At 43.6% G+C, this 115,343-nt stretch carries 85 protein-coding genes, 2 tRNA genes and 3 CRISPR repeat arrays (2 of these 90 running past the window's edge); of the genes, 45 read left to right on the top strand and 42 right to left on the bottom strand.

Features of this window, described 5'->3' with window-relative positions; translation table 11 throughout:
* From CC97_RS14585 to CC97_RS14630, 10 genes are all read left to right on the top strand, one after another.
* Positions 1–296: the final stretch of a glycosyltransferase gene (locus CC97_RS14585; RefSeq protein ID WP_044975763.1), read on the top strand. Its footprint begins 820 nt before the window's first position; 296 of the gene's 1,116 nt are visible here — the last part of the coding sequence; the start codon falls outside the window, past its left edge; its stop codon occupies positions 294–296.
* A 25-nt stretch (positions 297–321) separates the two neighbouring features.
* Positions 322–1,263 (top strand): GDP-mannose 4,6-dehydratase, encoded by a 942-nt coding sequence (locus tag CC97_RS14590; RefSeq protein ID WP_044975765.1) that lies wholly within the window; start codon positions 322–324, stop codon positions 1,261–1,263.
* A gap of 261 nt (positions 1,264–1,524) precedes the next feature.
* The gene (locus tag CC97_RS19060) at positions 1,525–5,907 is read left to right on the top strand and encodes a M14 family zinc carboxypeptidase (protein WP_049962937.1); all 4,383 of its coding nucleotides are present in this window, start codon (positions 1,525–1,527) and stop codon (positions 5,905–5,907) included.
* 144 nt (positions 5,908–6,051) lie between these two features.
* A complete protein-coding gene (locus CC97_RS14600) occupies positions 6,052–6,567 on the top strand; it encodes a hypothetical protein (RefSeq protein ID WP_044975767.1) in 516 nt (171 codons plus the stop codon).
* A complete protein-coding gene (locus CC97_RS14605) occupies positions 6,564–7,679 on the top strand; it encodes a glycosyltransferase family 4 protein (RefSeq protein ID WP_044975769.1) in 1,116 nt (371 codons plus the stop codon). The genes CC97_RS14600 and CC97_RS14605 overlap by 4 nt, the downstream gene beginning before the upstream one ends.
* Positions 7,657–8,010 (top strand): hypothetical protein, encoded by a 354-nt coding sequence (locus tag CC97_RS14610; RefSeq protein WP_044975771.1) that lies wholly within the window; start codon positions 7,657–7,659, stop codon positions 8,008–8,010. The genes CC97_RS14605 and CC97_RS14610 overlap by 23 nt, the downstream gene beginning before the upstream one ends.
* A gap of 21 nt (positions 8,011–8,031) precedes the next feature.
* On the top strand, positions 8,032–10,461 hold the full coding sequence (locus CC97_RS14615; protein WP_044975773.1) for a glycosyltransferase family 1 protein: 2,430 nt from the start codon (positions 8,032–8,034) through the stop codon (positions 10,459–10,461).
* A gap of 111 nt (positions 10,462–10,572) precedes the next feature.
* Positions 10,573–11,361, top strand: coding sequence for an ABC transporter permease (locus tag CC97_RS14620; RefSeq protein ID WP_044975775.1), 789 nt, complete (start codon positions 10,573–10,575; stop codon positions 11,359–11,361).
* Between the two features lie 13 nt (positions 11,362–11,374).
* Positions 11,375–12,112 carry an ABC transporter ATP-binding protein gene (locus CC97_RS14625; RefSeq protein ID WP_044975777.1) on the top strand — a complete coding sequence of 246 codons (738 nt, stop codon included), beginning with the start codon at positions 11,375–11,377 and terminating at the stop codon, positions 12,110–12,112.
* Between the two features lie 164 nt (positions 12,113–12,276).
* Positions 12,277–13,971, top strand: coding sequence for an AAA family ATPase (locus CC97_RS14630; protein ID WP_044975779.1), 1,695 nt, complete (start codon positions 12,277–12,279; stop codon positions 13,969–13,971).
* A gap of 164 nt (positions 13,972–14,135) precedes the next feature.
* On the opposite strand, the gene CC97_RS14635 is transcribed toward CC97_RS14630, so the two are convergent.
* Positions 14,136–14,627, bottom strand: coding sequence for a hypothetical protein (locus tag CC97_RS14635; RefSeq protein WP_156036929.1), 492 nt, complete (start codon positions 14,625–14,627; stop codon positions 14,136–14,138).
* A gap of 249 nt (positions 14,628–14,876) precedes the next feature.
* Between CC97_RS14635 and pfkB the strand changes: the two genes are divergently transcribed.
* The 4 genes from pfkB to CC97_RS20310 all read left to right on the top strand — a co-directional run bounded on the left by pfkB (position 14,877) and on the right by CC97_RS20310 (position 24,030).
* Positions 14,877–15,779: a 1-phosphofructokinase gene (gene pfkB / locus CC97_RS14640; protein ID WP_044975783.1), complete on the top strand. Its 903-nt coding sequence runs from the start codon at positions 14,877–14,879 to the stop codon at positions 15,777–15,779.
* A 187-nt stretch (positions 15,780–15,966) separates the two neighbouring features.
* Positions 15,967–17,571 (top strand): family 16 glycosylhydrolase, encoded by a 1,605-nt coding sequence (locus tag CC97_RS14645; RefSeq protein WP_081850139.1) that lies wholly within the window; start codon positions 15,967–15,969, stop codon positions 17,569–17,571.
* A 371-nt stretch (positions 17,572–17,942) separates the two neighbouring features.
* Positions 17,943–20,873, top strand: coding sequence for a dockerin type I repeat-containing protein (locus CC97_RS14650; protein ID WP_044975785.1), 2,931 nt, complete (start codon positions 17,943–17,945; stop codon positions 20,871–20,873).
* 13 nt (positions 20,874–20,886) lie between these two features.
* The gene (locus CC97_RS20310) at positions 20,887–24,030 is read left to right on the top strand and encodes a dockerin type I domain-containing protein (RefSeq protein ID WP_049962938.1); all 3,144 of its coding nucleotides are present in this window, start codon (positions 20,887–20,889) and stop codon (positions 24,028–24,030) included.
* Positions 24,031–24,193: 163 nt separating this feature from the next.
* Here CC97_RS20310 and CC97_RS14660 read toward each other — a convergent pair whose 3' ends face one another.
* Together CC97_RS14660 and CC97_RS14665 are read right to left on the bottom strand one after the other, a co-directional pair.
* Positions 24,194–25,591, bottom strand: coding sequence for an ATP-binding protein (locus CC97_RS14660; RefSeq protein ID WP_044975786.1), 1,398 nt, complete (start codon positions 25,589–25,591; stop codon positions 24,194–24,196).
* A gap of 149 nt (positions 25,592–25,740) precedes the next feature.
* Positions 25,741–28,962, bottom strand: coding sequence for an endo-1,4-beta-xylanase (locus tag CC97_RS14665; RefSeq protein ID WP_049962939.1), 3,222 nt, complete (start codon positions 28,960–28,962; stop codon positions 25,741–25,743).
* Between the two features lie 525 nt (positions 28,963–29,487).
* Here CC97_RS14665 and CC97_RS14670 point away from each other — a divergent pair.
* Positions 29,488–30,840, top strand: a complete 1,353-nt coding sequence (locus tag CC97_RS14670) for a citrate synthase (protein WP_044975788.1) — start codon at positions 29,488–29,490, stop codon at positions 30,838–30,840.
* Positions 30,841–30,900: 60 nt separating this feature from the next.
* Here CC97_RS14670 and CC97_RS21100 read toward each other — a convergent pair whose 3' ends face one another.
* The gene (locus CC97_RS21100) at positions 30,901–32,031 is read right to left on the bottom strand and encodes an SEC-C metal-binding domain-containing protein (RefSeq protein ID WP_049962940.1); all 1,131 of its coding nucleotides are present in this window, start codon (positions 32,029–32,031) and stop codon (positions 30,901–30,903) included.
* Between the two features lie 146 nt (positions 32,032–32,177).
* Here CC97_RS21100 and CC97_RS14680 point away from each other — a divergent pair, with 146 nt between their 5' ends.
* Positions 32,178–33,014, top strand: coding sequence for an HAD-IIB family hydrolase (locus tag CC97_RS14680; RefSeq protein ID WP_049962941.1), 837 nt, complete (start codon positions 32,178–32,180; stop codon positions 33,012–33,014).
* Positions 33,015–33,031: 17 nt separating this feature from the next.
* Here CC97_RS14680 and CC97_RS14685 read toward each other — a convergent pair.
* A tRNA-Arg gene (locus CC97_RS14685) sits at positions 33,032–33,105 on the bottom strand.
* Positions 33,106–33,338: 233 nt separating this feature from the next.
* Between CC97_RS14685 and CC97_RS14690 the strand changes: the two genes are divergently transcribed.
* Together CC97_RS14690 and rsmI are read left to right on the top strand one after the other, a co-directional pair.
* Complete coding sequence (locus CC97_RS14690; RefSeq protein ID WP_044975793.1) at positions 33,339–34,067, top strand: methyltransferase; 729 nt, start codon at positions 33,339–33,341, stop codon at positions 34,065–34,067.
* Positions 34,068–34,069: 2 nt separating this feature from the next.
* Entirely contained in the window at positions 34,070–34,903 is an 834-nt protein-coding gene (gene rsmI / locus CC97_RS14695) for a 16S rRNA (cytidine(1402)-2'-O)-methyltransferase (RefSeq protein WP_044975795.1), read from the top strand.
* A gap of 58 nt (positions 34,904–34,961) precedes the next feature.
* On the opposite strand, the gene CC97_RS14700 is transcribed toward rsmI, so the two are convergent.
* Together CC97_RS14700 and CC97_RS14705 are read right to left on the bottom strand one after the other, a co-directional pair.
* On the bottom strand, positions 34,962–36,269 hold the full coding sequence (locus CC97_RS14700) for a trypsin-like peptidase domain-containing protein (RefSeq protein ID WP_049962942.1): 1,308 nt from the start codon (positions 36,267–36,269) through the stop codon (positions 34,962–34,964).
* A 31-nt stretch (positions 36,270–36,300) separates the two neighbouring features.
* Positions 36,301–37,002 (bottom strand): response regulator transcription factor, encoded by a 702-nt coding sequence (locus tag CC97_RS14705; protein ID WP_044975797.1) that lies wholly within the window; start codon positions 37,000–37,002, stop codon positions 36,301–36,303.
* Between the two features lie 379 nt (positions 37,003–37,381).
* On the opposite strand from CC97_RS14705, the gene CC97_RS14710 reads away from it, so the two are divergent.
* Together CC97_RS14710 and groL are read left to right on the top strand one after the other, a co-directional pair.
* The gene (locus CC97_RS14710) at positions 37,382–37,666 is read left to right on the top strand and encodes a co-chaperone GroES (RefSeq protein WP_044975799.1); all 285 of its coding nucleotides are present in this window, start codon (positions 37,382–37,384) and stop codon (positions 37,664–37,666) included.
* A gap of 144 nt (positions 37,667–37,810) precedes the next feature.
* Positions 37,811–39,439: a chaperonin GroEL gene (gene groL / locus CC97_RS14715; RefSeq protein WP_044975801.1), complete on the top strand. Its 1,629-nt coding sequence runs from the start codon at positions 37,811–37,813 to the stop codon at positions 39,437–39,439.
* A 126-nt stretch (positions 39,440–39,565) separates the two neighbouring features.
* Here the strand turns inward: groL and CC97_RS14720 are convergent, their stop codons facing one another.
* The 4 genes from CC97_RS14720 to CC97_RS14735 form a co-directional block, all read right to left on the bottom strand.
* Entirely contained in the window at positions 39,566–41,230 is a 1,665-nt protein-coding gene (locus CC97_RS14720) for a carbohydrate binding domain-containing protein (RefSeq protein ID WP_044975804.1), read from the bottom strand.
* A 170-nt stretch (positions 41,231–41,400) separates the two neighbouring features.
* Positions 41,401–43,068 carry a carbohydrate binding domain-containing protein gene (locus CC97_RS14725; protein ID WP_044975806.1) on the bottom strand — a complete coding sequence of 556 codons (1,668 nt, stop codon included), beginning with the start codon at positions 43,066–43,068 and terminating at the stop codon, positions 41,401–41,403.
* A 310-nt stretch (positions 43,069–43,378) separates the two neighbouring features.
* Positions 43,379–45,136, bottom strand: coding sequence for a carbohydrate binding domain-containing protein (locus tag CC97_RS14730; protein WP_044975808.1), 1,758 nt, complete (start codon positions 45,134–45,136; stop codon positions 43,379–43,381).
* A 165-nt stretch (positions 45,137–45,301) separates the two neighbouring features.
* Positions 45,302–47,002, bottom strand: coding sequence for a carbohydrate binding domain-containing protein (locus tag CC97_RS14735; RefSeq protein ID WP_197021871.1), 1,701 nt, complete (start codon positions 47,000–47,002; stop codon positions 45,302–45,304).
* A gap of 269 nt (positions 47,003–47,271) precedes the next feature.
* On the opposite strand from CC97_RS14735, the gene CC97_RS14740 reads away from it, so the two are divergent.
* The gene (locus CC97_RS14740) at positions 47,272–48,267 is read left to right on the top strand and encodes a LacI family DNA-binding transcriptional regulator (RefSeq protein WP_044975812.1); all 996 of its coding nucleotides are present in this window, start codon (positions 47,272–47,274) and stop codon (positions 48,265–48,267) included.
* Positions 48,268–48,408: 141 nt separating this feature from the next.
* Here the strand turns inward: CC97_RS14740 and CC97_RS14745 are convergent, their stop codons facing one another.
* The 3 genes from CC97_RS14745 to CC97_RS14755 all read right to left on the bottom strand — a co-directional run bounded on the left by CC97_RS14745 (position 48,409) and on the right by CC97_RS14755 (position 52,594).
* Entirely contained in the window at positions 48,409–49,740 is a 1,332-nt protein-coding gene (locus CC97_RS14745) for an HD domain-containing protein (protein ID WP_044975813.1), read from the bottom strand.
* 139 nt (positions 49,741–49,879) lie between these two features.
* Positions 49,880–50,857, bottom strand: a complete 978-nt coding sequence (locus CC97_RS14750; protein WP_044975815.1) for a hypothetical protein — start codon at positions 50,855–50,857, stop codon at positions 49,880–49,882.
* 186 nt (positions 50,858–51,043) lie between these two features.
* Positions 51,044–52,594 (bottom strand): dockerin type I repeat-containing protein, encoded by a 1,551-nt coding sequence (locus tag CC97_RS14755; protein ID WP_044975817.1) that lies wholly within the window; start codon positions 52,592–52,594, stop codon positions 51,044–51,046.
* Between the two features lie 364 nt (positions 52,595–52,958).
* Between CC97_RS14755 and CC97_RS14760 the strand changes: the two genes are divergently transcribed.
* Positions 52,959–54,365, top strand: coding sequence for a trypsin-like peptidase domain-containing protein (locus CC97_RS14760; protein WP_044975819.1), 1,407 nt, complete (start codon positions 52,959–52,961; stop codon positions 54,363–54,365).
* Positions 54,366–54,543: 178 nt separating this feature from the next.
* Here the strand turns inward: CC97_RS14760 and CC97_RS14765 are convergent, their stop codons facing one another.
* The 4 genes from CC97_RS14765 to CC97_RS14780 form a co-directional block, all read right to left on the bottom strand.
* A complete protein-coding gene (locus CC97_RS14765) occupies positions 54,544–55,449 on the bottom strand; it encodes a hypothetical protein (protein WP_044975821.1) in 906 nt (301 codons plus the stop codon).
* Positions 55,446–55,814, bottom strand: a complete 369-nt coding sequence (locus CC97_RS14770; protein WP_044975824.1) for a hypothetical protein — start codon at positions 55,812–55,814, stop codon at positions 55,446–55,448. The genes CC97_RS14765 and CC97_RS14770 overlap by 4 nt, the downstream gene beginning before the upstream one ends.
* A 122-nt stretch (positions 55,815–55,936) precedes the next feature.
* Positions 55,937–56,410 carry a small multi-drug export protein gene (locus CC97_RS14775; RefSeq protein ID WP_044975826.1) on the bottom strand — a complete coding sequence of 158 codons (474 nt, stop codon included), beginning with the start codon at positions 56,408–56,410 and terminating at the stop codon, positions 55,937–55,939.
* 582 nt (positions 56,411–56,992) lie between these two features.
* Positions 56,993–57,064 (bottom strand) — tRNA-Gln (locus tag CC97_RS14780).
* A gap of 328 nt (positions 57,065–57,392) precedes the next feature.
* Here CC97_RS14780 and ispD point away from each other — a divergent pair.
* The 3 genes from ispD to pckA all read left to right on the top strand — a co-directional run bounded on the left by ispD (position 57,393) and on the right by pckA (position 60,400).
* Entirely contained in the window at positions 57,393–58,079 is a 687-nt protein-coding gene (gene ispD, locus CC97_RS14785; protein WP_049962943.1) for a 2-C-methyl-D-erythritol 4-phosphate cytidylyltransferase, read from the top strand.
* Positions 58,080–58,556, top strand: coding sequence for a 2-C-methyl-D-erythritol 2,4-cyclodiphosphate synthase (gene ispF / locus CC97_RS14790; RefSeq protein ID WP_044975828.1), 477 nt, complete (start codon positions 58,080–58,082; stop codon positions 58,554–58,556).
* A gap of 239 nt (positions 58,557–58,795) precedes the next feature.
* Positions 58,796–60,400: a phosphoenolpyruvate carboxykinase (ATP) gene (gene pckA, locus CC97_RS14795; protein WP_044975830.1), complete on the top strand. Its 1,605-nt coding sequence runs from the start codon at positions 58,796–58,798 to the stop codon at positions 60,398–60,400.
* Positions 60,401–60,532: 132 nt separating this feature from the next.
* Here pckA and CC97_RS14800 read toward each other — a convergent pair whose 3' ends face one another.
* A complete protein-coding gene (locus CC97_RS14800) occupies positions 60,533–62,203 on the bottom strand; it encodes a bifunctional diguanylate cyclase/phosphodiesterase (RefSeq protein WP_044975832.1) in 1,671 nt (556 codons plus the stop codon).
* A 536-nt stretch (positions 62,204–62,739) separates the two neighbouring features.
* Here CC97_RS14800 and CC97_RS14805 point away from each other — a divergent pair.
* Both CC97_RS14805 and CC97_RS14810 read left to right on the top strand, forming a co-directional pair.
* Positions 62,740–64,395, top strand: coding sequence for a SulP family inorganic anion transporter (locus tag CC97_RS14805; protein ID WP_044975834.1), 1,656 nt, complete (start codon positions 62,740–62,742; stop codon positions 64,393–64,395).
* Between the two features lie 152 nt (positions 64,396–64,547).
* Complete coding sequence (locus CC97_RS14810) at positions 64,548–65,258, top strand: YgjP-like metallopeptidase domain-containing protein (RefSeq protein ID WP_044975836.1); 711 nt, start codon at positions 64,548–64,550, stop codon at positions 65,256–65,258.
* A gap of 167 nt (positions 65,259–65,425) precedes the next feature.
* Here CC97_RS14810 and CC97_RS14815 read toward each other — a convergent pair whose 3' ends face one another.
* The 11 genes from CC97_RS14815 to CC97_RS14865 form a co-directional block, all read right to left on the bottom strand.
* Positions 65,426–66,634: a cation:proton antiporter gene (locus CC97_RS14815; RefSeq protein ID WP_044975838.1), complete on the bottom strand. Its 1,209-nt coding sequence runs from the start codon at positions 66,632–66,634 to the stop codon at positions 65,426–65,428.
* Positions 66,635–66,950: 316 nt separating this feature from the next.
* Positions 66,951–67,205, bottom strand: a complete 255-nt coding sequence (gene rpsT, locus CC97_RS14820; RefSeq protein ID WP_044975839.1) for a 30S ribosomal protein S20 — start codon at positions 67,203–67,205, stop codon at positions 66,951–66,953.
* Positions 67,206–67,466: 261 nt separating this feature from the next.
* Entirely contained in the window at positions 67,467–68,876 is a 1,410-nt protein-coding gene (locus CC97_RS14825; protein WP_044975841.1) for a glycine--tRNA ligase, read from the bottom strand.
* A 134-nt stretch (positions 68,877–69,010) separates the two neighbouring features.
* A complete protein-coding gene (locus CC97_RS14830; protein WP_044975843.1) occupies positions 69,011–70,186 on the bottom strand; it encodes a VWA domain-containing protein in 1,176 nt (391 codons plus the stop codon).
* 1 nt (position 70,187) lies between these two features.
* Complete coding sequence (locus CC97_RS14835) at positions 70,188–72,425, bottom strand: DUF5682 family protein (protein ID WP_044975846.1); 2,238 nt, start codon at positions 72,423–72,425, stop codon at positions 70,188–70,190.
* Entirely contained in the window at positions 72,425–73,510 is a 1,086-nt protein-coding gene (locus tag CC97_RS14840) for an AAA family ATPase (protein ID WP_044975848.1), read from the bottom strand. The genes CC97_RS14835 and CC97_RS14840 overlap by 1 nt, the downstream gene beginning before the upstream one ends.
* Before the next feature lie 197 nt (positions 73,511–73,707).
* Positions 73,708–74,079, bottom strand: coding sequence for a hypothetical protein (locus tag CC97_RS20610; protein ID WP_197021872.1), 372 nt, complete (start codon positions 74,077–74,079; stop codon positions 73,708–73,710).
* Between the two features lie 16 nt (positions 74,080–74,095).
* A complete protein-coding gene (locus CC97_RS14850) occupies positions 74,096–75,562 on the bottom strand; it encodes a hypothetical protein (RefSeq protein ID WP_044975852.1) in 1,467 nt (488 codons plus the stop codon).
* A 10-nt stretch (positions 75,563–75,572) separates the two neighbouring features.
* Positions 75,573–77,000, bottom strand: coding sequence for a hypothetical protein (locus tag CC97_RS14855; RefSeq protein WP_044975854.1), 1,428 nt, complete (start codon positions 76,998–77,000; stop codon positions 75,573–75,575).
* Positions 77,001–77,350: 350 nt separating this feature from the next.
* Complete coding sequence (locus CC97_RS19075; RefSeq protein ID WP_049962944.1) at positions 77,351–78,184, bottom strand: DUF4230 domain-containing protein; 834 nt, start codon at positions 78,182–78,184, stop codon at positions 77,351–77,353.
* 273 nt (positions 78,185–78,457) lie between these two features.
* Positions 78,458–80,680, bottom strand: coding sequence for a substrate-binding domain-containing protein (locus tag CC97_RS14865; RefSeq protein ID WP_044975856.1), 2,223 nt, complete (start codon positions 80,678–80,680; stop codon positions 78,458–78,460).
* A gap of 488 nt (positions 80,681–81,168) precedes the next feature.
* Between CC97_RS14865 and CC97_RS19080 the strand changes: the two genes are divergently transcribed.
* From CC97_RS19080 to CC97_RS21105, 3 genes are all read left to right on the top strand, one after another.
* Complete coding sequence (locus CC97_RS19080) at positions 81,169–83,361, top strand: carbohydrate binding domain-containing protein (RefSeq protein ID WP_049962945.1); 2,193 nt, start codon at positions 81,169–81,171, stop codon at positions 83,359–83,361.
* A gap of 841 nt (positions 83,362–84,202) precedes the next feature.
* Positions 84,203–85,978 carry a carbohydrate binding domain-containing protein gene (locus CC97_RS14880; RefSeq protein WP_049962946.1) on the top strand — a complete coding sequence of 592 codons (1,776 nt, stop codon included), beginning with the start codon at positions 84,203–84,205 and terminating at the stop codon, positions 85,976–85,978.
* Between the two features lie 345 nt (positions 85,979–86,323).
* Positions 86,324–89,614, top strand: a complete 3,291-nt coding sequence (locus CC97_RS21105) for a family 43 glycosylhydrolase (RefSeq protein WP_049962947.1) — start codon at positions 86,324–86,326, stop codon at positions 89,612–89,614.
* A 136-nt stretch (positions 89,615–89,750) separates the two neighbouring features.
* Here CC97_RS21105 and CC97_RS14890 read toward each other — a convergent pair whose 3' ends face one another.
* From CC97_RS14890 to CC97_RS14905, 4 genes are all read right to left on the bottom strand, one after another.
* Positions 89,751–90,626, bottom strand: a complete 876-nt coding sequence (locus CC97_RS14890; RefSeq protein ID WP_044975861.1) for an ABC transporter ATP-binding protein — start codon at positions 90,624–90,626, stop codon at positions 89,751–89,753.
* A gap of 96 nt (positions 90,627–90,722) precedes the next feature.
* Positions 90,723–91,073 (bottom strand): GntR family transcriptional regulator, encoded by a 351-nt coding sequence (locus CC97_RS14895; protein ID WP_044975863.1) that lies wholly within the window; start codon positions 91,071–91,073, stop codon positions 90,723–90,725.
* 42 nt (positions 91,074–91,115) lie between these two features.
* The gene (locus CC97_RS14900) at positions 91,116–93,242 is read right to left on the bottom strand and encodes an ABC transporter permease (protein ID WP_044975865.1); all 2,127 of its coding nucleotides are present in this window, start codon (positions 93,240–93,242) and stop codon (positions 91,116–91,118) included.
* Positions 93,243–93,303: 61 nt separating this feature from the next.
* Positions 93,304–95,313, bottom strand: coding sequence for an ABC transporter permease (locus tag CC97_RS14905; protein WP_044975867.1), 2,010 nt, complete (start codon positions 95,311–95,313; stop codon positions 93,304–93,306).
* 324 nt (positions 95,314–95,637) lie between these two features.
* Here CC97_RS14905 and CC97_RS14910 point away from each other — a divergent pair, with 324 nt between their 5' ends.
* The 6 genes from CC97_RS14910 to CC97_RS19090 all read left to right on the top strand — a co-directional run bounded on the left by CC97_RS14910 (position 95,638) and on the right by CC97_RS19090 (position 100,741).
* Positions 95,638–96,489 carry an Rpn family recombination-promoting nuclease/putative transposase gene (locus tag CC97_RS14910; protein ID WP_044975869.1) on the top strand — a complete coding sequence of 284 codons (852 nt, stop codon included), beginning with the start codon at positions 95,638–95,640 and terminating at the stop codon, positions 96,487–96,489.
* Positions 96,490–96,651: 162 nt separating this feature from the next.
* A CRISPR array of direct repeats spans positions 96,652–96,981; the repeat unit is 37 nt; unit sequence GTTTCAAACACCCAATGGTGAAAGGGGTATATCAACC.
* Positions 96,982–97,480: 499 nt separating this feature from the next.
* On the top strand, positions 97,481–97,741 hold the full coding sequence (locus CC97_RS14915; protein WP_049962948.1) for a hypothetical protein: 261 nt from the start codon (positions 97,481–97,483) through the stop codon (positions 97,739–97,741).
* A gap of 585 nt (positions 97,742–98,326) precedes the next feature.
* A complete protein-coding gene (locus CC97_RS14920; protein WP_044975870.1) occupies positions 98,327–98,707 on the top strand; it encodes a hypothetical protein in 381 nt (126 codons plus the stop codon).
* Positions 98,694–99,026 (top strand): IS66 family insertion sequence element accessory protein TnpB, encoded by a 333-nt coding sequence (gene tnpB / locus CC97_RS14925; RefSeq protein WP_044975872.1) that lies wholly within the window; start codon positions 98,694–98,696, stop codon positions 99,024–99,026. The genes CC97_RS14920 and tnpB overlap by 14 nt, the downstream gene beginning before the upstream one ends.
* Before the next feature lie 141 nt (positions 99,027–99,167).
* A complete protein-coding gene (locus CC97_RS14930) occupies positions 99,168–99,521 on the top strand; it encodes a hypothetical protein (protein WP_044975874.1) in 354 nt (117 codons plus the stop codon).
* Between the two features lie 20 nt (positions 99,522–99,541).
* Positions 99,542–100,741: a transposase gene (locus CC97_RS19090; RefSeq protein WP_049962949.1), complete on the top strand. Its 1,200-nt coding sequence runs from the start codon at positions 99,542–99,544 to the stop codon at positions 100,739–100,741.
* A gap of 40 nt (positions 100,742–100,781) precedes the next feature.
* On the opposite strand, the gene CC97_RS21400 is transcribed toward CC97_RS19090, so the two are convergent.
* The 4 genes from CC97_RS21400 to CC97_RS19095 are packed head-to-tail and all read right to left on the bottom strand — an operon-like array spanning position 100,782 to position 104,000.
* On the bottom strand, positions 100,782–101,249 hold the full coding sequence (locus CC97_RS21400) for a tyrosine-type recombinase/integrase (protein ID WP_347493874.1): 468 nt from the start codon (positions 101,247–101,249) through the stop codon (positions 100,782–100,784).
* Between the two features lie 13 nt (positions 101,250–101,262).
* On the bottom strand, positions 101,263–101,811 hold the full coding sequence (locus tag CC97_RS21405; protein WP_278245342.1) for a phage integrase SAM-like domain-containing protein: 549 nt from the start codon (positions 101,809–101,811) through the stop codon (positions 101,263–101,265).
* The gene (locus tag CC97_RS14945; protein WP_044975876.1) at positions 101,801–102,781 is read right to left on the bottom strand and encodes a tyrosine-type recombinase/integrase; all 981 of its coding nucleotides are present in this window, start codon (positions 102,779–102,781) and stop codon (positions 101,801–101,803) included. The genes CC97_RS21405 and CC97_RS14945 overlap by 11 nt, the downstream gene beginning before the upstream one ends.
* Position 102,782: 1 nt before the next feature.
* Positions 102,783–104,000, bottom strand: coding sequence for a tyrosine-type recombinase/integrase (locus CC97_RS19095; RefSeq protein WP_049962950.1), 1,218 nt, complete (start codon positions 103,998–104,000; stop codon positions 102,783–102,785).
* A 162-nt stretch (positions 104,001–104,162) separates the two neighbouring features.
* On the opposite strand from CC97_RS19095, the gene CC97_RS14955 reads away from it, so the two are divergent.
* From CC97_RS14955 to CC97_RS14985, 9 genes are all read left to right on the top strand, one after another.
* Positions 104,163–104,864, top strand: coding sequence for a transposase (locus tag CC97_RS14955; RefSeq protein ID WP_278245360.1), 702 nt, complete (start codon positions 104,163–104,165; stop codon positions 104,862–104,864).
* A 226-nt stretch (positions 104,865–105,090) separates the two neighbouring features.
* The gene (locus CC97_RS20320; RefSeq protein ID WP_156036930.1) at positions 105,091–105,231 is read left to right on the top strand and encodes a hypothetical protein; all 141 of its coding nucleotides are present in this window, start codon (positions 105,091–105,093) and stop codon (positions 105,229–105,231) included.
* Between the two features lie 135 nt (positions 105,232–105,366).
* Positions 105,367–105,775: a CRISPR direct-repeat array (repeat unit 37 nt; unit sequence GTTTCAAACACCCAATGGTGAAGGGGGTATACCAAAC).
* A 498-nt stretch (positions 105,776–106,273) separates the two neighbouring features.
* The gene (locus tag CC97_RS14960; RefSeq protein WP_049962951.1) at positions 106,274–106,534 is read left to right on the top strand and encodes a hypothetical protein; all 261 of its coding nucleotides are present in this window, start codon (positions 106,274–106,276) and stop codon (positions 106,532–106,534) included.
* A gap of 433 nt (positions 106,535–106,967) precedes the next feature.
* Positions 106,968–107,243 (top strand): hypothetical protein, encoded by a 276-nt coding sequence (locus CC97_RS14965; RefSeq protein WP_044975880.1) that lies wholly within the window; start codon positions 106,968–106,970, stop codon positions 107,241–107,243.
* Between the two features lie 17 nt (positions 107,244–107,260).
* Positions 107,261–107,470: a hypothetical protein gene (locus CC97_RS14970; RefSeq protein ID WP_044975882.1), complete on the top strand. Its 210-nt coding sequence runs from the start codon at positions 107,261–107,263 to the stop codon at positions 107,468–107,470.
* Positions 107,471–107,774: 304 nt separating this feature from the next.
* Entirely contained in the window at positions 107,775–108,035 is a 261-nt protein-coding gene (locus tag CC97_RS14975; RefSeq protein WP_049962952.1) for a hypothetical protein, read from the top strand.
* A gap of 423 nt (positions 108,036–108,458) precedes the next feature.
* On the top strand, positions 108,459–108,599 hold the full coding sequence (locus tag CC97_RS20325) for a hypothetical protein (RefSeq protein WP_156036930.1): 141 nt from the start codon (positions 108,459–108,461) through the stop codon (positions 108,597–108,599).
* A 133-nt stretch (positions 108,600–108,732) separates the two neighbouring features.
* Positions 108,733–108,915: direct repeats of the CRISPR family, unit length 35 nt; unit sequence TTCAAACACCCAATGGTGAAGGGGGTATACCAAAC.
* Positions 108,916–109,187: 272 nt separating this feature from the next.
* Complete coding sequence (locus tag CC97_RS14980) at positions 109,188–109,466, top strand: hypothetical protein (protein ID WP_049962953.1); 279 nt, start codon at positions 109,188–109,190, stop codon at positions 109,464–109,466.
* A 19-nt stretch (positions 109,467–109,485) separates the two neighbouring features.
* Positions 109,486–109,722 carry a hypothetical protein gene (locus tag CC97_RS14985; protein ID WP_044975884.1) on the top strand — a complete coding sequence of 79 codons (237 nt, stop codon included), beginning with the start codon at positions 109,486–109,488 and terminating at the stop codon, positions 109,720–109,722.
* Positions 109,723–110,023: 301 nt separating this feature from the next.
* Here CC97_RS14985 and CC97_RS14995 read toward each other — a convergent pair whose 3' ends face one another.
* The 4 genes from CC97_RS14995 to CC97_RS15010 form a co-directional block, all read right to left on the bottom strand.
* Positions 110,024–110,593 (bottom strand): hypothetical protein, encoded by a 570-nt coding sequence (locus CC97_RS14995; protein ID WP_044975887.1) that lies wholly within the window; start codon positions 110,591–110,593, stop codon positions 110,024–110,026.
* A gap of 57 nt (positions 110,594–110,650) precedes the next feature.
* Complete coding sequence (locus CC97_RS15000; RefSeq protein ID WP_044975889.1) at positions 110,651–111,721, bottom strand: hypothetical protein; 1,071 nt, start codon at positions 111,719–111,721, stop codon at positions 110,651–110,653.
* 4 nt (positions 111,722–111,725) lie between these two features.
* A complete protein-coding gene (locus CC97_RS15005; RefSeq protein ID WP_044975891.1) occupies positions 111,726–114,260 on the bottom strand; it encodes a DUF4795 domain-containing protein in 2,535 nt (844 codons plus the stop codon).
* A gap of 301 nt (positions 114,261–114,561) precedes the next feature.
* Positions 114,562–115,343 carry the 3' portion of a hypothetical protein gene (locus CC97_RS15010; protein WP_044975893.1) on the bottom strand. Its footprint extends 352 nt past the window's final position, so only the last 782 of its 1,134 coding nucleotides appear in the window; the start codon falls outside the window, past its right edge; the stop codon is at positions 114,562–114,564.

Consider the following 115,343-nt stretch of genomic DNA (forward strand, 5'->3'; position numbering starts at 1 on the left):
AAAACAGCGAAGCCTTCGGCATCGTCCAGATGGAAGCCATGGTTTACGGACATCCGGTCATCAACACTTCACTTCCGACCGGCGTTCCGTACGTAAGTCCCGACGGAGTAAGCGGTATCACCGTACCGCCGCGTGACGAAAAAGCACTGGCAGATGCCATAAACAAACTTGTACACGACGACGCTCTCCGCGAGGAATACGGCAGGAACGCATACCGTATAGTCCGCGAGCGCTACGCATCGGAAAAGGTACTTGAAAAAATAAGCGGGATCTATGAGGATCTTTTAAGGAAATAAAGAAAAACAGAAAGGCGGAAAACACATGAAGGCACTTATAATCGGCGCTGCAGGATTTGTCGGCGGACATCTTATACGCCATCTTGCATGCGAATGCGGTGCGGAAGTCACAGCTACAAAGCTTCCTTGCGAAAAGCTTGAAACTGAAAATGCAGATGTATATGACCTTGACATACTCGATATTGATTCTGTTTCCGCACTTGTAAAGGAAATAAAACCGGATCAGATATATCATCTGGCGGCACAGAGTTCGGTGAAGGTATCCTGGGAGAAACCTCAGCTTACAGCCGATATAAACGTAAAGGGCACCATAAACGTCCTTGAAGCTGTTCGTGCTTCCGGATGCACTCCGCGTATCCTTCTTGTGGGATCGGGTGAGGAATACGGTTATCTGAAGCCGGATGAGATACCTGTGCGTGAGGACACGCTTCTCCGTGCAGGCAACATATATGCCGCAACAAAGGCATGTCAGGGTATGCTCGGCGAGATCTACGCCAGAGCTTACGGTATGGATATCGTGATGGTCAGGGCTTTCAATCATATCGGCCCGGGTCAGAGCGAGATATTTGTAGTATCTGATTTCTGCCGTCAGGCAGTCATGATAGAAAAAGGTCTCAGGGAACCGGTGATAAGCGTTGGCAATCTTGCTGCGGAGCGCGATTTCACTGATGTCCGCGACATAGTAAGAGCCTACTCGTCACTTATGAAGTCCGGCAGGAAAGGCGGGACCTACAATGTCGGAAGCGGCAGAGCAAGGAGTATTCAGAGCATTCTTGAAATGATACTTTCGAAAACTTCCGTACACATCGAGGTTAAACAGGACAGAGCAAGGATGCGGCCGAGTGATGTGCCGGTCATTGCGGCCGACACGTCAAAGATAAAGCAGGATACCGGCTGGGAACCTGTGATCCCTGTTGAAAATACGATAGACGATATTCTGGAGTACTGGAGACAGTACGTGAACTGACAGCAGGCAGCAGATCTGCGGCGGAAAACGCTGAAATGCCGTGATTCCGCGCAGTCAGGACCTGCAGTTTTCAATAATATTGCCTTGCATGGTACTTTTATGGTATAATAAAAGCTGATGCTGAAAACAGGTACGGTAAAAGGCCGTATCTGCGGCAATATGGAGAAACACTGATATAAGACATGAAGACGAAGCCGGAATCCCGGCCGGATCAGTGTTTCCTTAAAGATGATATAAAGAATTACCGGAGGAAAAAATATTATGAGGAAAACATCAGCTTTTCTGGCAGCTTTTCTGTTTACTGCTTCATTTACGGGCAGTGTGTGGAGCGTATCGGCAGAAGAAACTGCAGCTGAAACGGAAAAACCTGTGGCTGCGCAGACACAGAACAGTGAAAGCAAACCGGAGGAGACTTCTGCAGCAGAAAACACGCCGGAAAAAACTGAGCCGGAATCAACAGATTCCGGGGAAAACAATCAGAGTGAAACTTCCGCAGCGGAAACAAAGCCAGAGGAAAACAGCCAGCCGGAGACTTCAGAAAGTACTCCTGGAACTGAACAGAATACCGGAGAACCTGTGAAAGAGGAACCGAAGGAAGAACATGCGGCTCTTAAGACATTCGTAAAGGGTGTTACCGAAAACGACGAACAGGCAAATGAACTTATGAACAGGCTCCTTGCCCGTGAAGTGACTGCTGCTGATGTGGTAAGGGACTTCTTTTCAAAGAGGAACTATGACGACAGCGAGGAAGGCAGAAAGCAGTTCATTGCCGACCTGTGCAAATATGTCTACATGAATGAGAACGAGTTCGAAAGGGAATATCCGGCCAAGACGGCATTCTTTGATTTCGGAATGAGCAGGGATTACTTCCTTATGCGATTTGTTCTTTCAGATATTTTCAATAATTTCTGTAACGACGAGGGCATCAGCCGCGGTAATATACCGATAAATGAAAACAGGGATAAGAACCCTCAGGTCACAGGCTATGTCCAGAAGATATATAACAAAGTACTCGGAAGAAGAGCTGATACAGACGGACTCAACACCTGGACAGGCGAGATAAATTCCGGAAACAAAACTGCAGCCGATGTGCTTGCCGGCATACTGAGCAGCGACGAGTTCAGAAAAAAGAACACTTCGAACGAAGACTATGCAGCCATCCTTTTCCGCATGTGCCGTGACAGAGAGGCTGATGCGGAGGAGCTTAAGACCTTTGTGGAAAGTACTCTTGCCAAGGGACACACAAGAGAGGCTGTTTTAAGAAAGTTTGTCCGTTCCGATGAATTCACAAAGTACTGTGAAGACCGCAAAATAAACCGCGGTGACATAAACGTAGGCGGATGGTCCACAAACTACGACGGATTCAAGATATACGTAAATCCGGATACCGGACTTATGGAACGCGGATACACCACAGTAAACGGCATTCCGTGCTACTTCGATTATGACGGTACTCTCCGTACTGACTGGAGCGATCTCGCTGATGTTATTCCTGCAAGTGCTCAGATCTATTCATACTCCGCAATGGAAAAGGATATCACAAAGCTTGCACAGCAGTATCCTTCACTGGTTCACATCAGATCAATAGGCCGCACCTTCGACGGCAGACAGATCTATGATTTTATCATCGGCGAAGAGAATGCTGAAAATCAGCTTGTTCTTGCGACAGGAATGGATGCGGGCGAAGCCGAAACAACAAGAGCCGTTCTTGCCGGCGCTGAAAAATTCCTTAAGAATTACCGCACAGGAAAATCAGAAGACAAGTCATATGAAGAGCTTCTTGACGGTGCCTGTGTTCACATTATACCGATGCGCAATCCTGACGGCATTTCCATTGCCCAGTTCGGACTTGACGGAATCAGAAGTTCATCACAGAAGCACCGTATAAGGACGATGAGTCTTCTGGACATCAAAAACAGCGGTTTGAATACTTCACTTGGTGACTACCTGAAAAACTGGAAGGCGAACGGCCGCGGTGTTGATCTTATACTCAATGCCGGAGCCGGTACTGCATCAAAAAAATCACCGTGTGCATCAGGATATCCGGGAGAAGGAAAGAATACTGAGACCGAACTGAAAGCTTACGATGAATTTATAAAGTTGCTGAAACAGGAGAGCGCCGTTTTCTGTGATTTCAGCGGAAATCTGAAAAAAGGCGCAGAAGAGCTTCCGGTCTACCTTAGTGTTTTAAAGTACGGCAGTGCAACGGCAGAAACCGCGAAAGCAAATCCTTCTGAGACAGAAAAGGCTGTCGAAGGATCATCTGCTCAGACAGGAACGGAAAAGTCAGCAGAACAGACTTCAGCAGAACAGACTGCTCCCGAAAAAACTCCGGAAAGATCAGCTTTTGCCGAACATCTCTATAAAACTGTCCTCGGCAGAGATCCTGACGAAGACGGATGGAAATACTGGACTGAAAGCCTTGATTCCGGTGTTGTGACTCCTTTTCAGACCGCGAACATTTTCCTTGAAAGCCGTGAACTTCAGAAACGCGGCCTGTCAGATGAAGACTATATAAAGGTTCTTTTCCGCGTATTTTGTGACAGGGAACCGTCCGGTGACGAAATGAACCATTACAGGGATCTTCTGAGCGGCGGCTATTCAAGAAGCTACGCTGCAGCACGTGTTACTGAGCTCGGCGAATACTACAAGGCTTTTGCCAAATACGGAGTTACGGAGACCGAATCCGGAAAAGAAGGCTGGAACGACAGCGACAAGGGCAGATATTACGTTCAGAACGGCGTAAGGATCAGAAATGATCTGCGCAACCTTGACGGATTCACATTCGTTTTTGATAAAAACGGCTATCTTACAGAGGGTAATTTCCCGATAGGCCAGACTACTTACTTTGTCAAGGACGGCTACATCATGCCGCGCAACGGTATCAACTGGAGAAAGGAAGTGCTGGCCGGAAACCTGAGAAGCTATTCGGGAAGAGCACAGAAGATGGATATTCCTGTTGATTATCAGTTCCTTTACAACAGAACTATCTGCACATTCGGCGGCGTTGACAAACACGTAAGGGAGTCAGGCTGCGGTGCGACAAGTGCGTCAATGGTAATGAGATATCTTACTGGAAAAGATGACGAGAAGTCTGATCCTGAATATCTCTTCGAATGGGCGTACAAAAACGGCGAATACTTCGGATACGGACTTGCTGAAAGCACACTTTCAAAGTTTCTCGAATCCGCAGGAATAAAGAGCTACTGGATCGATCCCGATGCAGGCAAGGTAACAAGGGCGCTCAGAGCAGGTCATCCGGTGATCTCACTTGTACGTGAGGGTTATTTCACATCCAGCGGCCACTACATTGTTCTTACCGGTATCACACGTGACGGCTATGTAACTGTAAACGATCCGAACAATTCATCAATGGGAAGAATGGAATACAGACTCGACACCGTTTTAAAGCAGGCAAAGGATTTCATGATCTGCGGCGTGAGTGAGGAAGAGGACAAACAGCCTGAAGACCAGCCTAAGCAGGAGGAACCAAAGCAGGAGGAACCAAAGCAGGAAGAACCAAAGCAGGAAGAACCGAAGCAGGAAGATCCGCCGAAACAGACCGGCTGGTCAAAGGACCAGGACGGAAACAAGATCTATCTTGACAATGACGGCAAGCCTGTTACCGGCTATACAGTGATAAACAACATTAACTGCTACTTCGATGAAAAGGGCGTGCTCCGCACAGACTGGAGCGATCTCGGCAGCTTTGTTGACACCTCATCTGCAATGTACACCTATGAAGACATGGTGTCCGATATAAACAGCCTCAAATCGCAGTACCCGTCACTTGCAGATACGAAAAGCCTCGGCACCACAGCCGACGGCAGAGACATCATGGAGCTTGTCATAGGCAAAGGCAGCAAACAGATCATCGTTCACGGCGGATGCCATGCAAGAGAATATATGGGCAGCATGCTCGTTATGAACCAGGCAGAAAACTTCCTCAGGCATTACTGGGACGGAAGCTACTCCGGACGTTCATATAAGGATCTTCTTAACGATTATCAGATACACATCATACCTATGCTCAATCCTGACGGTATCACCATAAGCCAGAAGGGGCTTGACGGCATCCGTTCAGCTGAACTGAGAGCAGGTATTCAGGAAATATACAGGAAAGACCTTTCTGCAGGCATAACAGGACAGAGCCTTGAATCCTATCTCCGCTCATGGAAGGCAAACGCAAAGGGCGTCGATATAAACCGTAACTTCCCTGTGCCTGAGTGGGCAGACCAGGGCGAGATTCAGAGACCAAGTTCAGCCAAGTATGCCGGTCCGTCAGCAGGATCGGAAACGGAAACACGTGTTGTTACCGATCTTGTAAATTCACTCCCGGGATGCAGGGCTGTTATAAGCTATCATTCGTCCGGCTCAATGATCTACTGGCAGTATCATCAGTCAGGAGACTTCCTTGACAGATGCCGTTCAACAGCCGGTGTGCTTCATAACCTGACAGGCTACACTCTGCTTTACGGCCAGAACAGCGGCGGCGGATGCAGCAACTGGGTGGCTGACGTAAAACACATATTTGCCTGCACGATTGAAATAGGAACCGGGGATTCACCTCTTAATATCGGACAGTATCCGGGTATATGGAACTCAAACAAGGATGTAATACCATACATTCTTTCAGCATATTAAGAAAACACTGATTTATTAACCGGCGTGAAACTGCGGGGCTTAGCCCCGCAGTTTCCCTGCCCGTAAATACGGCGGAGCCGTATTTGCATTTTGATCAGTGTTACCTGAAATTACAGTAAATTTTAAACGGAAGGATCATGATCTATGATAAAAAACAACGCCGGCATACAGCAGTTTCTCAATGCGGCACATGAAGAGACAGACAAGTCGGGAAAAAAGTGCGACCTGCTTACATTCAATAATTTCTGGGATGAAAAGTACGGTGCGTCAGAAATGAATTTTGACCACAGGGCTTTTCTAAACGATGCGGGCTCGATACAGTCTTTTAACCAGATTTCCTATTATCAGGAGCTTACGTCCTACAAAAAAGGTGCGGCTCCGGTAGTCTTTTTCTTCAAGAAGATCATAAGAAAGCTCAATGCTTTTCTGTTCCTTCCGCTGGTTGCTGCCCAGAATACGATAAACCTTTCATTTGCAAGATTTTCAGGACATGTGCGTAACTACATCAACCGTGAGGAAAACACCAAAAGCGTTTTACTCAAAAGAGAAAAGGATATGGAAGAAAGACTTTACGCACAGGAACTTAAGATAAGAGAACTCAGCCGTACGGTTGAGGAACTGCGTGAAACAGTAGAAAAACTCTCAGGAGGCAGCAGATGAAGATTTACCAGTTAGTAGCATCACTTAATTTCGGCGATGCAATAGGAAATGACGTTATAGCAAAGAAGCATGTCATTGAGGACATGGGAATAGAAACTGAGATCTATGCCGCTCACGTAGCTCCTAAGATAACTGAGCCGGGCGCGTATGTCATCGACAAAATGCCGAAGGTGAACGAGGACGATATCGTGATCTATCACATGGGCAACGGTTCACCGATGAATCATATGGTAACGGAGCTCAACTGCCGCCGTATCATGTTCTACCACAACATAACTCCTTACGAGTTTTTTGGTATCGACAACGTAAACTCAGTTGAAAACTGCCGCAGAGGCATTGAGGATATGCACACTCACATGAAGGGAAAGTTCGATGCATATATCTGTGCTTCGCAGTTCAGCAAGGATGACATGGTGAAAATGGGCTATAAGGAAGATCTTATCGATGTTATTCCGATAATCGTTCCGTTTGAGGACTACAGCCAGACACCGGACGAGGCAATGATGAGAAAGCTTTCTGACGGGGTGACAAACATCCTTTTCGTGGGAAGAATAGCTCCGAACAAGAAGCATGAAGATATCATCCGTGCATTTGCTTACTACAAGAAGAACGTAAATGAGAATTCGAGACTCATTCTTGTCGGCAGCCACGATCCGAACGGCATGTACTACAATGACATCGTTTCATACGTGGAAAAGCTGGGCGTTGAGGATGTTGTTTTTCCGGGCCACATCAGCTTTGCCGAGATACTTGCCATCTACAGCAAGGCCGATGTATTTCTCTGCATGAGCGAACACGAGGGATTCTGTGTTCCGCTTGTCGAAGCCATGACATTCGGCGTGCCGGTCATCGCATACGATGCGTGTGCCGTTCCTGAAACACTTGGCGGATCGGGTGTTGTCGTTGACGACAAGGATCCGGTATTCCTTTCAAAGGTCATTAACGAAGTTGTTAATAATCAGGAAATGAGAAAGACGATCATCGAAGCGCAGAAAAAGCGTCTTGAAGATTTCCGGTACGATAAACTGAAGGATGAATTCCAGAGATTCTTAAAGGATTTTATGGCGAAATATCCTCCGCTCAATAACGATGACAGTAAAAAAAAACTATGAAAAGCTCTACGATCTTACCGAAAAGAATTTAAACGATGCAGGAAAGAAAATGGAGTTTTCAAAGTTTGCTCTCCGTACTCTTGCATCAAGAGATGCCGAAAGCATCGATATAACTGCACTCATCAATTCCGGATGTACAATACACGAATTTATTGAGGCAGTGTTTCTTACATTTTTTGGTACAATGCCGTCCGCAAGTGATTTCGAGTACTGGGAGAATGACGGAAAAACAAGAGGCCGTGAGGCTCTGATCCATACACTTATCGAATACGGCCGTACCGCACAGCCGAGGATCGACAGCGGTGTCCGTATGACCTATTCACCATACTGATCATTCGGGGACGGAAGTTAAATGAAAAAAATCTACATCGATGTTACCAATATACCTGAACTCGAACACTACACAGGAATTTCAAGAGTCCTCAGCGAGATCATCCTGAGACTTGTAAAGGATAATGCCGGTATTGTGACTCTTTCCTATTCTCCTGTCCGGCATGCCTATACCGTGCTTGATACAGGTGTTCTTGCAGGCAGGATGAACGGAACTGATCCGGAAGGCGACTGCTATACTGACAGGCTCCTCACACCTGATGAATTCGAGCAGGATTCAGTATTCCTCGAGATAAACAGCAGCTGGCACACTCTTCCCAACAGGAGCTTTCTGCTTCCGAAACTAAAGAACAGGGGAATAAGGATAATCACATTTATCTACGATATCATTCCTGTAAGAAGTCCGCAGTACATGGCTCAGCATACGCTTATGAAATTCATGGAGTATCTTACCGCTCATATGACCTATGCTGACGATATAGTCGTGAATACTGAAGCTGTGCGCTCCGACCTTCTTTCCCTTTTCGACGAGCTCGGAATGAAAAGAAAGCCGGTACACGTAATAGGACTTGGTGCCGACTTCACTTCCGGCGCGAAGGACAGCCACGGTGAGCAGGCTGACGAGGATATACTCCGAAAGCTTGAGGGCCGCAGGTTCCTGCTTACGGTGAGTACGATCGAACCGCGCAAGAATCATAAAGTGATCGTGGAAGCGTACGAAAAGAAAATCGCATCGCTTGATACCGACATCGTGTTCGTGGGACGTATCGGCTGGGAAATGGAGGATCTTCTTGAAAGAATGAAGAGTAATCCGAATTTTGACAGGGGTATCTACGTCTTTTCCGGTATAAACGATGCGACACTTTCAAGGCTTTACAGCATGGCATACATGGTGATCTTCCCGTCCTATGCTGAAGGATACGGCCTTTCGACAATTGAATCGATGATAAACGGTGTTCCGGCCGTCTGTTCCGACCTGCCCGTAATGCGTGAGGTCGGCGGCAGATTCTGCGATTATTTCCCGGCCGATGACGCTGACAGACTCGCAGAAATAGTGGAAAGCTACGTAAGTTCGGATGAAAAGTACGCTCAGAAAAAGAATATGCTGGTCACGGAATACGTTCCGCCGTGCTGGGACAAGACCGTTGAGGATCTTAAATCACTCATTGAAACCGAAAAGGTGAGTGAAAGTGAGTTCGTACACCGTAATATCAGACAGATCGTTTTCCTTTCGGCGCGTCCGGCTCCTATTCTCGCCACGCTTCCGTACATTGAGGAATTTATGCCGTTTCTGACCGAGCTTGTGGTATTCTGCCCGGATAAAATGGCTTTGTATATGAAGAAAAACTATAAGGGCAGGCTTAATCTTACGCTCGTTACTGATGATGAGCTGCTTGCCGGAGCGGCGCTGCCGGCCGATCATGCTACCCGCAATTTCTTTCTCCGCTGTCTGGCCATGCGCCTCGATATACTTGATGATGAGTTCATCATGTCGGACGATGACTACCGTCCTCTCGGACCGGTGGATGAAACATGCTTTTTCAGTGAAGGGAAGTACAACGGGTATTATTTCTCCGACCTGAGTACATGGCGTTACCGCCTTGCAATGCTCTTTTCTTTCGACTATGCAATGTTCAGAACTCTGGAGTTTCTTAAGAGCAACGGTTTTCCGACACTTCAGTATTCATCGCATCAGCCTCAGGTCATAAACAGAAGATGGTATCTTGAAATGCTTGACGAATTTCCTGATATCAAAACACTTGGCTATGATGAATGGAGCACGTACTTCAACTACTGCGCAGTGAGACATTCTGATCACTATCGTCCGAAGCCGTATATCACACTTTCATGGCCGAATATAGGCGGCGAGAATCACGGCGTTCGTCAGTCGGGTTATGTTTTCGAGAATTTCTATAAGGAAAACTACTATAAAAACGGACTTTTCCGAAAGTACGCCGACCGTTTCACATGCCGTGAGTACGTTATAGCTGAAAACAACGAAAAGAAGGAACTGGCCGCTTCGCTTCTGGAGAAATTTGAAGGTGCCGCAAAGCTGCGTGCACAGTTTGCAGTCGATTACGAGGAAGAAGAACATATGCTGCCGTATTTTGCACTGTATCTTCACGGCGACCGCAATACTCCGCCGGTGCTCGGCTGTCCGGAACGCTACCGCATTGCCGCCGGCAGACTTACAAAGCTTGAAATAGGCATTTCACGTGACCTCTGCTGTGCCGCAAACATCATGCAGTACGAATTCAGAACAGAACTTCTGAATGAAGACGACGAAGTGATCCTGTCAGCATCAAGAACAATAATGCCGCGCATGGAATACAGCTACCTGAGCTTCGTTCTCGGCAGCAAAAAAGACGGCTCCTTAAGAATGAAAATAACCGCCCGCAACACCCTGAGCGGAGTTTCAACAACCAAAACCATTCCTGTTGAAATCATATAACTTAGCCAATTGAACGCATAGCCCCGCGAAGGGGATTGGGGGCGACCGCAAAGCCCCCAAATCAAGAAAATGAGACCGTTAAATTAAGAAAGGAAAGATAAAAAATTAAAAATGATTAAAACAATAAAAGAACAGTTTCTGAAAATAAAAAAACATCAGTTCCTGTTCGAGGAACTCGTCAAACGTGATTTCAAGAAAAAATACAAAAGGACCGCCCTCGGAATGCTCTGGAGCCTCGTCTCCCCGCTCATGCAGCTCCTTGTCATGAGCGTAGTGTTCACCCATTTCTTCGGCCAGAACAAACCTCACTACATGATCTACCTCTTCGCCGGAAACCTCACATTCTCCTTCTTCAAGGACTCCACCAACGGCGGAATGAACTCTCTTATGCAGAATTCAAATATAATCACCAAGATAAATCTTCCGAAATACATGTTTCTTCTTTCCAAAAACGTCGCATCACTCATCAATTTCGGACTTACACTAATCATCTTCTTCCTTTTCGTGGCATTTGACGGCATACCTTTTTCTTTCCGGTTTTTCGCACTCATCTATCCGATAATCTGTCTCATCATCTTCAACATCGGCGTCGGACTCATCCTTTCAGCACTGTTCGTACTTTTCAAGGACATCCAGTATCTCTACGACATCTTCACCATGATGTTAAGCTACATGTCCGCTATCTTCTACTATACAGATACATACTCACCGCGTACACAGGTGCTTTTCCACGCAAATCCGATCTACGTGTACATAACCTACTTCCGTGATGTTGTCATCTACGGATACATCCCGGGATGGAAGACACATCTTCTCTGCTTCGGATATGCATGCATCGCACTTCTCGCAGGTGCACTCATCTACAAGAAGTACAACTACAAGTTCATGTACTACATGTAAGGAGGAACTGAAAATGACCAAAATAGAACTCAATGATATTTCAGTTTCATACATAACAGGTGACTTCTCAACCATCGGCCTTAAGGATGTTGTTATCCAGAAAATCAAAGGCCAGTATAAGCCGAAGGAATTCGTTGCCGTAAAACATGTTTCATTCAAACTTGAAGAAGGCGAGCTCCTCGGAATCGTCGGTTCAAACGGCGCCGGAAAATCCACCCTGTGCAAAGTTATTTCAGGTATCATGCGCCCGACTACCGGCACAATGGCAGTCCGCGGTAACATAGCCTCACTTCTCGAACTCGGTACCGGATTCGACGGCGACCTTACCGTTAAGGAAAACACCTTCCTCCGCGGCGCCATGCTCGGCTACACCCGCGAATTCATGAACAATACCTACAAGGCCATAATCGAATTCGCTGAACTTGAAGAATTCGAGGACAGACTGTTTTCACACCTTTCATCCGGTATGAAATCAAGACTCGCATTTTCCATCGCCTGCCTCGTAAATCCGGAAATACTCATCCTCGATGAGGTCCTTTCCGTCGGCGACGGTGCGTTCCGCAAAAAGAGTGAAGCCAAAATGCTCGAAATAATCAAAGGCGGCGCAACTACCTTGCTCGTTTCCCATTCCCTCGAACAGATCCGCCGAATGGCGACCAAAGTCCTCTGGCTCGACAAGGGAAACCAGATCGCCTTCGGCGAAACCAAAGAGATCTGCGACCGCTACGCGGAATTCTTAAACGGAAAATAAAACACGCCGGCATCGTCCTGTTAAACGGAATGATGCCGGCGTTTATTTTTTGAAAAAGTGAAGCTGACACGAACATGGTGATTATATTTCATTGAATAATTAAGTTTCATATGGTATAATCATAGAGAAAGAAAAAACTTACATTCAGAAAGGAGATTAGCTTCGTGAAAAAGCAGGTATCAGTCGGAAGTGAATTTTTTGATGATCTGAGACATAACAATAGTTACTATGTTGACAAGACAGAACTTATTTATGATCTGGTCGAGAAAACAGACAATAAAGTTACATTATTCACCAGACCGAGAAGATTCGGAAAAACACTGACTATGACTATGTTTGACAGTTTCTTTGATATGCGCCGGGACAGTCATGATGTCTTTGAAAATCTGAATATTACAAATAATCATCCGGAATTCTGTGCGGAATGGATGAACCAGTATCCTACGCTGTTCCTTTCACTGAAGGATGTTGAAGGACTAAATTTTGAGTCGGCTTTCGGAATGCTGATCGGCCTGATTTCAGAACTTTGTGTCAAATACGGGGCTATTGAAAATAATAAAGTTGACTCTGATGATATTGAGATTTTTAGAAGGCTCAAATCCAAAAAGTGGAATGGCGATAAGGATGCAAGATATTCGGAAATAAAAGGCTCACTGAAAACAATCATGCGTATGATGCATGCTGTATATGGGAAGCCGGTCATTCTTATCATAGACGAATACGATGTACCGCTTGCCAAGGCATATCAGAGCAAAGACATGGAGTTCTACCGTCAGATGCTGGACGTTATCCGCGGACTTCTGAGTACTGCACTTAAAACCAATGAATATCTGAAATTTGCCGTACTGACCGGATGTCTCCGTGTTTCGAAGGAGAGCATTTTTACCGGAGTCAATAACTTTGCATGTTATTCTGTGAATTCAGTTCAGTTCAGTAATTATTTCGGCTTTGATCAGAATGAAGTTAAGAAAATGCTTGATTATTACGACCTTTCTGACAGATACGAACTGATGAAATCATGGTATGACGGATATATATTCGGTAATAATGAAGTTTTCTGTCCGTGGGATGTTGCAAGATTTACAGCCAAACTGATCGCTGATAAAAACGCTGAACCGGAGAATTTCTGGGCGAATACAAGCTCCAATTCGATCCTTGATGATTTTGTAAGTCGCGAAGAGTTTGAAGTTGCAGATAAATTTGAGACACTTTTAAACGGAGATACGATAACGCAGGATATCTGTGAAGAGCTGACATATGACCAGATGGCGGCGTCGGAAAAGAACTTCTGGAGTGTGCTTCTGATGACCGGATATGTTTCAAAGGCAGATAAAACCGATGGCACCAAAGGAGTTAAACTGCGTATCCCGAATGCTGAGATCACTGATCTTTTCAGGGAAACGGTCGTTGCGAAATTTGAACGAACGCTGGACAGATCTGCAGCTGAGAACTTTATCTCTGCTATGTGGAATCAGGATATGAAAACTGCGGAAGAAATACTTACTGATATCCTCTGGGATTCAATAAGCTATTTTGACTATGGGGAGGAATACTATCATGGTATGCTCAACGGAATTTTCACAGGCCGCGGATACGCTGTTGAATCCAATGCGGAATCCGGACTCGGACGACTTGATCTCCGTGTAAAGGACCGTAAGAACCGCAGGATGATTCTGATGGAATTCAAAAGATCGACAAAGGAAGAACATCTTGAAAGGGACTGCGAAGATGCACTTGAACAGATAAAAAATAACGGCTATGCAAGAAAAATGCCAATGGGGTACCGTAAACAGATTGTCTGCGGCATAGCATTCTTCGGCAAAGTCGCAAAGATCAGACTGATGGAAGAAACCGTTTAACAGTGAAATACAGATCCGGAGGAACTGCAATGTGCAGTCTCTCCGGATTTATTGGTTTATTACCATTAGTTCCAGTGTGAGACGGATTTGGTTCAGTTTTATTCAAATTGATTTGAATAAAACTGAACCAAATTTATCAGATAGACCGGAGTAAAAGCTTAGTATTACGAAAAATAAAACTCCAGCTCGCTGCCTTCTACAGGCTCATCATTATATGTGAATGCTCTATTGATTTTCTGTATTCCGTCATCTCCGGAGAAGCTGTAACCGCGGGCAGTTACTTCCTTCGAAACAGTGTCTATATGAACAGTTATTTTAGCCCGCTGAACATTCCAGCACATATGCTGGGAAAACTTTAGTCTGATCGGCTGGTTGAGCGGTGTATTGCTGATCTTTACAGTATAAGATTCCTTGCTGTTTGCATGGAATCTTATTTTTGCTTTATGAGCACTGTTTACATTCACTTTACCGGATCCTTTTAATTCAAAGCTTGCATTTTCAAGATGATAAATGCTGTCATTGCATTCAACGATTATTTCCGCCTTTACTCTGTCACCCGGATAAAGACGAAGTGATATCTCACCAATCGTTTTGTATGAGAACAAACCGATGATGACCGTAATTACGATAATGTTAGCACATATTAATTTTTTCATAGTAACCTCTCCTTTAAATATGCTGTGGTCGTTACTGATTTTTCCTTTGATCATATAATACCGCGTTGATGTATCTCTTGTGTCTCCTTTTATTTACAAAGGATTTATTGCTTTCTGCACCCTTGACAAAACAATATGTCGAGTCTATAATTAACTTTAAAGTTAATTACTTCAGAGTTAATTATTTGTGGCAATTAATTCTATTGTAACTTTCAGAAATGAAAATTGATGATTTTCGGAGGCAGGAAAATGATATACACAGTAACATTCAACCCGGCGATCGATTACGTCGTTAAGACGGATAAGATGAAGTCCGGTGAAGTGAACAGAGCGAATGAGGAAAAAATGTATTTCGGGGGCAAGGGGATAAATGTTTCGCTTGTTCTCCGTGAGCTGGGGATAAAGTCGAGGGCGTTCGGTTTTATCGCCGGATTTACCGGAGAGGCAATCGAAAACGGACTTGCATCACAGGGAATCGAGACTGGTTTCGTTCGTCTGAAAAACGGTTTTTCACGTATCAACGTCAAAATAAAGTCGGACGAGGAAACTGAACTCAACGGCCGCGGACCGGATATTCCGGATGACGCGGTGAAGGAGCTTTTTGAGAAACTTGAAATGATAAAGGACGGCGACACACTCGTGCTTGCAGGCAGCATCCCGCCGTCAATCCCTTCTGATATCTACGAAAAGATCCTTGCACATCTTGAAGGCAGAAAAATAAGAACCGTGGTCGATGCCACAAAGGATCTGCTTCTGAACGTCTTAAAATACCGTCCGTTCCTTGTAAAACCAAATAATCACGAACTCGGTGAGATGTTCGGAGTAAAGCTTGAAACCGTTGAACAGATAGCGGAATATGCAGAAAAACTCCGTGATATGGGAGCCCGTAACGTCCTTGTTTCCATGGCAGGCGACGGAGCTATTCTCCTTGATGAAAACGGAAAGATCCACACCTGCGGAGTATGTAAGGGAACAGTTAAAAACTCAGTCGGAGCTGGTGACTCAATGGTAGCCGGATTTATCGCCGGAGCGGAAAAAGGTGATTATGAGTATGCGCTGAAACTCGGTACAGCCTGCGGAGGAGCAACAGCATTTTCAGACGGCCTTGCGAAGAAAGAAGATATCTTCAGACTGCTTGAAGAACTTAAGTAACTGCGCTTATCAGCGTTTTTCTATAAAATTATGCTACTAACATGATTATTTTGATATAAATCCGCAGGCAAGCGGGTTATAATAGAATTAACGATAACGACAGAGTATTCATAAACCGTTTAAGTTTCCTGATGAACATCCCCCAGCGGTCCGGGATAACGGCGGTTTAATTACGGGAGGAATACAAATGAAAAGAAACAGAATACTTGCTTTTGCACTGTGCAGCGCACTTATGACCGGTCTTGTTTCAGGATGCGGCAGCACAGGTGAGGTAAAAGACCAGCAGGGTTCGGAAAGTAACGGAACTTCACAGAACAGCACTGCTGAAAGTACGGAAATACCTGAAATCGAAGGATATTCACTTCTCTGGAACGATGAATTCAACGGTGACAAGCTTGATACGACATGCTGGCAGTACGATCCGCATGAACCGGGCTGGACTAATTCAGAGCTTCAGGAGTATACAACATCTGAAGAAAACGTATTTACAAAAGACGGTCTTCTTCATCTTAAGGCAATAAAGACAAAGGATGAGAAGGGAAAAGACTACTATACATCCGGTAAGATCAAGGGCCAGAACCTTAAGGATTTCATGTACGGCAAGGTAGTAGTAAGAGCTAAAGTACCGGAAGGACAGGGCTTATGGCCTGCTATCTGGATGATGCCGACAGACGAGGAACACTACGGCCAGTGGCCTAAGTGCGGCGAGATCGACATTATGGAAACTCTCGGACATGAACCTGAAAAGGCTTACGGCACACTTCATTACGGTGAACCGCACGGTGAACAGCAGGGAACATACGTACTCGAAAACGGAGAGACATTTGCATCTGACTTCCACGAGTTCTCGGTTGAATGGGAACCGGGCGAATTCCGCTGGTATATTGACGGCAATCTCTATCACACTGTAAACGACTGGTTCACGGCTGTTGACGGTGAAGATGACAAGCCGTATCCGGCACCGTTCGACCAGACATTCTTCGTACAGCTCAATCTTGCTGTAGGCGGTACATGGCCGGGCAACCCTGATGCAACAACAAACTTTGACAATGCTGAATTCCTGGTTGATTACGTTCGTGTATATCAGAAACCTGAATACGATACAAACGTTACAAAGCCTCTTCCTGAATACAGAATGCCTCTTGAAGACGGCAACTATATCTACAACGGTGATTTCTCCGAGGAAGAATCACTTGATGACGAAGAAAACTGGAGATTCCTCCTTTTCAACGACGGCGTTGGTACAGCTGAAATAAAAGACGGCGAGCTCCGCGTATATCCTGAAAAGAAGGGCACTGAAGAATATTCAGTACAGATCGTTCAGGCCGGACTTCCGATGTACAAGGGTTCAAAGTACAAGCTTACCTTTGAAGCACGTTCAGATGAAAAACGTGTTATGAAGGTTTGTATCTCAGCACCGACAAGCGGCTGGGTACGTTATCTGGATGATACTCCTGTACATACAACAGATGAATGGCAGACTTTCGAGTTTGACATAGAAATGCTGAGAAAGACCGATCCTAACGGTCGTCTCGAATTCAACATGGGCAGATTCAGTCCTGTAAAGAACGTTCAGATAAGAAACGTTCGCCTTGAAATGACAGAAGCATCTGACGAAGCCAAGGAGATCATGGCAAAAATGAAAGGCGAGGACACAGCCTCAGACGAAGCTGCAGTAACTGAGACAGCTGAAGCAGAAGTTACAGAAGCACAGGCTGAAGACGCTGCAGATACAACAGAAGCTCAGACTGAAGAAGTTACAGAAGCTGCCGAAACAGAAGCAGCAGAATAAATACCGCTTCATAATCAATTTGATTTTACCCAATAATCATACAATTCACTAATCACAAAGCAGACGGGAGTACCTGAATAAGGACTCCCGTTTGCTTTATTATGCATAAAAATGTGATTGCCGCCCACAGGGCGGCAATAATCATATATCCGCTGCATCGCAGCGGATACCTTATGTACATCGAGTTTGTTTATGTAGTGCGGTACACCTGACAAATCAAGAGCTTTGCAGAAAAATCAGATCCGAAAAAAGATTGACTCACATTAAATATTGTGCTATAATTTGTTTAAATCAGTCTTTGTGATTAAATTTGTACAATTTCGCACAAAATTACAAAACTGATTAAAATTATAATCAAAGGGGAAAGAAAAATGAATCTCAGAGGAAAAACTTTTTCACGTGTGATCGCATGCACACTTGTTGCCGGACTGGCAGCTCCGTATGTACTTCCTGCAGATGCTCAGGCAGATAACGCTAAGGTATATGCAGAAGACGCGGTTGTAGGAACTATACTTTCGGCAGCTGATACATTTTTGGGCAAACCGGAAGACATGAAGTACTGCACTGTTTACAATGACGGCAGCAAGTCTTTTAATATGAACGGAAGAACATTTAAACAGGGTGTTGTACTTAATGAGGGATCATACAGCGCAAACACCGCAATTGTATATGATGTAAAAGATGTAAAGAAATTAACAATGACATTCGGACATGTTGATAGCTCCGGAGATGCTTCCACTGAGATATCGATTTTCGTTGACGATGAGCTTACTGACAAGTTCACTCTTACCCAGAATGCACCGCTCAAGGACGTTGAGATCGATACATCAGCAGGATCAAAGCTCAGGATCGAAAGAACAGGAGCATCTTCCAAGTATGCATTTGCTGATGTAACTGTTGACGGCGTAAAGTCTCAGCAGCCGGTATCTGTTCCGAAGTACACTTCAGCTGCTACATTTATGGCATCGGCTTATGATAATACAAGATCAACTGTTTATGACGGCACAAATACAGAAAAGTATTTTAATCTTAACGGCAGACAGTATTATCAGGGCGTTATTATCGGAAATAATTCCTATTCCGAAGGCTCAGGAATCTCATTCAATGTTGAAAATGTAAACACTCTCAGTTTCTCACTTTGTCATCTTGACAATACCACTCAGGAGGACGATGAAATACAGGTGTTCTTCGATGATGAACTTCAGGAAAGATACCCTGTAAAGTGCGGAGAACTTATTCAGAACATCAATCTTGACGTCAAAGATGTAAAAACTGTTCGTTTCTACAAGAAAAGTTCAGTGACTAAATATGCTGTTGCAAATCTGACAATAGACGGTCTTGCTCCGGAAAAGAATTATTCCGTTCCTGCATATAAAAATACTGCAACATTCCTAAGTACAGTTTTCGACAGCTACAGATCATCTGTATATGACGGTTCAAGTGCAGCAAAATCCTTTAATCTGAACGGCAGATCATACTGCCAGGGTATTATTCTTGGTGACGGCAGTTACGCAGAAGGATCATCTGTTTCGCTGAATGTTGAAAATCTTAAGTCAATCGAATTCACAGTAGGTCATCTTGATAACAGTGTATACAACGACGGTGAAATACAGGTGTTCATCGATAATGAACTTGTTGAAAAAATAGTTCAGCCTTTCAACGCACCGCTTTCCGAATATAAATTCGATGTGTCAAAGGCATCTGTTCTCAGAATTTACAAGCCGGAAGAACAGACACGTTATGCGATAGCCAACATTAAGGCGGATGAACTGACAACAAAGAATACCCTTACCATTCCTGAATATAAAAATTCAGCAGCTCTTATGACAAGTTCATATGATGCATACAGAACAACAGCATATGACGGACTCAGTGCTGCAACAACTTTCAGCATGTCCGGACGCAAATACCGTCAGGGATTTGTTTTAGGCGACGGTTCTTATGCTGAAGGCTCAGCGTTCTCACTCAACGTTGAAAATCTTAAGACACTTACTTTTGATCTCGGACACGTTGATAATTCTGAAACAGGCAATTCAACTCTCGAAATCAAACTTGACAATGAAACAGTTGATAAGATCGCAATGGCTTATGATATGCCGATCAAAAGCTATACGCTCGATGTTTCAAAAGCAAAGAATGTAAGATTCGTCAAGAGCGGTTCACAGTCAAAATATGCTATGGGTGATCTCGTTGCAGATGCTCTTACGCCTAAGAATGCAAAGATCATTCCGCAGTACGGCAAGGCTGAAAAGTTTATCGATTCAGATTTTGACAGCTACAGGATCGAAAAATACCTTGGTGATAACAAGTTCAATTATTTCACTATGGGTGGTGCAAACTTCGGACAGGGAATAACTATGGGCGATAATTCCTACGCTGAAGGCGCCAGAGCTGTTTACAACGTTGAAAATGTAAATTCAGTTTCGTTCACTGTAGGTTCGCTGAACAAGAATAACAAGGAAGCCGCACTGGAAGTTTATATTGACAACGTCAAGGCAGGCACAGTTCTCCTTAACAGCACAATGGAAAATACTGAATGCACTTATGATGTTAGCGGTGCTTCAAGATTTATGGTGGTTAAAACCGGTTCGCAGAGCATATACGGCCTCGCAGATTTTAAGATAGCTGAAGGATCAGCAGTACTGCCAACGACAGCTCCAACATCGGTAATTCCTGTACCTACTGTAAATCCGTCGATTGATCCTGTTCCGACAACAGCACCGACATCGACAGCAAAGCCGACAGCAGCACCAACAGCAACGGCAGCACCGACATCGACAGCAAAGCCAACAGCAGCACCAACAGCAACGTCAGCGCCGACATCGACAGCAAAGCCGACAGCAGCACCGACAGCGCCGACAGCGAAGCCGACAGCAGCACCAACAGCAACGGCAGTGCCGACATCGACAGCAAAGCCAACAGCAGCACCGACAGCGACAGCGAAGCCGACAACAGCGCCAACAGCTACTGCCACAGCTATAGCGCCGACATCGACAGCAAAGCCAACGGCAGCACCAACATCGACAGCAAAGCCGACAACAGCACCAACAACAGCACCGACAGTAATACCAACAGTCGGACCAGGCCCAACAACTGCACCTATGCCGCTTCCGGATCTTTCAGGGGACGGAAAGGCATCAACTTCTGATGTCAGAGTTATGATGAAGGCGATCGTAGGAAAAATCCAGTTATCAAATGAACAGAAGAAGAATGCAGATCTTGACGGTGACGGAAAGTTAAGCAGTGTGGATGCAGTGCTTTATCTTAAGAAAGTTGTTGCTGAAACAGCAGCTTCGGAATAATGAAGGGGAACAAATGAAAAACAAATCAAAGCGAATAGTTTCAGCCGTTACGGCATTAAGTCTTGCCGGTGGCATTATAAATACAGGTATTGTCTTTCCGGTAAACAAAGGCGGAGTTGTCTTCGCTGAACCGGACGGCAGTTCCGGTAAAGATATATCGAAGGCCGGAAGAGTGACCAGACATGTCATCAGTACGACGGAACCGGTTTCTCTGACAAACGGTGTGGTAACACTCTTTTATGAATCGGATAAACTGAACGTAAAGAACGTTGAGGTTTGTTCACAGATGAAAGACATGCTGACCAATATCAACACTGATACTCCCGGCAGGATCGTGTTCGGATTTGCGTCTTCTAAACCGTTGGAAATATCCGGAGATATGTTCTATGCAGATTTTGAACACGATGCCGCTCTTAAAGAGATACCTCAGTTTGGTTTCAGGGTCAATGAACTTGAAACGGAAGATGCAGCAGGCAATACGGTTGAAGCCGACAAGGGATCATTGACTGCAAACGGAGTAAGATCTTATTTGTTTTTATCGACGTCATCGAGAACGAGTACAGAAGACTGCTTCAGGGAAACTTCCGACGGTGAGTATATCAGCTTTGCACTGCAGCTTGGTTATGAACCTTTATCAGCTGTAACAAACGGAGAATGCGTAGTAAAGTATGATCCGGAAGTAATGCAGTTTGTATCGCTCAGAGAGAAGGAAGGAATTATTGCCGAAGCTAATGAAACAGAGCCGGGAACAGTCAGACTCACCTTTGCGTCTGATAAGGCTTTAAGTGACGGTGTTCTGACAGATCTTAATTTCAAACCGCTTAAAAATACGGTCTCAGATATTTATCTTATCACGAATGAGCTTACTGCTGTATTATCGGAAAACTACATTCTTGATTCCGCGCCTTATTACAATGACAGATTCCGTTTCGGAATAGACATTCCGGAACTTTCAGACAGACTTAAGAATAACAGAAAATGTACATTCCGTTTATATACTGACAAGAAGATCACAGCGACAAACGGCCTGATAACAGTAAAATATAATACTGATGATCTTGAATGCAGAGATGTCAGACTGGGTAAATCGCTTATGAACACGGTTACCAGTATCAACACCAATGTTCCGGGAAAAATCGTTATAGGATTTGCAGCAAGTGAACCTGTAGATATCGGTGATGTTATTGCAGACATTGATTTTGCTTTTCCGTCCGGACTTTCTGACGGTATGTTAAGTTTTGTCAGCTGTGAAGTAAATGAACTGGAAACTGAGACCCCTGATGGTAAAACAGTCAGTGTCGATCCGAACTCTGTAAAGTCAGAAGTATGCCGTCCTTTTTATGATATGTCTCTTATGCAGGCCGACGCTTCTGAAGATGTTACGGCTGCTATAAAGCTTGATAAGAACTTCGGCGTGACGGATGGCAGCTTTACGATCAGTTTTGATCCGGAAGCAGTTAAGTTTGAAGGAGTATCTCCTGCAGAAGGGCAGAACGGTATCCTTGCTGACGCCAATGAAACAGAACCGGGAAAAGTAAAGTGTGTATTTATATCAGATAAGTCTGTTACATCTGACGGCGGAATTCTGAATTTAAAATTCAAACCGCTGAGATCCGGCTTTACCAGATTTGTATTTGATCCGCTTGAACTGACAAATACGGTTTCTGAAAAAGATATATATGAATATCCGTTAAGAGGCGGCAGGATAGATGAAATATTTAATGTACAGGCAGACGGATCTGCGGCAGTAACAGAACCGGCTGTCACAACAGCCGAAAAACCGGTAACAAGCGCAGCACCGGCAGTGACAACAGTAAATCCTGTAACAACAGCGACGGTGAACCCTGTGACAAGTGCAGCACCAGTAACAAGCGCAGTGCCGGCAGTGACAACAGTAAATCCTGTAACAACAGCGACGGTGAACCCTGTGACAAGTGCAGCACCAGTAACAAGCGCGGTACCGGCAGTGACAACAGTAAATCCTGTAACAACAGCGACGGTGAACCCTGTGACAAGTGCAGCCCCTGTAACAAGTGCGGTACCGACAGTGACAACAGTAAACCCTGTAACAACAGCTGCAGTGAACCCTGTAACGAGTGCAGCACCGGTAACAAGTGCAGCAGCGGCAGTGACAACAGTAAATCCTGTAACAACAGCGACGGTGAACCCTGTAACGAGTGCGGCGCCTGTAACAAGTGCGGTACCGGCAGTGACAACAGTAAACCCTGTAACAACAGCGACGGTGAACCCTGTGACGAGTGCGGCGCCTGTAACAAGTGCGATACCGACAGTGACAACAGTAAATCCTGTAACAAGCGCAGTGCCGGCAGTAACAACGGTGAAACCTGTAACAACAGCAACTGTAAATCCTGTAACAAGTGCAGCGCCGGCAAACACGACAGTGAATCCGGTGACAAGTGCAGTACCGGCAGACACGACAGTAAAACCGGTGACAACAGCAGCAGTGAACTCGGTAACCAGTGTAGCTCCTGCAACAAGTGCGGTACCGGCAGTGACAACGGTAAACCCTGTAACGAGTGCGGCGCCGGCAATAACAGCAGTAACAGTAAATCCAGTAACAGCGCCTGTAACCACTGCTGTTACGACACCTGCACCGTCTGCAAACAGGACTTCCGGAAGTGTACGTATCGGATCTGATGACAAGATTTCAGTAACAAAAGGAAAGATCGAGCTTACATATGATCCTGATAAAATGACCTTTGAAGGCATTGAACTCAGTGACGAGGTGCGCAGCAGGATAAGTGAACTCAGTACTTCTGAACCTGGTAAGATCGTAATAGGCTTTGATTCAAAGGAACCATTCGCTCTTGATAAGATCGCGGATATTAATTTCAGATACGCTGACGGTATCGAAGATCCGGCTTCAGTATGCAAAGTCGAAGTACAGAAACTTGAAACTGCGGATGAAACAGGTGCAGTGAAATCTGTAGATCCTGCATCGATCCATGTTTCGCAGATTTCTCAGAATACACGCGGCGATATTAACGGTGATGATTCAGTTACAGTGGCCGATTTTGTGACTCTTGCTAAAATGATAATCGGCACAGAAAAACCGAATGCAGCATCAGATATGAACGGTGACGGAAAGACCGATTCTGCGGACATTCTGTTGCTGAAAAAGATACTTATGAAGTAAACAAAACAGAACACTTATACATAAACAAAAAGAGTCTCTTTCTGGCAATTTGTACCAGAAAGAGACTTTTCCCATTGAATTTTAGGGAACTTTTTTGAGATTTCAAGCTCAAAAAGTTCCCTATTTTTTAATTGCAGTCATTCGAATCTTTTTTCTTTGCAGTTCAGCTGTACATTTCTTCAGCCGTAATGAGCCTTACACCTTTCTCTGCGGCGGTTTTTATGAGTTCGTCGGTGAATCCGCTGAGCGAATAGATGAAATAGTGATATTTCTTACCTTTGCCGAAAACAGATGCGTACTTTTCCATCAGTTCAAGTTCATCTGTACCAATCTTCATGTTGCGGAATTTACAGGAACCGATTATGTATTCTCCGGGAGCTGTTCCCTGTACCGGTACGCCGACTATATCTATCTGAACCTCTTTTTTTTCTGTTTTGTCGGTGCCCCACCACTGTCCGGCATCGGCAATCTCAAACGGCAGATCTTCTGCGTATCTCATGAGATGGTCACGGCACATTTTTTCAAATACCAGCCCCATATAATCATGGAGTTTTTCTTTGACCGTACGCTCATAACTGTTCGTTATCTTTCCTGAAACTATAGCCGGTATATTCTGCGGGACAAAACGGTACCAGAAACGGAACAGATTATCGCTTATTGAGTATATGGTCTTTTTGCTGTTTTTTTCACCGACCGGGGTTTCTTTCTGAATGATCCCGAGTTCGGTCAGTGTGGTGATGTACTTGGTGCACGGACCGCTGCCAAGACCGGCTTTTGTGGATATTTCATTGAGTTTACTGTGCCCTTCAGCTATCGCATGTATGATGGAATTGTAGACTGCCGGTTCACGAAGTTCCTGCTTAAGCAGGTTTTCCGGTTCCTCGTACAGATATGCTGACCTGTCAAAGAAATTTTCGAGAAGAGCGGCATCAATGCTGTCGTGTACGTCCAGTTTGTTTATGTAATGCGGAACGCCGCCTGTTATTCCGTAAAGAAGAGCTTTGTCTTCAGCCGAAAGATCCGGCCTGAATACGGCGGTTTCCCTGTAATTGAGCGGTTCGATCATAAACTGGGCGGTTCGTCTGCCGTAAAGAGGACTTTCGTATCCGAGTACCTGATTCTGCATGAAACTCATTGATGATCCGCAGAGTATCAGAAAAATGCTGCTTTCCTGCCATTTGTGATCAATTATATGCTGAAGCCGCGATGATATCGACGGACAGGATTTTGCGAGATATGGATATTCATCAATAACAAACACAATATGCTCGCGGCGGCTTATGTCTTCGATGGCGGAAAATGCATCGTCAAACGTTCTGTAGACAGGGGCGTGATCAATTCCGTTATGATTTCCTATAGCAGCCGACAGTGCTTCAAGATTTTCTTCAGCTGTGGCATTTAATGCGGAAAAATATATTGTCGGTTTATCTTTGCAGAATTCATTTATAAGTGCAGTTTTACCTACGCGTCTTCTGCCGTAGATTACTACGCACTCCCAGTGTCCGGAATCGTAGCGTCTGTTAAGTCCGGAAAGTTCATTTTCCCTGCAGTAGAATTTCATTGCGGTCCCTCCTGTAAACATAATCGTAATCTAGTATATCATAATCTAGTATATCACGATCTGCTTTGTTTTGCAAGCCCAAACAGAAGAACATCCCCCGGCGGTAGTCGTTTACCGCCGGGGGATGTCATGGTTTATATGAATTATATTTATGCCTTGAATACTGCTCTTACGAAGTTGTAGATGTGAGCGTGGATACTGTTGTCGCCGTGGTAGCCGCCGTTTACGTAGTGCCAGATGTGCGGAACACCGTTCTTTTCGAAGTTGTTGTGGTAGTTCTTCGGGTTGTCGTAAACAACTGTATCGTTGCTGCCTGCTGTGATGAATACGAGTGACGGAGCTTCTTCTTCACTTGCCCACTTGAATGAACCTGAAACGCCAGGAGCAGGGCAGATAGCGCCGACATAACCGAAGAGGTCAGCACGCTGCATGCCGATGAGGAGAGATTCACGTCCGCCCATTGAGAAGCCTGTGATGGCTGTGTTCTCACGGCCTGTCTTTACGCTGTAAGTCTTTTCGATGTGCGGCATGAGATCCTTGATAAGGTCGTTGATGAAGTTGTCGTATGCCTTGTTGTTTGCATCATCCATTGCTGTACAGTCTTTCTGTGTAGCACTTGAATAGATGTAAGGGAATACAACGATCATGTCCTCAGCTTCACCTGATGCGATAGCGTTGCCGATGATCTGACGCGTGTACATTGTGCCGTTGCCTTTGATGATCATTCTGTCCTGATTCTCCCAGTAACCGTGCATTACATAGAGCACCGGATACTTCTTGTCAGCTGAGTAGCCTGCAGGGAGGAGAATGTTGTAAGGCTTGTCACGGTTACATGTAGTTGAATGGTATGTGCCGCTCTTTACTGTACCGTACTGAACACCTGATTTTTCCTTCTTGGAATCATCCGGTTCCTTTTCAGTGACCTTTATTGTTTTTGTGTATTCGGAAATTGTACGCATTTCAGCCTTCGGAGGTTCCGGAGGAGTGTTGTCCGGGAACGCGGTTATTGTTCCGAGGAGATATTTCTGAAGATTAAGTGCGTCTTCAGCGTTTGTCTCGCTGCTGTTGTCAACGTCGCCGTTTGACTGTGCGTTCTTGTTTGTGAATCCTCCGAGGATACCACCCTTGAGAGCGACAAGGTCAGCAACGGAGATTCTGCCGTCAAAGTCAACGTCGCCCTTCATCTTTGTAGGTGTCTTTACTGTTGACTTTGGTCCGTCTATCTTTGTTCCCTTAGGAGCAGCGATGATCTCGTCAACGAAGAAGTCGCATGTTTCTTCTGTTGTTTCAACGATGAGTGTGAGACCTGAAGCCCCTGCAGGTATCTTGTAGTTCGGGTTATAGAGCTGAACGTATTCGCCCTTGTTTGCGGATGTCTGAGCGATTTTGTCGTACTGTGTCTCGCCGCCTGCATCGTACTGAAGAGTGAGCTTGAACTCTACTGCGTCAGCACCTGTGGTGTTTGTGAAGCATGCGCTGAATGCGTATTCCTCACCGGCCTTGAATATTCTTGAATCAAGGGACTTCTGGCCGCCGTTCCATGCGTCGCTTCGTCCGGATACTGAAAGTGAATTTGAGCCTGCATATTTTGAAGCTGAGCTCTTTTCAACTTTTGCACCGCCTCGTTCTGACCAGCCGTCTGTTCCGCTTTCGAATGTGTCGTGGAACCAGTATCCGTTTGCGTCAAGTTCCGGAGGAGCCGGAGGTGTGTAATCACCACCTGCGTATTCCTGCCAGTCAGATTCCGGTACCAGTTTCATAAGTGCCTCGTATGCCGGCTTCGGTTTGTTCTGTCCGTCGAAAAGGAGCGCGTTCGAACCTGACTTCAGCCATGAGTTCGAATCGTTCGGTCCCCAGATGCAGACCGCCGTTACCTTGCCCTTGTACTGTCCGCTTGTATTGCAGTCAATCGCTGCCTTGAAGACATCGCAGTACTTGTCAGCCTGCTGCTGGTATGAATACTTTCCGTTTTCAACGCTTATATCAAGTTCTGTAACCTGTACGTCGCAGCCGATGGAAAGGAATTTCTTCATTGCAGTTACGTATGCAGATGTGCCTGAGAATCCGTTTCTGTCAGCGTTTATATGGCTCTGCATTCCCACACCGTCAAGAACGCCCTTGTCGTAGAGGCTCTTGCATGTGCTGTAGATGCAGTCGCGCTTGTGATCCCAGTATTCATTATAGTCGTTGTAGTAGAGCTTGCATGATTTCGGTGCATACTGTCTTGCGTATGTGAATGCCTTTTCAATGAAGGCGTTGCTTCCGTAAACCTGTACCCAAGGTGAGTTACCGTTATTGTAGCCCGGTGTTCTTGCACCGCCGTTGTTCTTTGTACGGTTTGAATCATCAGAGATACATTCGTTGCATACGTCGTATGCGTACAGATCAAGGGTCGGATACTGCGTCTGGATAGCGTTGAACATGTTCTTTATGTAGCTTTCCATACGCTTGTCCATGGTGGATGAGTTTACCCATGCACCGTTGTTGTTAAATCCTTCCTTGAAGAACCACTGTGGTGTCTGGCTGTGCCATACAAGAGTATGACCTCTTACGCCGATACCGTTCTTTGCACAGAAGTCGAAAATACTTGCACAGCTGTTGAGTGAGACCTTGATGTTGGTGTCAGTGCTTCCGTTCTGTACAAGAGTTGCGTCAGGTTTTGTCTCGTTTTCGCATTCGATACTGTTGTAGTTGGTGAGGGCGAGTCCCTGAAGAGCGTTGTTTCTGACGTTCATTCCGTTGAAGATGTTACCGACGCGGAAATATTTTCCGAAGGCGAGTTTGAGACCTGCGTCGGCAGCGGAAACGGTGCCGTCAGTGTAACGGTTCCCTCTGACGGTAAAGTCATCAAAACTGAAATCGCATGTGCTGTCGGTCGTGATCTTGACAATAAATTCGCTGGCACCTTCAGGAGTCCTGAAGCTTCCGCCTATTTCTGTCCATTCACCGGATGAAACGGCATGTTCGTCGAGAACTGCTGTTTCCCAGGTGGTTTCATCTGCAAGAAGATAGTCGAGTGTGATCTTAAAGTTTTCGGTATTTCCGCTTTCGTGCCTTACAAAAACTTTATAGTCGTACTTCTGTCCGCCCCAGAGGTAGAGGCCTTTGGCAGAGCTTACACCGTCTTCCGGCGAGAGACGGTTTGAAACGAGCATGCTGCGTGATCCGCCGTGCGGGTTCTGTTCATCGGGTGTGAGTTCGGTCATGTCACTCATGTTGCACCAGCCTTCGTAGCTGATGTCAAAGTCGTTCGAAACAATGACTGCATCAGCAGAGATCTGCTGAACGTCCGAAGACGGGAAAGCGGCGAGCGTACTTCCCGTCAGTGCCACAGCAGCGAGCGTGGCACAGGTTTTTCTGAATGTCTGCATAACAATCCTCCCGTGTTAAAAACAGTTACTGGAAAGCGCCTGTCGGTGGTTCGGTCGGTCATCGGAAAAGGGGCGCATCCCCTTTCCGGAAGTGACAGGTTTTTTCCGGGCATAAAATATAATTTTTAATGAAAATGAATATTTATATATTTCTCTCTGCTTATGTGTGTATTTGCGTTATCTGTATTTCTGCGATTGTAATTATACCACAGAACTATTGTGCAAATCAACTCATTTTTCGAGAAAAAAGTGGAGAAAATGAATCGGAAGTTTACAAAATTGTGCTTATACACAAACGAACATGTCAATTATTGCGGTAATGACCAAAATGAGCGAAATCTGCTTTGACAACCGCGAAATACCGTCAGTCTCAGTGACTCCTTAAAATGAATGATCGATTTGCACAATAAAGTACTGTGCAGAACTGAAATAATATATTCATCCGAAACATAAATAAGATTGACATTTAAGCTTCGGATAGTGTACAATTATATATAGTTATATTCCGCAGAGAGGATGTTTTGAATGGATAAAAAGAAATTCGGTTCCACGCAGAATTTATGCAATAAACTGAAAGACTATTCTGCTGTTGATCCGTCTCTTTATGAAAAATTTAACGTGATGAGAGGCTTAAGAAAGCCTGACGGTTCAGGCGTTACTGCCGGCATCACCAAAATATGCAACGTTCACGGCTACGTAATGAACGAAGGCGAACGTGAACCTACAAAGGGAGAACTGATCTACAGAGGATACGATATCAACGATCTCGTTACCAATGTTGAAAAGGAAGACCGCTACGGATATGAAGAGGTAGCTTACCTTCTTCTTTTCGGCTCACTTCCTACAAAGGAGGAACTTGCCCAGTTCAACGATTATCTTGGCCATACCCGTGAACTTCCGGATAATTTTGCTGAAGACATGATCCTCAAAGCTCCTTCCAGAAACATTATGAATAAAATGTCACGTTCAGTTCTTGCCCTCTATTCCTATGACAGCAACGGTGAGGACATGAGCCTTGAAGGTGAGATGCAGAAGGCTGTAAACCTCATAGCAAAGCTTCCGGTTATCATGAGTTTTGCATACCAGGTGCAGCAGAGACACTACTACAACAAGAGTATGATAATCCATCCGTGCCGTCCTGAAGAAGGAATAGCACAGACAATTCTTTCTCTTTTAAGACGTGACAGGGAATACACACCTGAGGAAGCACATCTTCTTGACGTTGCTCTCATGCTCCACGCAGAACACGGCGGCGGAAACAACTCCACATTTACATGCCGCGTGCTCACTTCATCAGGTACTGACGCATATTCAGCATACGCTGCAGCCATTGGTTCACTAAAGGGACCAAAGCACGGCGGTGCAAACATAAAGGTTGCCCAGATGATGAACGACTTCAAGGCAAACATCACAAACTGGGGAGACGACGCTGAAGTAGCAAGCTACATCAGAAAGACTATAAACAAGGAAACAAACGACGGAAGCGGACTTGTTTACGGTATGGGACACGCAGTCTACACACTTTCCGATCCGCGTGCGGTCATTCTCAAGAGAAAGGCTTTCGAACTTGCTGAAGGTACTGAAGCAGAGAAGGAATTCATGCTTATTGACGCCATCGAACGTCTTACACCGGAAGTATTCCGTGAAGTCAAGGGAAGTGAAAAGCCGATCTGTGCAAACGTTGACCTTTACTCAGGATTTGTATACAACATGCTCGGCATCCCGCAGGATCTCTTCACTCCGCTGTTTGCGGTCGCAAGAATGGCCGGATGGGCAGCACACCGCATGGAGGAACAGCTCACAGGCGGACGAATCATCAGACCGGCGTACAAGGCGGTTGCCAAAAGACGCGAGTATACAAACATAAGCGAAAGATAAGAAATAAAAAAACACTTGTTCGCGTAAAAACGAACAAGTGTTATATTTTTATTATTATGATCACTTAAGACCGCAGCATTTCTTGTATTTCTTTCCGCTTCCGCACGGACACGGAGCATTCGGGGAGATCTTTGAAGAAACGGCCTGATTTTTATTTGTGTTCTTTCTTCCTGCTGTTACGCCGGCAGCAGAAGCAGGCGTATTCAGAAAGCTGTTAAGAGCTGCAAAACCGTCAGGTGAAAGATTGCTCTTTAATATGGCTGTAAGTTCCGGTGAAGCATTCCTCAGGTCGGAATAGATCTCACTGCGGGTGAACTGCTTTAAGTCTCTGGAAATAAGAGCGCCGTTTACGAAGCCTGATATAAGTGACCAGAGATAAGGAAATGACGATGCGAAACGTGAAGTATCAGGAGTTTTGGTCCTGATATTATCGACAACGGTCATCTTTGCATCGAACACCAGATAACGGAGCATGCTGATGTTATCATGCTTCGGATCTGCAAATTTCAGCTTTGCGGTTCTCATGCCGAGCAGTGTGAGAGGATCGACCATGTTTGCATAAAGAATGAGCGAGATCTCAAATTCGGCTGCTGCTTTCTGGAATTCCGTGTCTGAAACAACGGAAGGAACAGCGTCCGCCATTATTTTTATAAGTCTGTCGGTTACAGGAGTTATTGAAATATCGTTCGGCGTTCCGGAAAGATATCTGATTATCGAAGAGAAAAATGCTTTTCCGGCAGCCTTCGGATTGTTTCCGAGATATTCTTTAAGAAAATCCGGTGTGATGTCAGTTTCGATTTTATTGAGTTTACAGTCGCCCAGCATAGAGTAGAGCATGGCGATGCACATTGCAGAATTATCGCCTGCGGGATCGAGTCTGCCAAGCAGGTCCAGAAGAGTGTTTTTAAGTTCTTCGTGTTCACCTGAGTCGAGCATGAATTCTGAGTAGTCCTGTATCAGGGAAGAAGATATCCTGTCAGATGCCAGGCATTTTCTGTACTGTGCTATGGCTTTTTTGCTCCATTTCCTGTCTGCATAGGCAACAGCGAGCATATGCTGTATCTCATCGTCGTTCTCGGAGACCGAAGTATTTTCAAGCAGCTTTATTGCTTTTCCGGGGTTATCATTTTCAAGATATTCCGCAGCAAGCTTCAGGATTTCACTTTTTGATCCCGGTGAGTCTATAGCCATGAGGTGTTTTCCTTTCTAAAATAAAAACAGATCTATAGTAAACGGAAAAACTGTTTTCCGTTTACGGTCAGCCTGTATGCAGATCCGGAAACGGAGTCCGGAGATCTGCAAAGGCGTCATAAAACTTTAAACAAAGGAGTATTATCATGTCAGAAATATTGTATATATCCGACCTTGACGGAACTCTGCTCGATACAAATGCAGAGGTGATGCCGGAAACAGTCCGGCTTATAAATGAAGCCGCTGCAGGCGGTGCAAAGTTCAGCTTTGCCACAGCCCGTACAGCTGTAACCGCAGTGCCGATAACCTCCGGGCTGAATATCAGTGTGCCGGTGGTCCTTATGAACGGGGTCTGCGTTTATGATATACGTAAGAAAGAATACGTTAAAATTGAAAGCATACCGGATGAAGCATTTGCCGAAATGACCGGTGTACTCAGAAACTTTCACCTTTCCGGATTCCTTTTTTCCATTACGGACGGTGAACTGGAGACCTGTTACGAAAACACTGATTCGGAAAACGCACGCAGGTTTTATCAGGAAAGAACTGAAAGGTACGGTAAGCTTTTTATAAAGATCAATGATTTTTCGGAACGTGCCGGTAAAAACAACGTTTATTTTTCAGTTACGGACACCAGAGAAAAACTGGAGCCGGTTTATGAACTGTTAAAGAAAATAAACGGTCTTCATATCAATTTCTACTGTGACGTTTACAATAAGAAATTCTGGTATATGGAAGTCAGTTCCGCAAAAGCTTCGAAGTACAATGCGGTAATGTTCCTGCGCCGGAAATACGGGTTTGACAAAGTTGTAGGGTTCGGCGATAATCTTAACGATCTGCCTTTGTTCCGTGCCTGCGACGAAACCTATGCTGTGGAAAATGCACGCGATGAGGTAAAGTCAGCTGCTACGGGTATCATTCCTTCAAACACCGAAAACGGCGTTGCATTAAAAATCATAGATTTAGTAAAAAGGCCGCATTGAAATAATCGCGGCCGTAACGTTCCCGAGGTGATTCGAACACCCGACCTACCGCTTAGGAGGCGGTCGCTCTATCCTGCTGAGCTACGGAAACACATTTATTTTTTTGACTTATATTTTTAATTATATCATAAGCGCGTCTTAATTACAATAGTTATTTTAAAAATTTTAATGTACAAATAACGTGAAGTATGTTATAATTAAGCCTGTACGAAACCAGAGGAAACGCTGATTTATTCGCTGGTAACCGGAGAGTGTGACGGGTTTCTGCCGATCCGCTTCCGGGGATCCGGATCAGCGTTTCACTAACGGAAAGGATATTCTGAATTGAACGACAACTATTCATTTGAAAAATTATCTGATACTGTATGGGTCTGTGCAAGTGAAGATCACCGTTTCGGTACAGATGCATTTCTTCTTACGGACTTTACTGCCTACAAGCGTAATGATCTCGTCTGTGAGCTTGGTACGGGCTGTGGCATAATCTCACTTATCATGTCGCGCGAAAACGCTCCGTCAAAGATCTATGCAGTTGATATACAGGAAAACGCCATCGAACAGCTGAAACTCGGGATCGAGAAAAGCGGACTTACCAACATTGAACCTGTCTGCGCAGACCTTAAGGTCCTCTGGGATGATGCTCCGCTCGGCAGATGCTCGCTCGTTGTATGCAATCCGCCGTACAAGGCAGCCAACGCCGGAATAGAAAGTGCGCTTACATCGCAGAGAATCGCAAGACACGAGATCCTGTGCAATATTTATGATGTCTGTAAAGCCGCATCAAAGCTTCTGAAATTCGGCGGCAGACTGTGCATGTGCAACCGCCCTGAAAGACTCGGAGACGTTATATCAGCCATGAAGGAAGCAGATATTGAGCCTAAGCTCCTGCGCTTCGTCAGCAATACGCCTGAACAGGCACCGTGGCTTTTCCTTATCGAGGGAAAGAAAGGCGGAAAGCCGTACATGAAGGTAGCTCCGCAGCTGTATATGCAGGGTGAGGACGGCTATTCAGACGAAGTTAAGAAAATATACAGACTGACAGGTGAGGAGAGATAACGATGCCGGGAACACTTTACGTACTTGGAACACCGATAGGAAATATTTCAGACATAACGCTGCGCGCTCTTGATATTCTGGGTGAGGTGGATTTTATTGCAGCTGAGGATACGAGAGTCACCCTGAAACTTCTTAACAGATATGATATTAAAAAGCCTCTTGTGAGCTATCATGATCACAGTTCGAGATCATGTGCTGAGACTATAATAAACAGACTTGCCGGAGGAGAAACGGCAGCGGTCGTTACCGATGCCGGCATGCCGTGTATTTCTGATCCGGGTGAAGACCTCGTGAAACTCTGCTACGAAAACGATATACCGGTAAGGGTGATACCGGGGCCAAGCGCAGTTGTTTCAGCCCTTGCTGTTTCCGGACTTTCCACATCACGGTTTTCATTTGAGGGTTTCCTTTCAGTTACACGAAAGCAGCGCATCGAGCATCTGGAAGAAGTGAAGGATAACAAAAACACCATGATATTCTACGAAGCTCCGCACAAGCTTGTGTCAACGCTTGAGGATATGCATGAATATTTCGGCGACAGGCGCATTTCGCTGTGCAGAGAACTTACCAAAGTCTACGAAGAGGTCATCAGGACAACGCTTTCAGGCGCACTGGAATACTATTCGGAAAAATCACCGAAGGGAGAATACGTTCTTGTGATAGAAGGGAAACCGGAATCTGATGAGCCTGAGTGTACAATAGAACTTGCGCTCGAAATGGTGCGCAGACTGGTGGATGAGGGTGAGAAGACCATCAGCGCCTGCAAGAAAGTCGCAAAGGAAACAGGATATAAGAAAAGCGAGCTTTACCAGATGATAAATTCGGAAAAAGAATAAAAAAAACGATCCGCCCCGGTGCTGCCGGGGCGGATCTTCATATTTGATCAGTGTTTCCTTAATAATTTCCGGATGTATCTTCAACCAGAGTGAATTCAAAATCTATTGTTTCACGTTTTGAGGTGTCTTTTTCGTCAACGCGCACAGCCTTTGCACGTACTTTGTCGCCGGCTTTTTTGCCGCGCCTGTTTATGGCATCCATGAAGGAGTCGTAGTCATTGACTCTGATATTTTCGATTTCCACGATTATATCCTTTGCTTTGAGTCCTGACTTTGAAATGTCGCAGTTTTCGTCCATGGATTCTATCAGAAGGCCTTCCGGCAGACCGGAAGCTGCTGACTGGGCGGCTGTGATCTCGTAGAAGGTTATTCCGACTTTGAATCGTCCGCTTATAAATCCGTTGGCGACAAGTTCTTCTATAACGGGCTTGGCATCATTGATCGCAATCGCAAAACCGAGACCTTCATAGCCGTAGCTCGAGCTTACATATTTTGATGAGGTTATTCCTATTACCTGGCCGAACATGTTTACAAGAGCGCCTCCGGAGTTGCCGGGGCTTATTGCGGCGTCAGTCTGGATGCAGTTCATTTCGCGTCCGGTCTGGTCACCTCGTATCATTCGGTTTATACCGGAAACGTAACCTCCGGATATGCTTCCGTGAAGACCGCCCGGGTTTCCGATGGCCATTACCTGTTCACCCTGTATTACATCATCTGAATTGCCGAATTCGGCAGGCTTCAGCTTTTTGTCTCCCGGGGCTATTTTCACCACGCCGATATCGGTTTTTGCGTCATAGCCGACGACTTCGGCGGTGAAGACTGATTTGTCCGAAAGAACTGCTTTTACGGTTTTGCCGTTCTGTATTACGTGAGCATTTGTTGCGATATATCCGTCAGCAGAAAGTATAATGCCTGATCCGCTGCCTGAAGGTGTGTCGGTTTTGCCGTCTTCGTATATGATTATTTCCACTACTGAAGGTCCGACTGCCTGGCAGATGCCGGATGAGGTGTAGCGTCCGGTGCTGTCTTTCAGATCCTCATCCTTGTCAGGACGGCTGTTGAGACCAAGTACAACAGTTGTTCTGGTTCCGGGAGAGTAAAAGCTGTCTTTCAGCCTGAAGGACCGGACGACAATGCAGTATACAGCAAAAGCAAGTATAAGAAGCACTGCGCATATTGAAAGAAAAACAGCCGGCTTTGGTGTGCGTTCTTCACGTTCCTGCAGTCTGTTTCTGTAGTCAGTGTCACAAAGGAATTTTTCTGCGTCGTATATCAGGAGTTCCTTGTCAAAAACATTTTCCGGAAGTACTGCCTTTTCTTCGTTTCCGCCGGAAGGTTCTGTGGTGTTGTTTTCAAATTGTTCCATTTGTGTCCTTTCGTTGTTCTGTTGTTTGCCTTTATGCAGGCTCCTCGATCTCTGTTTCGAATTTGTATCCTACGCCCCAGACGGTCTTAAGGGACCATTTGTCCGAAGTGCCTTCGAGTTTTTCGCGGAGTCTTTTAATGTGTACGTCTACAGTTCTTGAATCGCCGTAGTATTCAAATCCCCATACTTCGTCGAGAAGCTGGTCGCGTGTGTAGACCCTGTTCGGGTTGGAGGCAAGAAAGTAAAGAAGTTCAAGTTCCTTCGGAGGAGCTTCCTTTACTATGCCGTTTACCTTGAGCTCGTACTGTGAAAGATTCACCGTAAGTCTGTCGTGTGAGACTTCCTTGTTGTCGCTGTGTCCGGAGAAGCTTGTTCTGCGGTGCACCGCCTTTATACGTGCCATTACTTCCTTTATTTCAAAAGGCTTTGTAATATAGTCATCAGCTCCGAGTTCCAGTCCCAGAACCTTGTCGAATGTGTCATTCCGTGATGTTATTATTATAAGAGGTACGGACGATTTTTTTCTTATTTCCTTGCAGAGCTGCCAGCCGTCTGAACCGGGAACAGCAACGTCAAGAAGTATGAAATCAGTCTTTACAGCTCTGAACGTGATCATGGCGTTTTCTCCGTCATGAGCGAAAATAACTGTGTTTCCGTCTTTTTCGAGAGCAGATTTAAGAACACTGCATGTGTTTTTGTCATCGTCGATTATAAGGACTTTGCCCAGTGACATTCTGCATCATCTCCTTTGCCAGAAAAATAAGGGGCTATTATTATTGACCGGTTGCATTGAAAGTCAGATTTATCTTTGACGTTCACTATAATTATACAATAATAAACTGATGTGTACAAGCAGAATTGTGAACAAATTATTACGTGGAAATTAATAAGAATTTAACATACTTTCAGATGTTAAAATCGCTTATGCTAGTTGCACAAATATTCATGCATGACGTGGAATACTAAAAACAATTCCACAAAGTTTCGGGAAAATTGCTTAAACCCCTTGATTGTTTTATTATAAGTTGGTAAAATATAATTAGCACTCAAAGATAAAGAGTGCTAATAAATATAATCAGTTATCCTGAAAAGTTTTAAGGAGGAAATATATTATGACAATCAAACCACTTGCAGACAGAGTAGTTGTTAAACTTACTGAAGCAGAGGAAACAACAAAGAGCGGAATCATTCTTACCGGTTCAGCAAAGGAAAAGCCACAGGTATCAGAAGTAGTAGCTGTTGGTCCCGGCGGAATGGTTGACGGAAACAAGGTTGAAATGTACGTTAAGCCTGGCGACAAGGTTCTTACGGGCAAGTACTCAGGAACAGAAGTCAAGGTTGACGGCGTTGAATACACTATCCTCAGACAGGAAGACATTCTCGCTATCGTTGAATAATTAATGAAACGCTGATCTATTCATAAATCAGCGTGGGGTACGGGGCGAAGCCTGCAATCTCCCCGCTTCAGCAATCCGGCAAAGCCGGATTGCTGACTTGAGCTAAGAAAGAAAATATAAATCAGATATAAAGGAGTAATAGTTATGGCAAAGAATATTATTTACGGCGAAGAAGCCAGAAAAGCACTTCAGGCTGGTATCAACAAGCTTGCAGATACAGTAAAGATCACACTCGGACCTAAGGGCAGAAACGTAGTTCTCGACAAGAAATTCGGTGCTCCGCTCATCACAAATGACGGTGTTACAATTGCCAAGGAGATCGAGCTCGAAGATGCATTCGAAAACATGGGTGCTCAGCTCGTTAAGGAAGTTGCTACAAAGACAAATGACGCTGCCGGTGACGGTACAACAACAGCTACACTCCTTGCACAGGCTCTCATCCGTGAAGGTATGAAGAACGTTGCTGCAGGTGCTAACCCGATGATCGTAAGAAAGGGTATCTCAAAGGCTGTTGACGCTGCAGTAAAGTCTATCGTTGACAATTCAAAGAAAATTGAAGGTTCAGCTGATATCGCAAGAGTTGCTACTATCTCATCAGCTGACGAAAACGTTGGTAAGCTCATCGCTGAAGCAATGGAAAAGGTAACATCGGACGGTGTTATCACTATCGAAGAAAGCAAGACTGCAGAAACATACAGCGAAGTTGTTGAAGGTATGCAGTTTGACCGCGGATACATCTCACCTTACATGGTTACAGATACAGACAAGATGAAGGCTGTTATCGATGATGCTCTCATCCTCATCACAGACAAGAAGATCTCAAGCATCCAGGACATCCTTCCGCTTCTCGAACAGATCGTTCAGGCAGGCAAGAAGCTCGTTATCATTGCTGAGGACATCGAAGGCGAAGCTCTTACAACTCTCGTTCTCAACAAGCTCAGAGGAACATTCGTATGCGTAGGTGTCAAGGCTCCTGGCTTCGGCGACAGACGTAAGGAAATGCTCAAGGATATCGCTATCCTCACAGGCGGTGAAGTTATCACAGAAGAACTCGGCCTCGAACTCAAGGATACAACAATGGATCAGCTCGGCCGCGCTAAGCAGGTCGTTATCGGCAAGGAAAACACAATTATCGTTGACGGTGCAGGTTCAGGCGAAGCAGTTAAGGAAAGACTCGCTCAGATCAAGGCTCAGATCGAAACAACAACATCTGACTTCGACAAGGAAAAGCTTCAGGAAAGAGTTGCAAAGCTTTCAGGCGGCGTAGCTGTTATCAAGGTAGGTGCTGCTACTGAGATCGAAATGAAGGAAAAGAAGCTCAGAATCGAAGATGCTCTTGCAGCTACAAAGGCAGCTGTTGAAGAAGGTATCGTAGCAGGCGGCGGTACAGCTCTTATCAATGCTATGCCAGCAGTTGAAAAGCTCATCCCTGAACTCGAAGGCGACGAAAGAACAGGCGCCAAGATCGTTCTCAAGGCTCTTGAAGAACCGGTTCGTCAGATCGCTCTCAATGCAGGTCTTGAAGGATCAGTTATCATCGACAAGATCAGAAACTCAGGCAAGGTTGGCTACGGCTTCGATGCTTACAATGAAAACTATGTTGACATGATTCCTTCAGGTATCGTTGATCCTACTAAGGTAACACGTTCAGCACTCCAGAATGCAGCTTCTGTTGCTTCTATGGTACTCACAACAGAAAGCCTCGTTGCAGATATCAAGGAAGAAACACCTGCAGCTCCTATGATGCCGCAGGGCGGCGGAATGGGATTCTGATAAACGAATAATTCCGTAACAGATATACATAAAAAAGGTTATCCGTATCCTGAAAGGGATGCGGATAACCTTTTTTTATGGAACACTGATAAAACCGGAAATCCGGAACGCGGGAATTCCGCGGCGTTACATCATTCCGGACATTTCCTTCTTGATCCTGCTCTTGTCTTTGTACATTTCCTTGTCGCTTCGTTCAATTATGGCCTTGATATTAGGTTCAGGACCGTCTTCGTCAGGATGGTAGCAGGAGGCTCCGACAGCTGCCGAGAACGGATAGCCCTTGTAGTTCTGAGCCTCAAGCGCGATCGCTTCTTTCAGTTTTTCTGTGACGTCTGAGTTTGTCATGCAGACAAACTCGTCACCGCCGGTCCTGTAAACTCTGCCTTTTCGTCCGATGGCAGCGATTATGACATCAGCACATCTTATGATGGCATCGTCTCCTTTTCTGTGACCGTAATTGTCGTTTATAAGTTTCAGAAAGTTTACGTCACACACTGTGATCCATAGTTTTTTGCAGTCGTTTGGAACATTTTCAAGGTGTGCGATCTGCATTTCATAGCTGTTTCGGTTCAGTGCGCGCGTCATTGAGTCGGTGACGGCATCGGCGAGCAGGTCGTTTGAAGCATTTATTTTCTTCAGCATTAAAAGAAACATGACCGCAACCAATAATGCAATGCCTATAATAATAAGAATCCTTAATGCAATGGCACTTGTTTCATGCTGATTCTTAAGTGTACTGTCCATTATATTAACGTCGTCTATGTAGTAGGCTACGTAACCGTCAGATTCCTCAGATTCCCCGGAGGTTATGAGGAGGTTTACCGCTGACGCATCATCCGGAAGTATAAATTCACCGGTCAGTTTTGACCAGTTGCTTTTCTGAAGCGTTTTTGCGTCAAGAACTTTCTCTTGCTTTGTGTCTCCTGTCATATAGCTTATTATGAGCCTGAATTCGTGTTCATTATTGTATGAACGCCCGTTGTACATGACAAATGCGGAATATTCGTAGCTTATTCCGTGGGTTACAAGTGAAGAAATATTGATTGCAGGTACGCTCAGCGGTGATGTTCGTTCCGAGGTGTACAGTGAATATCTTCCTGTGTGGCTGAAGTTCGATGAACGTTCAATATGTGCGTCTGTATACGCGTGCCAGTTATCTGTTCCTTCTTCAAAACCATAGGAAATTTCCTGATATTCCTTGGCTTCAGTTGTGACAGATGAAGCTTCATTTGTTGATATGAGTACTGTATCTATAGCGAAAGAAACAGATTTGTCAGAGTGTTCGAAATAAATGATGTAATCCGAAGCATCGTCAGGTACTGTATAGTAACCTGAGATTCTGCCCCAGCCTTCAGCTTTCAGTTCTGTTGATGCTATCTGATCGTAGGTAGGGTCGCTTGCACCTTCGATCATATATTTGATTATCAGCGACACAGTGTTTTTTTCGGTACTGTCCTGACGTACGAATGCGTCGAAACGGTATTTCTTTCCTGCATACAGCATATCTGAAACATCCAGGCTTGGACCGGCCCAGGTGTCCGGACGGTTTGAGACCAGGAATGAGTATGAACCGCTTTTGCTGTAGCGTGAATCCAGCTTTATATCGGCCTGTCCGCCTAAAGGCGACCAGCCGCCGAAACCTTCATCAAAGTTTTCACTGTATACTTCGACCCATCCCGGATCGAGCGCATGGTAAACTGTCGCAGCAAAGGCAGTCAGGGAAGGGGATGAAGTCAGAAAAACAATAAGAACTGACAGAAATGCAATAGCTCTGAACAGTTTTGCCTTCATGTATTCCCCTCCAATCTTTCCTTGAAAAAATAAATCTTTTTGCTACTATAATTATATCATTATTGCATTATTGGCGTCAATATATACGATCAATAAAAAATTCCCCCATGACGATGAGTACAAGGGGGAATTTATCAGATGCAGTTTTAAAAGCTGTTGAAGATCGCAGGTTACTTTCTTGAATACTCGGTATTCTTCGCCTTGATCTCCTGCTTGTTTTCATACATTTCCTTGTCGGAACGTTCTGTTATAGAACTGATATCAGGCGATTCGCCGTCTGTTTCCGGATCGTATGCTGCAAATCCTGATGCAACTGCGAAAGGATAACCCTTGTCTTCTTCAGATTCTTTTGCAAGAGCTTCTCGTATCTGTTCCTGCATGGATTTCCTGGTAATGCAGACAAACTCGTCACCGCCGGTTCTGTAAACCTCACCGTCATCACCTACGACATCCATAAGAAGTCTGCCGCATCTTGTGATAGCTTCGTCGCCTTTTTCGTGACCAAGGTTGTCGTTTATGTACTTAAGGAAATTTACATCGCACAGTGCGAACCAGAGGTCTTTACATTTTTCAGGTTCCTTTGTAAGTTCGTCGATGCGCTTTTCATATGCGTTTCTGTTGTAGCACTGTGTCATTGCATCCTTGGCGATTGATTTCAGGACTTCCTTCTTCTTCCTCATTCGCTTTGCTATAAGCAGGAACAGCGCTCTGATCAGAAGGGCAGCAGCTGCTGCGGCACACAGTATGATAAGAGCCTTTACTGCTGTTTCCCTGTGTATTACCGATGTTTCCGAAATGATAACGCTGTCAGTATAGAATGACATGAGATCGCTTTCGGTTATTTTTTCGGGTTCGTCAACGTTGCTGGTCTGTAAGTAGAATGCAACGTCGGCTGCATCTTCAGGAAGAATATATGTTCCTGTTATTCTTGTCCATTTATCTTTCGGAATATCCTTGGCTGTGATCAGCTGATATTTGGTTTCACCGTTCTGACTGTACTGGAGTTCCATTCTGAAACCGTGAACATCTTCGTACTCGTCGCCGGTGTACATGATGTATGCCGAGTAGAAATAGGATACGCCGCGCTTTACGTCGTTGACGTTAACCGTAGGACCGCTCCATGTTTTGTTTCTGTTTGTAACGTAAATGGAATGTGTTCCGGTATGGCTGTATTCGTCAGTGCGTATAAGTCTGTTGTCGCCGCGCGGTGCCCAGAGTTCATTTCCGTTTTCAAAATCGAATGAGTAAAGGTAACCTTTTTTGTTTGTACCCTGTTCCTCACGGTCGTTTCTGTCGCCGATAATAACTGCGTCATCGATGTTGAAGTCAGTTGATGCGTTTGCACATTCAAAATAGGTAAGATAGTTTGCCGAGTCTTCCGGAATTGTGACAGTACCTGTTATTTCCGTCCAGACTTTCTGAGGTATTTCGCCGCCGGCCAGCTGCATGTACTGTGATGTTCCGAGAGAATCAACATATTTGAGAGTCCATGAAAAAGTCTTTACCGAGTCACTTTTATGGTAGATCCATGCACTTACAGTGTACGTTTTATTCGGTGCAAACAGTGCGTCGCCGGAAAATGAAGGCCCGTGGTAAGACTGGGTACGTTCCGTTACTGCCAGACTGTTGTCGCCGGAGTGGCTGACCGTTGTATCCAGCGTGAGCTTTCCGCCTCCGCCGAACGGTGTCCACGCGTTCAGCGCGCCGTCTTCAAAATCGCTTGTAAACAGCACGTCTCCGCCCTCTGCATAACAAACTGATTCTGCAGGAACGTTCGGCGCAATGAGCACAGCCAGCATCATGAATATGATGCTGAAAGATATGATCTGTTTTTTCATAATAATCCCCGCTTTCTTTCATAATAAACTTTCAGAAAAAATCTTCTAACCCCATGATTTTCTCTAAACCGTTAGTATCTTGATTAATATTATAGCACATTCTGTGCATATTGTCCATACATGAATCGGAAAATATTCAGGACTCTGTATGTACAAATTCACTAATCAGACGCTTATTTATCGCATTTGCGACTAATTCAGCTGACAGTCAGAATCAGTCAGTGCGCCGCAGTAAAAAAACTGCACAAAGTTTTTCACTTTGTGCAGTATCCGAAAATATATTTACTCTGGTTACGTAATAATTGCTTTATCAGAAGCCGTCGAACGGGCTGTCGTTCTGTGAAGATCCGTCGTCTGAAGCAGTTGCTGCATCAGGATCATCGTAGGAGAATGTTTCGATACCGAAAACTTCCTTTTCACGGGATTCTTCCTTGCTGTTCTTTTTCTTGTTATGCTTCTTTTTGCCGTTATTATTGTTATTGCTGTTATTATTGCTGTTATTTGAAGAAGGCTTCTTTTCTGTTACATCACTGTTTTCAGAAGGTTTGCTTTCCGGCTTGCTCTCTTCTTCGGCTTCCTTTGTTTCAGGCTCTTCCTTCTTTTCAGGAGCCTTTTCATCAGCAGAAGATTTTTCTTCTTTCTTTTCTTCTATTTTCTCTGGCTTTTCAGCAGGCTTCTTTTCTTCAGAAATTTCTTTCTTTTCCTTAGGAGCGTTCTTGCCGGAGTTTTCAGATTCAAGTGATGTCATTACATCGTTGATTCCTTCGCTCTTGTCACTTGCAGTTGATTCTTCAGCGTCTGTGTCTGAACCGGCGAAGATCACTCTGATTATAACAACGAGAAGGATGATAAGACCGATCACGCCGGCAATGATAAGAAGCAGTGTGGTTGAATCCATGGTCTTGATCGTATTGATTATTTCCGGAGTGTTGGCAATGTCTGCACGAACAGCTCTGACGTCATCAACGTAGAATGAAACGAGGTCTGTAAGAGATTCTGAACCAGCCGGTGCATCTTCCGGAAGATTTGCTGTCTGAACATAAAGTGTAACGTTCTTTGCACCTTCAGGAACTGTGAACGAACCAGCTATTTTTGTCCATTCGCCCTTCTTTACTTCCGCATCGGAAATGCGTGAGTAGTTTTCGGTGCCGTTATATGTGTACTGGCATTCGAGAAGGAATGTATGGGAATCGTCTGCTTTTTTATCTGTGTAAAGTACGTATGCTTCGTAATTGTATTCCACATCACGTGCAATACCGTCGATGGAAACTGAAGGACCGTTCCAGCATTTTGTACGGTTAGTGGAGAGCATTGAGTAGTTACCGTTATTCTGATGTTCGTCAGTTCTGATAAGACGTGTGTCGCCTCGGCTTACCCATTCTTCGAATCCGCTTTCAAAGTCAAATTCATATTTCTCAATGCCGGCCTTCTTTGAGCTGTCAGCTTCTTTGTCAGGTGCAGCTTCAGGTGCTTTGCCGTAGACCTTTATGTCATCTATACTGAATTCCAGGTTAGGATCCTGCTGGCATTCAAAGTAAAGAAGCGTGGATGAAAGATCTTCAGGAGTTTCTACTGTTCCGTCAAAGTATGTCCATTCACCTGGCTTTGCAACTATGTTTGAGACACCAACATATGAATCTACGTTTACTGAGTCGCTGAAACGCAGAGTACAGTTGATAACCATATCTTCTGTGGCTTTCGGATCAACTTTTACCCATCCTGTAAGACGGTATGCTTCTTCGTTTTCGAAATAGTCGTCAAGGTTTACTGAAGGACCATGCCATGAGACTTCTCTTCCGGTTATCTTAAGGCTCTGGCTGCTTTCGTGTCCGTCAGAAGTGTCGAGATTAAGCGCAGCGACACCGCCGAGTGAACTCCAGCCGTTGATCACGTCGCTTTCAAAATCGTCGCTGTAGATCGGCTCACCGCTGATATCAACTACAGGAGCAGCAGCACCTGCGTCTTCTTCTCCTTCTCCTTCAGCATATACAACTGAAGAAAAGCCTGCTGTACTTAAAGCAATTGATGATGCGATCCCCAGAAGTAATGATAATTTTTTTCGTTTCATATAAATTTTCCACCTTATTAAAAATCGAAATATATTAACCAGATTTTTATTTTTAATAATCCTATTTTTATAGTATAGCATTTTTTAAAGATTATGTCTATATACATATTAAAAGAAAACGCCGCTTAAATTAACTTTTTTTTTTGCAGTTTTTTGCGGATTGGTTTAATATTGTATTTTTTTGTTCTGCTTCCGCTTTTTATCGATATACATCTCTTTGTCACAGCGGGAGATTATTTCCTTTACATCAGGTTTTTCACCGTCTTCGTACGGAGAGTATGAGGCAGTTCCCACGGCAACTGCAAACGGATAATCCTTGAAAGAGTTTTCTTCGTTTTCAAGAGTCTGCTTCAGGTCTGCCTTGAAATCCTGAGACGCTGTGCAGACGAATTCATCGCCGCCTGTACGGTAGACTTTTCCGCTGTGCCTGTTCATTACATCGAGCAGCAGGTGCACACATTTTATTATGCACTGGTCTCCGGTCTGGTGACCGTAATTGTCGTTCAGATACTTCAGACCGTTAACGTCGCACACTGCGAAGAAAAGTTTACGGCATTTTTCAGGTTTCAGAACAAGCTGATTTATGAGCTGTTCATACGCGTTTCTGTTGTATGCACCGGTCATTGAATCCTTTGCAGCTTCGTTGAGCCTGCGGCGCATACGTTTTCTGCTGATCAGCAAGATGATAGCTGATGCGGTGAATAAAACTGCCAGAATTACAGCACCGATGATCATTTTCGTGCGTTTCCGTAACATTATTCTGTCGGCGTAAGTTTCAAGACTGTCGGTTATAACGAAGTCATCAATGAAGAAATCAACGTGTTTGTATTTCAGTTCATCTTTCGGTTTTACTGATGTTATGTAAAGTACAGGATCGACGGCACCTTCAGGTACAGTAAAAATGCCTCCTAATGAAGACCAGCTGCCTGAGCTTGTCTCATGGGACGGGATCACAGCTATATCAGTGTAGGATGTTTCACTTGTATGATACTGCAGATAAATTGAAAAGTATTCTTTACTGATATGTGACGCTGCAAACAGTATCTGCGTGCTGCACCGGTACGGAACATTTTTTTTCAGAGCAGAAATATCGAGGGCAACACCGTCGCGACTGTCCTTTCTGCAGCAGACGCTGAGAGAATGTTCGCCTTTGAAGGAAGCGGTGCCTGAACGTATAATGCTTGCATCGCGAACAGCTTTGAATCCGGGATCAACTCCGTTTTCGAAATCGTACAGTGTGGTGCCTTCCGGTTTGAGCTGCGGCGCTGAAATAATATCTCCGGAGTTTTTTTCCGTTATGATGATATCATCCAGCCAGATCGTCGATTCACGGTTTCCGGATTCGAAGTAAATATCCAGTTTTTCCACGTTTTCCGAAAGAAGCAGATCAGCTTCTCCGCTTACCCATTCATTCTTTTTGATGTCTCTGATCCAATGAACATTTTCGTAGCGCTCACCTGAGTCTGAAAATGTTTTTCTGACAGACATACGTATATAGTCATCTTCTTTGCCGTCATACATGCATTTAAAAGAAATGTGGTATTCCGTTCCCAGTCGGATACAGTCGGTTATGTCAGCGGCAGGACCGTCAAAACATGTTTCTCTGTCATCGACCTTAAGAGCTCCGCTGCCGGAGTACGTTTTTTCATGGTCTATCTGCATTCGTATACGTCCGACAATAGGAAACCATTCGTCAAGTGCGTTTTCATTTTCAAAATCATAGGCCGCTACGACTGAAGATTCATCTTCTGAAGGTTCTGCTGAAACAGCAGTGCATAATGAGCCGGCAAACATGAAAAAGAACGTTAAAGCAATCAGAAAAGCTGTTGCCGGAAAGTTTTTCTTTTTTATGTTTTCGTGTTTCATATATTTTACCTTTAAAAAATCAGGAAAACATTCTGATTTTACTGATTCATCAGTGTTTTCATGATGCGTGTAAAGTGTTTTATGATAAATCATTATAACACATGTGAGGGATTTTGTCTATGCTTTCTAATGCGTAGTTGCAATTTTCTGTCGAATCTGTTATAATAGTAATGGATTGATGTAAACGTTTTATTTATAGGAATAATTACGGTTTGTGTGCGCTTGCGGCCGCATTAAGTATACAGATATACAAGAATGGAGAGAGAAATTTGGAAGCTACGATAAAAGATGTTGCGAAATATGCCGGAGTATCTGTTGCAACGATTTCAAGAGTACTCAACAACAGTTCCGTTGTGGCACCCGAAACAGCTGAAAAAGTAAACAAGGCGATAAAGGAACTTAACTACAAGCCGAATTTTCTCGGACGAAACCTGAGAAAACGCGAGACAAATGTCATACTTGCACTGGTTCCTTCCACCGAGCAGACATACTACAGCGAGATCCTGCACGGAATGCAGATCGAGGCGCTGAATCACGGCTACGATGTTTTCATGAGTATGACCAACAGTTACGGACCTCATGAAGAAAGACTTCTCGGAATGCTGAGAAACAGAACAGTCGATGCTGCGGTTCTCATGGGTACTGTTCTCGACGACAAAACTCTTAACGAGCTGGCTGACCAGTACTGCATAGCGCTCTGCTGTGAGCCGCGTCAGGGGTCTGACATCCTTACTGTAATGATCGACAATGAAAAGGCAGCCTACGATGCCGTAAAATATCTTGCATCCATCGGACATAAAAAGATAGGAATGGTTTCGACTGAAGTCCGTTCACCGTCATCAGTGGAACGTGAAGAAGGCTATATGCATGCTCTTAAGGACTGCGGCCTTGAATTTGATGAAAGATACCTGTTCAGAGATACTTATGACTATACAAGCGGAATGAAGGCTGCTGAATACTTCAGCAGAATGGAAAACCGTCCGACAGCTGCGTTTGCCGTTTCGGATCTTCTTGCGGCAGGATTCATAAAAAAAGCAACTGAGCTTGGTATCAGAATAGGACGTGAATTTTCAGTTATCGGATTTGACAATATAAGCATGGCTGAAATGTATACACCTTCTATTTCAACGGTTGAACAGCCTTGCTTCGAAATAGGAAAAATGGTAGCGAAGCTCGTTATCGAGAACATTTCAGGCAAAAATAACAGCGGCAGGATATTCCTTGATCACAGACTTATCTTCCGCCAGTCTACTGAAAGAAAATAAAAACTATGCTGCCTGCAGATGCGCAGACTATGGTCGTTTATGTAACGGCCGGCAGTAAATAAAAAAGGGTGCACGCCTCATGTCGGGGCGTGCACCCTTTGTCTTACAGTAAACGTAAAAATCTGTTTGCGTTTACTGTAATTATTCTCCGTTCCGGCTGCTGTTTTTAGCGTATTCCAGAAGCTTTTCGTATTTGTTTTCAAGTTTGTCATCAAGCACGGCGTTCAGCATACTGTTCAGAGCTTTTCCTATCTGAGTGCCGGTGAAGCCTTCACTCATGAGCTGGTTTCCGTTTATGTCGAGTTCCTTTACTGTAAGGCATTCCTTTCTGGCGAGTATGTCATCTGCCGTTTCGCGAAGCCAGTCAAGATCATTTAAGCTGCTTGCACATACACCGTCCTTTGAAACGCCGTCGGCACGCTGAACTTCAAGGAGTTTATAGAAAAGCTCAGGGCCAATCTCAGAAAGTACGTGCTTTACATCCTGACGTGATCTGAATTCAAAGTCGTGGTACTTTATAAGAGTTGTGACATTTTTTATTGTTTTATTGTCGTACTTAAGACGCTTCAGGATGGCTTCGGCCTTGACTGCACCTTTTTCCGGATGCTTTTTGAAGTGGCCTCTTCCGTCCGGTGTAAGAAGGAAACAGTCCGGTTTTGCAATGTCGTGAAGCAGCATTGTGATCCTGTATTCCTCAGTGTTTTCCGCGTTCATGACAGCTCTTACAGTGTGTTCCCATACAGTGTAGGCGTGATATTTGCTGTGCTGTTCAAAACCGATCATAGGCGTTATTTCCGGAATGAATACTTCGAGGATCTCGTGGTATTTCATAAGTATCTTAAATACTGACTTTCCGCAGAGAAGTTTTTCGAGTTCAGTACGCAGTCTTTCAGCCGAGATCATTTTAAGCGTGTCCTTTAACAGGAAGATCTGCTTTTCCGTCTCATCCGCTATGGTGAAATCAAGCTGGGAAGCGAAACGTACCGCACGCATTATGCGGAGCGCGTCCTCGTCAAAGCGCTTTTCGGCTTCGCCTACACAGCGTATGACTTTGTTTTCAAGATCCTCTCTGCCGCCGAAACAGTCAACTATTGTTCCGTCTTCACTGCAGGCGAGGGCGTTTACCGTAAAATCGCGTCTTGAAAGGTCATCTTTCAGTTCAGTCGAAAAAGTGACTGACTCAGGGTGACGCTTGTCGGAGTATTCTCCGTCAATTCGGTATGTGGTTATTTCTATCTGCATTTTATCGATGATAACAGCTACAGTACCGTGCTGTATTCCCACATCGATACATCTGTAATCTCTGAAAACTGACTGCGTCTGCTCCGGAAGCGCGTTGGTGGTAACGTCGTAATCATGAGGTGTTCGTCCGAGAAGATAGTCGCGCACGCATCCGCCGACGATATATGCTTCAAAACCCGCTTCCGTCAGGAGGCGGAGGGCAGTCTGAACCTGCTCTGGTATGTTTGTCATAGTTATTTCCTTTCATATATTAAACGATAAACACTGATTAAGTCAGCAATCCGGCTTTGCCGGATTGCCGGGGAGGGGAGATTACGGGGCTTCGCCCCGTGTCCCACGCTGATTTATAAATAAATCAGCGCTTTCGCAGTTATGCCTTGAACTCCGGACCGACAGGTGTGTAAGTGATGTTTTCTGTCGGTTTGACCGCGTTTCTGAAATGTTCCGGGTCGGCGGTAAAGAGCTCCATTAGTTCGTCGGAATAGCCGGAGGTAATGGAGTAGCCGTTCTGGACAACGTCGTCTATGATAAGCGGACAAAGTGATTCCGGACACTGCGCTTTTATGAGCATTCCGTTATCCAGTCCGAACATCAGGCAGTACTGGCGTGTGCTGTAGTTGTACATTCCTCCGCGGCGATAGTGGTCAATAATGTCGAACGAACTGTATACCCATACAATATCTTCAAGTGAGAGTATTATTGCTTCCGAAGTGGAAAGAAAGAAACGGCTGCTTACTGACATAACATCGTTTGACACCATGTAGGCTCTGCTTTCTGCAAAATCGCTTTCAGCTTCATCTCTGTCAAGACCATGTTCAGCATATCCGCTCATCAGCACACGGTACTGTCCGCCGCCAAGAGTGTAAATAAATGAAACGATCAGACAGAAGTCGAATATCAGAAGTATTATAGATATGGTTCCTATAAGCATGAAAAACAGTGTCAGTGCGACACAGATAAACGTTAAAATAAAACTGATTACGGTTTTTCTGAAGCGGAGGATAAACTTAAGGCTTTTATGTTTTTCAGGGTTCTTAAGATATCTCTGCCTTTCTTCTTCAAGTTCCGCCTGCTTCTTTTTATAGCTTTTACTGTTCGGATCATCAAGAGCGCGCAGTTTCTTTTCTATAACCTTTACCTGATTGTAGATATAGATTCCGCCAATTATAAAGAAAAGACCTATTATGCCAAACATAATAAGGAAGCCTTTGTCATGCTCCTGTATGGTCAGGAATATTGCGATAAACCAGAACACGGCGCCGATGATCATGGTGACTATACCACTGACTTTTGAATTTTTCGCCCTGTTGTTTTTGAACTTATCTTCGTTGATATACTTGTAAGACATAAATGATCCATCCCCGTTTTTTACTTGTATGTACGCATTCTTTTAAAATGACAGTACACTATAAATGATAACATTTATACGGCGGTTTGTAAATACATATTTTACGGGTTCTCAGCGTATAAAAATGAAGCCTCATCTGATAAAATACCGGATGAGGCTTCGTGTGTGTTATGAAGTTTTGTGTTATTACGTTATCGATTCGTTTTTATGGTTGATAACAACTTTGGTATTATCGGTAAATTTAAGTGTCTTGTCGCCTTCTACCAGTATGCACCAGTAGGCCATATCAGCTGTGCCGACCAGCGGACTGTAGCGTTCAATGGTCACGGCATCGTTTGTCACATTTGTAACAGTGTGCTTTACCGAACCGCTGCCTTCTTCAAGAAGAATGATGAAAAGGCTGTTGTCAGCAAACCATTTGTCGGTGTATTTCTTCTTTGCTTCTGCAAACATTTCCTTTGTATTGTCAGAATAACCGAAAGTGCTGTGTGCGTTCAGAAAATCCTCAAACTCTTTCTGACTTTTTATTATCATGTGTCCCGGGTATGTGACATCAAGATCGCTGGTTCTGATATATTCGGCACTGAAATGGTCAGCGTTACTATCAGGTCCTTCCGGAGTGTTGATTTTCGGATCGCCGTGAAGTACAGGATGAAGAAGGAGTTCCTTTATGCGGCAGAGGTCGAGAATATTGATCCTGCCGTCTTTGTTTAAGTCAGCTGCGCCTGCGTCCTTAAGTGATGTTTCTGATCCGATAAGCCAGTTTTGAAGCATGACTGCATCGAGTATACTTGTTTTTCCGTCGAGGTTTATATCTCCTGCGGTATCATTAAGTATGATTTTCCTCGCACCGTCAGTTATAACGCAGTCTGCCGAGAGGGTCTTGATTACTTCTTCATCGCCGAATGTTTTTGCGAGTTTCCACGATACTGCGGCAGGGCCGTCGGCCTCCGGAAAGTAAACATTTATGGTGTTTATTCTTCCGCCTTCGAGTGGAACGGCACTTACAGGACTGCAGTCAAAGCTTCCGTAGTTTCCTAAAATTCCGCCGTCCGTATTGTGTCCGAAGTCTGTCCAGCCGTAAGGAGTTCCTGCGTTGCTTTCCATGCAGAAAGTGAGATATCTGCCGTCATATACAGCAACATCACCGTTTTTTTCTTTATAATTTTCAAATTCAGTCATGCAGTCAGGCACCCAGGCGTTAAGATCAGTTTCGGTGATCTCAAGCTTGTCATTTACGTTAAACACGTATTTCGGCTGAATGCAGTCGGTAAGTTCAAGAGTCTTGTCACAGAATCTTACGCAGAATTTTCCGGCTTTTGTGCCCTTGTAAACTGCGGTTTCAAACTGGATATGCGACGGCATATCAGGATCTTCATACTTGAATGTATGGTGGTAAAGTTCCGTTGTAACTGCACCGTGTTCTTCTGTGACCTTGTCCCCGTCTTCAACAAAAGAACTTTCAGATATGGAATATCTTTCTTCGTCCTTTTCAGTTATCTGTTCTGTGAAAAGAACGCATAAATATCCGTCTTCGATATGGGTGGCACCGTATCTGTTGCGGAACTCAAGTGCTGATTTAAAGTCTGTCGGCACCCACTTCGGGAGTTTTACTGCAGCACCATTTTCCTCTGCAAATACCGCAGGAACGTCATATGCTGTAATTCCTGCCGATGAAAGAGGGGTAAATGCTGTAAGTACTGCCGTGGCAAAAGCCAGTGTTTTTCCTGTTTTCATACTTTTCACCTTCCGTTTCTTTTTTCGGCGCTTTTCGCTGCTTCACTGATCATCAGTTTAAGCGGTTACTCTGATTATATCATTTACTGCAGATATGTGCAATGATAATCAGAATACTTTGTCTGCGCCTTATGTCTATAATAACAACGTTCATTCATTTTTATTACACTTTTTCCGAAGAATAAATTGTGAACATTTCATGAATAACGCAGAATACGCTTATTCGGGACAAGTCATCCGGATCTGCCGGTGCTTTTCTGCATATGTCCGGTGCTGTGATGAATATTTCTGTAAGTTATCATATTATTATCACATTGAAGATTAAAATAATTAATATGAACGAAGATAAAGGAGTAATGTTACTATGGATGACAAATACAGTTACAGCTACGATCCTGAAAATAATCATGAAAATTCGTCTTATGCAAACGATGAGCATTTGGCTTCACCAGAAAAGCCGCGTAAACACGGTGCTGCAAAGGTGTTTAAGTCAATACTTTTCGTGATCTGCATGGCGGCGGTTTCAGTCGGTTCGATAGCAGGCTACAAATATATTGATGAAAACGGGATCCCGTTCATATCAGAAAACAGTGCAAAGGAAAAGCGCCCTTCATTTTCTGAAAGCAGGAAGCTTCCGTCAAAGGAGGAAAACGAAGAGGCTGAGGAAAAGGCTGAGGAAGCAGAAAAGACGAATAATCTGACAGACGAAAGCCTTGTCAATGTTCAGGCTAAGGGTGATACACTTTCCACACAGGCAATATACAGAAAAGTTCTCCCGTCAGTTGTTGGTGTTACATCTGTTTTCGAACAGCAGAGCCAGACCTTCGACTTCTGGGGATTCAGCTCCGATACAGTTACACAGGATGTTCCTGGTACAGGTACGGGAATCGTAATGTCGAAGGACGGATACATTCTGACAAACGCACACGTTATCTGTGACGATGACTTCGGCGTTGCGAAGAAGATAACCATCAGACTTTCCGACGAAACGGAATACGATGCAGCAATAGTCGGTTATGACAGACAGACTGACCTTGCGGTTTTAAAGGCTGATGCCAAGGATGAAATGGTTCCTGCTGAGTTCGGCAGCTCGGAAAGCCTTAAAGTAGGCGATCCTGCGCTTGCCATCGGTAATCCTCTTGGATTCGACCTTTTCGGTACACTTACAGCCGGGTATATCTCAGGACTCAACCGTGAGATCTCGGTAAACGATACAACAATGAAGCTTATCCAGACCGATGCGGCCATCAACAACGGTAACTCAGGCGGTCCGCTTATCAACCAGTACGGCCAGGTAATAGGCATCAATTCCATGAAACTGTCATCTTCATATTCATCTTCAACAGCTACTATCGAGGGACTCGGTTTTGCCATCCCGATAGATGACGCCAAAAAGATCATAGACGATCTGACATCTCACGGCTATGTTACAGGCCGTCCTCAGCTCGGTATCACATACAAGGATCTTTCCAAGAGCGGATCTGCTTATCAGGGCAGAGGTGCATCAGGAACAAGCGGCGTGCAGGTCGTAAGTGTCAATGAAAACGGTCCAGCAGACAAGGCAGGCATCAAGGCAGGGGATGTGATCGTCGGAGCTGACGGTGAACTTGTATCCTGTGCCGAAGACCTCAAAGCAGCGCTTAAGGACAAAAATGCCGGTGACACCATCAAGCTTACTGTTGTAAGAAACAGGAACTACTACGATGTTGATGTTACACTTGAGGATCTTAAACCGGATGCTTCAAGAGAAAAAGCAGGCAGCAGACAGTGATCAATTTGATTCCATAAATATAAATGAAAAGCCAGCGGCAATGCATTAACTGCCGCTGGCTTTTCGTTTTCGGATTCATTTAAGAAAACGGTGATTTATTCATAAATCACCGTGGGGCAGGGGCGAAGCTGTTTTTCCGGTTTGATCAGTGTTTCCTTAATAAAATTGTTAAACAGTATCAGTTGTTTTTTCTGTAGCTTCTTGTTGAAAGGAAGCATGTAAGTATCACTGTGAAGTCAAGAACGATCAGCCAGATGAGCACCAGCGTACGCTTGGTGTATACATATTCCTTTGAAACAATATCCATTAACACCGTATGATCGTCAAAGTATTCGTAAAATACAAATGATGGTTCAAGTGTGTATCGGAAAGAGAAATACCCCTTTTGTTTTCTGAATTTTTCAGCAGGGATGATGCAGTCAGAACCAATAAGACTCGCATTGCCGTGAGCGACGAATTTTCCGGTTTCCGTATCGGCCATGGCAATGGTTCCGTCTCCGAATGACGGGCTTCTGCGGATCATCAGTGAGGCATCAGCGTATTTTGAAAGTTCGTTCAGAGCAGGACTTTTAAAAACGGCTATTACCAGACCGCCGCCGCTTCTGCGTGTAACTGCAGTCTGGAATATGACCTGTCCGTCTTTTTCGTCTGTTACAGTGCTGCAGTACTGCTTTACTGTAAGGCCTTTTCTGAAACGCTCATCAGCAAATTCAGTTTTCGATTCCGGTGTGGTACTGAATATGACGAGGCCGTTTCTGTCAGTTATCATTATTTCGTCAGCTCCGGATGCTATTCGCAGCTCTTCCGAAGTCATGTCCTCGCTGAAGGTTTTCGGAAGCTGGGACACAAGCACTGACAGAGTCTGTGTTCTGAGTTCGTATTCGCTGCACAGTTCTTCTTTCATCTGTTCATATTTGTTCCTGTCTTCTCTGATTCCGGTTATAATAGCGGAAAGATGTTCGGCTGCTGTGTCGGAAGCAAGATGCTTTTCCACAACACCTATTGAATAGAACGCAATATAAATGATGATGGCTGAAATTATGACCGGAGCGATAAGTATCCTGTAAAGTGAAAATTTTTTCATGATCTGTTACCGGACTGCCGGCAGTCGTCAGGAAGACCGGTGCCGGTCATTTCGTTATACTGACGGTACATTTTCTGAACACTGTTTTCGAGAAAATAGTAGTGAAAAACATAAGGAATGAGCAGTACAAGGAGAAGTCCCGTGAGAACAGCATAAGTGATGTTCTCCGTGCAGGCGAGAATACCTATTGCAATAAAGAGCATCAGGGCGAAAAGTGCCATAACGATGAGGTGCATATGCCTTTCGTGCTGCATGAATGCTATCTGCTTTAAGTGTTCTTCCCTGAGAGCACCGATCTTTTCCGGATCTTTTTCCGCAAGGATCCGGTCAGCATAGGCAAGGTATGCTGTAAGATATTTTCTCATGACCATCCTCCTTAGTAATGCTTTATGGATGCACTGATCTGATCACGTAACAGCGTCCGCTGCCGGACGCGGAGTTTCGCTGCGAACATCAGCACAGCTTAACTGATCTGAGCTTCCTTGTATCAGGCAACAGCTGTGAAAGCAGTAAAACCGAGCAGAGTGAGTACAGTGATTATTGCTGCTGCAAGAAGGACTCCGCAGCTTATTGCGATGATGCTCTTTTTAAAGTCGAGGTCAAGAAGACTTGCAGCGAGAGTTCCTGTCCATGCACCTGTTCCCGGAAGCGGGATGCCTACGAAAAGCATAAGTGCCCAGAACATACCCTTTCCAGCTTTAGCTTTGAGTTTTTCACCGCCGTGATGTCCTTTCTTAAGACACCAGCTGAAGAACTTGCCGATCACCGGCTTGTCAGCACCCCATTCAAGTACACGGCGTGCAAAGAAGAAGATGAAAGGAACTGGCACTATATTGCCAATCATGCATAACAGTATTGCGGTTTTCCAGTCCACGCCCATAGCAACACCTGCAGGTATCCCTGCACGAAGCTCAACGAGCGGTACCATTGAAATAAGAAATGTGAGTATGTATTCTTTCATAGAAGCCTCCTGAAATATTATTATTCGTTTATAGTCCGTTATAATCAATTATAGTACACCCATGGTCTGTTGTCAATGAAAATGCGCATTAAACGAAGTACCGCATATGCATGGGGGTGCATATGCGGTACCGTTTGATGAAAATATAGGGGAAATGAAAAAAGTATAAAACCATGAATTTCTTCCTGGTTTCATTCGAGAAATAGTTAGGTTATATGAATGTAAAACGACCTACACATATATTATATCTTTTAATAGTCTCTTAGTCAATAGAAGCAGTGCAAAAAACAGGCACTAAAGGGTTTAATTTTTCATATTTGTTGATATTGCTTTTATATCGTTTGATTTATGTGATAAAATGCGCTTATTTCACAACTGCCGGCAGGAGAGCCCGTGTTCTGTATTATATTGATATTTTAGCGGAAATTTGCATAATGAATAATGATATAAAACAATAAACCATCGCATGCGCGATGGTTTATTGCAAGGAAATATATGAGAAAAACACGATTTAATAAGAAACTTTCAACTTTACAAAATAATAAGCAAGCCACATCAAGTAACTTGCCCCTATTTAATGAGTTGGGGCGGAAGGATTTGAACCCTCGAATGGTGGAGTCAGAGTCCACTGCCTTACCACTTGGCGACGCCCCAGTTTATGTATGTCCGTCATCTGACGACTTCTTAATTATATCACAACGCATACCCCAAGTCAACACTTTTTTTCTGAAATTCAGAGGTTTGTGAAAACTGTACACCGATATCCTCAAACGGAATGACTTTTAATGCACAACCAACATGCGAAGCCGGTTTTCATGCACTGAAATACCGCTGTATACCGTTAGGCACAGTTTCCGGTGTATCAGTTTTCCGTGTGCAGTTTACAGGTATCTCCTGTGGATTTTTCATCAGAAATATAGTATAATGTAATAGTGTGCTGTCACCGACGCACACTGACTCTTTTGAAAGGGGATGTTCATTTTTGGATACTTCAGTAATAATTGTAGCTGCGGGTAACTCAACCAGGATGCAGGGAACTGACAAGCAGATTGCCGAAGTCGGCGGAATGCCTGTAATTGTTCGTTCAATGCTGGCGTTTGAAAAGTGCGGAAGCGTTGCCGAAATCGTCGTTGTCACCCGTGAAGATATAATCGAAAAGATAAAAGCACTGGCTTCGGAATACGGAGTAAGCAAACTTTCCTGTGTAGTGAAGGGCGGCAGTACGCGTCAGGAGAGCGTTATAAACGGGCTCCACGCCATCTCGGATTCAACTCGGATGATCGCTGTTCATGACGGTGCCCGTCCGCTTGTAAAGCCGGAATACATTGAAAAGACTATCAAAGATGCAAGAGTTTTCGGCGGTGCTGTGCTTGGAGTGCCGGTGAAGGATACTATAAAGGTCGTTGACGGCGGGCTTATCACCGATACACCTCCGCGTTCATCACTCTATATTACCCAGACACCGCAGGTGTTCATGCGCTCACTTTATAACAGGGGAGTTGAATTTGCTGCCAGAAACTGTCTTGACTTCACCGATGACTGTCAGATGGCGGAAGCAGTCGGTGCGAAGATCTGCATGACAACAGGTGACTACACCAACATAAAAATAACCACACCTGAGGATATTGCCATTGCTGAGGCGATACTCGGTGCGAACGGAGGTAAATAAATGTTCAGAACAGGACACGGTTATGATGTTCATAAACTTACAGAAGGCAGAGACCTCATTATAGGCGGCGTAAAAATACCGCATGAAAAAGGTCTGCTCGGCCACTCGGATGCAGATGTGCTGGTCCATGCCGTAATGGATTCGCTTCTCGGTGCAGCTGCACTCGGAGATATAGGAAAGCATTTTCCGGACACCGATGAAAGATTCAGAGGAGCCGACAGTATAAAGCTTCTTGAACATGTTGCCCGGCTGCTTGAAGAAAAGGGTTATAAAATAGGAAACATCGATGCCACGGTGATCGCACAGGCACCGAAACTTGCGCCGTACATTGAAACTATGCGTGAAAACATTGCCGCTGCTGCCGGATGCGAAAAAGATGCTGTGAATGTTAAGGCAACTACCGAGGAACATCTTGGATTTACAGGAGAAAAGCTTGGCATTTCAGCACATTCAGTATGCCTGATATACAGGGACTGACGTGTCTGTCCGCAGACAGCATCTGTGACATGAAAAACGTTTTCAGATAAGCGTTACGGAATTATATGTCATTTTTTTGTCCGCAGAAACGGTTTTCTGAAAATCTGAAAAAATTTTTTAAAAATATAGTGCAGTCTTTAATGATTTGTGGTATAATATATTTTGATGTGTATCGTCATATGACACCGGCGGTATACATGGCAAATTAAAATTATCAAATAAGAAAGAGGTCGTTAAAAATGTCAAAGATTGATTTAACAAAGTATGGCATCACAGGCACAACGGAGATCGTTTATAATCCTTCTTACGAAGTTCTTTTCGAAGAAGAAACAAAGGCTTCCAACACAGGTTACGAAGTTGGACAGAATACCGAACTCAACGCTGTAAATGTAATGACAGGTATCTATACAGGACGTTCACCTAAAGACAAGTACATCGTTGAAGATGCTAACTCAAAGGACACAGTATGGTGGGATTCAAAGGAATATCCAAACGATAACCACAAGATGTCAGAGAGCACATGGGCTGCTGTAAAGGATATCGCAAAGAAGGAACTCTCAAACAAGAGACTCTTCGTTGTTGATGCTTTCTGCGGTGCAAACAAGGACACAAGAATGGCTGTTCGTTTCATCGTTGAAGTTGCTTGGCAGGCTCACTTTGTTAAGAACATGTTCATCGTTCCTACAGAAGAAGAACTCAAGAACTTTGAACCTGACTTCGTAGTATACAACGCTTCAAAGGCTAAGGTTGAAAACTTCAAGGAACTCGGACTCAACTCTGAAACATGTGTAGCTTTCAACATCACAAGCAAGGAACAGGTTATCATCAATACATGGTACGGCGGTGAAATGAAGAAGGGTATGTTCTCAATGATGAACTACTACCTCCCGCTCAAGGGCATCGCTTCAATGCACTGCTCAGCTAACACAGATATGGAAGGCAAGAACACAGCAGTATTCTTCGGCCTTTCAGGTACAGGTAAGACAACACTTTCTACAGATCCTAAGAGACTCCTCATCGGCGATGACGAACACGGCTGGGACGACAACGGCGTATTCAACTTCGAAGGCGGCTGCTATGCTAAGGTTATCGGCCTCGACAAGGAATCTGAACCTGACATCTACAACGCTATCAAGAGAAATGCTCTTCTCGAAAACGTAACAGTAGACAAGGACGGCAAGATCGACTTCGACGACAAGAGCGTTACAGAAAACACTCGTGTATCTTACCCGATCAGCCACATCAACAACATTGTTAAGCCAATCTCTGCAGCTCCTGCAGCTAACAATGTAATCTTCCTCTCAGCTGATGCTTTCGGTGTACTCCCTCCAGTATCTATCCTCACACCGGAACAGACACAGTACTACTTCCTCTCAGGCTTCACAGCTAAGCTCGCTGGTACAGAACGTGGTATCACAGAACCAACTCCTACATTCTCAGCTTGCTTCGGTCAGGCATTCCTCGAACTCCACCCAACAAAGTATGCTGAAGAGCTCGTTAAGAAGATGCAGAAGAGCGGCGCTAAGGCTTACCTCGTAAACACAGGCTGGAACGGCACAGGCAAGAGAATCACTATCAAGGATACACGTGGTATCATCGACGCTATCCTCAGCGGTGACATCAACAAGGCTCCTACAAAGAAGATCCCTATGTTCGACTTCGAAGTTCCAACAGAACTCCCAGGCGTTGACAAGAACATCCTCGACCCAAGAGATACATACGCTGATGCTTCTGAATGGGAAAAGAAGGCTAAGGATCTTGCTGAAAGATTCAACAAGAACTTTGTTAAGTACACAACAAACGAAGCTGGTAAGGCTCTCGTTGCTGCTGGTCCTAAGGCTTGATTTAAAGCTTAAAGCAAAATATAGTGTGCATCGCGCACATACGATTAACGGCGGTCCTTCGGGATCGCCGTTTTGTGTTATGTACCGGCCGGTACTATCGAAAAAGGGCTGCGTTCGCAGCCCTTCAATGCTTTATTCTGTTTTATCACATAACCTGTGCACTTCGCTGATCTCGAGCGGTGTGCCCCAGATGAAGCCCTGGACGAGGTCGCATTTTTTCTCTTTGAGAATGTCGAGCTGGTTCTGTGCTTCGACGCCTTCTGAAATAACTTCGAGACCGAGCGTGTGTCCCATTGAAATGATAGCGGAGATAAATGCTTCGGCGCTTCCTTCCTCTGCGTTGTTCTGAACTGCCAGATCTTCAATGAAGCTCTTGTCGATCTTAAGAAGATTAACCGGGAGCTTTGAAAGATTTGAAAGTGAAGCGTATCCGGTTCCGAAGTCGTCAAGGGCGATCTTTATGCCTTTGGCTCTGAGACGGTTCATGTTGTCTATTGTCATGTTCATTGAACCGGCGAGACAGTACTCTGTTATTTCTATTTCAAGACATGAAGGCGGGAAGCCTGTTTCATCAAGAGCCTTTTCAACGAGTTCGACAAATCCGTTTCTTGAAAAATGCTTTGCCGAAGCATTTACTGAAAGTATAAGTTCCGGACGCTTTAAAGCAGTTTCTTTGAATTCGGCGAGAGCGTATTTCAGTACATAGCTGTCTATCTGGAAAATTATATCCGAACGTTCGGCAACATCGATCAGATCCTGGATAGGAACTGTTTCCTGCTCATCTGCGCTGATTCTTATGAGTGTTTCAAATCCGCGCAGTGTTTTGGAATCGGTGTGGTACTGCGGCTGATAAGCAAATGTGAAGCTTTTGTTGTCCAGATATTTCTTGGCCAGTGATTCGATGTAGGCGTTCTTTTTCATTGTTTCCCTGAACTGTGCCTCAAAAACCCTGACTCCGTTTTTACCGGACGCCTTTACGTTGTAAAGTGCCATATCCGAGCATCTTATAAGCTCTGACGGATCCTTGGCGTGGTCAGGATACTTGGAGATACCGATACTTGCAGTAACATATATCTGGGAACCTGTTTCTTCAACAGGGATAGGCTGCTTTAAAGATTCTGAAATGGCTGAAGCTATTTCATTTATCCTGTTCACTCCGCTTATGATCAGTATGAATTCATCTCCGCCTATTCTGCTGAGCATGTCACGGATGCTGATTATTTTACGGATTCTTTCAGCGCTTATGCGTATTACTTCATCTCCGACTTTGTGTCCGTAGTTATCGTTTACAGACTTAAAATCGTCAAGATCGATGTAAAGTACACCAAAAGGTTTTCCTGCGTGGGTCATTCTTTCAAGCAGCATAGTAATACTGCGCCTGTTGTTAAGACCGGTCAGATAGTCAGTAAGCGCTTCTTTTTCGCGTTTTCTTATCTGATTGTGGATTGTAATGACTGCGATCAGACACACGCACATTGTAGTAAGACCTGGGATTATTTCACGATTGTTTGTTCTTAACATATGCAGTGCGGATGTTAAGAGTGTAAAAGCAGGAATCAGATAGGCAAATAACCTTGCTGATCTCTGACGCATACTTGCCAGAATTATGCATATCAGCATCTGGAGCGAAGTGACCACACCTTTGAAACTTGCTATAAAGAAGTGGTCTTCGGAGTAAGGCAGCTTTACAGGTGCTTTATCCATATTTGCGACCGAAATAAGCAGATACAGGCAAAGATAAGCAATCAGCAGAGAGATGATGAGAAGTGTACTGCCGAATTTTCGCTTGTTTCCGTTTTCCAAAAAATCAGAACTCCTTTTATGAATAATAAATAATTACCTGATTAATGAATGTAACCCCGTGCTTTGGTCCAAGTGCCCTATACAATAATTAATTATAACCCAAACATGAAGAAAAATCAATAAAAACCTTGATTTTGTAATAACTTAGCAAAGACATGGCTGTTCAGTGCATTGTTTTATGGCAAATTGCAGTTAATCATATTTTCTGTGCATAAAAAATTTGTTTACTCTTATCATTGAAACCTACTATATTAAGTGGTATAATATCAAAGGTTGTCTGTTATCACTGACAGCGGCACTCAGCGTTCGATCCCCCGCTCCTGAACAGGAGATAAGGGGGAATTTTTGAGGACTGAAGAACTGCAGACAGTGATATCAGTATGAAACGTTTTTCGTTTATAAGGAAACGCTGCTTAATTTTCAGACCAGTGCACAGGCCGGGGTAAAACTCCGGAAAATCATGGTGCTGTGATCCGTAGATTCGGATCCTGAAACGAAACAGCGTTTCCGGGATTCTACAGAAAAGGATGTATCAAATGCTGAAAAAGTATTTCTCTGACCTGAAAAAAGAGTTTTCAGGTTACAACGGAAAAAAGCTGTCCGCTGACCTCATGTCGGGTCTTACGGTTGCAGCTGTCGCTCTTCCTCTTGCGCTTGCGTTCGGTGTAAGCTCCGGTGCTGATGCGGCTTCAGGTCTCGTTACTGCCATTATTGCCGGTATCGTTATCGGTCTGCTCGGCGGTGCTTCGTACCAGATTTCAGGCCCTACAGGTGCCATGGCAGCTATTCTTCTTTCACTATCTGCCAAGAACGGCGTTGAAGGTGTACTCTTTGCCGGATTCCTTTCAGGTATCATTCTCATTCTTGCGGCTCTTTTAAAGATCGGCAAGCTCGTTTCCTACATTCCTGCACCGGTCATTACAGGATTTACTTCCGGTATCGCAGTAATTATCGCACTCGGACAGATCGACAATTTCTTCGGTACACATTCCGAAGGTTCAAGTGCCATTGAAAAGCTCATTTCATACGGAAGACTCGGCTTTAAGCCTGATCTTTACACAGTAATGTTCGGTGCACTTGTCGTTCTTCTTATGATCATTTACCCTAAGAAGCTTAATGCAAAGTTCCCGGCTTCACTTGCTTCCATCATAGTGGCGCTTGTTGTTGAACTCATCTTTAAGTTTGACGTTAAGCAGGTAGGCGACATTCCTAAGTCTCTTATGCTCGATACAAGACTTGATCCAGCATCCATCGCATCAAACTTCTCTGATCTTAAGGCATTCAAGGATACTTATCTTTCACCTGCAGTTTCAGTAGCTGCTCTCGGCATGATCGAAAGCCTTCTCTGCGGTGCTTCTGCCGGCAAGATGAAGAACGAAAAGATCGATGCACAGCGTGAACTTATCGCTCAGGGTGTCGGCAACATGCTCATCCCGTTCTTCGGCGGTGTTCCTGCTACAGCAGCTATCGCACGTACAAGCGTTGCCATCAAGTCAGGCGGAAATACAAGACTCGTAAGCGTATTCCATTCACTCACACTCATTGCTTCAATGCTTATTCTCGGACCTGTAATGTCACAGATCCCGCTTGCAGCTCTTGCAGGTGTTCTCATGGTAACAGCATGGAGAATGAACGAATGGCCGGCTATCAAGAACATTTTCAGTAAGAAACTCAAGAATTCAGCACTTCAGTACATCATAACAATGCTCGCAACAGTTGTTTTCGACCTTACAAAGGCTATTGCGATCGGTATCATACTTTCAATGCTCATCTTCATCCTCAAGAACTGTGAGCTTCGTATCGACATCAGCAACGTTGACAAGAAGAGACTTGCGGATGCAGGACACGAACTTGTAAGCCCTCTCAAGCACACAAAGCTTGTTTACCTTGCAGGTCCTATGTTCTTCGGTACACAGGATAAGCTTACAGAATGCCTTTCACAGCTCGAAAACTCAAAGGCTATCGTGTTCTCGATGCGTGGTGTGCCTACGATCGATGACTCGGCTATTGCAGAGCTTGAAGAAATATTCGATACTTATACAAAGAACGGTGTAAACATCCTTTTCAGCGGCGTTCAGCCACGTGTACGCGGTACACTTGAACGTGCCGGATTTATTGAAAAGGTCGGCGAAGACAGAATTTTCTGGGACGCTGTTCAGGCACTTGCTTATCTCGACGAGCAGGCTGCATAATGTAGTTTTTATTGGTAACAATGCAAAAACTTCCACAAAAACCCTTTGGGATGTTTGTGGAAGTTTTTTTCTGTTCTGCTATTGAAAAACAGTTGGAATTATAGTATAATATGGTATATAATCCATTTGAGGTGAATAGGAGATTTATTTACATGATGAGAAAAATATTACTTTCAGGCAGGGAAATCGAATACGAACTGGAGTTCAAGAATGTTAAAAACATTAACATACGCGTAAAGCCGGGCGGAGTTATCCACGTTTCAGCTAATAAGAGAGTCTCTCCGGAATCGGTCGATGAATTATTCAGAAGAAGGGAAGCCGAAGTACTTAGAATGCTTGACCGCTTTGTTACCTATGAGGCTGAAAGGGTACCTGTTAAGGTAGAGGACGGAAGTGTCATTTATCTGCTGGGAAAGCCGCTTACAGTGAAGGTTGAGAAGGCGGCGTCGAATATGGTCACGATAGACGGCAATGACCTCATCGTTTACAGTGCAGGAAGCAGCACTGCAGCTATTATAAACGCCTGGTACGACCACCAGTGCAGACGAGTGCTGCCGGAATACGGCCACCTTATGTACGAACGTTTCAAAAACTACGTACCCCACGAACCGGACTACTCCTTCAAGAAGATGAAGTCGCGCTGGGGAAGCTGCAACCCGCATAAATACCGCATGAGTATCAACCGGGAGCTTATCAAGTACGATGAAAGGCTCATTGAATTCGTCTTCTGCCACGAATACAGCCACTTCATCCACCAGGATCATTCACCGTCTTTCTATAATTTTATGGCCGGAATAATGCCCGACCACAGGAAGCGTAAGGAAGAACTTAAGAAAGCAGCGAAGATAATAAGCCAGATGTGACTTACGGTACTGATAAGGCGCATCCGGGATATCCGGGTAAGCCGGATTTCCGATCTGATGAATGCTCAATCAGAAAAAGTTAATACAGTATATACACAAACCGGTCATCCGTATGATTTACACGGATGACCGGTTTGCTTTTTTATATTTATGTTTTGGTTATTACATCAGTTAGCAGCTTTTTCGACCGGAACGCTGTCGTTTTCGTTCTTGTCGGCGAAGACTATTTTAAGAAGGATAGGAGTTATTATCGTTGTAATAACGACTACGATTACTATAGGACCGAAGTATCTGTCATCCATAAGACCTACAGCCTGTCCCTTGTTCGCTACGATAAGAGCAACTTCGCCTCGTGAAACCATTCCTATACCGATCTGCAGGCTTTCCTTTGTTGTGTACTTGCAGAGCTTTGCACCGAGGCCGCATCCGATGATCTTTGTAATTATTGCTACTACAAGGAGGAGGAGCGAGAAGCTGATGATCGTTGAATTCATGTCGCCCTTCGAAAGCTTTACGTTGATACCGATGCTTGCGAAGAATACCGGTGAAAGAAGCATGTATGAAAGAGTTTCAAATCTGGATGAGATGTATTTGATCTTCGTACTTGTTGAGATGAGGATACCTGCGAGGAATGCGCCCGTGATATCTGCAACACCGAAGAGTTCTTCAGCTACGTAAGCGAAGAGGAGACAGAACGCGAAGCTCATTACGTTGTAGCGGTGGAGCTTGGCAGTGGTTTTGTCGGTCCATCTTACGAAGAGAATGTGGAATACGACACCGAAAACGCCACCGAATACGAAGAAACCGAGGATCTTGAGAAGTACAGTTCCGATTCCCGGAGCATTCGGGTCTGCGATACTGGTTATTACGGTAAGAGCGATAATACCGAGAATATCATCCATGAGTGCGGCACCGATTATCGCATTTCCGGCGTTGGATGAAAGCTTGCCGAGTTCCTTGAGTGTCTCGACTGTAATGCTGACCGATGTGGCGGTAAGTATTACACCGATGAAAATGTTCTGGAGAAATATGCTTGTCGGCAGAGTGGTTTCACCGTTATTGAAGAAGTGAGCAACACCGAATCCTCCGGCAAGAGGAACTATAACACCGATGAGTGCGATAACGAATGAAGCGAGACCGCATTTTTTAAGTTCCTTTATATCTGTTTCAAGACCGGCGGAAAACATGAGTACGATAACGCCGATCTCGGAAATATTTTTGATAAACTCTGTTTCATGAACAAGACCAAGACCAGGTCCGAGAACAAGACCGGCAATGAGTGCTCCGACTACCTGAGGAAGATGAATCTTCTTTGTCATGAGTCCCAGAACCTTGGTTGACATAAGGATGAGGGCGATGAATAAAATATAATCCATTCAAAACATTCCTTTCAGACTTTGTAAAACTATTATTGGATTTTATCTGAACATCTGGAAGCACTCGTCTGGAAAGCCCACCCCCCGAAAAGCTTGCGTAACTTATAAAAGTACTGATCAGAGTCCAATGTAAATTATATTACTTTGGGATTTGAAAGTCAATACTGACAGAAAAAATCAGCGTTTTATAACTGTTTCATAAATTTATTGAACCTGAATTGTGGAAAATCATAAAAAGAGTCTTATTATTCGGCCAGGCATAAAAAAGAGTGCCTTAAAAAAGACACTCTTTATATTATTAAATTAACTTTTTTAATTAGCCGTTGAGCTTCTTAGCGAGCTGTGACTTCTTTCTGGCAGCCTTGTTCTTGTGGATGAGACCCTTAGCTGCAGCCTGGTCAACCTTCTTGATTGCGAGTCTGATTGCTGCTTCCTTGTCTGAAGCGTTTTCAGCAACTGCTGCGTCAGCCTTCTTGAGCATTGTCTTGAGGTTAGATCTTGTAGCCTTGTTGTTAGCGGCCTTAACCTTGTTAACCTTAACTCTCTTCATTGCAGATTTAATATTTGGCATAGTAATGTACCTCCGAAAAATAATTGTTAATATAACGAACATAAAACAAAAGCAGCAGACACGGACACTGCTTTGAATTTTAATGTAATAAAAAACGATTCATGGAACGACCATGCAATCAGTCTAAATATAATTTTACCATTTTGAGCGGTAAAAAGCAATAGTTAAAATTCAAATATTATCGAAAAAATAAAGGGCTTGTTTTATATAGTTTCACTATTTTTAAAAGGCAGCGCCGGCGAAGCCGGTGCTGCCTTGAAATTAAAATTCCATTTTCTTTTCGAGGTAAGCAACGAGGTCGTTGATGTTGATTCTTTCCTGTTCCATTGTATCACGGTCACGAACTGTTACGCAGTTGTCCTTTTCGATGGTGTCGAAGTCGTATGTGATACAGAACGGTGTACCGATCTCATCCTGTCTTCTGTAACGCTTGCCTATTGTACCTGCTTCGTCGAAGTCTACCATGAAGTGCTTTGAAAGCATTGTGTAGAGTTCTTCAGCCTGTGGTGAAAGCTTCTTTACGAGCGGAAGTACTGCACACTTGAACGGTGCAAGAGCAGGGTGAAAGTGAAGAACTGTTCTTACGTCCTTCTTTTCGTTGCCGTTCTTGTCTGTTGAAACGAGTTCCTCTTCGTCGTAAGCTTCTGAAAGAATTGAGAGGAAGAGTCTTTCTACGCCGAGTGAAGGCTCGATAACGTAAGGAATGTACTTTTCATTTGTTTCAGGATCGAAGTATTCAAGTGACTTGCCGCTTGTCTTGATGTGCTGTGTGAGGTCGTAGTCTGTTCTGTCGGCAACGCCCCAGAGTTCGCCCCATCCGAATGAAGGGAACATGTATTCGAAGTCTGTTGTAGCCTTTGAGTAGAAGCAGAGTTCTTCCGGATCGTGGTCACGGAGTCTTAAGTTTTCTTCCTTGAGGCCGAGGCTTAAGAGGAAGTCCTTGCAGAATGTTCTCCAGTATGAGAACCATTCAAGGTCTGTGCCCGGCTTGCAGAAGAATTCAAGTTCCATCTGTTCGAATTCACGTACACGGAAGATGAACTTACCAGGTGTGATCTCGTTTCTGAATGACTTACCTACCTGAGCTACACCGAAAGGTACTTTCTTTCTTGTTGTACGCTGAATGTTTGCGAAGTTTACGAATATACCCTGAGCTGTTTCAGGTCTTAAGTAGATCTCTGACTTTGAGTCTTCTGTTACACCCTGGAATGTCTTGAACATGAGGTTGAACTGTCTGATGTCAGAGAAGTTCTGCTTGCCGCATTCAGGACAGCAGATACCCTTTTCCTTGATGTATGCGAGCATCTGTTCATTTGTCCAGCCGCTAGGATTTGTACCGTCGAAGTTTTCGATGAGGTTGTCAGCTCTGTGTCTTGTCTTACATTCCTTACAGTCCATAAGAGGATCAGAGAAGCCGCCGATATGACCTGAAGCTACCCATGTCTGCGGATTCATGAGGATGGCACTGTCAAGGCCAACGTTGTACTTGTTTTCCTGAACGAATTTCTTGAGCCACGCAGCCTTGATGTTGTTCTTGAGCTGCATACCGAGCGGGCCGTAGTCCCATGTGTTAGCAAGGCCGCCGTAGATCTCGGAACCAGGGTAAACAAAGCCCTTTGCCTTACAGAGGTCTACGATTTTATCCATAGTTTTATCTGCATTTTTTAACATATATAAAAACCGTCCTTTAATGAAGTTGTCAAATTATATTGTAAAATAAATATCGCATATTGTCAAGTGTTGAAAGCATAAAATTTGCCTCATCTTATCGCGGAATTACCGTCAGAAAGATGAGGCGGAGGGTATTAATGAGCGCGGTCATACGCCGCTTTTTCGAATACTCTTAAGTCGCGTCGTTTAAGTGCCGCATCGAGGAGATCCGGGAGCTTTTCCGGAGGGCAGGCGAAGCACGGGATCTGCAGTTCTGCGGTTTTTTCGGCGAGACCGGAGTCGAAGCATGGTTTGCCGCTGTCGGAGATGGCAAGCAGGATCACTACGTTTACGCCGGAGCTTTTCAAGTCGCTTAAGCGGTGGATGAGCTGGGCGCGGTTTCCGCCTTCGTAGAGGTCGGTCACTATGAACATTGTGGTCTTTTCCGGTTCGGTAATGAGTTCTTCACAGTATGCGACGGAATTGTTGATATCTGTTCCGCCGCCGAGCTGGATGCCGTAGAGGAGTTCAACCGGATCGGCACACAGGTCCGTGAGGTCGTGAACGGTGGTGTCAAATGCAACAATGTGCGTTTTTACCGCCCTTATGCTTGCGAGTATGCATCCCATTACCGATGAGTAGATAGCCGATTCACCCATGGAACCGCTCTGGTCAATGTCAAGGATGACCGTCCTTGATGCAGTTTTCGAGGCACGCTCGTAGAAGTAGAAACGTTCCGGAAGCAGTACTTTTCGTTCCGGATCGTAGTTTTTGAGGTTACGTCTTATGGTCAGTTTGTAGTCGAGGGCTGCCGCCGACGGGATAGGTGAGTGCTCGCGTCTGTTGAGCGCAGATGTTACCGAGCGGCGGAGGTCGTCGGCAAGTCTGCGGTTTATGTCTTCCACTATTTTCGCAATGTACTGACGTGCATTGTCCTTCGATTTTTCCGGTATCTGATCCTTGAGCATTATAAGTAGCGAAGCCGTCGAAACATCAGGTACAAGGTCGTTTAACATTTCCGGTTCAAGAAGAAGCTGTTTAAGTCCCTTTTTTTCGATGGCATCTTTCTGAATTACCTTTATTTCCATCGGTGAGAACAGGCTTCGCAGATCGCCAAGCCATTTGGTAAGGTGAGGTATCGAACGCCCTCTGCCGCCGGCTTTTCCTGCACCGTCGCTGCCGGATCCGGAGGAACCGTATATCTGCGACAGGGCTGAATCCATGAGCAGATCTTCCTCGGAAAGCGGCAGTCCGCCGAGTCCTTCAAGAGTTTTCTGTGACTCCTCGCCGAGTATCAGCCTCCAGCGTTTGAGCATTTGTAAATTATCCATATCATATATCTCCAAAGTCAAAGTCGTCAAGCTCGTCGATCGTCTGCTGTTCCTCGGCCGTTACCGGAGCGGATATTATCTCGGCCGCCTGTTCGGTGGAAATGCCGAGAACCTCGCCGATGTTTTCGGCAATGTCCGATTTTTCCGCTGGTGAGAAATCAGAGAATGTACGCCTCAAAGCAATGAGCACGGCTTTGAATTCCTCGTCGTCGAGTTCGCTTATGAAATTACACAGACTCTCCCACAGAGTTATTCTTCCTATGAGACTGCGGCGGTTACGCTTTGCAAGGCCTTCGAACCAGGCAGCAGCCTCCGGCGGAGGAGTTCCTCTCGAAAGATGGCGCGCCACCATTTCGCTCAGTTTTTCCGGAGCGATCTTTCCGCGTTCCGTAAGCAGGGCACAGGCAAATCCTGAAAGGAGCGGATTTACCATGTCGCTGTCGGCAATGCTTAAAAGAACATTTACAAAACGCTCATCTTCCAGAAATTCGTGTGCAAGGCAGGCATCGTGTACTGCAGTTACTGCGGTTATCATTTCTGCCGCGGCATTTTCATCACATATGCATGCGTTATATATCTGCAGGCAGAATTTGAGGTACAGCTGGCTGATTATAGCTTCGAGCGGCTTCGGTTCGAGTTTTCGTATTGTACCGAAACGCACGATGGCTGAAAGCGTGCCTATGGTCTTTCCTTCTTCGAAAGGTGAGGCACAGTCGGCAGCCATTTTCTGAACACTTGCGGCAGCGGTCTTTATGCAGTCCGGAAGTCCGCAGAGCAGTGCTCTGTAAAGTGTTTCCGCAGTTTTGCTTAAGTTTTCAGACTCGGCAAGTTCAAGGTTAAGTGATATACGTGCCGCTTCTTCAACGGTATCGCCTTTGAGCGATGCTTCAACTATCTGGATCTCAGTCTCAGGAGTCCAGCTTACAGTCCATTTTTCCGACCAGGTGGCTGTTTCCTGAGTGTTCCTCAGAAGTTCGCCGAAGTGAATTCCGGCTTCCAGCAGTCTGTGCATGAAAAATGAGCGGTTAAGATCGAGAAAAGCCGATTTTTCAGACTTGACACGCAGGTTTTCGCGCAGATCAAGAGCGAGTTCTTCAGCCGCGGCACTGCGGTATTTTTCAAGTTTCAGCTCCTTGAGCTTCAGCATGAAGTCTTCCTGTACCGATGTACATACCGTGCCTTCCGGAAGTTCGCCTATTTTAGTACCTATTTCAATGTCGGCGCAGGCGAGTGAGATCTCACCGAAGCTGCCGTGGCCTATACAGGTAACTGCCGCATCACGCAGATCGCTCATTGACGGAAGCCTGCCGCTTCGCATGGCAGCAAGTGTTTCCGCAAGACGCATTGCCTCAATTACTTCAGCCGATGATGCTGTATATCCGTTTTTACGCTGATATGCCGCAAGGCGTGAAAGATATTCCGGAGCGGTGTTTTCAGGTGTGGAACTTAAGCGGTTCCTCCACAGCATTTCGTAGTAGCCCGGTGCCCTGCTTCCTGCTCCGTATCCCGATCGGGATGACAGACGGTAGTAGGAGTACGGCATGAGCGTGGATTTTGATTCGACTGTTTTAAGTTTGTCTGTAAGTTTTCTGTCTTTATCCGAGAACGGTATGTTTTTTATTCCGGCCGTGTGGAAAGCACCCGTTATAACTGCGGCAGAGCCGTATTTTTCTTCAGTTTCGGCTATTCTGCGTCTCATGTATGCTTCACGAAGTTCGTTGTGCTCGTCCGATTCTGAGAATTCGCGTATGGACTTTCCGTATTCCTCTGCGGCAACCATGAATTCATCATAATTCTGTGCGTGTTCGAAACGGTATTCCCAGAAAGTATCAGTATCAAGGCCTGATATCTTTTCTATTTTCTCATAGACGCTTTCCTCGTGTTCCTTTTCTTCTTCCGGCGCGCCTTCGCTTTCCTTTTCCTTTTCGGCAAGCAGACTTCCTGACGGAAGGTCGCAGAACTCAACCGGTACACCGTTCTTTTTTGCCCAGACCATCGCCTGGTATTCCGGCGAGAATTCAGCCATAGGATACATAACAGTGCGCACAGGTGCCTCGGTCGTGTAGGCAAGTACCGCAGCCGGAAGCTTTACCTTGTGATCGCACAGACCGTCGATAAGACCGCTCAGGTCTGACGGTCCTTCAATAAGCACGGCCTTCGGCTTTGTTCTGTCAAGAAATTCTCTGACGTAAAACGCACACGCCGGCGACAGATGTCTTACGCCGTAGTACTCAGCCATTACGCGTTACGCTCCCTGCATTCGGAATAGAGAGCAGCGTATTCCGCACCTTTCTTCCTCATTACGTTTTCGAGGTATTCCTCCCAGGCAGCCTTGTCCTTATCGTCATCCTTTACAACGGCACCCTGAAGTGCGGCTGCCAGTTCCGCGTCAGTTACCTTTCCGTTTCCGAAGCTTCCTGCCAGTGCCATGCTGTTTACCATAAGTGAGATTGCTTCAGCCGATGAAAGTACGCCGCTTGTCGGCTTCAGTTTTATCTGTCCGTCGAGTGTTCTTCCTGTGCGGAGCTCACGGAATACTGTAACTATCTTTTCGAAGTCGCTGTTTGTCGGCATGGCAGCGCCGAGTTCCATGTCACCGGACATCTGTGCAACTCTGGTCTTTATGATATCAATTTCAGTTTTCATATCTGACGGAGGCGGCAGAATAACGATGTTGAAACGTCTCTTTAAAGCGGATGACATTTCATTTACGCCCTTGTCGCGTGTGTTTGCGGTTGCGATAACTGAAAATCCCTTTTTCGCAGCCACTTCTTCCGACAGTTCAGGGATCGATATTCTCTTTTCGGAAAGAATGGAGATAAGTGCGTCCTGAACTTCGCTTGCACATCGTGAAATTTCCTCGAAACGTGCGATAGTACCGGTTTCCATGGCGTTGTAGATCGGGCTTTTTACAAGTGATTCAAATGACGGGCCTTTTGCAAGCAGCATCGCGTAGTTCCATGAGTAGCGTATCTGCTCCTCGGTGGTTCCTGCAGTACCCTGAATGACCTGTGATGAATTTCCGTTTATGGCAGCTGTCAGATGTTCCGAAAGCCATGACTTGGCAGTACCCGGTTCACCGATGAGGAGAAGGGCACGGTCAGTTACCAGTGTGGCGATACATATCTCGACAACTCTTTTGTCACCCATGTACTTTGGTGTTATTTCCACGTCGCCGGATCTTCCGCCTAAGATGTATGTGAGTACCGACTTAGGTGACATCTGCCAGCCCTTCGGTACCGGATTTGTTTCGTTCTTTATGAGTGCGTCTATTTCCTTTTTGTAAAGCTGTTCAGCAGACAGCCTGAGAATTTCCTTTTCCATTCTATACTCCTTTTTATTTTATTGCAGTTCCGGCTGCGCCGGAACTGCTGGGCGGGGAGAGCGGGGCTTCGCCCCGGGCCCCGCACTGATTAACAGATCAGTGCTTTTCTGATGCAGTTCCGTCTGCGCCGGAACTGCGGATGGGGAGAGCGGGGCTTCGCCCCGTGTCACTCACTGATCCGTGGGTCAGTGCTTTATCACTGTGGTTCGTACCTTTTCAGCATGAGTTTTATCTCTGCTGTGTATTTTTCATTTCCCGGTTCCTTTGAAAGGTCAGCTATGAGTTTGTTTCCTTCGCTTACTACCGTTTCGTCAGGAATGTGGTAGTGGTTCAGGGTGTATGTCCAGTATTTTGTAGCCGAGTATTTAACTGAATCGCGAATGAAACTGTATGCGACACCTTCAGGCAGAGTGTCACATACCTTATCGATAAGAGCGAGTACATCGTCGCTGCAGTAGTTCTTACACATTGCAAGTGCAAACTTTTCAGCGTGTTTTTTCACTCTTTCGCGGTCGTCGCCTGAACTCATTGCGTAAAAAGCGTTAAGCAGATGACAGCGGTGTCTCATGTTCACCACAGCTATGTCACGGTCGTTTCCATTCGGGAACAGTTTTTTTCAGCTCTGCTGCCGGGAAGATGACCGACGTGTCAGAAAGGAAGCGGAGAATGTCTTCCGGCAGGGACTTAAATAACTTTATATTCAGATAGTCCGACTCGTTTGAGTAACGGTTTCTCCTTATTCTGTACCATCCGTCCGGTGTAGTGAAAATGCGGAACAGCTCTTCAAAAACATTTCTGTCATAAATGCGGTGGTCGGTTATCATTGTTCCGCATGCGTGTTCCGGATCGGTCATGAGCATGAGTGTAAATGCCGCCGGCAGATAGACGTCAGGATATTTCCTGTAAAGATTTATAATAAGCGAACGGTAGTCCTCATCTCCCGGATGCTCGTAAAGATTGGATACCAGTACCTCATTTATATGCCTGAAAACAGGTGATGAATGCGACGGTGTGATCGGTTCGTGTGAATATTTTTCGCCCCAATTTTCAAAGATATCTTCAATATCCTTTTTGTTTTCCAGCTCTGACATGAATGATAACGAAAACGGATGGTTCGTTCCTCGTGAGGATTCTCCGTTCTTCAGTATTATCTCATGATCAGCGCGCGCATAATCCACTGCAGCCTTTAAGCCGGATTCCGTAATGAGTTCAGTCTGAGTGCTTTTGAGATTCTTTGCAGCCTTTTCGATTTCAGGCTCTGCGTGTGCGGAATTCATTTTTGCCAGTGCAAGCAGAGCGGACTGCTTTACCTTGCCTTTTGAAATGCGGAAAATGTTTAAAAGTCTGTCCTCATTCTCCTTTGCATAAACCATTGCTTCAATTGCAGCGCAGCGCACGCCCTGCGGATTTTCTTCCTTTTCAGCAAATTCGATGTAGCGGTCATTGTATTTTTCACGGTAAACCGAGCTTATAAAGCGTATCTGGTTTCCGGTGGCGTTCTTGTTTGACAGATCTACCGAATCGAAGAGAGCCGGTATTATCTCCGCACCGCATACTGATTCGAGCTGAATAAGCAGTGAAGCTATACCAATACCGTTTTTGCCTGCGACGTTCATGACAGATGTAAGAATACGCGGATCAGAAATGTCACGGAAGAAGCCTTCGTCAAAATCCTGTTTGTCGTACTGCGACTTGCGTATGAGCTCCTTGTATTCTTCTATTTTGGCGCAGGTAAGATGAGCCGGCTTCATCTTTTCGTTTTTCGGTGCCGGTTTTGTCTCCGAGTCATCAGCGAATACGCCCTGTGTTACTGCCAGTGCGTCGGCAAGCGCGATACAGTCTGTGATACTGTCTGCCGGATCTTCTGAAGCAAGAAGAGCATTGCACATGTCGTACAGTTTTCCGAAGACCTTGTTTGCTTCGGACATAGGTTTGAAGGCTTCCACGGCGCGCTTAAGACGGAAGTCCTCGGCGATTATCGCACATCCGGCTGCGGCCGATGCATAAAGTCTGTTTCTTAGTTCGTAAAACGGATTTGTTCTGATTTCCATGGCGGCCTCCTTACAGTCTGATTATGTCGTCTTTTGTAACGACCGAGAACGGTGAAAATGTGAAGCGGTGATCGAATGCGTCGTAGAAAAGTCCGCCGAAAACTGCTCCGCCTTCAAGATTTCCGGCAATGAGCTTCAGCGTGCTGCACGCATCTGTGTAGAATTCACATTCTTTAAGTGCGATCGTCTCGTCGCCGCACTTCATGACTCCGTGGCCGTCTTCTGCGTATTCTATCGAGTCAAACTTTATAAGGACTGCCGCGTAAGGACGTGACAGAGTATTTTTAAGTTCGTTTTTCGCTTTCTTTACAGCTGCGGAAATGCTTTCTTCCGCCTTTTCAAGCACTTCTTTGTAGTCGCCTGCGACTGCAGGGGATGACTCAGCGCTTTCCCAGCGTATTCTCCGGTTGAGTGAGCCCGGGTACAGGTAAAGTTCCTTCACACTGTATACTTCAAAGCGTGCATCCGCTGATTTTATGTACTTTGCCGATTTGTACGGAATAATGTTCTCAGTGCGGAAAATATCGCCTGTGCCGAGGTCCATCCAGTAGCCTTCGTCAGTTACGCTCTGTCGTACTTCGTCATTTACATGTGTGAATGAAAGCTCGATGAGTCTTGTGTTTTCACGGTAAAGTCCGAGTTCCTTAAGCTGTGTCAGCTTCCAGATGCCGCCCATTTCCTCGTAGAGAATGCTGTCCTCAGGAAGGACTTCACCCGATTCCAGTTTCGAGTCGATGTATGCACGGCTTTTCTTTATAGACGAACCCAGTCGTACACACAGGGCGATTATGTTGTTTGTCTCCCTGTCGTCCGGTTGTTCGGAAAGCTGGTTTACCGCCTTTATGATCGTGTTCATTATCGCCTGCGGTTCAGGAAGATAGTAGTCACCGAGCTGCTTGGCAAGTGCTGCGTACTGGCTGGCTGCAGCTTTGTTCACGGAACCGATACCGTTTTTAAGTATGTCGTGTACGAAGTTTTCGGCAAGGTCAAGGCCTTCACGCTGTTTCTTCAGCTTTTTGGCTGCGGCTGACTTGTTCGGCTTCGGAGCGGCTTTCGGGTTTTCTGCAGCTTCTGCCGCCTTTTCGGCACGCTTTTCTATTTTTTCACGTTTTCTTGCAACGTCTTCAGGAACTTCTTCGGTCGTGAATGTTTTCTTAGCGGTCCATTCACACATAAGCGCGAGGCAGTGTTTGCACGGTATCTGTCGGCTCGGGCAGGAACAGCGGAAAACCGGTGTTTCACCTGAACAGTCTACCGATGAGTTGTAAGGTTTACTGCCGCTTCCGTAGCAGTCTCCGAAAATAAGTGTGTTGTCTGCGGTGATGCAGAGCTTTTTGAATCCGCCCTGTTTCGATATCTTTTTTGCGTTTGCAAGTGCGGATGAGTTGATAGCAGAAGAATTGATGAAATCTTCGGTTATGATATTTACGTCAGCCATATTGACCTCCCTATAGATAAAATATACATATATTTTATCACAAATGGGTACGGGTTTCAATTATTTTTACTAAAAATTATATATTAAATTTTGCTTTGTCAGTATAAGTTGCTGTATAAGTGCGGAAAAACGTACCCGAAAGGCTGCATTTCGGGTGCGGGTTTGCAAATGTTTAATATAAAAACAAAGGTTTCCACACAGTTTTCAACAGACGGTTGAAAACTGTGTGGAAACCTGTTTGTAAAAAGTTTAAAATAAGTGTGCTTTGTGATGTGACCGTGGGTTCCCACAGTTGAAAAATAAATGGAGGGAAATTTGCAACTGTGGAAAACCCGGTGAGCCGGCTGGTGTCATATTATGACATACGGCTCTTCCGGTCTTATGAATTCGATGCGGTATTTTGCACCGATGATGCTGTCACGGTTAAGATATTCAGTGATGCTGTTCTCAGCCATTCTGTAAAGACTTCCGTACAGACCGCCTGCTATAGCCTGCTGTTCCATCCGGTAATTCTGGCCTTCACATGTGTCTGTAAGGTCAGAGTCTGTTATAGGGTTGAAAAAGTTGTCCTGAACGTTTTCAAGTTCGAAGGAATCTTCGTCAATTTCGTGTGAGATGATATATGCTTCCGGGAAAGTGATACGTATGATGTAATTGTCATCATCGTTTTCAACAGTAATGTTTTCAGCGTCGAATCCGGCTGTTATGATCCCTTCGTAGGAAATCGTAAATGACTTTTTAGTAAGCGGAACACCGAAGTCCTCTATAGTGGTTCTGTTGTGAAAAGCTGCGGTGTTGCTGTAACGGTAAGCGTACGGCTGAAACTTAAGATCTTCATAGATGTATGAATCAAGAAGCTCACGGCTGAGTGTTTCCTTAGGCGCCTGTGTGGTAGTCACCGCGGTTGTTACGGCTGTTTCCTCCGTGGTCTCAGGTGCTGCGTTTTCAGCGGACTGTTCTGCTGCAGCTGCAGCAGGATCTGCTTCGATCGTTCGTGTCATTGCGTTTATATTGCTCTGGTAGATCATGTTGTCGCTTCGGTTCAGAAAAAATCCGGCAAGGAAGCATACGCATCCGGTAACGGTGAACCCGAGAGCAATGATCAGTCTTCTGAACCATCTGAACTGCTTTGTTTCTATGTACGCGTCAAGTGAGTCAGAAAATTTCCTGAAAAAGTTTTTCATCCTGTCATTGTCCTTTCTGTTATCATATTCGTTTGCCTGTATCTTCTGCAGATACAGTTCCGTTTATTCTACACTTTGATGATAACATAAGGAGACTGTAAAATCAATTAAGATTCAGTTACAAAGGTGATAAATTCCAGTAACAAAAGAAACAGAAACATTAAGGAGGATACATATCAGGATTCGGATCCGGTTCTTCAGATTTCCGGAGAGGCGGTAAGGCCTGGAAAAGATACAAAAAACACCGCCACGCAGGTGTGACGGTGTGTGTGTTTACTGGAACATCATTCTGTATCTGTTCGGTGTGTATGCGGTATTCTGCTGAAACAGCCTCATGAAGTATTTTTCGTCCTCGTAACCGCACTTTGATGCGATCGCAGTTATACTCATCGAGGAAGTGCATAAAAGATATTTGGCAAGAGTTATTTTGCTCTTTATGCAGTCCTGGTGATAGCTTATTCCGAAATATTTCTTGTATATGTTGCGGAAGTAGCCTGTGCTGAGACAAAGCTTCTGGCAAAGTTCATCGGAATAATGAGCTTCGGAAGGCTCGAGGTAGATACTGTCACGCAGATTCTGAAATTCTGAAAAATGAGGAAGTCTCTGCTGGGCGGTCCTTTCGGCCGCTTCGGCTTTTATCCTGTCGTTCATCCTGTTCACGACTGTATCGTAATCGAATCCGGCTGAACTGAAAGTGTCTGAAATACATACAAAAGAGTTTGTTCCGTATTCTGAAATATAAGTTGTTGCATGAAGAAGCATGCAGCTGAGTTTGTCAGTCAGTTTTTCCGCGTAATTATCCGGCAGATTGCCGAAAGCAGCGAAGGCGTAAGTGTTTTCCGATATGCGTCCGCAGAGTTCGTTGCGGTTCAGTGTGAGTGATTTCATAATGTTTGAGATCTCACTCAGAGTCACCAGTCTCGATTCGTGATTTTCAAACTGGATGTTCTCGGAAAAGAGCTCTGTTTTAAGCATAATAAAGCAGATGCTGTTGTCCTGTGCTGCTGAGGAAGCGGCGCGTTTTACTGCACTTTCAAATCCGGAACGGTTGAGCATTCCCGTGCTCGTGTCATGCTGCGGTGAAAGTCCGCGGCACTGTGTGAGATAGTTCAGGTCATTCTTAAGCCTCAGCATTTCAAGTGCATTTGAAACGGTTCTGAGCCAGTAGCGGAAAATCGAGTCATATGTGTTCGGATTCCGGTAAACTGTTACGATATATCCGAAGTATCTGTCCCTGAAAAACAGCGGGTTGAAATAGTATGCACAAGGCTCGCTGCAGTAGGAGAGTATTGCGGAAATATCATTTTCCGTAACAAATGAGGTTTTATATTCGTTGGTAAAATCATTTTTAATAGTATAGCAGTTCATAACGGCTCCGGGCGCGCTCTCATCGGGTTCACTGTTATACCAGTCCTCAAGGAGACAGAGGTACATCGCATCAAGATCCCTGACCATGTATGTAAAATTTGAGAGAGTAGTCACATAGTCACTCATTGAAGTACATACGGTCAGCCTTTCTGCAAAATCGCTGAAAAGGTTGAAAAAACGGTATTTTTTCTTATCCTTTTCTTCGTTCAGTTCGTTTCTGTATTCCTGGCGGCAGATGCCGCAACCGCATGTGTCTCCTGTTATGAAATTTCCCCTGAAAGAGATCCTGGAGGTGTTTGCTGTGTGGTTTATCTTTGAATAAAGGATGTTTACCGCTTCTGCTCCGAGGGCAAATCTGTTTCTGCGGTATGTTGACAGAACAGGGTAGTGGTATATCCTTTTCAGAATATATTCGTAGCCGGCTACGCGGATCTCGTCAGGAACAATTATGTCATGTTCAGAGAATTCATCGAGCAGACCGTAGGCCATGTAGTCATTGGCACAGACAACTGCTTCAGGTTTCCTGCGTTCACCGTTTATGTACTGGTTCGCAAGTGCCTTTCCGGAAGTCATCCAGAAATCGCCGTAGATCACTTTGCTGCTGTCAAACGGTATTCCGTGCTTTTCGAGCGAACGTTTGTATCCTTCGACACGCAGGGATGATACTTCCATATCAGGCCGTCCGGTAAGAATGTCAATATCTCTGCATCCGTGGCAGTCGATCATGTGGTCGGTGATCTCTTCAGTGTCAGCAATATCGTCAGTGTTGATGACTTCGAAATGATCGCGCATAAGGTCTTCACCCGGTGCCCCGACAACAACGACCGGTATTTCCGGGCGCTTTTCCAGTGTACCTGCTATTTTCTTCTGCAGGTCGGAGTTGATTATGGCTTCTGCTATGAGTATGAATCCGTCAAAGCCTGATGTGTTCAGAAGCTCATAGATATTGTTTTCCTTCCGGCAGTCGATAGTAAATAGTGATTTATCAGGGTTGTATATGTTCGAAATAACAACTGTATCAATGTTCAGTCCCTTAGCCTGTTCAATAATCCCTTCCATAATGCGACGCTGCTCTATGTCTGATGCCTGTGCAGCTACAACTCCGAAAGTAAGTCGCTTTTTCTGCATAACAATCACCTCTTAAATGTTCATAAATGAAAAACCGTCTGTTTACACCAGTATGCCGGTTGCTGATTATGAACACTGAACGTCGTTTTTTACGCCATTACAATCCTGATTTACGTACAATTATGTCAATGAAATTATAACATATAAAGCAAATGAGGTCAATACTGAAATGTGCGTTTTATCTACCAAAATGTGCGGAATGTGGGTTGCTTAAATTTATGTTAAATGATAAAATCAGATTAAAGTGGGTCCTGTTTTATGTTATCGTTTTCCGAACAACCATCAAACAAATTTTGTGAAATTCGAAAAAATATGTAAGGTTCTTCAGAAAGCCAAACAGATCCTGCAGTGAATTCCCCCAGTATTTCAGTCGCTGCAGTTTCTGAATATACTGCTCCGGCGCGAAAAGCAGGAGCGCAGGATGTGAGACGAAATATTTACAGTAAAAGTGGAAAGGATTTGTGTAAGTATGGTTAATTTTAAAAAAAATGTTGAAGTCAGGCGTTGCAGGCCTGACAGCAGCGACTATGGTCGCTGGAATGGCTGCTATGTTACCGGGCAGTGATAATGCTGAAATAGCTTCAGTAAAGGCAGCTTCAACTGCAACAGTAGATCTTTCAAAGACATATCAGTACATCCGCGGATTCGGCGGTATGAACCATCCTGAATGGCAGAGCTACAACGGCGGCGGCGACATGAAGGATAATGAGATCCAGACAGCTTTCGGAAACGGAGCTAACCAGCTCGGACTTACAATTCTCCGTATTTTCGTAAGTGATGACAAGAATGCATGGAAGAACGCAGTTCCTACAGCTCAGAAGGCTCAGAAGCTCGGTGCTACAGTATTTGCAACACCGTGGAACCCTCCGGCAAGCATGCGTCACGGCGGCGGCAAGCAGCCTACAAGTGGTCTGTACGTTCTCAATGACGGTGCTGAAGGTTCATACGCACAGCATCTTAACAGCTTTGTAAAGTACGTTGAAAGCCAGGGCATCAACCTTTACTCGGTTTCAGTTCAGAACGAACCTGACTACTCACAGGAATGGACATACTGGTCACCTGACCGTACAACAAACTTCATTGCCAACTACGGTGCAGCAGTAAAGTCAGGCACAAAGGCAAAGCTCATGTCTCCTGAAAGCTTCCAGTACGGCTACGAAGGATCAGGACACGGTAAAATGTACTACAAGAAGATCATTCAGAACTCAAAGGCTATGGCAAACTGCGATCTTTTCGGTACACACTTCTACGGAACACAGCGCAGCGGTATGGATTATCCTACAGTTGAAAACAGCGGCAAGGAAATCTGGATGACTGAGGTTTACGTTCCAAACTCAAAAGCAAACTCAGCAAACAACTGGCCTGAAGCAGTTCAGGTAGCAGAAAATATTCATAACGGTCTCGTTGTAGGTAACATGAGTGCTTATGTATGGTGGTACATCCGCCGAAGCTACAGCCTTCTTACTGAAGACGGCAAGCCTTCAAAGCGTGGCTACATGATGGCTCAGTACTCAAAGTGGGTAAGACCTGGCTACAGAAGAACTGAAGTAACAGAACAGCCTCAGAACAACATCCTCGTTTCAGCATATAAGGGCGACAGCAACAAGGTTGTTATCGTAGCTGTAAACAAGGGTTCAACAGAAGTAAATCAGGCATTCTCAATCAGCGGTCAGACACTCAAGAGCGTTGACAGATACAGAACTACAGGTTCAGAAAACCTCGCAGCTACACTCGGAATGAACTGCAGCGGCGGCGGATTCAATGCACAGCTCCCTGGAAACTCAGTTTCTACATTCGTATGTACAATAAACGGCGATCACGGCACAAAGAGCAACGGCAGTACAACTCCATATGTAGCAGAACCTCTCAAGCCTGATTCAAACGGTTACTACTACCACGACACATTTGAAAACGGTCTCGGTGACTGGGAAGCAAGAGGTTCAGTAAAGACTGAATCAAGCGGCAGAGCGCCTTATGCAGGTACAGAAGCAGTAGTTGTTTCAGAACGTACAGCATCATGGAACGGTATCCAGAGAAATCTTGACGCATCAACATTCAAGGCAGGCGGAAAGTTTGCTTTCAGTGCATGTGTAAACTTCCTCGATGCAGACGTTGACACTGAAGAATTCTCACTCACACTCCAGTACAAGGACAAGGAAGGTACTGCAAAGTACGCTAACATTGATACAAAGACATGTACAAAGGAAAACTATGTACAGCTTTACAATCCGGAATACACAATTCCGTCTGATGCAGCATCAGATATTCAGCTTGTAGTTGAATCAGTTAACGGAACAATGAACTTCTACGTTGATGAAGCTATTGTTGCAAAAGCAGGCACAGCTATCAACGGACCTGCAGAAAAGCCGGTAGTTACAACAGCAGCTACTACTGAAGCAACAACAGCTGCCACAACAGAAGCAACTACAACTGTAACAACAGTTACAACACCTGCAGCAACAACAGCAGTTACAACTACAGTTACAGAACCTGCACCGCAGAACACAAAGGGCGATGCTGATAACAACGGTTCAGTAAATACAACTGATATCGTTGCACTCATCCAGCACCTTGTAGGCAAGTCAGATCTCAGCAGTGATGGATTTAAGAACGCTGATATGAACAGCGACAACAAGCTTTCAGTTATCGATCTTATTATGCTCAAGAATGCTCTTTCATGATAAAATCGCATGATTTGTATGGTTTGAGCGCTATATTTGAATACAAATTATAACCGTACCGGTTCCGCGTTCAGCGGGACCGGTATTTTTTTGAGCAAAAACTGCATGAATGTGTATTTTATCTACCAATTATGTGAAATGTGGGTTGTAACTATTTCAAATATATGATATTATAAATACATCAAAGGGAAATGTACACAAACAGATTTCAGTCATATTAGTGATATCATTACATTGTGTATTTTATTTCTTCTGGATCTCAGATGTACAATATAACGAAATTATCTTTAAGCCTCTTAAATTTTTATATAAGAACCAACAAAAATCCTCAGAAAGCAAAAACTTTCTGAGGATTTTTGTTTGCCAGGCAGTCAGTTTGAATGTTTATGAGAAATTTGTTTGTGCCTGTTTGCGTACAAATTTGTGACGAAAGTGTGTTTTATCCACTAAATATATAATTTATGGGTTGTCTGCTGTTACAGTACATGGTATTATTAAATTACAAAATTGCGTTATTAAAGAAAGTTATTGTGCAAATCGCAGATTAGTTAAATAAAAAAGAGAAGTGTATGGCTGGTGCATTATTCTCTGACTGTGATATGTACGCATCGCATTACAGATAAATACAGCGGGTGTACAGTCTGCAGTAACTTTTTTAAAAACCAATTTGCCGGCATGAACGAAATTTGTCGCGATTGGGCCGGGTTAGGATTTTTGTATATAGATCGAAAAAAGTTTATTAAGAAAAAGAAAGAAAAAAACATAAGTATTCATATTTTCATTATAGCGCAATTTGCTAAGGAAGAAATCCAGACATATGTATTGGAAAGGATGTTTTAAAATGGTTAATTTTAAAAGGTTCTGCGCTGCTCTTTCCGCAATTGCGCTCACTACAGGCACATTTGCGGTATTTCAGACAACGTCTGTCCAGCAGCTGTCAGCAGATACGGTTTATGCCGCAAAGGAATCCGAAGCAAATGTATTTGAGGAAAGCGGAATATTCGGACTTTACCGAAATGCAGATGCTAACGGTTATTACATGTACTACGATATGGAAGGTGATACAGCAGCTTTTTCAGCGCGCGGCGGCTGTACGCTCGGAGCAGGTGATGCCTATAAGGGAAGCAGAGGCCTTGGAGTTTCAGGACGTAAAGAGGAATGGAACGGTATTATGATCCCGCTTGACTCTGCATCGTTCACAGCAGGAAATGAATATTCTTTCTCGGCGGCTTACATGGGCAGTGAGAATGCAACATTCAAAATGACTCTTCAGTACAGCCTTGCAGGCGGAGAGAACTACGATGAAATAGCGAGCAGTGCGGCTTCAGCCGGCAGTTATGTTGTGCTTTCAAATCCTTCCTACAGGATCCCTGACGGCGCATCGGATCTGGTGCTCGTGTTTGAAACGACGGATTCACCGTGTGACTTCAGCATCGATGAAGTTATCATTGCAAAGGCTGGTACAAAGCCTGAAGGACCGGCGGCGGAAAACAATGCAGCTGCCGGCGACCTTGACGGCGACGGAAAGATCTCCGTTGCTGACTTTGTCCTTTTAAAAAGCGGAATGCTTAACGGTTGGGCTGCAGCCGCAGCAAAGAATAATGCCGATGTGGACAGAAGCACTGAAGTAAATGCAGAAGATGCACTCAATCTTCAGAAATATCTGCTTGGTACGATCACAGAATTCCCGGACAATGCTCCGGAAGTTCCTCAACAGCCGGAACCGACTGCTGAACCGACGGCGGAACCAACAGCAGAACCGACTGCGGAACCTCCAAAGCCTGCATATAACTACAATGCAGCACTTTCATTCAAAGAAGCACCGGGCAATTACTTCAACCCGTGCCAGCAGGCCGGAAAGATAACTAAGGAAACTTACACCGGCGTCAACGGAGGCAATACCTGCAACGTTTATACCCCGTACGGCTATGATCCGTCAAAGCAGTACAATATCCTTTATCTCATGCACGGCGGCGGAGAAAATGAAAACACCATTTTCTATAACGACGATGCAAAGATGGCAAACATGTTCGACCACATGATCATGAACGGCGAACTTGAACCTCTTATCGTAGTGTGCCCGACATTCAACAAGTGTGAAGCCCAGACATTCTATAAGGAATGGCTCCAGAGTCTCATCCCGTTCATTGAAGGCAAGTATTCGACATATGCAAAATCAACATCACAGGCTGACCTTAAAGCTTCAAGATATCACCGTGCATACGGCGGTTTCTCGATGGGATCGGTTTCAACATGGGCAGGCATGGTACACGGAGGTCTTGATGTATGCGCTTACTGGTTACCGCTCAGCGGCGATCACTGGGAAGGCCAGGGCGGTTACGGCAAGGCAAAGTCAGTGGCAGATGCTATCCATGCTGCAGGACTTAAGCAGAACGAATACTTCATCATGTGTGCAACAGGTTCAGATGATATAGCTTATAAGAACGTAACACCGCAGATTGATGAAATGAAGAAGATGAGCGAATTTGTTTATACTTCTGATCTTTCAAAGGGTAATTTCTACTATCTTGTAGCCCAGGGCAAGACCCACTGGTGGGGATATGTAAGACATTACGTCTATGATATTCTTCCTTCGTTCTTCCACGAAGGAAACTGATCATGATTTGTATTATTTTTTGTTTAGCCTTTATTTAAATAAATCCCGAATGATTCTCCCCCCTCATGGTGTAACATCTGGGGGGGATTCGTTTGGAATTCAGTATTTACGTGAGGCGCGTACCTGCCTGTGTGTGTTTTCTCCACTTTTATCTTCAGAATGTGGGTTGAGACAACTGTACAAATATGGTATGATTTTAATATAAAATGCGTGGATTGTGTAAATAAATTGTTTGAGATTATTGTGTAAGATTATTCAGAGTCGCTGAATGTCTGAAAAATATGAAATGACTGATATATCAGTGCTCCTCTGAATTCAAACCGAATCTGAACGGAGGAATCTTAAATGTGTAAAGTTAAAAAATCAGTAAAAACAACAGCTGCGCTGTTATCAGCAGCTGCTGTACTTACGTCTGCGGTCGCTCTGCCTGGCAGCAACAGACCAGATATGACAGCTTCTGTACTTGCAGCCGGCCAGATCGCTAACCCTGTCATCTGGGCAGACGTTCCGGATGATGACATTATCCGTGTGGGCGATACCTATTATATGGTAAGCACTACGATGTACTTCAGTCCTGGTGCTCCGATAATGAAGTCCAAGGACCTTGCCAACTGGGAGATCTGTAATTACGTATTCGATACGTACGCTAACGGTGATGTTCAGAATCTCAAAAACGGCAAGCACGACTACTCTCACGGACAGTGGGCTACCAGTCTTCGTTACAACGAGAAGAAGAAAAAGTACTACGCTTTCTTCGGAAGCTACGGTTCAGGCAAGTCGTACATCTGCTCGACAGACGACATCGAGAACGGTGAGTGGTCACGCGTTGAGCTCAACGGTATGTATCACGACGCTTCCATGCTCTTCGATGACGACGGAAGAAATTACCTCGTTTACGGCGCAGGCGGCACCTGCAACATCAAGGAATTCAATTCGGATATGACAGGCTGGGCTCAGGGCGCACAGGAAAGGCGTCTCTTCAAGACCAACTTCAATAACCTCGCAGGTGAGGGATGGCATATCCACAAGATAAAAGGCTATTATTATATTCTCGGTATCGCGTGGCCTTCAGGTCACGGCAGACTTGAGTTCTGTTATCGTTCCAAGAGCCTCACAGGCAACTGGGAGAACAAGACCCTCCTCGATTCAGGTCTCGGTTCATACGGCAGCGGATGCGCACAGGGCGGTATCGTTGATACTCCTGACGGCAAGTGGTACGCTCTTCTGTTCCAGGATCACGGCTCGGTAGGACGTATTCCTGTTCTCGTTCCTGTAACATGGCAGAACGACTGGCCGATGATGGGTGTTAACGGCAAGGCTCCTCTTACTCTCGACCTCAGTGCTTCAAAGGGTACCGACGTTGCAGGTGATGACAGCTTCGACTACAGCTCCAACGACCTTGCGCTTGAATGGTCATGGAACCATAACCCTGATAACACAGCCTGGTCTGTAACAGAGCGTCCCGGCTGGCTCCGTCTGAAGAACAAGAATATGGCTTCACATCTGCTTAATGCAAGAAATACCCTCACAATGCGTACTGAGGGCCCTGCATGCAGCAGCTACATCAAGCTTGACGCCACTAATATGAAGCCGGGCGACTACGCAGGTCTTTCGGCATTCCAGCTCAAGTACGGCTGTATCGGTGTACGCGTGGACGACAGCGGTAACAAGAAGGTATATATGTCCGTCAACGGCGGCAGCGATGTCGCTGGCACATCCAACAAGATAGTTGCCGAGCAGAACATGAGCGGCAATGAGGTTTACCTCAAGGTAGACTTCAAGTTCGCAAACGTGAACTCCGACGGAAGCTCTTCCAACAACATAGACAAGGCTAACTTCTACTATTCGTTTGACGGCCAGAACTGGAACAAGCTCGGTCAGGAACTCTCGATGAGCTACGACCTCAAGCTTTTCACAGGCTACCGCAGCGGTATTTACAGCTATCCTACCAAGTCTACAGGAGGCTATGCTGATATCGATTTCTTCGAGTACGAACGCCAGATGTGGAACGGCTGTGACGGCAGCAAGGCACTCAGCGGTTCTCCTGTGGTTCTTGAGCCTGACGAGAACGGCTACTGGTTCCACGATACATTCGAAGACGGAACAAACAGCTGGTCGGGCAGAGGCGCAGCACAGGTTTCATCAAGTGCTTCCTCACATCAGGCCGGCAGCAAGGCACTCAGCATTTCAGGACGTGAAAGTTCATGGAACGGTGCCCAGAAGGTTCTGAACAGATCAGTATTCAAGGCCGGCGAAGAGTATGCATTCAGCGCATGCTTCAACGCTCCGGAAGCTGATGAACCGGTTGAATACAAGCTCACACTCCAGTACACTGACGCAAGCGGCGAAACAAAGTACGACAAGGTGGCTCAGGAATTCGGCAACCCTGGAGAATACGTTCAGCTCTATAATCCGAGCTACAAGATACCTGATGGTGCTTCAAACGCTTACCTTATCGCTGAAACAATTGATGGTACAATGGACTTCTTCATCGATGAAGCTGTTGGTGCTGTCGCAGGAACAGCCATTACAGGACCTAAGTCAGATGTCAAGCCTGCTACAACTGTAAAAGGCGACCTCGACATGGACGGCAAAGTTACTATAGCCGACCTTGCAGCACTCAAGAGCGGCGTTCTTAACGGATTTACAAACAAGAGTGCCCAGAAGAACGGTGACGTTGACAACAGCTCAAAGACAGATGCTTCTGATGCTCTTAATCTTCAGAAATATCTCCTCGGTGTTATCACTTCATTCCCTGACAATACACCAGCTGCACCTGCACAGTCCGAACCGGTTCAGAATGCTCCGGCAAAGTCAGCATACGCATACAACGCAAACCTTCAGTACAAAGCTGCACCGGACAGCTACTTTAAGCAGCCTGCAAACCACGGTACAGTAGTCAAGGAAAACTATACAGGCATAAACGGCAACAAGAACATGTACGTTTATCTCCCTTACGGCTATGACAAGTCAAAGAAGTACAATGTCTTCTATCTGATGCACGGCGGCGGGGAAAGCGAAGAAACATGTTTCAATGACAACAACATCAACATTGACATTATGCTTGACAACATGATCGCAAACGGTGATATCGAACCGATGATCGTTGTAACTCCTACATTCAACAAGGCTCCGAGCGCTGACGGCGTGTGGGAGGAAATGCGCAAGTCAATTATCCCTTACGTTGAAGGCAAGTATTCAACATATGCTGAGAATACAAACATTGACGGGCTCAAGGCTTCAAGATATCACCGTGCATACGGCGGATTCTCAATGGGCGGCGGTTCAACATGGGCTAACTTCAACAACAACCTCGATATCATCGCATACTTCATGCCTCTGTCAGGTCACTGCTGGGACGGTGCCGGCAAGGTAATAAATGCAGCAAAGAACTCAGGATTCAAGAAGAACGAATACTTTGTACTCGCCGCAACAGGTACTGAGGATATCGCATACGGCAACATGGTTCCGATGATCAACGAGCTCAAGAAGAATACAGACGTATTCACATACACAGCTGACTTCTCAAAGGGCAATCTCTTCTTCCTCGAAGCGAAGGGCAACGTACACTGGTGGCCGCAGGTTCGTCACTACATCTATGACGCACTTCCATACTTCTTCCACGAAAATCAGTGATAAAGAACTGATTCTACGGAACACGGAGATTCCGGAAAAAAGCTTTCATATCAATTATTATTCCATTTAAATTATAAAAAAACGACCCGCAGACGATTTTAGTTTCGCCTGCGGGTCGTTTTTCTGCACATCTTTATTAGCTTTCACTGTTTTCCGCTTCATAAAGAAAAGCTTCTTCCAGAGTGAGAGGGAAAATATCGAGGAAGAGAGTTTCGCATGAAGCAAAAGCTTTTTCGATGTTCTCTTTGCTTTCCTTTATTATCAGACTGTAAACACTGCCGGTTTTTTCGGATTTTATAAGGTTAAGACCGGAAAGTGATTCCGGAGAGAAATCGGTTTTAAAAGCTGTGTTTACTTTGAAAAGCGTATTTTCTGAGCCTTCGTTCCTTATAAATTTTACAGTTTTACCGCTTATCATTGCTGCTGAATCGCATAGTGCGCTTACTTCGCTTATGTTATGGGAAGATATCACAACAGTCAGACCGTGGTCCATTACTTCATCAAAAATTATTCCCGTTACTGTTTTCTTCATTAGTATGTCTAATCCGTCAAAGGCCTCGTCCATCAGCAGATATTCAGTGCGTGCGGCGAGTCCGGCGATAATCAGGACCTGACGTTTCATACCCTTTGAGAAAACTGCCATTCTTTTGTCCGTGTCGAGTTTCAGCTTTTCACACAGTGTGTCAAAGAGTTCGTCTGAAAAGTTCGGGTAGTAGTTCTTTACGAAGGCCTTCAGCTGTTTCGGTGTCATGTCGGAATACCCGTCCACGCTGTCGCTGATGAAAAAAATCTTCTGCTTTACTGCAGCGTTGTCGTATACGGGTTCACCGCCGTAGGTTATCGTACCTTTGTCCGGTTTGTACACTCCGCTCATAAGACGCAGAAGCGTTGATTTTCCGGCACCGTTTACGCCGATAAGTCCGAATACGGAACCTTTTCTGATCTCAATGTCTATATTTTCAAGTATACTCGTTTTGTCTATCGATTTTGATATATTGCTTATCTTTATCATGGGTTACCTCCTTGCCGGTAAAACGTTTTTTTTCACTGAAGACGATCAGGATCCTCGGGAATGATTGTGCCCCTTGCTGCGGATCCGTACATATGATCAGGTGATCTTATCTATCCTTTTTTTCAGTTCTTCGACGGTAATTCCTGAACGCAAAGCCTCATGTACTGCCTTGTCGAAATCTTCAAGAATGCCTTCGCGTACCGCCGAGTGATCGACCGCTGCAACAAAGCATCCCCGCCCGGATACGGAATAAATGATCCCGTTTCTTTCAAGTTCCTGATAGGCCTTTGAAACTGTGTTCGGATTTACCCCGAGATCTTTGGCAAGCGTACGCACTCCGGGAAGCTGGTCGTTTTCAGACAGCATGCCTTTTATTATGAGTTCGCTTATTTTTTTATACAGCTGTTCATAAATAGGTACGCTGCTTTTTAAGTCAATACTTATCACTGCATCAGCCTCCTTCGTTGTATAATGTTCGGTACTTTTTTCTTAATAATAATCATCATCTGTTTTTTCAATCCATTCAACCTTTTCGGCGTTGCTGTTCTCAATCAGTTTATTGTAAAGATCAGCATATTCAGGCGGAAGCATGAGTCTGAATTTTACAGGTTTTTTGAGCCATACCATATTGCCTCCGTATGTGGAGGAATGGTCGGTTTCTTTATCAGTGCTTTCTTCATCAAAAACAACAGTAACAACAAAACAGTCTCTGGTATCGTAGTAACGCCAGTAGTACGACTTTGAAATTATTTTGTCAAGAGTGTTTTTATCAAAATCGGTAAGGACATATTCATAAGGATAGCGTCTTGTTGATGAAACATACGGAACAGAACTGCAGCCGAACAGTTCTTTTTCATATTCTGTTCTTCCGCAGAAGACCATGTATTTTTTGTCTGAAATATATTTTTTTATTTCTGAAGGTATATCAGAATATTTTACATGTTCGTTTCCGAAAATATTAACAGATAGTATTTCAGGCAATTCAAGTTCAGGATCGTTCATACTGTTTTTGTAATTTTCTTCGGCAATTTTGTATATTGCAGAACTCATATAATCTGTTATACATGGAGTAAAATCTGTTCTGTATCCTTTTCCATTTTTCATGGTGTATTTTATAGTTATATTTTCTGAGGTATCATAGTATACTTTGTCGGCATGATCCGCTGAAAATATATTATAATCGGAACAGAAAGTCTTACTTTCGGAACGTGTGCTGTAATAATTTTCTGTTTCTGCATCTTCTGATGATTTTCTTAGATCGTTATTCAGTTCTTTGTGAAGTCCGGTTATAAGTTTTATTGTTTCAGTATCGGTGTATGTACCGGAGAACGGTTTAAAATCTATTGTCGCTTCGGCCACAGCTCCTGCATAAGGAACATAGTACTTTGCTCCGAATGCTCCTGTTTCTGAAAAGACTGCGAAAAATCCGGCCGCGATAAAAAAAACGGCTGCTGGCAGAATAAGCTTTTTCGGAGACTGTATAAAGCGGACTTTTCGTTCTTTTACTGACAAAAGGATGAAATAGATAAAGAATGAGGCAAGCAGTGATAATATCAGAAAACGCAGAAGTTTCGGGGATGAAAATAAATATATTCTATCGTCTGCGATATAGGATATTACAGCAGTGGTAAGGCATGCGTAGACAGCACAGAACATAGGATGAAATGCAAAAGGTTTTCCTGTATCTTCCGCTTTTCTTCTTTTGAAAAGTATACCGGCTGCGCTAAAACAGAGTACGCTTAATGAAAGTATCCAGATCATCCAGTTTACTGTTCCGTACAGATATGGTGCTTCGTCGTACCAGTACAGGTATCTTACTGCATATAACAGCGCGCCTGGAGGACAGATACGTGAAAATATGTAGTCATAGTTTGAATATGCAATTGTTTCTCCTGATATTATACTGTCGATGTCTGAACACAGCAGATAAAGTGAATAGTTTGATATTACAAGGCTCGTTATATTTTCAGATACAGTTCCGCAGCAGACTGTGACAAGTACTGCAAAAGAATAGAGAAACAGCATTGCGATAAGAAACAGAAACTCGAATTTTACTATAACTTCCGGTGAGGGAACATAATATACATATATATTAAAAATATCTTCGAGATAATCAGTCTCAGGGTCAGAACGCAGTTCAGTGTTATACCATGAGATCAGCATAGGCAGAGTGAATATCAGGGAGATAACATACGGAAGGGTATATGTGATGAGTCCTGAAAGAAAATCAGCTGAGAAAAGCTGTTTTCTGTTTACAGGAAGAGACATGACAAGGTCTGATTCTGATCTTCTGTTAAGATAACGGAAGTTCCATATAGCTGTAAAAACTCCAGAAAAGAATGCAGCAGCAGCAATTATTACTGAAAGAAGGCTAAGATGTGAATACAGTGTCAGCGTTTCATCGTTGTACAGGTCAGCGGATGAAGCTGCGTTACTGTCCATGTTGAGTATCAGTCGGTTGGCAAGATCACGGAATAACAGGAATAACGGAATGCCGAGCATCTGCATAATAAAAGATACAATGAAAATTTTCCTGTTGTCTTTTAACTGCATACAGAATCGTTTTGAAAACGATGAATGTGTTTTTGTGCTTTGCCGTTCTGTTTTCTTTTTCATAAAATGCCTCCTTCGGGAAACGGTTTGTTTTTCAGTCAGCGGTTTCACCAGAGTATATACGTTATTCGATGACCATTTCGTTTTTGTTTCCGTCCGTATCAATCTTATACCATTTTACTTTTTCCGTTTTTGCAGACTTCATGAATTTTTCGTAAAGATCAGAGTATTCGGCAGGGAGGAAGAGCTGCCATGTTAAGTCTCCAATCGCAGGATTAGGTGTTTTCATACCGAAAACATAACAATCTTTCGTGTCAAAGTAATAAGGATAGTATGCTTTGGAAACTATTTCGCTGAACAATTCTTCATCATATTCTTTTATGACATATTCTTTAGGGTAAAGAGTGTTTGATGTAATGTAGTTTTCAAATCTGCGCCCGTATAGTTTTTCTGTAAAATCTGTGTTTCCGCAGAAAAGTATATAACCTCTGTTTTTCATGAAATTCATGAAATCCTGACTACTGTCCCTAAGCGAACGCATTATAGCACTGCCATCAGATATAAAAAAATCAAATTCTGAAAGGTCAGTAACACATGGTATATAAGAACGCTCGTATTCTTTTCCGTTTTTCAGACGGTAAGAGATCTTGATACTGTTATCGTTTCCGTACCTATTTAACTTTTCATTGTCATAGTCTGTCCGGAATAATAATACATCCGGATATCTTGCTGCATAATTATTCAGTGCATCAGGATCTGTGAGCGATGCCCGCAGATCGTTATTGAGTTCACGGTTTAAGTCTGTTATTTTCTTTATGTCATCTTTATCAGTGTAAGTGTTTTTTTTGTCTGGTCCGTAATCAGCAGGCCATAAAGGTGAGTGTATGCCTGCTTCGACGATGTCTGAAACGTCAGGAATACGGTACATTAAACCAAATCCTTCTGCGTTTATGCACACTACGTATATGATAAGTGATATACATGCCGCAGAAACAGGAAATATCATATTTTTTAAAGTACCTTCAAGGGTGATACGTCTTTTTCTGAAGAAAAACAGAATAAAGAATAAAATCAGTGAAAATGTGACAGCCAGAATAATCTTTATTATATCAGGAGTTGTGAAGTTGGAAAGGTGAAATTTGTAGTGGCTGCATACGGTATAAATTATACCGGCAGTGAAGCACATTACAACGGCGTGGAACAGTGCCGGAGCAGTGATGGTTTTTCCGGTGTCTTCTGCTTTTCTTTTTCCAAAAGCGATGAAAGAGACAAGAAAACATAACGAACTTATGATGAGACACCAGATGATCCAGCTTATTTCCACTTCTTTGCTTACAGTTGCCTGGTCGTACAGATACGCCAGATCACCTATGTCGGATAAAAGATGAATATGAGAGATCGCACCTGCAGGGCAGAGCCATGTAAATTCATATGGGAGTTTACCATCGTTCCATAAATTCGGGATAAAACTGTTTCTGAAAGAATAGACTGATACGCATAGTATGTACACAGCAATATTTGAAAGGATCAGATATACGACTGCATCGGTCAGTTTTCCGCAGCAGACGGAAATAAGTACGGAAAAAGTATAGAGATAGATCATCGCGATAAGAATTTCCGCACAGTTTAGTGATATGACGATGATCGTTTCATTTCCCATTCCTAAGAAAAAAACCATCAGACATGACAGCAGTGATATTATGACCAGCGGAACAGTGTATGAAAAAAGACCTGAAAGAAAATCTGCAAAGAAGAGCTGATTTTTATTGAGAGGCAGGGACATGTCGATATCCGTTTTTGATTTTCTGTAAAGATAACTGAATGATTTTAATGCTATCACTGCACCGAATAATATGGCCGGGATAAGCATGATCAGAGAGATTCTGCTGCCGTTTTCATAAATGTATTTCTGATTCTGATATGACAGGTTCATTTTGTCTATAAAATCTGTAGTCATATTCTTCATATACCAATTATCAGTCTCATCTTCCATGAATACTGAGAATAAGTACAGTGGCAGTCCGAGAAGCTGCAGTATGAATCCCATGATAAACAGTTTTCTGTTCTTTTTTATTTGCATATAAAATCGTCCCGCAAACGGACTTTTTACAGCCTGCGTTTTGTTTCCTTTCATACAATACCTCCTGTTCCCTGCGGTCAGCGTGGATTTTTTCTTTGATTCAGCTTTGTACTAAGTGTACTACTTCTGTTAGTACACTTAGTTTAACACAGTCTGAGTGAAATGTCAACAGGGTTGAAGCGAATTAGTGAAAAAACAACGTTATATAAAATAGAAACCTCAGTATAAATCTCGTATGCGTTAAAAAGGAAAACGATGGTTGACGAGATGGATTATATGTGCTATAATAACATTATATTACATATATGTTTTGAAAACGCTTATTGCAATACCAAACATGATGTGCTAAAATAATTATAAGAAATGAGGAAAAACACTATGTCAGAAAAGGCAGGTAACAACATCAAGCCATTCGAAGAGCTCACTATCAAGGACGATTTTATGTTCGGAGCGGTTATGAGTGAGGAAAAGAATCTTAAACCGCTGCTTGAATACATACTGGACATCAAAATCGATCACATCACATATCCGGAAAGGCAGAAAACTATCAGCGCCAACTATGGTTACAAAAGTGTCCGCCTTGATGTATACTGTGAGGATGATAACAATACGGTTTATAATATTGAGATTCAGGTTGCAAACAGGAAGGACCTGGCTAAGCGCATTCGTTACTATCATGACATGATAGACATTAACATCCTTGAACAGGGCAGAAAAGTTAGTGAACTGAAAAAGAGTATTGTGATTTTTATCTGTGATTTTGATTATTACGGGAAAAATCGGTATATGTATACGTTCAAAGGTCAGTGTCAGGAAGATAGCAGTGTTTATCTTGATGATGATACGCTTTCCGTTGTACTGTATATCAATGGTTCAGTCGGGAATATAAACGATGAACTGAAAGCGACTTTACAGTATATGGCGGGTAAGATACCGCCAAAGGGAAGTTATGCTGATAATCTTGACAAAGCCGTTAAAAAGGTTAAGATAAATGAGAAATGGAGGCGGGATTATATGACAATGGCAATGAAAATAGACGAAGAAAGAGATATAGCTGAATTTAAAAAGTCAGTTTCAGCAGTTAGAAAAGGCAGAGAACTGGTAAGCGATGAGGTTATGATGAATATGCTTTCTATAACCCGTGAGGAGCTTGATTCTATTTATCGTATGATTGATAACCATCCGGAAATGAGCGACTGGGATATAGCCAGAGAGATACTTCTTGGATGATAGACTTTGATTTGTTGTTTATAAACTGATAAAACCGTATATTTCTGAACGATGTTGTTTTCAGAAATATACGGTTTTTCTTTATGCTTTAGAATATTAACATAAAACCTTCGGAAAGAAGATCACAGGAATGATGTGATTTAACTTTCCGAAGCTTTTTCTTTTACAAACCCCCATCGGTGAAGGGGGTATACCAAACGAAAAGAAGCATAAGTTTGAAATGGAGATGATTGTTTCAAACACCCAACGGTGAAAGGGGTATATCAACCCGGTCCCGGAAAGATTCAAAGTCAGACTCAACGAAGGTTTCAAACACCCAATGGTGAAAGGGGTATATCAACCGTGGGGCAGTGTGCTATGTCTACGGAGACGATCCGTTTAAAGTTTCAAACACCCAATGGTGAAAGGGGTATATCAACCGCCCATAAGACAACCAACATGAATCTCCAAGCATAGTTTCAAACACCCAATGGTGAAAGGGGTATATCAACCCCCCCCTCGTAATTACGCGCTTTCAAGCGATTCCTTCTGATTTGTTTGTTAAATACCCCTAAAATGATGTCAAACGCCCACTGGCTACACTTAAATTATACCATATTTTCAGGGCAGTGTAAATAAATTTTTCAGTTATCACTTAATCAGATCTAAAATTTTATATTATTAATACAGAAGACAAAAACAGTCACGATTTCAGAAAGGATGATTTTATATGGCAAACAACTATTACAGCAGAAACTGCAGCGTAGCATTTATGGCAATGAAAATGATATGGTATTCACTTAACAATGGTGACATCAAGCCGTTTATGTAATGCCCGTTCTGAGCTGCAAAAATATTTTTTTTCATATATCACTTAACAGTACCGGAAAAATCATATTATATAAACAGAAGGGAGCTGATCAGAATGATGGTACTTGATCCTGAATATCTGTAAAAGCAAACTTAAGAAGACACAAATCAAAAACTACGTAAATACTAGGAGGAAACGAATATGTTAAATGAAATGATAGTAAAAACAGCCCTTGAAAACATCGCCAAAAACCCAGGAATGCTGAAGATGCCGAATATCCCATGGCCGGTAGTGGATGCAGGAGTGTTCTGGAACACGATAGGAGAAGGCGGAGGCTACAAGCTTGAACAGAATATGATAACCCAGCACTGCAGAATCCTTGACAGAAGCGGAATAAGACGAGGCTGGGGATCGGAAGCTGCGATGGAAAGACTGATGAATCAGATGGCAGGGTGTAATTAAAGGTTAGGGTGCAACAGTGAAAGGAAGTGATTGTATGCCAACCATTGATGTAAGCGTAAGCTGGTAGTGGAAGACATAAGTCGAAATGAAAGAGAGGTGAACGCTATGCCAAGCATTAGTGTCAGCGTAAGCTGGTGACGAAACAAAAATCTATATTGAAAGGCAGGTGAAATCGATGAAATACCCTACAATGGAAAACGCAATAAAGACAATAATAAGAGTAGTAGCAGGCAAGTAATCAGAAGTAAGTTCATTGTTTAGCGGAAAGGAAGTGATGATATGCCAACCATCGATGTAAGCGTAAGCTGGTAGTGAAAGGGAAAAATCCAAAATGAAAGAGGGGTGAATGGTATGCCAAGTATAGATTTCAGCGTCAGCTGGTAACAGAGCAGAAAAAACAGATTCAGATCGGAGGTGAGACAATGAGTGTAAGCGTCTAATAGACCGTGTCTTTTTTTGAAAAACAAAAAGCTGTATCATAGAAATACCGAGAGAATTGTATAACCTCAAGTATGAACTACGCAGTAGTGAAAATCGCACAAGTTATGCAACAGATCGGAAAAACTATGAAAAGACGTGATATGGATGACAGACAAACAGAGGTACCATTACGAACGCTGGAAGCTTCTCATTTCTGACCGTATGCAAAGTGGTATGAGTACGATCGAGTGGTGTGCAAGCCGAGGCGTTACGAAAGACGCTTACTACTACTGGATGAACAAGTTCAGAAAAGAAAATGTAGATGCGGCGATACAGAATCTTCCCGCGCAGATCAGTAAGACATCAGCTTTTGTGGAATTAAAAAGATCTGCAGCAGACATAGCGTCAAATTACAGCACTGAACAGACTTTTCAACTTCCGGCAGCGGTTATACGTCAGGAAGGTTTCAGTGTTGAGATATATCAGAACGCTTCTGCAGATATGATCAGAGCGCTGATTGAAGGTGTCAGAAATGTTCAGGCGTGATATTGCGATCAAAAAGATCATAGTTGCAACAGGCAGAACAGATATGAGAAAAGGAATTGACGGTCTGGTATCGCTTGTGCGTCTGAATTACGGAATGAATCCACTGGAAACAGGTACGATATTTCTGTTTTGCGGAAGAAGAAAAAACAAGATTAAATGTCTGGCGTTTGAAGGTGACGGATTCAGTTTATCAGTTAAACGTGTAACAGACGGATCTTTCAGTTGGCCGAACACGCCTAACGAAGTACTGGATCTGACCTTTGAACAGTATGACAGACTAATAACCGGATTTACAATTGAAAGTACAATCAAATCATAAAAAAGCGGTGTTCCGGATGAAAAAATCATCCGGAATATTTTTTAGTCAAATAGGTATATCTGTGCCTATTTGCTATTGACGAGCATCACGATTTATGGTATAATAATAAGTAACAGAAATACATTCAGGAGGTTCGAACTCATGTCGATAGTAAAAAGCAAAAACAAGAAAACAGGTGTAACTTACGTATATGAATCCACGTCATACTGGGACAAGGAAAAGCAGCAGCCAAGAGCACACAGAAGACTGATTGGAAAGATCGATGAAGAAACAGGAGATATCATACCAACTGGCAAAAGCGGGCGTCGTGATCCGAACGGTGTTGCGAAGCCAATAGAGCAGGTACTTGACGATACCATCCAGGACCTTAAGGAACAAGTATATGAGCAAAAGGTTCAGATAGAAAAGCTGAGTGCAGAAAACGATGCACTGAAGAAGAAAAATGAAAAGATACTGAAAGCATTCAGAGATGCACTGAATAAATTCGAAGACTGATACGAAAAGGAGCGCTTGACATGAAAGAAAACAAAATAGAAGAAATGCAAAGCGCTCTTGATGCAGCATATGCAATTATTGAAAATCTTCGTAAATCTAATGATGAAAAGGCTAAAACAATAGCAGGACTGGAAATATACAAAACAGAGAATGAAAGAGCAATGACTCAGATGGCAGAAGAATATCAGAAGATGAAAAAAGAATGTGACAGACTTAAGACTGAAAATTCATCGCTGAAAAAAGCACTTCAGCTGACAATAGAGAAAGAACAGCTGAAAACTAACGAGTTATTTGGAAGACACACAGAAAACATAGACAGTCTGATCAACAGTACGGTACCAGAAGAACTGATCGATGAAGCAGAAACTGAAGATACCAGCAGTAATACTGCGGTCAGAAACCGTGAAAACATAAAGCATGTACGCAAAACTGACAGTGGTCGCAAGAGAGCGCCTAAAAAACCTGTAGATTTATCACATCTGCCGGTGAGTGTGCGTTATCTGATAGATGTTGATCATCTTAATGCAGAATACGGAGAAGGCAACTGGAGAATAGCATACTGGAGCGAAAGCAAAAGAATCGAATATCCGCATAACAGTGCATTTGTGCTTAAAACATACAAACCCGTAATTTCATATGGACTTGAACACATCATGGCACGTGTTTCAAACTGTAATGAATTCTATCCGGGAAGTATGCTGTCTCCGTCGGTAATGGCGGAAATACTGTACCGCAAATACGCGCTGTTTCTGCCACTGTACAGAATAGAGCAGGCGTTCAGAAACGAAGGACTTGAACATATCTCAAGGCAGACTATGAGCAACTGGATAAGAGAAACAGTGAATACGTATCTATGGATGATATATGAATATATGATCGAACAGCTTATGAAGATAGAATATCATCAGTGCGATGAGACACCGCTGAAGGTAATAAACGACGGACGTCCGGCAGGTTCGATAAGCTATGTATGGCTTCATACAACGAGCGAACTGTGCGGTTGTAACCCGATAATCATTTACTGCTACGAAAAAACAAGAGGTACAGATCACTTAAGGGATTTCTACAGAGATTTTAAAGGTTTCATTACCAGTGATGCTTACTGCTCATACAAGGTCATTCATAAGGAATATGAAGAGATTATCATCGTATGCGGATGCCTTATGCATTATCCAAGAAGTATCGTTATCAGGGGAAAATCAATAATCTCACGCTATTAAGCAGTTCCATAAAAATCTCCCCCGATAACGATGCAGCTTTTTAAGTCAGAAAATCAGGAATCAGATTGTTTTTGGAATCCGCAATGGACGACTCCTCTTTCTTCAGAAACCACCTGTCATTCCATGCTTTAAGCTCTCTGTCCGCAGTTCTCTGAGAAATCTCTGCATATATCTGTGTGGTCTGGATAGATGAGTGGCCAAGGAAATTCTTCACAACAATAAGCGGCACTCCAGCTTCCAACATATGTGTTGCTGTCGTGTGACGCATAGAGTGCGGAGTGTAGCTTTTTTCTCTGAAATGTTCGGGATATTCTGCTTTTCCTTTTTCCACATACTTAAAGAATATTTCTTCAATGCAGGATACTGTCATCTTTTCATGCGTCTGACTTGAAAAGATGTGCCTATCATATTTATCCTGTATTTTTCTGTATTCAAGATAGCCTTTCAGGATAGCAGCCGCATCTGCCGGGATACTTATCTTTCGTACTTTACTGCCTTTACCTAGCAGCTTTACAGTAGCTTTATCGGTGAAAAAAACTCAAATCTCCGACTGTAAGCTCGCAAACCTCCTGTGCCCTTGCACCACTTGCATACATAAAACAAAGCAGTGCGCGATCTCTTTTGCCTATTGCAGTTTTTGAGTTAGGAAAAGATAGTAGCAGCTTTATCTCATCTCTTGTGAAATAGCTTCTTTTGGCGGCTATTCCTTTTTTCTGCGGTATCTTTAACAGACTTGCACGAAATATCGAAGCCGCTTCAAAATCTCTGTTCTGAGCATATTCTGAAAAGGCATTCAATACTGACAGCCTGTGATTTCGGGTAGATATACTGCACTTCCTTTCCGTTTCAAGCCAGTCAAGGAAATCGGTAATAATATCTGAAGTCAGATCTTCAAATCCGACCTCTCCGGCATTTATGTCTTTTTCGGAGTACATGAATTCAAGAAGAACACGGAACGCTGTCTTGTATGATTTTATCGTTGCGGGAGAAAGTCCCTTTGCTGTCGGAAGATATGTGCCGAACCAGCTTTCAAGCAGATTAAGAAATGAGCATGATTTTTTACGTTTCATGATCCACCTCTGGAAGAAGGTCTTTCATAAATTCACCAAAAAGCTCGGTCGTTTCGGGATACATCTCGCTGCTGAATTTCAAATATTTCTCTGTTTCATTCAGGCTGTCATGACCAAGGTATATCGAAAGGAACGGTACAGAATCGGTCATTGACATTCCGTACCGTTCTGTCTGCTTAAAAGACTTAAAAGCGAAAACGTGCCGCATACAGTGAAGGCAGGGACCTCTTTCATGCTTTTTTCTGTTTTTGAGTTCTATGCTGTTATCTTTCAGGATACGCTCGAATCTTCGTTTGACAGATCTGTCCGAAACATGATCTGTTCTGTCATTTCCCGGAAACAGCCATGCTTCTTCGTTTCTGACAAGACCCATCGCAAGACAGTATTTGATGAGAATATTCGTCATTTTTTCTGACATGGGAACAAGCCTGTGCTTATCACCTTTCGTGTTTACAAGCTTTATCACACCGTTTTCAAGATCGACGTCCTTCATCTTTATCCTGACAGTCTCGCCGATACGAAGTCCGCAGCAAAACAGAAGTCTTAATATCACAGGAAATTCTATCGGAAGATATATGCAGGCTTTTTTTGACTTGACGGTCGTGTTGTCAGCAGAGGCAAATAACTGTTCAAGCTCTTTATCGCTGAAAATATACGGAGAATAATCATCGTGTACTTTCGGAATCTCGGGTATGAATGCACTGTATCCATTCAGATTCAGATATTTTAGGAACTGCCTTATCACAATGACTTCACTCGCTATTGAAATGGATGCACCCTGCAAAGTCGATATCCATTTACACATGAACGATTCCGACAGGACATTTTCATCGGTTTGGATCTTGTCCGCAATATATCTATCAAAGCGTTTAAGGTAGCAAAGCTCATGCTTTCGGGCACTGTCACTCAATACCGCCGAGCGAAGTTCATAATACTGCGAAAGCTCTTTTTCATATTTGCTCACAAACATCTCAGACCCGCCTCCTTCCGCAAAGCAGATCAAGAAAAATGTCCGTAGGTTCAGGTGGGTCGAGAGCATATTTTCTCAGACGCTCGATGTCCGTTTTCACATAATGTTTTACTACATCGGGATCGGTATGCCCGAGTATCTTTCTTACAGTATCGTATGATGTACCGTTGCTGACAAGGTTGCTTGCAAGAGAAGACCTCAATGCATGAGGACCATGCTTTCTGCCTTTTACGTCTATGCCTGCGGATACGATACACTCCTTGACGATATGACGGATAATACCTGTGGTGAGCCTTATGTAAGGCGCTTTCACACTATGGAAAACGTAACCATCAGATAAACGAGAGCCTGCGTTTTCAATATGTGATTTTAATGCGAAAGAAACATCGTCCGGCATAAATACAGACAAGGGGGCGCCGGTCTTTTGCTGTATGATGTCAATGTGATTTGATATGAGATCTATTGAAGATAGCTTTAATTCGGCAATATCTCCGGAACGCAGGCCAGTTCGTGTTACCAAAAGAAAAATAGCAAGATTTCTTTTACCCGTGGATGTATCAAGGTTTATTGTGCTTTCCATCTTTTTTATCTCTTCCGGAGTGAATACGCTCGGAATTATTTGCCTGCGTTTGTAGTGAGGAACAATAGTGGATAAGTCTTTTATGATCAGCCCTTTTTCAAACAGATATCTAAGAAACTGACGTAGTGCTGCATATCCGTCTTTGTTGATGTAGATCAGACAGCTTTTTGCAACGATCTCGACAGTGAGCTCAGAAATATTATCGCAGCCGATATCCGAGAGAAATTGCAGGAATATCAGACAAAAGCGTTTTTTTTCATTGATAGTTCCGGGCTTGTTGCCGATTTCTGTGCAGTATTCCAAATAATCATTAATTACCCCTTCAAATGCAGGCGGAATATTGGGTGTTTTCATAGTACGGTGACAGCTGTAAGGGATACCATTCAGATGATCGTCAAGCCGTCTGATCATCAAAAGAACAATTCTGCGCCTGTGAGTATCGCAAGGATAATATTCTGAAACAAAAGCTTCTCCGACAGCTGGAGAATACTCGTTAATAGAATAATTTTCCATGAAAGAATATAGGCGAGCGTAAAATCTGCGATAATTGATAAGCGTAGAATCCATATATCCCAAGCTCTCAAGTTCGCCGATGACCGCCTCATACAGTGTCCTAAAGTACGTTTGTTTTTCGCTCATGATAAGCCTCCTGTTGTATTAAAATACAGGTCAAAATGACCTTGTATTCAGTATACAACAGGTATCGTTATTCGGGCAACCGGCTATGAAACCTCGTAATAGTGTGTGAATCTTGATTTTCCCCTGATAACGATACTTCTTGGATAATGCATATTATTCAAGATCTCGAATAACGCTCATCTACGCCGCAGATTTGTTGAGTCTCTGATATTGATAAACACTGGAAGTATGTCTGAAGAACAGGTAAACGAATTAACTGAAGTGATTGTTCTGAAGATGATAGGCGAAATATATGATGCTGACGAAGCTCTCAAGAATCTGTCAGCTGAAGAAAGAAAAGAGCGCAGAAATAAGGAAGTACGTCCGCTGATGGAAAAATTCTATGACTACATAGAAGAGTTAGACGTCAGTGATCCGCTTATGACCAACCGCTGTAAAGATGCAGTAGGATATGCTCTGCGTCAGAAGGAGTTTATCTTTAGATTCCTTGATGACGGACATATTCCGCTGGACAACGGATATGCCGAACGCTGTATCAAGTCCGTGGCACTGCTCAGAAAAGCATCATTGTTCTGTTACTCGGTTCAGGGGGCTGAGGACAGCATGATCGTTCACAGCATCGTCGAAACAGCCAGAGCTAATAAAGCGAATACATACTGGTATCTCCGCTACCTGTTTGAAACGCTTCCGGAAAAGCTCAATAAAACGGACAGAAGCTTCCTCAAAGAAATGATGCCTTGGTCAGAGGAATACAAGGCTTATGAGGAAACGCACAAACATAAAGCGGAATCGTATCTTGAATATGCAGATATGTCTGTAAAGCCTAAAACGCCAAGAAAAAAAGACAGGGTAACTGTTGCCTGATTAGGCTGACGTTAACCTGCTAGTGAATTCGAAAAATGCATACCTCATTTTATCAACGGACATCTTTGATGTCCGTTTTCTAATAGCACGCCGTAGGCGTTCCATTCTCGGAAAAAGTGGCGCCTGCGGCGCTAATCTAAAAAAACAGAGACTGCAAAAACAGCCTCTGTTTATTTTACCATATCAAATTCAGCTGTTAAAGACACGGCCTATTTGACGCTTACCAATGAGTAACGAACAGGAAACAAGAAAAGAGACAAAACAGGAATACGAACACAAGGAAAGCTACAGCTTCAGCTACGAAACATTTTCAGAATTATTCGGTGACGTCAAGGAAGCGCTCTTTAACATCGTATTCATGAAGTGATCAGTATAAAGCGTAAATAAAAGGCAGTAGTCCGTGCAAGGATTGCTGCCTTTGTTGCGTTTATAGATAACGAAAGCTTTGGAAAGATAATCACATAAACATCTATGTGGATTATCTATCCGAAGCTTTTTCTTTGGTTCAAACACCCAATGGTGAAGGGGGTATACCAAACAGGCAATTACCGCATCTTTGCTTTCAAAAACTCTATGGCGTTTCAAACACCCAATGGTGAAGGGGGTATACCAAACCTGATAATGATGCGTATATGTGGCAGATAGAATACTGTTTCAAACACCCAATGGTGAAGGGGGTATACCAAACGTCTTTCAATTCGGTTTAACCATTTCTCATCAGTTACTGTTTCAAACACCCAATGGTGAAGGGGGTATACCAAACATGGATGCAATTTAAAGAAGAATATCCGGAACATATAGTTTCAAACACCCAACGGTGAAAGGGGTATACCAAACTATTGTCACACAACTTAAAAGTATATTTTATTATGAAGTTTCAAACACCCAACGGTGAAAGGGGTATACCAAACCCCCTCGTAATTACGTGCTTTCAAGCGAATCTTTCTGATCTGTTTGTTAAATACCCCTGAAATAATGACAAACGCCCGCTGGCTATATTTAAATTATACCACATTTTCAGGGTAGTGTAAATAAATATTTCAGTTATCACTTAATCAGATCAGAAATTTTATATTATTAATACAGAAGACAAAAACAGTCACGAATTCAGAAAGGATGATCGTATATGGCAAACAACTATTACAGCAGAAACTACAGCGCAGCATTTATGGCAATGAAAATGATATGGTATTCACTTAACAATTGTGACATCAAGCCGTTTATGTAATGCCCGTTCTGAGCTGCAAAAATATTTTTTTCATATATCACTTAACAGCACCGGAAAAATCATATTATATAAACAGAAGGGAGCTGATCGAAATGATGGTACTTAATCCGGAATATCTTTAACAGCAACCTTAAGAAGACACAAATCAAAAAAACTACGTAAATACTAGGAGGACAAGAATATGTTAAATGAAATGATAGTAAAAACAGCCCTTGAAAACATCGCAAAGAACCCAGGAATGCTGAAGATGCCGAATATCCCATGGCCGGTAGTGGATGCAGGAGTGTTCTGGAACACGATAGGAGAAGGCGGAGGCTACAAGCTTGAACAGAATATGATAACTCAGCACTGCAGAATACTTGACAGAAGCGGAATAAGACGAGGCTGGGGATCGGAAGCTGCTATGGAAAGACTAATGAGGCAGATGGCAGGATGCAACTAAAGGTTAAGAAGCACCAGTGAAAGGAAGTGATGTTATGCCAACTATAGATGTAAGCGTAAGCTGGTAGTGAAAGACAAAATGTTTTTTCGATAACCTGACCGTCAGGATTAACTATACGTGCGATAAATTCTACTTTACTTTTATTTGAAGATGATTCACTCATGGTTGATTCCTACCTTATCTTTTGAAATTATGATATTTATATCATACCATATTTCCGTGACACTTGGTAGATGCTACTGATGAATCAAAAAAAATTCAACCGCACAGCTCGAAATATTTTTCAGATATCACTTAACAGCACCGGAAAATTCATACTATATAAACAGAAGGTAGCTGATCAGAATTATGGTACTTGATCCTGAATATCTTTAACAGCAACCTTAAGAAGTCACAAATCGAACACTACGAAAATAACAGGAGGAACGAGATTATGTTAAACGAAAATATTATAAGAGCCGCATTTGAAAAGCTTGCAAAGAATCCAATAATGAAGATGCCTAATATCCCATGGCCGGTAATGAATGCAGGAGCGTTCTGGAATACGCTAGGGGAATACGCGGGCTGTAAGTTTGAACAGAATCTGATAACCCAGCACTGCAGAATACTTGATAACTATGGAGTAAGAAGAGCATGGGGATCGGAGACAGCGATGGAAAGACTGATAATGCAAATGGCAGGATACGAAAGAAGTACGGACACTGAATAACGAAAGGAGTACAGATTATGAAACTACCTAAAATACCGTATTGCGGCAGAAGAGAATGCGATGAAAACAATTCCGAATGCAGAAGCTGTATGTACTTTTTTGATGATTACTGTGATTACTGGGATCTGCATTCGCCGAATGACTGTCCGTACTGTAATGGTACCGGGTATTCGTTCGATGGAGGACAGTGCGAAGAATGTTATGGAACAGGCGAAAAACAGTCATGATTTCAGAAAGGATGATCTTATATGGCAAACAACTATTACAGCAGAAACTACAGCGCAGCATTTATGGCAATGAAAATGATATGGTATTCACTTAACAATTGTGACATCAAGCCGTTTATGTAATGCCCGTTCTGAGTTGCAAAAATATTTTTTTCATATATCACTTAACAGCACCGGAAAATTCATATTATATAAACAGAAGGGAGTTGATCAGAATGATGGTACTTGATCCTGAATATCTTTAACAGCAACCTTAAGAAGACACAAATCAAAAAAACTACGTAAATACTAGGAGGACAAGAATATGTTAAATGAAATGATAGTAAAAACAGCCCTTGAAAACATCGCAAAGAACCCAGGAATGCTGAAGATGCCGAATATCCCATGGCCGGTAGTGGATGCAGGAGTGTTCTGGAACACGATAGGAGAAGGCGGAGGCTACAAGCTCGAACAGAATATGATAACTCAGCACTGCAGAATACTTGACAGAAGCGGAATAAGACGAGGCTGGGGATCGGAAGCAGCGATGGAAAGACTGATGAATCAGATGGCAGGACGTAATTAAAGGTTAAGACGCAACAGTGAAAGGAAGTGATTGTATGCCAACAATTGATGTAAGCGTAAGCTGGTAGTGGAAGACATAAGTCGAAATGAAAGAGAGGTGAACGCTATGCCAAGCATTAGTGTCAGCGTAAGCTGGTGACGGAACAAAAATCTATATTGAAAGGCAGGTGAAATCGATGAAATACCCTACAATGGAAAACGCAATAAAGACAATAATAAGAGTAGTAGCAGGCAAGTAATCAGAAGTAAGTTCATTGTTTAGCGGAAAGGAAGTGATGATATGCCAACCATCGATGTAAGCGTAAGCTGGTAGTGAAAGGGAAAAATCTAAAATGAAAGAGAGGTGAATGGTATGCCAAGTATAGATTTCAGCGTCAGCTGGTAACAGAGCAGAAAAAAACAGATTCAGATCGGAGGTGAGACAATGAGTAACGAACAGGAAACAAGAAAAGAGACAAAACAGGAATACGAACACAAGGAAAGCTACAGCTTCAGCTACGAAACATTTTCAGAATTATTCGGTGACGTCAAGGAAGCGCTCTTTAACATCGTATTCATGAAGTGATCAGTATAAAGCGTAAATAAAAGGCAGTAGTCCGTGCAAGGATTGCTGCCTTTGTTGCGTTTATAGATAACGAAAGCTTTGGAAAGATAATCACTTAAACATCTATGTGGATTATCTATCCGAAGCTTTTTCTTTGGTTCAAACACCCAATGGTGAAGGGGGTATACCAAACATTCGCAGCGTCTGTGACTGTCGCTATCGCTACTGTTTCAAACACCCAATGGTGAAGGGGGTATACCAAACATGTAATCAACACAGGAAACGACTACGAGATATAGTTTCAAACACCCAATGGTGAAGGGGGTATACCAAACCTCGTAATTACGTGCTTTCAAGCGGATCCTTCTGATTTGTTTGTTAAATACCCCTGAAATAATGACAAACGCCCTCTGGCGATACTTAAATTATACCACATTTTCAGGACTGTGTAAACAAATTTTTCAGATATCACTTAACATCGGCGGAAATTTTATATTATATAAACAGAGAGGTACGGATCTGAATGATTGTGTTGATCTGAATGCTTTTATAGCGATCTTAAGAAGTTACAATTCGAAAAACTACGTAAATATCAGGAGGAAAAAGATTATGTTAAATGAAAAGTTAATAAGTGCAGCACTTGAAAGCCTTGCAAAGAACCCAGAAAATCTGAAGATGCCGAATATACCGTTGCCGGTGATGGATGCAGGAGTGTTCTGGAATACGATAGGAGAAGGCGGAGGCTACAAGCTCGAGCAGAATATGATAACACAGCATTGCAGAATACTTGACAGAAACGGAATAAGACGTGCATGGGGATCTGAAGCGGCGATGGAAAGACTGATGATGCAAATGGCAGGATGTGAAAGAAGTCTGGATACTGAATAACAGAAAGGAGTAAAGAATTATGAATCTGTTTAAGATACCGTATTTCTGCAGAAAAGAACGTTACGATGATGCTTCTGAAAGCGGCAGCTGCCTACGTTTTTTAGAGGATTATGAGGAATCTGGTGATTACAGCGAGTTGTATGCTCCGGATGATTGTCCGTACTGTAATGGTACTGGGAATTCCTATACCGGAGGGGCTTGTGTGAACTGTAATGGAACAGGTAAAATCAGAATTGAAAGTGAGGTGAAGAGATGATTTATAACAGAATAGAATATATGACTTGTATGTGTTCTTTTAAGACGATGTGGAGAGGATGTTCCAGTGATAATTGTATTTATAATACGGCTAATATGGACATAGATGCGATGAGAAATGAATACTTGCGCAAGGATATAGAGCAACTGAAGGAGAGAACAAAGAATCTGATACAAAGACTATTGAAAAGCAGATACAGATAACAGAAACAGCATATCCTACTTTGTTTACGTAAAGCAGGATATGCTGTTTTTGTATATTCGGTATTGATTACGGCTACGATAGTAAGTATATCACGGGGTTAAGAAATTGATATCATGCCCTGAATAAGATTCAGAAGCAGACCTGAATCTTCCGAAAATACGGTTTCTTCAAGGGAGAAATTAATTCTCTCGTCAGTATCGTTTGATTCGACGCAGGAATAAAATTTAATGTAGTCAGCAACGGCTTCCTTATATTCTTCGAGTGCCATCTTGCTGCTTTCTATTCCTTCGAGTTGTGCAGCAAATTTATCAATAGAGGACTGACAGTCAGAAACATCAGAATGTAGGTTTTTGAACTTATCGATTATTGCACCGGTTTCTTTCTTTAAAACTTCGCTGTTGTATTCCTGTATTTTTGATTCGATATTATCGAGAGTTGCATCTTCAGGAAGCTCTTCATTAAACAGTGCCTTGTAGTTTTCAGCGCAGATATTCTGGAGTTTGCTGAATTCAGTTAGTTCCTTGAGAATATCAGTTATACTCTTGGATTTGAACATTGTATTACTTTCAACATGAGAGCGAATGATATCGATTTTCTTGTTTAAATTTTTATATCTGTTTCGAATAGCTTCAAGTGAATTCTGCAGTTGAAGTATCTGTTCGGTCATTATAATCACCTCAAATTCATATGGGACAGCCCTTATAGTTACGGGCTGTCTCATTATTTAATACTGTTGTTTGCTTAGTCTTTCAATTTCATCTGATGTTAATAAAGTAGTATGCGCAAGTTTGTTGCGGCATTCTCTGTAAAAAATCAGATTGCTTAAGTCTGAATGACTTACTTCAATTTTGCCTGAATCACATAAGAATTTCAAGTTTCCCAGCTCAAGACAGGAAATATCATCGACAGAATTTCCAAAGTATATAGCCAGAGCTTCTGCACCCGGAAAATCATCAGCATACTTGTTTATGAACCAGTTCCTGAAATATTCAATTTCAGAATAAAATATTTTTATCTGTGCTTCACGGGTTATTTGATTCAATTCTCCTGAGATACTAAAATTGCTGGAATTACTTCTTAGTTCTTTATTAAGAGTTTCCTTGACTACATAGTCTGTGTGAAATGCAAGTTTTTTTCCGTTGCGGGCAAGGTTCGCAGCTAATTCAATATCATCTCCGGCAAGTAATGAAGCAAGTTCAGCTGAATATCTTTTTATTACGCTGTTTTCATTTCTTTCATTTTTCAGGGATGAAGTGATCATGAAAGAGAATATATCAATATCATATTTCTGAAAGTAATCTCTGGCTGACAGATTTGTAATGCTGGATTTGATATTGTTTTCAAAACAATTTTCAATAATAAAGCTGCACATATTAGTGTTTGGCTTATGATACTTAACATATCCTGAAACAAAATCGATCCATGCATTAGTTGTTTGTTTATCCGTACATTTAATAAGGAGAATACTGTTTTTTAATACGGATGAATGATCGTTTTCAGCCACAAATCGTTCAAATCCGATTGCTGATCGGTATTTTTGCTTTAACTCAGGTTTGAAATATTTATCTTTGATATATTCACCCGGAGGTTTGTCTCCGATTTCATCAGCATATATTACTTTAAATATTCTTTCTGATGTTGTACACTTTTCTGACAGGATCGATTCGAATGTTTCAGTCCATGGAAAATTACCATCGATGCTGTATACCAGGCTTTCTTCACTGGCTATTCTGTCAGTGATGTCTTCTATAAATCTTCTGGCGTTGGGCACTGAATTCCACCAAAGCATATCCATAATATCAGGCCTCCTCGCATGAATAATCCATGATCATATTCTCTATTTCTTTTAATGTTCCGAGAAGCTGAAGGAAATTGTATCTTGCAAACAGATATTTTCCGTTCGGATTTTTTCTTAATATGTTAAGCTCGCACAGTTCATCCATAAGCGCCATAAGCTTATCGATATCGATGTTCTTAATTTTATGAACATCATAATCTTCAGCCGTTTTATAGATATCTTCAGCATAACAACCGTCTGTACTGTCACTGGTATAGTTACAGTATGCCATCAGAACAACAATTATGTGATAGAAGTTGTCCGTATCAAGTTTAAGTGTTATCTCAAACTTATCTTTTATCTGTTTACGGAATTCTGAATCAGCAAGTACTTTTTTGATGTGATCTTCGGTAACCTCATATGGTGGTGAAGTCGTTTCATCAAAAACTGTATCGTATTTTTTGACTGCTTCAATAAGCTTGGCACAATAGAAATGAATTAAGCCCGGGAAGTAGTTGGTGTTTGCCAGAATAAGCGATACAAGATAGGACTGATCCTTAGGAAATCTTATTCCGAGATAATGCAGCGGCTTTTCAAGAAGTTCACAAGCCTCAGTGTATGTAAAAGGCTTGATTGTATACTGTCTCAAATGAGCTATAACACTGTTGTTAGCCATTGATTTCTCTTTTTCAAATTTCACAAGATTACGAAGACCAGCGATAACAAATTTAAATCTGTTTACGCCAATACTCTGAATATCTTCAAGATCATCAAGCGGAGAGTAATTATAATTCTTGCAGTCTTCAATAAAGGTATCTGTTTCATCAATAAGAAGCAGCAGATAAGGAATCTTGACCTCTGTTTGAGAATTAAGGCGTTTCTTTATTGATCTTGAAAGTAAAGACCAGTCGCTGGTTTCGCTGCCTTCAGGTAATATACCTTCGTCAACAAGAGCAGCTGAGATCTTCGCAGCTGCTTTGGCACAGCTGCAGTCTTTTATTTCAACATAAACAGCTCTGTCCCCGTTTTCGTTATTATTTATATCTGACTTTGCCATTCTGAGAAGAGCAGATTTTCCAAGCTGTCTTCCGCCGCTGATTATATTTGCTCCCACAGGAGATTCAATGTCTTCCAGCTGAGCCTTTCTGCCCATAAACATTTCAACAGGAATAGGACGGGCTGAATCTACAGAGTACGGCTGGAATGAAGAATAAGGCATTGTGATCTCCATAAGAACTCTGTTGATTGTATTTTCAGTGTAATGTTTAGCAAGATAGAATATTACTACACGGTCTATGACGATGAAAATTTTATCAAAGAATTCTTCCTTGATTTTACGGGCTAAAGTTCTTCTTTCTGAGTCGTGTAAAGCAAAATCAAGAATTACAAGTGTGTGGCGAGTAGTACCTATTTCTTTGAATTTGTCAATAAGTCTTCTTGCGTCATACATACCGAAAAGGCAGACAACTCTGAATCCGTTTTCTTCAGCCAGCGAACCAAACGGTGATATAGGATGAGTGTAATTTTCCTTCTTTCCGTTTGTGCTTCTGATCAGTTCTATGCTGTAACTGTTGTAAGTAGTCTGATTTGTTTCATCAACACTGACACTGTTAACAGGGAAACCAAGTGTAGATATAAGATTTTTCATTCTGTCAGGATTCCGATGATTTCCTGTCGGGAAGTTATCAATAAGTTCGATGCCTCTTTTAATATCTTTCATAGGACTTCTGGAATTCTGAATAATCTTTTTAAGGTTTCTTGACTTGTCATTAACAAGTTTATAGTTTTCAGAGTATTCATCAATGAAACTTTGCAGGTTGTCTTCATCGAGTAAGTCGTCCTTATTATCAAAATCATTATTCTGAATACGCTGAAACAGGTCTTCTGCTACTGTGTAATTCTGCTTTTCAAGCATTTTTCGTGCTTCATTTATGAATTCCTCAGCCTTATCAGTCTTGTCGATGTTTGCTGCAACAGTATCAAGATTAATTCTAAGAGATTTTTCACGTATCTTCGCTTCAAGTTTTATAGCTGATTCAATATGTGAAATAAGACGAGCAAAATAACCAAAGTTATGTGTGTTCTCATTTTTCACATACTGAATAGTGACCATAGCAAGAATCTGTTCTTTACGGTCGGTGTCTATCTGTCCGTAACTCTGTGAAAGTTCCAGCGATCCCTTGAAGTTTTCGAAATCTGATCTGAACTGCTTTATTGCTTCAGCGGTATTAGCTTCGATATTATTGTTTTCCTCATCCCACTCTTTTTCATGATCAGCAAAGTAGATTTTTATGAGCTGTGCGCAGCCGTAATCGTCTGCCATATTATCGTCTGTTGAGGAATCTGACCTGTAGAATATTTCATCTATTCTTTCTTCAAATGTTCGGTCAGGACGCTTTGAGTGGCGTATAATGCAGTCAGTTGGCATAAAATCATTGACGATAATAGTGTGACCTTTAAAATCAGGTAAAAAATTATCATCCAGAATTACATCACCGTACTTAAGAAAATCGATGTAATAATATTTTGCGTCGATTTCATTGTAACTGCCATTCATTCTTGCATTGAATTCTTCGAGCGTAGACCTGATACATCTGTATCCGGCCTGTAATTCAGCATTGTTACTGTACTCTGAAATTTTATTGTCAATACATACAATAGAATCTGCAATGGCAGTCTTTATTACGTTCTTATCCTTGTCAAATCCTTTTGCAGCAGGAGTATTAACAGAGATGTGAATATAGTAATACCAGTTGCATATAACAGATACTATTTTTGTTATGCTCTTAAGAATGTTGTTTCTGAGTTCACTTGTCAGCTTTGAGGACTGCTGTTTGTCGCGCTGAGTTTTGCCTGCTTCAGTCCAGAAATAATCTATATAATCGCTGATAGCCTGTTTTTTTGAAATTCTCTGCTTTAATCTCTATGTTTTCGTCAATGAAGTGTGAATTTATGAAATCATGAACGTATTCTACATAAATTTCTTCAGAGCTGTTATCGGCAACGATTTTCAGACACTCTGCCAGAGCATTTTTTTCTTTGAAAATCATTTTCTTCATGTCAAGATAACGAGGAAGAGGTGATTTTTCTTTTACAGGGGTTGTGATGTATGTGTAATACAGGTTGGAAGCTTCTTTGGAGATATCACCAAGAGTTTTGTCTCGAATTATATTCTCCTTGAGTCTGTAATCAGCAACTGCATCAATTCCCATGCCATTTAAAGATTTGAAACTTTCAAGCTTGTATGCTAAGTCTGCAAGGTCAGCATTGTTTTCAATTGGTTCCAGACTCTTCATTGCAGAGTACATCTGTTTACAGCTGTAGTCATGATGAGCGGTGTTATAAAAAAGAACACGCAATTCAGCACAAACCTTCAGACAATCAGAGAATGTGCCTGGTATGCTTTCGATATCATCGAAGATATTCATCACTACATCTGAAAGATATATACCTTTTTTATCAGGGGTATTTAATGCAAATGATAATTCATTTTTTAGGTTGCTGTATTTAGCTTCCGGAGATACAACTCCAAGATATGCGGATGCACAGTACGCTTTTCCAATGTTGATCAATGAATAGACATTATTCATTACAGTTTCTTCTGTCAGGTTCTGAGTATCGTATACCATGCTGTAGTCAG

Source organism: Ruminococcus sp. HUN007, from assembly GCF_000712055.1.
In the GTDB taxonomy this organism is placed as follows: domain Bacteria; phylum Bacillota; class Clostridia; order Oscillospirales; family Ruminococcaceae; genus HUN007.

What these genes read in the sequence shown, in the direction of transcription:
- CC97_RS14960 (WP_049962951.1), top strand. Translation starts at nt 106,274, where the DNA reads ATGTTAAATGAAATGATAGTAAAAACAGCCCTTGAAAACATCGCAAAG.
- CC97_RS20325 (WP_156036930.1), top strand. Translation starts at nt 108,459, where the DNA reads ATGAGTAACGAACAGGAAACAAGAAAAGAGACAAAACAGGAATACGAA.
- CC97_RS14765 (WP_044975821.1), bottom strand. Translation starts at nt 55,449, where the DNA reads ATGAAAAAATTTTCACTTTACAGGATACTTATCGCTCCGGTCATAATT.
- CC97_RS14680 (WP_049962941.1), top strand. Translation starts at nt 32,178, where the DNA reads ATGTCAGAAATATTGTATATATCCGACCTTGACGGAACTCTGCTCGAT.
- CC97_RS14770 (WP_044975824.1), bottom strand. Translation starts at nt 55,814, where the DNA reads ATGAGAAAATATCTTACAGCATACCTTGCCTATGCTGACCGGATCCTT.
- CC97_RS19095 (WP_049962950.1), bottom strand. Translation starts at nt 104,000, where the DNA reads ATGAGCGAAAAACAAACGTACTTTAGGACACTGTATGAGGCGGTCATC.
- CC97_RS20610 (WP_197021872.1), bottom strand. Translation starts at nt 74,079, where the DNA reads ATGAGACACCGCTGTCATCTGCTTAACGCTTTTTACGCAATGAGTTCA.
- CC97_RS14840 (WP_044975848.1), bottom strand. Translation starts at nt 73,510, where the DNA reads ATGGAAAAGGAAATTCTCAGGCTGTCTGCTGAACAGCTTTACAAAAAG.
- CC97_RS14805 (WP_044975834.1), top strand. Translation starts at nt 62,740, where the DNA reads ATGCTGAAAAAGTATTTCTCTGACCTGAAAAAAGAGTTTTCAGGTTAC.
- CC97_RS14760 (WP_044975819.1), top strand. Translation starts at nt 52,959, where the DNA reads ATGGATGACAAATACAGTTACAGCTACGATCCTGAAAATAATCATGAA.
- CC97_RS20310 (WP_049962938.1), top strand. Translation starts at nt 20,887, where the DNA reads ATGAAAAACAAATCAAAGCGAATAGTTTCAGCCGTTACGGCATTAAGT.
- CC97_RS14745 (WP_044975813.1), bottom strand. Translation starts at nt 49,740, where the DNA reads ATGACAAACATACCAGAGCAGGTTCAGACTGCCCTCCGCCTCCTGACG.
- CC97_RS19075 (WP_049962944.1), bottom strand. Translation starts at nt 78,184, where the DNA reads ATGAAAAACTTTTTCAGGAAATTTTCTGACTCACTTGACGCGTACATA.
- CC97_RS14710 (WP_044975799.1), top strand. Translation starts at nt 37,382, where the DNA reads ATGACAATCAAACCACTTGCAGACAGAGTAGTTGTTAAACTTACTGAA.
- CC97_RS15005 (WP_044975891.1), bottom strand. Translation starts at nt 114,260, where the DNA reads ATGAATGGCAGTTACAATGAAATCGACGCAAAATATTATTACATCGAT.
- rsmI (WP_044975795.1), top strand. Translation starts at nt 34,070, where the DNA reads ATGCCGGGAACACTTTACGTACTTGGAACACCGATAGGAAATATTTCA.
- CC97_RS14930 (WP_044975874.1), top strand. Translation starts at nt 99,168, where the DNA reads ATGTCGATAGTAAAAAGCAAAAACAAGAAAACAGGTGTAACTTACGTA.
- CC97_RS14720 (WP_044975804.1), bottom strand. Translation starts at nt 41,230, where the DNA reads ATGAAGGCAAAACTGTTCAGAGCTATTGCATTTCTGTCAGTTCTTATT.
- CC97_RS14615 (WP_044975773.1), top strand. Translation starts at nt 8,032, where the DNA reads ATGAAAAAAATCTACATCGATGTTACCAATATACCTGAACTCGAACAC.
- CC97_RS14590 (WP_044975765.1), top strand. Translation starts at nt 322, where the DNA reads ATGAAGGCACTTATAATCGGCGCTGCAGGATTTGTCGGCGGACATCTT.
- CC97_RS14815 (WP_044975838.1), bottom strand. Translation starts at nt 66,634, where the DNA reads ATGGATTATATTTTATTCATCGCCCTCATCCTTATGTCAACCAAGGTT.
- CC97_RS20320 (WP_156036930.1), top strand. Translation starts at nt 105,091, where the DNA reads ATGAGTAACGAACAGGAAACAAGAAAAGAGACAAAACAGGAATACGAA.
- CC97_RS14850 (WP_044975852.1), bottom strand. Translation starts at nt 75,562, where the DNA reads ATGGAAATCAGAACAAATCCGTTTTACGAACTAAGAAACAGACTTTAT.
- tnpB (WP_044975872.1), top strand. Translation starts at nt 98,694, where the DNA reads ATGTTCAGGCGTGATATTGCGATCAAAAAGATCATAGTTGCAACAGGC.
- CC97_RS14775 (WP_044975826.1), bottom strand. Translation starts at nt 56,410, where the DNA reads ATGAAAGAATACATACTCACATTTCTTATTTCAATGGTACCGCTCGTT.
- pfkB (WP_044975783.1), top strand. Translation starts at nt 14,877, where the DNA reads ATGATATACACAGTAACATTCAACCCGGCGATCGATTACGTCGTTAAG.
- CC97_RS19080 (WP_049962945.1), top strand. Translation starts at nt 81,169, where the DNA reads ATGTTGAAGTCAGGCGTTGCAGGCCTGACAGCAGCGACTATGGTCGCT.
- CC97_RS14945 (WP_044975876.1), bottom strand. Translation starts at nt 102,781, where the DNA reads ATGTTTGTGAGCAAATATGAAAAAGAGCTTTCGCAGTATTATGAACTT.
- CC97_RS14605 (WP_044975769.1), top strand. Translation starts at nt 6,564, where the DNA reads ATGAAGATTTACCAGTTAGTAGCATCACTTAATTTCGGCGATGCAATA.
- CC97_RS14625 (WP_044975777.1), top strand. Translation starts at nt 11,375, where the DNA reads ATGACCAAAATAGAACTCAATGATATTTCAGTTTCATACATAACAGGT.
- pckA (WP_044975830.1), top strand. Translation starts at nt 58,796, where the DNA reads ATGTCAAAGATTGATTTAACAAAGTATGGCATCACAGGCACAACGGAG.
- CC97_RS14900 (WP_044975865.1), bottom strand. Translation starts at nt 93,242, where the DNA reads ATGAAAAAGAAAACAGAACGGCAAAGCACAAAAACACATTCATCGTTT.
- CC97_RS21100 (WP_049962940.1), bottom strand. Translation starts at nt 32,031, where the DNA reads ATGGCTATAGACTCACCGGGATCAAAAAGTGAAATCCTGAAGCTTGCT.
- CC97_RS14650 (WP_044975785.1), top strand. Translation starts at nt 17,943, where the DNA reads ATGAATCTCAGAGGAAAAACTTTTTCACGTGTGATCGCATGCACACTT.
- CC97_RS14915 (WP_049962948.1), top strand. Translation starts at nt 97,481, where the DNA reads ATGTTAAATGAAATGATAGTAAAAACAGCCCTTGAAAACATCGCCAAA.
- CC97_RS14750 (WP_044975815.1), bottom strand. Translation starts at nt 50,857, where the DNA reads ATGTCTTACAAGTATATCAACGAAGATAAGTTCAAAAACAACAGGGCG.
- CC97_RS14965 (WP_044975880.1), top strand. Translation starts at nt 106,968, where the DNA reads ATGTTAAACGAAAATATTATAAGAGCCGCATTTGAAAAGCTTGCAAAG.
- CC97_RS14980 (WP_049962953.1), top strand. Translation starts at nt 109,188, where the DNA reads ATGTTAAATGAAAAGTTAATAAGTGCAGCACTTGAAAGCCTTGCAAAG.
- rpsT (WP_044975839.1), bottom strand. Translation starts at nt 67,205, where the DNA reads ATGCCAAATATTAAATCTGCAATGAAGAGAGTTAAGGTTAACAAGGTT.
- CC97_RS14970 (WP_044975882.1), top strand. Translation starts at nt 107,261, where the DNA reads ATGAAACTACCTAAAATACCGTATTGCGGCAGAAGAGAATGCGATGAA.
- CC97_RS21105 (WP_049962947.1), top strand. Translation starts at nt 86,324, where the DNA reads ATGTGTAAAGTTAAAAAATCAGTAAAAACAACAGCTGCGCTGTTATCA.
- CC97_RS14735 (WP_197021871.1), bottom strand. Translation starts at nt 47,002, where the DNA reads ATGAAACACGAAAACATAAAAAAGAAAAACTTTCCGGCAACAGCTTTT.
- CC97_RS14660 (WP_044975786.1), bottom strand. Translation starts at nt 25,591, where the DNA reads ATGAAATTCTACTGCAGGGAAAATGAACTTTCCGGACTTAACAGACGC.
- CC97_RS14705 (WP_044975797.1), bottom strand. Translation starts at nt 37,002, where the DNA reads ATGTCACTGGGCAAAGTCCTTATAATCGACGATGACAAAAACACATGC.
- CC97_RS14810 (WP_044975836.1), top strand. Translation starts at nt 64,548, where the DNA reads ATGATGAGAAAAATATTACTTTCAGGCAGGGAAATCGAATACGAACTG.
- CC97_RS14755 (WP_044975817.1), bottom strand. Translation starts at nt 52,594, where the DNA reads ATGAAAACAGGAAAAACACTGGCTTTTGCCACGGCAGTACTTACAGCA.
- CC97_RS14665 (WP_049962939.1), bottom strand. Translation starts at nt 28,962, where the DNA reads ATGCAGACATTCAGAAAAACCTGTGCCACGCTCGCTGCTGTGGCACTG.
- CC97_RS14835 (WP_044975846.1), bottom strand. Translation starts at nt 72,425, where the DNA reads ATGGCTGAGTACTACGGCGTAAGACATCTGTCGCCGGCGTGTGCGTTT.
- CC97_RS14670 (WP_044975788.1), top strand. Translation starts at nt 29,488, where the DNA reads ATGGATAAAAAGAAATTCGGTTCCACGCAGAATTTATGCAATAAACTG.
- ispF (WP_044975828.1), top strand. Translation starts at nt 58,080, where the DNA reads ATGTTCAGAACAGGACACGGTTATGATGTTCATAAACTTACAGAAGGC.
- CC97_RS14975 (WP_049962952.1), top strand. Translation starts at nt 107,775, where the DNA reads ATGTTAAATGAAATGATAGTAAAAACAGCCCTTGAAAACATCGCAAAG.
- CC97_RS14865 (WP_044975856.1), bottom strand. Translation starts at nt 80,680, where the DNA reads ATGCAGAAAAAGCGACTTACTTTCGGAGTTGTAGCTGCACAGGCATCA.
- CC97_RS14920 (WP_044975870.1), top strand. Translation starts at nt 98,327, where the DNA reads ATGACAGACAAACAGAGGTACCATTACGAACGCTGGAAGCTTCTCATT.
- CC97_RS14890 (WP_044975861.1), bottom strand. Translation starts at nt 90,626, where the DNA reads ATGATAAAGATAAGCAATATATCAAAATCGATAGACAAAACGAGTATA.
- CC97_RS21405 (WP_278245342.1), bottom strand. Translation starts at nt 101,811, where the DNA reads ATGAAACGTAAAAAATCATGCTCATTTCTTAATCTGCTTGAAAGCTGG.
- CC97_RS19090 (WP_049962949.1), top strand. Translation starts at nt 99,542, where the DNA reads ATGAAAGAAAACAAAATAGAAGAAATGCAAAGCGCTCTTGATGCAGCA.
- CC97_RS14985 (WP_044975884.1), top strand. Translation starts at nt 109,486, where the DNA reads ATGAATCTGTTTAAGATACCGTATTTCTGCAGAAAAGAACGTTACGAT.
- CC97_RS14855 (WP_044975854.1), bottom strand. Translation starts at nt 77,000, where the DNA reads ATGGCTGACGTAAATATCATAACCGAAGATTTCATCAATTCTTCTGCT.
- CC97_RS14880 (WP_049962946.1), top strand. Translation starts at nt 84,203, where the DNA reads ATGGTTAATTTTAAAAGGTTCTGCGCTGCTCTTTCCGCAATTGCGCTC.
- CC97_RS14830 (WP_044975843.1), bottom strand. Translation starts at nt 70,186, where the DNA reads ATGGATAATTTACAAATGCTCAAACGCTGGAGGCTGATACTCGGCGAG.
- CC97_RS14910 (WP_044975869.1), top strand. Translation starts at nt 95,638, where the DNA reads ATGTCAGAAAAGGCAGGTAACAACATCAAGCCATTCGAAGAGCTCACT.
- CC97_RS14730 (WP_044975808.1), bottom strand. Translation starts at nt 45,136, where the DNA reads ATGAAACGAAAAAAATTATCATTACTTCTGGGGATCGCATCATCAATT.
- CC97_RS14620 (WP_044975775.1), top strand. Translation starts at nt 10,573, where the DNA reads ATGATTAAAACAATAAAAGAACAGTTTCTGAAAATAAAAAAACATCAG.
- CC97_RS14600 (WP_044975767.1), top strand. Translation starts at nt 6,052, where the DNA reads ATGATAAAAAACAACGCCGGCATACAGCAGTTTCTCAATGCGGCACAT.
- CC97_RS14610 (WP_044975771.1), top strand. Translation starts at nt 7,657, where the DNA reads ATGACAGTAAAAAAAAACTATGAAAAGCTCTACGATCTTACCGAAAAG.
- CC97_RS14825 (WP_044975841.1), bottom strand. Translation starts at nt 68,876, where the DNA reads ATGTTAAAAAATGCAGATAAAACTATGGATAAAATCGTAGACCTCTGT.
- CC97_RS19060 (WP_049962937.1), top strand. Translation starts at nt 1,525, where the DNA reads ATGAGGAAAACATCAGCTTTTCTGGCAGCTTTTCTGTTTACTGCTTCA.
- CC97_RS14700 (WP_049962942.1), bottom strand. Translation starts at nt 36,269, where the DNA reads ATGGAACAATTTGAAAACAACACCACAGAACCTTCCGGCGGAAACGAA.
- CC97_RS15000 (WP_044975889.1), bottom strand. Translation starts at nt 111,721, where the DNA reads ATGGATATGCTTTGGTGGAATTCAGTGCCCAACGCCAGAAGATTTATA.
- CC97_RS14905 (WP_044975867.1), bottom strand. Translation starts at nt 95,313, where the DNA reads ATGAAAGGAAACAAAACGCAGGCTGTAAAAAGTCCGTTTGCGGGACGA.
- CC97_RS14725 (WP_044975806.1), bottom strand. Translation starts at nt 43,068, where the DNA reads ATGAAAAAACAGATCATATCTTTCAGCATCATATTCATGATGCTGGCT.
- CC97_RS14995 (WP_044975887.1), bottom strand. Translation starts at nt 110,593, where the DNA reads ATGACCGAACAGATACTTCAACTGCAGAATTCACTTGAAGCTATTCGA.
- groL (WP_044975801.1), top strand. Translation starts at nt 37,811, where the DNA reads ATGGCAAAGAATATTATTTACGGCGAAGAAGCCAGAAAAGCACTTCAG.
- CC97_RS14645 (WP_081850139.1), top strand. Translation starts at nt 15,967, where the DNA reads ATGAAAAGAAACAGAATACTTGCTTTTGCACTGTGCAGCGCACTTATG.
- CC97_RS14635 (WP_156036929.1), bottom strand. Translation starts at nt 14,627, where the DNA reads ATGAAAAAATTAATATGTGCTAACATTATCGTAATTACGGTCATCATC.